The organism is Microvirga terricola, from assembly GCF_011777495.1.
Classification (GTDB): Bacteria; Pseudomonadota; Alphaproteobacteria; order Rhizobiales; family Beijerinckiaceae; genus Microvirga; species Microvirga terricola.
This window is the reverse complement of sequence record NZ_JAATJS010000004.1, coordinates 398,651-511,643: the sequence shown is the minus strand read 5'-3', so window position 1 is coordinate 511,643 and position 112,993 is coordinate 398,651. Positions and strand designations below refer to the sequence as shown.

Below are 112,993 nucleotides of genomic sequence, written 5' to 3'. Positions count from 1 at the left end.
GATCGACAATGTGACTGACGCGGTCAAGGAAATCCTTGGCCGGTAAAGGGTAGGGGGCTTGACGCCGAGCGTGGAAAACGCTAGGGGCTGGCTCTTACTCTATGAACAGGCGGTCCGGAGGGCTTCGTGAGAGGCTGCTTCGGATTGTTGTGTTCTGATAAGCCCGCGCAGGGGCCGGCCTCCACCGGACGCGCGATAACACCACCTGAAGCGCAAGCTTCGACCACATGGAGATGACGATGGCCCGTATTGCAGGCGTCAACATTCCGACCAACAAGCGCGTTGTGATCGCGCTTCAGTATATCCACGGCATCGGCCCGAAGAAGGCCCAGGAAATCATCGAGAAGGTGAGCATCCCGGCCGAGCGCCGCGTGAACCAGCTCACCGACGCCGAAGTGCTCCAGATCCGTGAGACCATCGATCGCGACTACATCGTGGAGGGCGACCTTCGCCGCGAAGTGTCCATGAACATCAAGCGCCTCATGGACCTCGCCGCTTATCGTGGCCTGCGCCACCGCCGCAGCCTGCCGACCCGCGGCCAGCGCACGCACACCAATGCCCGCACCCGCAAGGGCAAGTCGAAGCCGATCGCCGGCAAGAAGAAGTAATTTTCCTACGGCCATCCCTCGGGGTGGCCTTTTCTCCCGAGCGCCTGGCATGACGGGCGCGTTTGAAGGACTGAAGAATGGCTAAAGAAGCGACCCGCGTCCGCCGCCGCGAACGCAAGAACATCGTCTCCGGCGTGGCGCACGTGAACGCCTCGTTCAATAACACCATGATCACCATCACGGACGCCCAGGGCAACACGATCTCCTGGTCTTCCGCTGGCGCCATGGGCTTCAAGGGCTCGCGCAAGTCGACCCCCTACGCCGCGCAGATCGCGGCTGAAGATGCCGCCCGCAAGGCTGCCGAGCACGGCATGCGCACCCTCGAGGTCGAGGTTTCGGGTCCCGGCTCCGGCCGTGAATCCGCTCTGCGCGCGCTGCAGTCGGCCGGCTTCACCGTCACCTCGATCCGTGACGTGACGCCGATCCCGCACAATGGCTGCCGCCCGCGCAAGCGTCGCCGCGTCTAAGATCATCCGGCGCGTAGGCTTGGCCTGCGCGCGTTCCGGTTTAGGGGGAGGGCTCAAGGCCTTCCCTTATTCCGTACCTCAAGAGGTGTGGTTGTGATCCAAAAGAACTGGCAAGAGCTGATTAAGCCGAACAAGCTGGAAGTGGCTCCCGGCGACGATCCGAAGCGCATTGCGACGGTCGTCGCGGAACCGCTGGAGCGCGGTTTCGGCACGACGCTCGGCAACTCGCTGCGTCGCGTCCTCCTGTCGTCCCTCCAGGGCGCAGCGGTCACGTCGATTCACATCGACGGCGTGCTGCATGAGTTTTCCTCCATTCCGGGCGTCCGCGAGGACGTGACGGACATCGTCCTCAACGTGAAGACGATCGCCATCAAGATGTCGGGCGAGGGTCCGAAGCGCATGACGCTTCGCAAGACCGGCCCCGGCCTCGTGACGGCGGGCGACATCAACACGGTCGGCGATGTGCAGATCCTGAACCCTGAACTCGTGCTCTGCACCCTCGACGAGGGCGCGGAAATCCGCATGGAGTTCACGGTCGCCACCGGCAAGGGCTACGTCCCGGCCGAGCGCAACCGCGCTGAAGACGCGCCGATCGGCCTCATCCCGGTCGACTCGCTCTACAGCCCGGTGAAGAAGGTGTCTTATCGCATCGAGAACACCCGCGAGGGCCAGATTCTCGACTACGACAAGCTCATCATGACGGTCGAGACCAACGGCGCCGTGTCGCCGGAAGATGCGGTGGCCTATGCCGCGCGCATCCTCCAGGACCAGCTCCAGGTCTTCGTCAACTTCGAAGAGCCCCGCAAGGAAGAGGTTGCCGCCGCCGCGCCGCAGCTGCCCTTCAATCCGGCCCTGCTCAAGAAGGTGGACGAGCTCGAGTTGTCGGTTCGCTCCGCGAACTGCCTCAAGAACGACAACATCGTCTACATCGGCGACCTTATCCAGAAGTCCGAGGCGGAAATGCTCCGCACCCCGAACTTCGGCCGTAAGTCGCTCAACGAGATCAAGGAAGTTCTGGCCAGCATGGGCCTGCACCTCGGCATGGACGTGCCGGGCTGGCCGCCGGAGAACATCGAAGATCTCGCGAAGCGCTTCGAAGAGCATTACTAAGCTTTAGGCAGGGCAGGCCGCGCCAAGCGGCGGCCCTGTTTTTCGACCCGCCCGCGAGGCGGAATCAAAAGAGAGACGGCCGTTCCTTGGCACGGCGGCCGGAAGATTTAGGAGAAAGCCATGCGTCACGGATTCCGCGGTCGTCGGTTCAACCGCACCTCTGAGCACCGCAAAGCAATGTTCGCCAACATGGCGGCTGCGCTGATCAAGCACGAGCAGATCGTCACCACCCTGCCGAAGGCGAAGGACCTGCGTCCGATCGTCGAGAAGCTCATCACCCTCGGCAAGCGCGGCGACCTGCACGCCCGCCGTCTCGCCATGTCGCAGCTGCGCGATGAGGACATGGTCAAGAAGCTCTTCGCGGTCCTCGGCCCGCGCTACAAGGAGCGCCAGGGCGGCTACACCCGCGTCCTGAAGGCCGGCTTCCGCTTCGGCGACAACGCCCCGATGGCGGTGATCGAGTTCGTTGACCGCGACGTCGATGCGCGCGGCCAGGATTCGGGCCCCACGCAGAAGACCGAGCTGGTCGAAGCCGCTGAGTAAGCGCTTCGCTTGAAAAAATAACCATCAGGGGCGGTCCTCGGGCCGCCCTTTTTGTTTTTCGAGGGGGAAGGGCCGTCAGCCGGGGAGGAACGCGCTTACAATCTCAATGAGGAGTTTCCGCGCGATCTTGAAGCGCAAGGAGGCAGCACATGAGGCCGAGAACAAGCGACAGCCCGGTACCCATCATTTGGTAGCCCGCGGCCGCTACGAAGGCGGTTATTAGCAGGGTCACTGCGAGGGACTTGTGCCTCGCCCAGGGGCTTTTCTCCGGCTGCTCCATGAGACCTCGCGCATGCGTCGTCGACACAATATATCAATCGAAGCGCAGGGGGAGAGGGCTGCTCCGCTTTGAATGCGCCCGGCCGGTCATGTAATCTCGCGCCGGAATCGCCATATTTGCGCAGGCTTACGTTTTACCCGGATGCAGGTTATGATTTTTTCCTTCCGCCGCATGTTGCTCGTCGCCGCCACGCTGGTTCTCGGATTGTCGGGAGCCCAAGCGCAGCAGCGGGCTGTTCCGGAGAGCAAGGCTCAGGTCCAGCTCTCCTTCGCGCCCGTCGTGAAGCAGACCTCGGGCGCGGTGGTGAACGTCTATGCCAGCCGTATCGACCGGCGGCAGAACACCGGCATGGAGGAGTTCTTTCGACGGTTCTTCGGCGACAGCAACCCCAGCATGCCGCCCGGACGCTCGCAAAGCTCGCTCGGCTCTGGTGTGATTGTGGATGCCTCCGGCCTCGTCATCACCAACAACCACGTCATCGAGAACATGAACGACGTGAAGGTGGCTTTGGCCGATCGACGCGAGTTCGAGGCGGATATCGTCCTGCGCGATCCGCGCATTGATCTTGCCGTGCTCAAGCTGAAGAATCCCAACTATCTGCAAGTGCTGGAACTCGGCGATTCCGAAGCTTTGGAGGTTGGCGATCTGGTGCTCGCCATCGGCAACCCCTTCGGCGTCGGGCAGACGGTGACGCAGGGCATCGTTTCGGCGCTGGCGCGCACGCAGGTCGGCGTGTCGGACTATCAGTTCTTCATCCAGACCGATGCGGCCATCAACCCCGGCAATTCCGGCGGCGCGCTCATCGACATGAACGGGCGGCTGGTTGGCATCAACACGGCCATCTATTCCCGCTCCGGCGGCAGCATCGGCATCGGCTTCGCCATTCCCTCGAGTATGGTGCGGGTGGTTCTCAGCTCCGCGCAAACCGGGGCGCGCAATGTCGTGCGGCCCTGGCTCGGCGCGCGCCTGCAGCCGGTCGATGGGGAAATCGCCTCAAGCCTCGGGCTGGAGCGTCCGACGGGCGTTCTCGTGACCTCGGTCTATGACAAGGGCCCGGCATCGGATGCCGGCCTGCGCCGCGGTGACGTGATCCTGTCGGTGGATGGGCAGAGCATCGATAACCCCGATGCCTTCGGCTATCGCTTTACGTTGAAGGGTACGCGCGGCGAGACGCCGCTGACCATCCTGCGCGGCGGCAAGCAGAGCCAGATCGTGGTCAAGCTCGTGCCGCCGCCGGAAACGCCGTCGCGCGAGCCGGTGCGCATCCGCACGCGCTCGCCCTTTGCCGGCACGACGCTGGTCAACATGTCCCCCGCCGTGGCGGAGGAATTCCAGATCGACATTTCGGATGACGGCGTGATCGTGGCCGATGTGGATGAGAGCAGCACGGCCGCGAGCGTCGGCTTCAGGCAGGGCGACCAGCTTGTCGCCATCGATGGCGAACGCCTCGCTTCCACCAAGGATGCCGAGCGTGTCATCGGGAAGGCCAGCGGCTATTGGGAAATCACCGTCAACAGGGGCGGCCGGATCTTCACGACCGTGCTGGGACGCTGATGCGCTGGACCGTTTCCAACGAGCTTTCGCCGGCAGAGGTCGACATGGCCTATCGCTGGATTGCGGAGGAGAGCTATTGGGCGAAAGGGCAGCCGCGCTCGTTCTTCGAGCGCTCGCTCGACAATTCCCTGTGCTTCGCCCTGCGGGACGGCGAGGGGGCGTTACGCGCCTTCGCTCGCGTCGTCACCGACAAGGCGACCTTTGCCTATCTGTGCGACGTGTTCGTGTGCTCCACAACGCGCGGGCAGGGGGCCGGGAAGGCTTTGATGCAGGCGATCATGGATCATCCCGAACTTCAGCTGTTGAGACGCTGGATGCTGGTGACGCGCGACGCGCACAAGCTTTATGAGCAATATGGCTTCGAAGTGCCCGCCAACCCGGAACGGTTCATGGTCCGCGTCGATCCCGACATTTACGCCCGCTTGAGCCGGTCCGAGTCATGAGCGACCTTTTCGCCTCCGCGGGCCTCGAGCAAAGCGCACCCCGGCCCCTCGCCGACAGGATGCGCCCGACGAAACTGTCCGACGTGGTCGGGCAGGATCATCTCGTCGGCCACGATGGCATCCTCACAAGGCTCATCGCCTCGAAGTCGCTCGGCTCGCTGGTGTTCTGGGGACCGCCCGGCACAGGCAAGACGACGGTCGCGCGGCTGCTTGCCCATGAGACGGACCTGCATTTCGAGCAGATCTCCGCAATCTTTTCCGGCGTCGCGGATCTAAAAAAAGTTTTCGAGGCGGCGCGTCATCGCCGCGCGATGGGGACGGGAACGCTCCTCTTCGTCGATGAGATTCACCGCTTCAACCGTGCGCAGCTCGATGCCTTTTTGCCGGTCATGGAAGACGGCACGATTACACTTGTTGGCGCGACGACGGAGAACCCGTCGTTCGAGCTGAACGCCGCGCTTCTCTCCCGTGCACGCGTTCTGATCTTCAAGTCGCTGGACGAGGAAGCCATCGCCAAAATTCTCCGTCATGCGGAGGCGGTCACCGGCCAGTCGCTGCCGCTCGACGATGAGGCGCGCGAGTCGCTGGTGCGCATGGCCGATGGAGACGGGCGCGCCGCGCTGACGCTGGCGGAGGAAATCTGGCGCTCGGCGAAGCCCGGCGAGATTTTCGATGCGGCGCAATTGCAGGAGATCATCCAGCGCCGCGCGCCAATCTACGACAAGGGGCAGGAGGGGCATTACAACCTCATCTCCGCCCTTCATAAGACCATACGCGGGTCCGATCCCGATGCCGCGCTCTATTACCTCGCCCGCATGCTCGATGCAGGCGAGGACCGGCTCTTCATCGCCCGGCGTCTCGTGCGCATGGCGGTGGAGGATATCGGCCTTGCCGATCCGCAGGCGCTCGTCGTCGCGAATGCGGCGAAGGACGCTTTCGATTTTCTCGGCACGCCCGAGGGCGAGCTCGCGCTCGCGCAGGCCGCTGTCTATCTCGCAACCGCTCCGAAATCGAACGCGGTCTACACCGCTTACAAGGCGGCAACCATGGTGGCGAAGGAGCACGGCTCCCTCATGCCGCCGAAGACGATTCTCAATGCGCCGACCAAGCTCATGAAGCAGATCGGCTACGGCGCAACCTACGCTTATGACCACGACGAGCCGGACGCCTTCTCAGGCCAGGACTACTGGCCGGAAAAGCTCGGACGCCAGACCTTCTACGAGCCGGTGGATCGCGGCTTCGAGCGCGACGTGAAGAAGCGCCTCGATTGGTGGGAAAAATTGCGCCGCGAAAGGCGCGGGTGAACCGGCGCGAAGCGCATTGTTTAGATAATAACATTTCATTATAGCTTCCCTTCCACCGAGGGGAGCGCGCCATGCGGCGGTTCGTGAAAATCTGTGCGGCGATTGCCGCTGTCGGCGTCGTCGTCGTCGCCGCAGGCGACGAAGGGCTGGCCCAGACGACACAGCCCAATGCTGTAGCCTCCGGCACGAGGGTGGCCGACGCGGGGCGGCGGGCGAGGCTCGTCGTGGAGCTGGAAACCAAGCACCCGGCCGAATACTACCTGCGCGCCAAGAGTCTGTTTGAGTCAGGCCAGAAGGACGACGCCGTATTCCTGCTCTATCTCGGGCAGCTGCGATACCGGCTCTATCTCACCGCCAATCCCAATCTGCCGAAAGACCGGGACCCCGCCGTCTTTTCCGCTCTGTCAGAGACGGTTGGACGTCCGATCAACGAATATGCCTTCGGCGATATTCCGGCGCTCGCGCGCACCATCCAGGCCGTGCTGGCGCTCGACGAGGCGCGGCCCGATGAGTTTACTTCGCAAACCGCGACGCCCAAACAAAGGCGGGAGATCCGCGAGGGACTTGCGGAGATGCGCAGCACGCTCCTGGCCCAGGCGGACGCGATCAGCGCTCAGCGGGCGAAGAACGGACTTCCAAACCGCAACTGATCGACCGGAGGCGCGATGCTCTGTCGATCGCGCTCATCCGACTAAGGAAGCGGCTACCGGGCGAATGCGAAAAGTGTAGGGAATAACGTTATCCGCTATTTGGTTCTGATGTGCTGACGCTGCGACTGGGACCGGCATGAACAAAATCGTTGTAGTCTTCATACTGCTTCTCGGACTGACCTCTGCCTCCCCCGTACAGGCTCAGATGGTCGAGGTGGCTCCCGGCGTTTCAGTGAGCCGCAAGGTTTATCCGGTGCCGGCTAACGAGGCGCCCTTCTTCAACTTCGCGGTCAAGTCGGACCGCATGAAGGCGGCGGACGACGAGTTCGTCTCGAACATGCTGAAAGTCATGCCGGATCGGGCCGCCGCCGCCCGGCGTGCGATCAATGCCGGCTGGAGTGCCTTAATCGGGCCGGGAGATACAACGACGGCGGTGAAGCGGTTCAATCAGGCCTACCTTCTGGATCCGCGAGAGAGCGGCATCTATCAGGGCTTTGCGGCTGTCGTGGCAGATCGCTTCAAGGACTATGATTTCGCCGATGAGCTTTTTCGCGTTGCCGCTCGCATGAATGCGCCCTCGACGGCGCTCAGCGCGGATCATGGGCGCGTCATGCTGATGGCCGGACGTCCGCACGACGCAAAGCCTCTTCTGGAAAAGGCCATTCGGGACGATCCCGATTGGGCGGGTCCGCGCAGCAATCTGGCTTGGGCGACTTTTCTGATGGGACAGGTCGAGGAAGCATGCCGCCTCGTCAAAGAGGTAAGGGGCCGGAACATGGACTCTGTCACCGGAGACCTTGAGCTCTTGAAGCAAAAGGCTCATTGCTAGGCTCGATGCAGAATTTCCTCCTCGTCTTCATCGGTGCTGGTCTCGGCGGCGCTCTTCGTCATGCGGTCAATCTCGGTTGCGCGCGCTATTGCGGCATCGCGTTTCCGTGGGGCACGCTGACGGTCAACGTCTTTGGCTCCTTCGTCATGGGCGTCCTCACCGGCTGGCTGGCCTTCAAGGCAGGTGAGGGGTGGAGCCAGCATCTGCGCCTGTTTCTCACCACTGGCATTCTCGGCGGGTTCACTACCTTTTCCGCTTTCTCGCTGGATGCGGTGTTGATCTGGGAACGGGGCGAGGCGGGGCTCGCCGCCACTTATGTCGCTGCCTCGGTCGTGCTTTCCGTCGCGGGGCTCGTGTCGGGATTGGCGCTCATCCGCGCGATGGCTTCCTAGCGCCTGTTCCGAAAGACACCCTCCGCTTTGCTGCGCCGGGCATGCGCTCTCGAATGGAACGAGCATCGGCGATCACGAAAGAGTGTTCACGTTTCGGTCCCTGTTCCAGCGGCATGATGTCCTGATTTTTGAAGAATCCGTCGCCGTAAGCGTTTTTCTGACGAGAGGTCAGGATGTCCTGACCGGAGGACATTGTTATGCGTTCTGCGTCCCAGTTTAAGACGAGTTTCAAGGCCTTGCTCGCAGCTGCCGCGTTCGGTGTCAGCGCCATCGCGCTCGCCGTGCCGACGGAGGCGCGCATGGGGGGCTTCGGTGGGTTCCACGGAGGAGGGTTCGGTGGATTCCATGGCGGGCTTGGTGGTTTCCACGGAGGGTTCGGCGGATTCCACGGAGGGTTCGCCCGTCCGATGTTCATTCATCCGGGTTTCCGCGGGGGCTTCCACCCGGCCTTTGCAGGCCGCCCCTTCTTTGCCCACCGGGCAGTCTTCGTGAACCGCCCCTTCATTGGGCGCCGGGCAGCCTTCGTACACAATCCCTTCTTCATTCACCGGAACCGCTTCTTCTTCCACCGACACCGCTTCTTCAATAACAATGCCTTCGCGGTCGGGCTTGCGAGTGGCGCGGTCCTCGGTGGTCTCTATGACTACGGCTATCCCTATTACAACACCGCGTACGGCGATGATTGCTACTACGTCCGCCGTCGTGCCGTGAACCAGTGGGGATACGTTGTCTGGCGTCGCGCGCTGGTTTGCGACTACGACTACAACTACTAAGTGAGAGGATCTAAAGCCGCTTGCCGAGAGCATGGCGGAAGACCTGAAGTAGCGGTCTTCCTTTCGCGAGAAGCGGACTTTTCCGTCGCCCGGCGCTTCTATGCGCCGGGCGATCTTCATGACGGCATCGGCGCCGGAACACGCGCGGGTTTCCGGTCGAAGACGTTCGAATGATCCCCATCCCTTGATTGCCGCCCGCGCGGCGCTCTGTTACCCACTGTTTCATGAAACAAAGCGGTTCAGGACGAAATGGCGCTCGCGGCGGACGGGCGGGATCACGGCAGGGCTTTCGCTCCCGTGAGGACAAACCCGCGCGCCGGAGCGAGGCACCGAAACAGCGCGGGCCTAAACCCGCGAGCAAGGCGCGCGCCGCGCCCGCTCTCCGGGTGAGGCCGAAGGAAGAGGCGCCTAAGCCCACGAAGGCGCAGGCGAAGGCCGCCGCGCAGGAGACATTGGCGACGGGCGTGCAGACGCTCACCGTCGAGCCCGATGAGGCGGATATGCGCGTCGACCGCTTTCTGGTCGCCCGCTTCCCGCAGCTTGCCTTCACCCATATCCAGCGCATCGTCCGCAAGGGCGAGTTGCGCGTCGACGGCAAGCGCGCTCAGCCCAATGATCGCCTGGCCGCGGGCCAGAAGGTCCGCATACCGCCCCTGAAACTCGATCAGCCGAGGCCCGTTTCGCGCAGCGCCGCGAAAGACCAGGACGACCGCGATTTCCTGAAATCCATCACGCTCTACGAGGACAAGGACGTTCTCGTCATCAACAAGCCGATGGGGCTTGCGGTGCAGGGCGGCTCCGGCACGACGCGGCATGTGGACGGCTTGCTCGAATGCATGCGCGATGCGGAGGGCCAGAAGCCGCGTCTCGTGCACCGTCTCGACAAGGACACGGCGGGTTGTCTCGTGATCGCGAAGACGCGGTTTGCTGCATCGACGCTGGCAAAATCTTTCCGGTCGCGCACCACGCGCAAAATCTACTGGGCGCTGGTCGCGGGTGTGCCGCGCGTGCGCCAGGGACGCGTCTCCACTTATCTCGCGAAGGAAGAGGGCGGCGAGGGCGACTCCCGCATGAAAGTTGCGCGCCATGGCGATGAGGGCGCGAGCCACGCGCTGACCTATTACGCTGTGGTCGACACGGCGGCGCAGAAGCTCGCATGGCTGTCGCTGAAGCCCGTCACCGGACGCACGCACCAACTGCGCGCGCACACGGCGCATATCGGGCATCCCATCGTCGGCGATCCGAAGTATTTTGACATCGAGAACTGGGAATTGCCGGGCGGCATTCAGAACAAGCTGCATCTTCTGGCGCGACGTATCGTCATCGCTCATCCCCGCACGGGCAAGCCCATCGACATCACCGCGCCGCTGCCGCCGCACATGCAGCAGAGCTTCAACCTCCTCGGGTTCGACGTGGGCCGCTACGATCCTATCGTCGATGCGCCTGAGGAATAAGGCTTGACCCGGAGAATGATCCTGCTTGAGGGCAGGATCATTCTCCAAGGCTCCGCTTCCTTTCTGTGATCTCCGTCGGGTCGCACTTTTGCCGCCCGTCCGCGTTAACCCTTCCCATGTCTCAGTCCGCCGTCATGGCGGACTGGGTCATTTGGAAGGAGGAGATCGATGGAACATAAGCATCTAGATCAGCTCCGGACCGTCGCCGACGTTCAATCGCGGTCTTTGACCCGGCAGGAGCGTCTCGAACGTTGGATTTCGCTTCTCGAGCGCAATCCCACCCGGCGGCTGAACTCCCTTGGCGAAATCGAATACAAGCCTCCGGAGGAGAGGGCCCTCATTCGCGAAGACAACTCGCCTCTGACGGTCGCTTTCGAAGATCCGGTTCTGCGAGCTGAAGGCCTTGGCAGCGACAGGCTCGGGGACGCCATGAATTTCTTCGAATTGTCCGATGGACAGGCGCATTATGCCCTGTGCTCCTGCCTCAGCGGGCGCAACATGGAGGCGGCATCCTTCGCGCAACGCCTGCGCAACACGATGACGGACGCCAATTGGCGGCTCGGGGCCTGGGCGCTGGCCGGTCTCGCGCTGAGCCTGCCTGGGGTCATCTACCTGATTCACTAGAGCGCACTTCCCTCGGAACGCGCTCTTGGGACTCGTATGCGATAGCATCTTCTGACGCAGGCCGGCTTCCACGTCTGCGGGAAATGCTCCGAAGCGGAGCCTCAGGCCCCGCTTTCGACACATGATCGGGAGGCAGAGCAGCCTCCCGATCAGCGCCGTTTGACTGTTGCGATGCGCTCCGCGATGAAGGACAACGCAGGTAGCAGACGAACAGGCGCTTTCATCATGCTTCACATCGAGCCCGTGATCCTTTCGACGGACAAGCTTGTCTTGCAGCCTTTGAGCCTCGCCCACATCCCCGCTCTGGCCGAGGCGGCGAAGGACGGTGCCCAGTGGGAGAAGAAGACCACCACCGTGCCGCGTCCGGAAGGTTTTGAGGCCTATGTGCAGAAGGCGCTCGAGCTTCAGGCGGCGGGGCTCGCGCTGCCCTTCGCCACCACGGTGAAGGAAGGCGACAAAATTATCGGTTCGACCCGCTACATGAACATCGATGCGGCGAACCACCGGGTCGAGATCGGCACGACCTGGATCGCCGGATCGTGGCAGCGGACCTTCGTCAACACACACGCGAAATTCCTGATGCTGCGCCACGCGTTTGAGACGCTCGGCTGCCTCGCTGTGGAGCTTCGCACGCACCGCCTGAACGACCAGTCGCGCGCCGCCATCGAACGCCTGGGCGCGAAGCTCGACGGCATTCTGCGCCAGCACATGATCATGCCCGACGGTCATATTCGCGACACGGTGGTTTACAGCATCATTCGGGACGAATGGCCTGAAGCGAAGGCCAAGCTCGAGCAGCGGATGGGCTAAGCGCATGAAACTCGTTCTCTTCGATGTCGACGGCACGCTGGTCGACAGCCAGAACATCATCGTCGCAGCTCAACGCATGGCCTTTGCAGCGCACAACATGGAGCCGCCGAGCCGGGAGCGGTCGCTCTCCATCGTCGGCCTGTCGCTCTTGGAGGCCTTTACCGTGCTCGCCGGACCGCAGGCGCCGGTCGAGAGCTTGACGCAAGCCTACAAGGACGCCTTCGGCACGCTGCGCCATGACCCCGCCCATGCCGAGCCGCTTTTTCCCGGCGCGCTCGATTGCCTGGAGTGGCTGGGCGCCCGCGAGGACGTGATCCTCGGCATTGCCACCGGCAAATCCCGGCGAGGCGTTGCGCATCTGCTTGACCGTCACGACTGGCACACGGTCTTCTCCACCATCCAGACGGCGGACGATGCGCCCTCGAAGCCGCATCCTGCGATGATCCATCAGGCGATGGCAGAGGTCGGCATCGGGCCGGAGAACACCGTCATGATCGGCGATTCAAGCTACGACATGGCGATGGGCCGCTCGGCGGGCGTGCTGCCGGTCGGCGTATCATGGGGCTTCCAGCCGGTGACGGCGCTCAACGAGGCCGGAGCCGGTCACATCGTCGATTCCTATACCGAGCTTGGAGCCGTCCTCACTGGTTTCCTCGGCAATCCCTCGCAAGCGGCTAATGCCGCCCCCATGTCCTTGTCATGACCGATTCACGAGACTGGTTTCCCTCGTCCGACGAACCGAACCTCATGCGCGCTGCGCAGGCGGGCATGAAGCCGACCTTGCCGAAGCGCTTCTACAAGGAGGCGGGCGTCGAGACGCGGGACGGGCTGCATTTCCTCACTCTCGACGGCCGCACGGCCAAGACGCCGGGCCGTCAGGCGCTGGCTGTTCCCACACGCGGCCTTGCGGAAGCGTTGGCGAGCGAATGGGCCGGGCAGGGGGAGGAGATCGACCCGGCGGCCATGCCGGTGACCCGCATCGTCAATTCCGCCATCGATGGCGTGACGCCCCGCATGGCCGAGGTGATCGACGATCTGACGCGTTATGCGGGCTCCGACCTGATCTTCTACCGCACCAGTGAACCGGCGCGCCTTGCCGCCGCGCAGGAAGCCGCCTGGGCTCCGATCCTCGATTGGGCAAAGGAGACGCACGGCGCGCGCTTTGCGTTGGCCGAAGGCGTCATGCATGTGACCCAGCCGGATGAGGCGGTCGCGGCCATCCGTGGCGCCATCGAGCGGCTGGACTCACCCTTCGCGCTTGCTGCGCTCCACGTCATGACCACGCTCGGCGGCTCGGTGCTGATCGCGCTCGCCCATGCCGCGCAGCAGATCGACGTGGATGAGGCCTGGGCCGCCTCCCATGTGGACGAGGTGTTTCAGGAAAGCGTCTGGGGCGAGGACTATGAGGCCATGGAGCGCCGCCGCAGGCGCGAGGCGGATTTCCGGACGGCTTCCCGGGTGTTCGACCTGGCCGTCCGATCATAGGCTCGATCGGGGCCGTGGAGCCCATCCATAGTGGGATGTTGGCCCTCGCGCGGCTGTGATAAGCCAGGACAAGGTTTTTCTCTCGACGGTCAGAGATCACGCATGAAGGACATTCTCGAACGGCTCGAAGACAGGCGTGCCCAGGCGCGGCTAGGCGGCGGCGAAAAGCGCATCGCGGCGCAGCATGCGCGCGGCAAGCTCACCGCCCGCGAGCGCATCGAGCTTCTGCTCGACAAGGGCTCGTTCGAAGAGTTCGACATGTTCGTCGAGCACCGCTCCACCGATTTCGGCATGGAGAAGGTCAAAATTCCCGGCGACGGCGTGGTCACCGGCTGGGGCACGGTGAACGGCCGCACGGTTTTCGTCTTCGCCAAGGACTTTACCGTCTTCGGTGGCTCGCTCTCGGAAACGCATGCGCAGAAGATCATCAAAATCCAGGACATGGCGCTCAAAATGCGCGCGCCCATCGTCGGCCTGTTCGATGCGGGCGGCGCGCGCATTCAGGAAGGCGTGGCCGCGCTCGGCGGCTATGGCGAGGTGTTCAAGCGCAACGTCATCGCCTCCGGCGTCATTCCGCAGATTTCGGTGATCATGGGGCCTTGCGCGGGCGGCGACGTCTATTCGCCCGCCATGACCGATTTCATCTTCATGGTCCGCGACCGCTCCTACATGTTCGTCACCGGCCCGGACGTGGTGAAGACCGTCACCAACGAGACAGTGACGTCTGAAGAACTCGGCGGCGCGAAGGTGCACACCACCAAGTCCTCCGTGGCCGATGGCGCTTATGACAACGATGTCGAGGCTCTGTTGCAGGTGCGCCGGCTTCTCGATTTTCTCCCCGCCAACAACCTTGACGGCGTGCCGGAAATCCCGAGCTTCGACGATCCGAGCCGCGTGGATGAGAGCCTCGACACGCTCATCCCCGACAACCCGAACAAGCCCTACGACATGAAGGAGCTGATCCTGAAGGTTATCGACGAGGGCGACTTCTTCGAGATTCAGGACTCGTTTGCGAAAAACATCATCACCGGCTTCGGGCGCATTGAAGGCCGCACGGTCGGCATCGTCGCCAACCAGCCGATGGTGCTCGCAGGCGTTTTGGATTCCGACGCCTCGCGCAAGGCGGCGCGTTTCGTGCGCTTCTGCGATGCCTTCAACATTCCCATCGTCACCTTCGAGGACGTGCCGGGCTTTTTGCCGGGCACGGCGCAGGAATATGGCGGCCTCATCAAACACGGCGCGAAGCTGCTCTTCGCTTACTCGGAAGCCACCGTGCCGCTGGTGACGGTGATCACGCGAAAAGCCTTCGGCGGTGCTTATGACGTCATGGCCTCCAAGCACGTCGGCGGCGACGTGAACTACGCCTGGCCCACCGCGCAGATCGCGGTGATGGGTGCAAAAGGCGCGGTCGAAATCATCTTCCGGCAGGACATTGGCGATGCGGAGAAGATCGCCGCGCGCACCAAGGAATACGAGGACCGCTTCATGTCGCCCTTCGTCGCCGCCGAGCGCGGCTACATCGACGAGGTGATCATGCCGCATTCGACAAGGCGACGGATTGCGCGGGCGCTGGCGATGCTCCGCGCCAAGGAAGTCGAGCGGCCGTGGAAGAAGCACGACAACATTCCGTTGTAGAGTCACCGAACTGGGTCATTGTGTACTACGTTTATGAAAACGTCATTCACCGGAAGACGCGATTACATCGTGCTGACTGTTCCTACTGCAATGGAGGACGAGGGCTCCATGGCGGAGGTGGCTCGGGGAGTGGAGCTTGGTTGGGGCCATTCGCAACGATCGAAGAGGCCCAGAAGATCGCGCTAGAGAAGGGGCAAACAGACAACAGAAGTTGTCTAGAATGTCTGCCAAAGACAGGTAGCGATCCGACTTTGGCAGCTCGAGCTAATGTCTCGCAGCACGGTCAAGATGCAGAGCAACTCATCGAGCAACAGCTTAATGGCAAGCTCGATCTCAAATGGCAGCCACTAGGGGCTATTGAAGTCGATGAGGGCGCAAAGCTTAAATTTCCGCCGATTCTAAATGTGCCAGGTCTTTATCGCTTTAAGGCTCTGCACCCAAGCGGTGCAGTTAGCGTCTATATAGGAGAAACCGAGAATCTTAGAAGGCGCTTCGGAAATTACCGAAATCCGGGACCCAGTCAGCAGACAAGCCGGCGTATCAATGTTTGGGCCACAGAGCTTCTAAAGGACGGTGGCCGTATTTTTGTGTCAATCTCAATCGAGGGGCGCGCGTCGATTGAGGAACGTGAATTGCAAGTTGACCTCAGGTATAAGGCGTGGCGCAGACTTTTTGAGAACTGGAGTCTTCTTTTAGAAGGCACTCAGGATGTCGAGAGCTTAAATCTCTAGCCCTCGCTAATTCCCTAAAGCATCGTCCTAGTACGCGTAGACCATTCGTACATTTTGAGCGCCCTAGCATCCTCTTGGATATATCCACAATGAACACCCCCTGCAACCGTTCCTGGGTCTCCACCGCTATTCAGATCATCGAGGCGGATTTCAATCGCTCGTCGGATACGCATCTCCTGCGCGTGCCGCTGCCGACGGTTCCGGGCGTATCGCTTTATCTCAAGGATGAATCGACTCATCCGTCCGGCAGCCTCAAGCATCGCTTGGCGCGCTCGCTGTTCCTCTATGGCTTGTGCAATGGCTGGATCGGGCCGGGCACGACGATCATCGAAGCGTCGAGCGGATCGACCGCCGTGTCGGAGGCTTACTTCGCGCGGATGCTGGGCCTGCGCTTCATCGCCGTGATGCCGCGCTCCACATCGACTGAGAAGATTGCGCAGATCGCGTTCTATGGCGGCGAAAGTCACTTCGTCGACAACCCCGCCGAAATGTACGCGGAAAGCGCGCGGCTCGCGGAAGAACTCGGCGGCCACTACATGGACCAGTTCACTTATGCCGAGCGGGCGACAGACTGGCGCGGTAACAACAACATTGCCGAGTCCATCTTCAGCCAGATGACCCACGAGGACTATCCGGTGCCGAACTGGATCGTGGTGGGGGCGGGCACCGGCGGCACGTCGGCGACGCTCGGGCGCTATATCCGCTATCGCCGTTTGCCGACGAAGCTGTGCCTCGCTGATCCGGAGGCCTCCGTCTTTCATCGGCATCTCGCGGACCGCAGCGTGTGCAGCACCAGCGAGCCTCCCTCGGTGATCGAGGGCATCGGCCGCCCGCGCTGCGAGCCGTCCTTCGTGCCCGACCTCATCGACCGCGCCTACGCGGTGCCGGATGCGGCGAGCATCGCGGCGGCACGCGTTCTCTCCCGCCGCATTGGCCGCTCCTGCGGCGGCTCGACCGGCACCAACCTCTGGGCTGTGGCGCAAGTGATTGGCGAGATGGTGCAGCGGGGAGAGAAGGGCTCCGTCGTGACACTTCTGTGCGATTCAGGCGACCGCTACCGCAGCACGCATCTCAACGATGATTGGCTGAAAGAGCGCGGCATCGACATCAAGCCTGCCGAGGAAGCCATCGAGCGCTTTTTCGAGACAGGTGTTCTCCTCGGCATTCGGTAGCAAAGACCGCCAGACCGGAGCTTGCGACTAGCAGGCTGCCGCTGTACATAAGGCACGCGACGCTCAACTCTCCAGCGTCATATTGAAAGGATATGGGCACCGATGGATCTCAACCCGACAGCACTGCCAGTCTGCTTTGCCACCGGGAAAATCCATGTCCATGCCTGCCTCAATCACCCTCTCCAGACTCTCATGGTCCACGCCTGACGGTCGTGCTCTCCTTTCTGATCTCGAGCTGACTTTCGGCCCGGAACGGGCGGGACTTGTCGGCCGCAACGGCATCGGCAAGACGACTCTCCTCAAGCTGATCTCAGGCGAGATGCGTCCTCACTCCGGCGCGGTCGCCGTCAATGGCGCCCTGGGTATCCTCCGCCAAACCGTTCAAGTCGACCCAGGCGAAACCATTGCAGACCTGTTTGGCATTGCTGAAGCGCTAGCGCTCCTTCGCCGCGCCGAGAGCGGCGAAGCCACTGTCGAAGAACTTGCGGATGCTGACTGGACCCTGGAGGCACGCGTTGCTTCCGCTCTCGGTCGGGTCGGGCTGGATGTGGGTCCCGAAACGCTTTTGGCGACAATGTCGGGCGGACAAAGCACGCGGGCTCGCCTTGCCGCGCTCATCTTCGCGGAGCCTGATTTCCTGCTGCTGGATGAACCAACGAACAACCTCGACCGCGAGGGACGCGCGGCAGTGATCGATCTTCTCGCCAACTGGCGGGGCGGGGCGATCATCGTCAGCCATGACCGGGAGCTGCTTGAGGCGATGGATGCCATCGTCGAGCTGACCTCGCTGGGGGCCACACGCTACGGCGGCGGTTGGAGCCAGTATCGCGGGCGCAAGGCCCTTGCGCTCGCCGCCGCTCGGCGCGATCTGGCGGACGCCGAGAAGCGCGTTGCCGAGATGGACCGAAGGACGCAGGAGACCGCCGAGAGGAAAGCACGCAAGGACCGTGCAGGGCAGAAGAAGCGGGCAAAGGGCGACATGCCACGTATCCTCGCGGGTCTGCGCAAGGACCGAAGCGAGGACACGAGCGGTGAGAATGCCCGTCTCGCAGAACGGCGTCGCGCGCAGGCTCTCGAGGCTGCCGCCTCCGCTCGCGAGCACATCGAAGTCCTTCAGCCGCTCTCCGTCGTTCTGCCGCCGACACAGCTGCCAGCCAGCAAGTCGGTCCTGATGATCGATGCCGTGAGCGTCGGTTACGAGCCGGACCGGCCCATCATCAAGGATCTTTCCCTTGCCATCACCGGGCCGGAGCGTGTTGCTGTCGTTGGGCCGAATGGTTCCGGCAAGACGACGTTCCTGGCGCTTGTCACCGGGCAGTTGCGGCCTTGGACCGGGACCGTGCGGGTCATGACCGACTTTGCAATGTTCGACCAGCAGGTGAGCCTTCTCGATCCATCGGCTTCGATCCGGGACAACTTCCGGCGCCTCAATCCAAAGACGGATGAGAATGCCTGCCGCGCGGCTCTCGCCCGGTTCATGTTCCGAGCCGATGCGGCGCTACAGGTCGTCTCCAGCCTCAGCGGCGGGCAATTGTTGCGGGCTGGTCTGGCTTGCGTGCTCGGCGGGCCGACTCCGCCCTCCCTCCTGATCCTGGACGAGCCGACCAACCATTTGGACATCGACTCGATCGAGGCTGTCGAGGCGGGATTGCGCGCCTATGACGGCGCGCTGTTGATTGTCAGCCACGATGAAACATTCCTCAGATCCATTGCGGTCTCACGCAAGCTGGATCTCCGCGAGGGAGAGGGAAGGGTGGTTGGTTCTTAAACGGCGGCTTCTGTCGCAAGCCACCCCGCCGCCAACTGCACGTCCGCCTGCGTCAGCCCATGCCCGCCGCGCAGGATTTGGTGGTCCACCGTGGCTCCGGCTTTCTTCAACATCTCCGCCAGCTGCGTCGCGTTGTCGGCCGGAATGATCGGGTCCATCGCGCCTGAGATCATCAGCACGGGCTTGCCCGTCAGATCCGATTGCGGCGCATCCTTCAGCGGCACCATTGCGCGCAACAGCACCGCGCCGGCGAGCGCTTCGGGGCGCGGCAGCAGCATGGCGGCGGCGATGTTGGCTCCGTTGGAGAAGCCGACCGCAATGGGCGCGTTGAGGCCGTAGGCCTTGCGCGCCTCGGCGATGAAGTCCGCGAGTTCATGCGCGCGCGCCTTCACGTCGGCTTCGTCGAACACGCCTTCCGCGAGACGGCGGAAGAAGCGCGGCATGCCGTTTTCCAACACCTTGCCGCGCGGTGAGAGCAGGGCGGAGCCGGGGGAGATCGTCTGGCCCAGGGGCAGAAGATCATCCTCGTTGCCGCCGGTGCCGTGCAGCAGCAGCAGCGGCGGGCGGCCGGGGTCCATGGTGGGCACGTAGCGATGGATAAAGGACAACTCGGTGGTCATGATTCACCTTTCTCCCTCTCCCCGTTGCGGGAGAGAGGGTGCCGTGCGAGAGCAGGGCGGGAGAGGGGCGGAGCGCGGGTGAGGACGACCCTCTCCCGGCTCACTTTGTTCGCCACCCTCTCCCGCGGAGGGGAGAGGGTGGAGTTTTGCGTTACGCCAGCTCGGGCAGCTTAGCCTCGAGTTCGCTGCGGCGCGGTTCGAGGAAAGGCGGCAGCTTCAGCTTTTGGCCGAGAGTGCCGGCGGCCTCGTCCACGGCGAAGCCGGGGGCGTCGGTCGCGATCTCGAACAGGATGCCGCCGGGCTCACGGAAATAGACCGACCGGAAATAGTTGCGGTCGCGCTGCTCCGTGGTCCTGATGCCGTGGTTCTCGGCAAGCCGCTTCACCATGGCCTCCTGCGCGGCGTCGTCTGCAGCGCGGAAGGCGATGTGGTGCACCGATCCGCCGCCCATGCGGCCGGGCAGGAAGCCCTTGGCCGAGCGGATATCGACCGTCGCACCGATGGTGGCATCGCCCTGGTAACGGACGAGCGAGCCGTCCTGCGCGGTTTCGCGAAAGCCGAACACGTCGGTCAGGATCGCGCCCGTCTTGGCACCGTCCTCGACGAGAAGGGTGACACCCTCCAGGCCGCGAATGGCGGATTCCGCCGGCACGCCGCCGTCGGTCCAAGCGGGATCGTTACCCGCCTCCGGTACGCCGACGAGCGCGAGGCTCGTGCCGTCGGGGTCCTTGAAGGTCAGGACGCTCTGGCCGAAGCGTTTTTCCGGCGCGCCGTGGGCGACGCCCTTTTCCAAGAGGCGGTGCGCCCAGTAGCCGATGGAAGCCTCCGGCACGCGGAAAGCGGTTTCCTGCGTCCAGCCGACGCCCACACGTCCCGGAGCCACATGCTCCCACGGAAAGAACGTGAGGATCGAGCCGGGATGGCCGGCCTCATCGCCGAAATAGAAATGATAGGTGCCGGGATCGTCGAAATTGACGGTCTTCTTGACCAGCCGCAGCCCCAGCACCTTCGTGTAGAAGTCGAGGTTCCGGCGCGCAGGGCCTGCGATGGCCGTGACGTGATGAATGCCGTGGTGCCCCATGGGGAGTTCTCCTTAACGCTTTAAGCGCGGGAAGCGCGCTGCATGGCTGGGAGATAAGTACCATCGGCCCGTACCAAAGTGCGGAAAGGGTGACCTTGCGGGATTGCAAAGGATGAGCGCCGTCGCGGTCAAGGCGATGCAATATTTGGCGAATCCGAGGGAGCAAGAATCTGGCAACCAAAGAGTCTCAGCAACGCTTAACCTCAACGGCGATTCAGCATCGGCCGTTAACGGTTTTGCTCAGCCCTCCGTGTGAATGTTGGCTCCGATAAGAGATCAACCGGCATCCAAGAATAAGCCGGGAGGAGCCAAACAGATGATGAACGCAACGCTTCGCGATTTCATCGAAACCGTCATCGACAAGAAGATAATCTCGGCGGATGACGTGGACCATCTTCAACGCCACGTTCTCAGCGACGGCCTCAAGAGCCGCGTGGAAGCGGAGGCGCTGCTCGCCCTCGACCGTGCGGTCGAGGCGGATGAAAGCTGGGCCGGAGCCCTGAAGACCCTTGTCGTCGATTTCTCCGTCCTTCGCCTGCGCTCCGCCGGCATGGGCGACGACGTTCAATGGCTTGCGACCGTCCTCGAAGTGGGTGGTCCCAGCGAAACGGCCATGGCCATCGCCTATGCGGTTCTGGATCAGGCCGAGCGCGTGGACACGGCGCTCCTCGACTTCATCATGCGTGGGCGCCAGCAGGCCCGGCAGAGCTGCCTTGCAGCCTAAAAGGAACCTCTTACGCTAAATGCTGAACCCGTACCGCTTTCCGAACGCATGGATGTGCAGTAACGGGAAAGGGGACATCTCCGGTTCGTAAAGCGTTCGAGGGCTCATGTTCGACAAGATCCTGATTGCCAACCGCGGCGAGATCGCCTGTCGCGTCATCAAGACCGCCCGGCGCATGGGCATCAAGACGGTCGCCATCTATTCCGACGCGGACAAGGATGCGCTCCATGTGGAGATGGCCGACGAGGCGGTGCATATCGGCCCGGCGGCAGCGGCGCAGTCTTATCTGGTGATCGAGAAGATCGTGGAGGCCTGCAAGGCGACCGGCGCGCAGGCGGTGCACCCGGGCTACGGCTTCCTCTCCGAGCGCGAGGCTTTTCCGAAGGCGCTGGCCGAGGCAGGGATCGTCTTCATCGGGCCGAACCCGGTGGCCATTGCCGCCATGGGCGACAAGATCGAGTCGAAGAAGGCGGCAGCAGCCGCGAAGGTCTCGACCGTTCCCGGCTTCCTCGGCGTGATCGAGAACCCCGAACAGGCGGTGACGATTGCCAACGACATCGGCTATCCGGTGATGATCAAGGCCTCCGCCGGTGGCGGCGGCAAGGGCATGCGCATCGCTTACTCGGCGGATGAGGTGGCGGAAGGCTTTGCCCGCGCCAAGTCGGAGGCGGCATCCTCCTTCGGCGATGACCGCGTCTTCGTCGAAAAGTTCATCACCGATCCGCGCCACATCGAAATTCAGGTGCTCGGCGACAAACACGGCAACGTCATCTATCTCGGCGAGCGCGAATGCTCGATCCAGCGCCGCAACCAAAAGGTCATCGAGGAAGCGCCGTCGCCGCTGCTCGATGAGGCGACCCGCAAGCTCATGGGCGAGCAGGCGGTCGCGCTCGCCAAGGCGGTGGGCTACGACTCCGCCGGCACGGTGGAGTTCGTCGCGGGCCAGGACAAGTCGTTCTACTTTTTGGAAATGAACACCCGCCTGCAGGTGGAGCATCCGGTGACGGAGATGATCACCGGCATCGACCTCGTGGAAGAGATGATCCGGGTTGCCGCGGGCGAGAAACTGCGCCTCGCGCAAGCGGATGTGAAGCTCAACGGTTGGTCGGTCGAAAGCCGCATCTATGCGGAAGATCCGGTCCGCAACTTCCTTCCCTCCACGGGTCGTCTCGTCACCTATCGCCCGCCGAGTGAGGGCGAAAACCACGGCACGACGGTGCGCAACGATACCGGCGTGTATGAGGGCGGTGAAATCTCGATCTTTTACGATCCGATGATCGCCAAGCTCGTGACCCACGCGCCGACGCGCGAGAAGGCCATCGAAGCACAGGCGAAGGCGCTCGATGCTTTCGCCATCGACGGCATCCGCCACAACATCCCGTTTCTCTCGGCGTTGATGCAGCATCCGCGCTGGCAGAGCGGCAAGCTCTCGACCGGCTTCATCGCCGAAGAGTTCCCGCAAGGCTTCAAGGCCCTCGCACCCGAGGGGGAGATAGCCTTGCGCATCGCGGCGGTGGCGGCTTCGGTCGATCATCTGTTGAACGAGCGCAAGCGCCAGATCTCCGGCCAGATGCGCCCCGCTTCGGCCGTGCGCTTCGACCGCGAGCGGGTCGTGATGCTCGGCCGCGAGCGGCTCGATGTGGTGATCGAGGATATCGAAGGCGGTATCGCCATCGTCATCGACGGGCAGGCGTGGCCGGTCGAGTCCGCGTGGAAGCCGGGCAATCCGGTTTGGACCGGCACGGTCGGCGGCGAGGCCATCGCCGTGCAGGTGCGGCCGATCCTGAACGGGCTGCTGCTTTCCCACGCCGGCGCTTCGGTGGAAGCGCGCGTCTATACCCACCGCGAGGCGGAACTCGCCACTCTGATGCCGGAAAAGGTCGAGGCCGATACCGGCAAGAAGCTGCTCTGCCCGATGCCTGGCCTCGTCAAGGCCATCAGCGTCAAGCAGGGGCAGGACGTGAAGACTGGCGAGCCGCTCTGCATCGTCGAAGCGATGAAGATGGAAAATGTGCTGCGCGCCGAGCGCGACGGCACTATCGCCAAGATCCTGGCCAAGGAAGGCGACAGCCTTGCCGTTGATGCGGTGATTTTGGAATTCGCTTAAAACGCCATGCCGCTCTACTTCGCCTACGGCTCCAACATGGACAAGGCGGCGATGGCCAAGCGCTGTCCCGCCTCGAAGCCGGTCGGCCTCGCGCGGCTGATGCGCCATCGCTTCATCATCTTCGAGGGCGGCTATGCCTCGGTCATGCGCGATCTACAGCGCGCCGTGTGGGGCATGGTGTGGGATCTGGCGCTCGGCGACGTTCCCGCCCTCGATCGCTATGAGAGTCTGTCCACCGGGCTCTACACCAAGGTCGTCCAGCCCGTCGTGACAGAGCAGGGACCGCGTCGCGCCATCGTGTATATCGGACGCAGCGCCAAGCCCGGCCCGCCGAAGCCCGGCTATATGGAAGGTGTCGTGGCGGCAGCAGAGGAGGCGGGGCTGCCGAAGGATTATGTCCAAGGGCTCAGAGGCTTCCTGCCGCAGGCGAAACAGGCGGCGCTTTCATCCCTGCCGCCCGCCGAACCCAAGGTGCGCCCTCGTTTCGGTGCGCCCAGCGTGTCTCGAAAGCCGGGCGAATTTTGACGCGCATCCCGTCCCTTTCGCGCGCGACTGGTCCCGGCTTATGATGCGCCCATGAGCGCGCACCGTACTCTCCATGTGGTGATCCAGGGCCGCGTCCAGGGCGTCGGCTTTCGGGCGTGGACGCAGGATCAAGCTACGCTTCACGGCTTGAGCGGCTGGGTCCGCAACCGTCGCGATGGGTCCGTGGAGGCGGTGTTTTCCGGGCCGGACGCGCTTCTTCAGACGATGCTCCGGGCCTGCGAGCAGGGTCCACGCGGCGCTGTGGTGGAGCAGGTCGATGTCCGCTGCTCCGGCGATCCGCCAAATGCTGTAGGCGAGGGCTTTCAGGTTCTGCCGACGGCTTGAGCGTGTGGAACCGCTTGGCCTGCGGGGCGTTCGGTTCCCGTCCGGTCAGCGGAGGCAGCCATGGCGACACCCCGGAAGGCGGAACGGCGTATCCTGAGCGCCGACGAGTTCGACGTCGTGCAGAACACGCACCATCCCGCGCTTGCGAAGCTCGACAAGCAGGAACTCGACCAGGTGACCACGCTTTTGCGCGAGCGGCGCGACCGCACGCAGGACATCCTCAACCGCCAGCGGCGCGAAATTCGCTCCAAGGGCATGGGGCGCACGACCTTTGCCGAGGAGGAGCGCGGTATGCGCCGCCGCAAGGCCGTGCTGCGCGAGGCGCTCGGGCGGGTGAACAAGGAGCGATCACGGCGCAGGCGAGAGGACTTGAAGCAAAATGCGCGTAAAGCGCTTGCGATGAGGGGGGCGACCGCCTCCGCAGCACCGCTCAAAAGCCGCACCGCGAGCAAGGGCATGACGCCAAAGGAAAACGTGAAGGGAGAGGCCATCCTTCACCCGATGCAGGCCGGGCGTGTGTCACAGCGGACGAAAGTGGCGCAGGCGAAGCGCGACAACAGGTAACGCCTCAAGGCTTGGGCGGCGTAACCTCCACCGGGCCGCCCGCCTCCTTCCACGCCTTGAAGCCGCCTTCCACATGGGCGACGGGCTTCAACCCCATGTCCTGCGCGGTTGCTGCCGACAGGGCGGAGCGCCAGCCCCCTGCGCAGAAGAACACGTAGGTTTTGTCCTGCGCGAAGAACGGCTTGTGATAGGGGCTTTCCGGGTCAATCCAGAATTCCAGCATCCCCCGCGGGCAATGGAAGGCGCCGGGCAGGCGGCCCTCCCGCTCGAGCTCGCGCGGGTCGCGCAAATCCACGAACACGGTGTCCTCTCGCCCGTGCAGGGCTATGGCGTCAGCGGGCGACAGGCTTTTGATCTTCGCGCTGGCCTCTTCGAGCAGGGTCTTGAAGCCGCGCGTGATTGTTTGGGGCATGACCGCCATCCTGCTTTAAGGCTTTGAACAAACTGGGCATGATAAGAGCCGAGTCAACGGGAGGCGTCGATAGTGCTCGGTTTCACGGTTCAGGATTATGTGGCCTTGGGCTTTTTCGGCGTGGCGTGGTTTGCCTATCACGCGGCCGTCGAGCTGACGCCCGCCGGACGCCACAGCCTCAACGCCCTCATGAACCAATACCGCGTGCGCTGGATGGAACAGCTCGTGGTGCGCGAGAACCGCATCGTCGACACCACCATCATGGCCTCGCTGATGAACGGCACGGCCTTCTTCGCCTCCACCTCGCTCATCGCTATCGGCGGCGTGCTGGCGCTGCTGCGCTCTGCCGATGCGGTGCTGCCTGTCTTCAGCACTCTGCCTTTCGGACAGGCGACGACGCCGGTGACCTGGGAGGTGAAGGTGATCGGCCTCGCGATCATCTTCGTCTATGCCTTCTTCAAGTTCGCCTGGTCGTATCGCCTGTTCAACTACATGGCGATCATCGTCGGCGCGGTGCCGGTGCTGAAGGAGGATACGCGGGAGGAGGGGCTGGCGGTGGCCCATCAGGCCGCGCGCATGAACATCGTCGCGGGCAAGCACTTCAATCGCGGCCAGCGTGCGTTCTTCTTCTCGCTCGCCTATCTCGGCTGGTTCATCGGTCCGTATGTTTTCATGGTCGCGACGGCGAGCGTGCTTTATGTGATGTGGCGACGCCAATTCATATCCGACGCCCGCCTTGCGGCGTTAGGCAGGACCCATGTCCCAAAAACCGACGACGGAAGATCTTGAGACCACCATGCTCGCGCTCCTGAACGAGCGCGGTGCGGAGCGGACCATCGGCCCCATGGATGTTGCCCGCGCGCTCGGGGGCGATCACCCCGACGGCTGGGGGCCGCTGATGCAGCCCGTCCGCGCGACTGCTGTGCGCCTCATGAAGGAGGGGCGCGTTGTCATTCTGCGGAAAGGGCGACCCGTCGACCCTGACGATTTCAAGGGCGTTTATCGGCTCGCGCTGCCATCCGAGCCTTAAGTTTCGATGGGCATGATCTTGTCGGAAAACCGGTTCCCACTTTTCCGGATCATGCCCTAAGGCCCCGGCAACAGCGTCGCGATGCGGCCCGACAGATAATAGGCGACCAACCCCGCCCATTCCTTCGTGCCGATATCGAGCCGCCGCAGACCCTCGGAAGCAAAAACGAAGAAGCGCTGATTGGTGAAACTGCCGCTGGTCCGGTAATCGACCGGGGAGGGGATGACGGGAAAGCCCACTTTCTCGAATAGACCAACCGAACGCGGCATGTGCCAGGCGGAGGTCACCAGAAGCCAGCGTTCACCCGCCTTCGGCTTGGCGATGTCGCGAGAGAACACCGCGTTCTCGTAAGTCGTGCGCGAACGATCCTCGATGATGATGCGCGAGGCATCGACGCCGACGCTCGTCAGGAAGGCCGCAATAATGGGCGCTTCAGCGACGCCTTCGCCGAAAACCGTTCCGCCGCCGGAAATGAGAATGCGCGCCTGCGGATAAAGGTGCGCGAGCCTGATCGTCTCGATGATACGCTCGCCGGATTCGTTGGTGACGAGCGTCCCCCGCGCCACCGACTCCGCCGCTTCAACGGAGCCGCCGAGCAGAACGATGCCATTGACCGGCTTGTCGTCGTCATGGAACGGCGGAAAGCGGTTTTCGAGCGGAATGATGATGTAGCTGGAGATCGGCAACAGGCCGCACGCGGCGGTCAGCAGCGCGAAAGCCAGCGCAAGGCCAATGCCGAGACGTCGCGTGCGAGGAAAGAGTGCAACCACCAGCCCCAACAGAATGAGGCTGATGAGCAGGTTCGAGGGCGTGGCAAAGAACCATGCGACTTTCGAGACGTAGTAAAACACGCGCCGTCTTTCCGTGTCGGGTTACTGGCCTGACTCGGCTTCGTAGCGTGCCTTGGTTTCCGCGTTGGGCGGATAGAGGCCGGGGAGGGGGACGCCCTTTTCGACCTCGCGCATGATCCAGAGTTCCAGCCGCTCCTGTTCCACGGCGGCCTTGGCGACCTCTTCCACCATCGCGACGGGAATTACCACCACGCCGTCGCCATCGGCCACGATCACGTCATCCGGATAGACCGCGATGCCGCCGCAGCCGATAGGCTCCTGCCAGCCGACGAAGGTGAGGCTCGTGACAGAGGGCGGGGCGGCTACGCCTGAACACCACACGGGCAAACCCGTTCCGTCGACGCCGTCGCCGTCACGCACCACGCCGTCCGTCACCAGCGCCGCGACGCCGCGCATTTTCATGCGCGCGGTCAAAATCTCGCCGAAGATGCCCGCATCCGTTACGCCCATGGCATCAACCACCGCGATGCAGCCTTCCGGCATGGCCTCGATGGCCGCGCGGGTCGAGCGAGGAGAGGACCAGGATTCAGGCGTCGCCAGATCCTCCCGCGCCGGCACGAAACGCAGAGTGAAAGCCTTGCCAACCAGCTTCTCACGCGCATTGAAAGCCGGCATCGGTCCCTTCATCCAGCACCGTCGAATGCCCTTTTTCAAAAGCACGGTCGTGATGGTGGCAGTGGACGCCGCGTGAAGCGCGTCGAAGATGGCTTTGTTGAGGGTCATGGCGGCTACCGGATTGCGAAGACCGAGAGGAAGGTCCCTCGATTATGGAGGTTTCCGCTATCCTGACCAGCGCAAATCTGACTAGGCCGTCTTCTCGTACAGCTCGCGTCCGATCAGCATGCGCCGGATCTCGCTGGTGCCTGCGCCAATCTCATAGAGCTTGGCGTCGCGAAGCAAGCGGCCCGTCGGGTAGTCGTTGATGTAGCCGTTGCCGCCGAGCAATTGGATCGCGTCGAGAGCGCACTGGGTCGCCTTTTCGGCGGCGTAGAGGATTGCGCCTGCCGCGTCCTCGCGGGTGGTTTCGCCGCGGTCGCAGGCCTTGGCGACGGCATAGACGTAAGCCTTGGCGGCGTTCATCGTCACGTACATGTCGGCGACCTTGCCCTGCACGAGCTGGAATGTGCCGATGGGCTGGCCGAACTGCCGGCGCTCGTGGATGTAGGGAAACACGATGTCCATGCAGGCCTGCATGATGCCGATGGGACCGGCGGCGAGGATGGCGCGCTCATAATCGAGGCCCGACATGAGCACGTTCACGCCCTTGCCGACCTCGCCCAGCACGTTCTCCTCCGGCACCTCGCAATCCTCGAACACGAGTTCGCAGGTGTCGGAGCCGCGCATGCCGATCTTGTCGAGCTTCTGGTGGGTCGAGAAGCCCTTGAAGCTCTTTTCGACGATGAAGGCCGTCATGCCGCGTGCGCCCGCATCCATGTCGGTCTTGGCATAGACCACCAGCACATCGGCCTGTGGACCGTTGGTGATCCACATCTTGTTGCCGTTGAGCAGATAGCGGTCGCCGCGCCTGTCGGCGCGGGTGCGCATGGACACCACGTCCGAGCCGGAGCCGGGCTCCGACATGGCGAGCGCGCCGAGATGCTCGCCCGAAACGAGTTTCGGCAGATAGTGGCGCTTCTGCTCCTCGCTGCCGTTGCGGCGGATCTGGTTGATGCAGAGGTTGGAATGCGCGCCGTAGGACAGGCCGACCGAGGCGGACGCACGGGAGATTTCCTCCATGGCGATCACGTGCTCGAGATAGCCGAGCCCAGCGCCACCATATTCCTCTTCCACCGTGATGCCGTGCAGTCCCAGCGCGCCCATTTCGGGCCAAAGGTCCCGCGGGAAGGTATTGGTGCTGTCGATCTCTGCCGCGCGCGGGGCGATCTTGTCCTGCGCGAAGCTGTAGACCGTCTCGCGGATGGCGTCGGCGGTCTCGCCGAGGTCGAAATTGAAGACTTTGGCGGTGTTCCGGATCATGCGTTCCTCCAACCTCCGTTCTCGATCAGCCGGAATCGCGACGGGGCGTTATGTTCTGTCAGCGCATTTTGGTCAGCATTGCTGCCCTTTTCAAGCCGGGTCATCAGGAAAAATAGGGCGCGGGAGCCGGTGCGCGCATGAAAAACCCGCCGGTGGAGGCATCGCCGGCGGGCTTCGAAAGGATATGAGCGGTTCGTACGGTGAGGAGCGCGGTCCTTACTCGTCCACGCTTGCCGTCTGGACCCCATTGCTGACCGGGCGGCAGACGCCGGTTGGCTGGAGGCGCTTGTGGTCGCGGGGATCGCAGGCGCTGGCCACGAACATGCGCCACTGGTTCTCGGTGCCGTAGAAGGTGTTTCGGTCGATGTCGCCCGCCACGCCCGGCACGCGGCCGGTGGTGGTGAACTGCCAGAAAGTCCAGCGGCGGTCGGCGTAGCGCTCCTGCGGCTCGGCGGCGACACTGCGGATCCAGTAGGGATAGTCGTTGAACTCGCCTTCCAGGATTTCCTTATGGAAGGTGATGTCGGTGTAGATGATCGGCCGTTTGCCCGTATGCGCTTCCATCTCGCGCAGGAGCACGTTGATCATCGACAGCGCCTGTTCGCGCGGAACCTTTTTGGGGCAGTTCACGGACTCGCCGTTCCACTCCACGTCAAGAACGGGGGGAAGGGCCTCCGGGTCCTGCGGCACGTTCTTCTTAAACCACATCGCCTGCTCGTGGGCCGGGCGGCACCAATAGACGAAATGGTAGGCACCGCGCGGAACGCCCGCGCTCTTCGCGGCCCACCAGTTTTCCAGGAAGCGGCTGTCCACATGGTCGCCGCCTTCAGTGGCCTTGATGAAGGCGAATTTCGTGCCCGCCTGACGGAGCGAGGCCCAATCGACCTTGCCCTGCCACTTGGAAATATCGACGCCGTGAATCGGCAGCCGGTGCGCCGAGGCGACGCCCGTATGGGGCTTCGCATCGCTCTTGGCTGGATAGCGGCTGTTGGGCGCGATCGCGCAGGACGCAAGCCCGAGGGAGAGCGCTGTCAGCGCGCCGAAGCGGGCGGCGCGAAGAAACGTCTGCAAACCGGACTTCTTCGAACGTCTGGAGGAGCGGCGACGAGGCTTCATGGCTCAACTTCGATACGCGTGAACTTCAAGTCACTACGGATGCCCCAACTCCGTTAACGGAAGATTACGAAGGGCAAGCGTAACAGGAGTTAGTCGCGTTCCGATCAAAGGCAAGTGAAACTTTCCTACCGCTCCCCGCCGTCATTCCGGGGTCGCGAAGCGAAGCCCGGAACCCATAACCACAAATGTCACCGGGTGGCTGGACCGAGAGCCGCTGCTGCACAGCCGTTGCGCTTTATTACGGTCGCCAGTGTTTATGGGTTCCGGGGCCCGACCCGTCGAGCCGTCCCGGAATGACGGCGGGAAGGGGTACCCTCAAAGATGAAACCAAACCGTCGCTATTCCGAGAAACGAGAAAAATCCGACGATGTCGGTGATGCTCGTCACGAACGGACCCGATGACACGGCGGGATCGACGCCGAGGCGGTTGAGCGCGAGCGGCACGAAAATGCCGCCGAGCGCCGCGAACATCAGCACGCTGATGAGAGCAAGGCCAATGACGAAGCCGAGCTCTCCCGACTGAAACCAGAGGCCCGCCACGCATCCCATGATGACGGCGAAGGACAGCCCGTTGAGTAGCCCCACCGCCGCCTCGCGGCGGATGATGCGCCAGGCGTTGGCGCGGCCGAGTTCGCGGGTCGCGAGCGCGCGCACCGCGACCGTCATGGTCTGCGTGCCCGCATTGCCGCCCATGGAGGCGACGATGGGCATGAGGATCGCGAGCGCCACCATGCGCTCGAGCGATTCCTCAAACAGGTTGATGACGTTCGCCGCCACCAACGCGGTGCACATATTGGCGAAGAGCCACGGGAAGCGGCTGCGCTGCGTGTAGAGGATGGTATCGGACAATTCTTCGTCCGATTTCACGCCGCCGAGCGCCTTGATGTCGGCGTCGGCTTCTTCTTCGAGCACGTCGAGGATGTCGTCGACCATCATGACACCGACGAGCCGGTTGGCCTCGTCCACCACCGCCGCCGAGACGAGGTTGTAGCGCTCGAACAGGCGCGCGACTTCCCCCTGATCCTCGGTCGCCCGCACCTGATCCGGCTCGTCGTTCATGATCTCCTGGATCGTGATCGGGCGCTGGCTGCGCAACAGCCGGTCGAGCGACACCGCGCCGAGCAGGTGGGCTGACGGGTCGATCACGAAAATTTCGTAGAAAGTATCGGGCAGGTCCGAGCCTTCGCGCATAAAGTCGATGGTCTGGCCGACGGTCCAGAAGGGAGGGACGGCGATGAACTCCGTCTGCATGCGCCGACCGGCGCTGTCTTCCGGGTAGTCGAGCGAGCGCTGGAGCGCGACGCGCTCCATGGGCGGCAGTTTGTCTAGAACCTCCGCCTTTTCCTCTTCGTCGAGACTTTCGAGAATCGTGACCGCGTCGTCCGACTCGAGGTCGCGCACGCCCTCGGCGACGGTTTCGGTTTCGAGCTCTTCGAGAATCTCCTCGCGGACCGTCTCGTCCACCTCGGTGAGAGCGGTGAAGTCGAAGGCGGAACCCAGAAGTTCGATAAGGCGAGGGCGCTGGTCCGGCTCCAGCGCTTCGAGCAGGTCACCCAGATCGGATTCGTGAAAATCCTCGACGAGCTTTTGCAGGCGCTCCGAATCCGAGGCCTCGATGGCATCGGCGACGGCGGCGATGAAATCCTGATTCAGCTCGCCTTCCTCGTCGCGGAAGACCGGATGTTCGGCCGCGGCCCCTTCGGGGGTCGGGTGCGGCGTCCTTTCTTCGACGTCCTGCATGAGCCTCTCCTCGGACAAGGTGATCCGCATGTGTCCGAAAAGGACAGTGCGGAGAATCGGTTGGTGGCTTTCTTTCAGAGCCTGATTCCGATGCTTGAGAAAGTGATTCAAGAGAGAGCCGACGGCATCGTCCCGAGAAAAACAAAAAAGGCCCCGAAAACGGGGCCTCTTTGAGTGCCGCCCGAAGGCGCTGAAAGTTTTGGTGCGGTCGAGAGGACTCGAACCTCCACGGGTCTCCCCGCTACCACCTCAAGGTAGTGCGTCTACCAATTCCGCCACGACCGCGAAAACTTTCAGATCGGAGTGTTTCCCCCGATGAGGCGCCCGCTGTAGCAGATCGATTTCGCCGCCACAAGCCCGATTGTGAGCGAGCGCGAAAAATGTCGTCGAAATTCGTGCGGGCCGGAATCGTTATGATTGACAAGGGTTTATGTTATATCTGTCAAGCTTGCCAAGACTTGAGATGGTTTGTATCGGGCGGGAAACGTCCCTATTTTTCAGCGAAATCGAGGCCGTTTCTGTAAGGCCGCAATCGAGCGAGAACGATCTTGGCGCAAGTCCGCGACACGCTGGCGACAATCTTTACCACCGAGGCCGGTGAGGAGCCCGTCGAATGGGCCATCACCGACGGCCTGACGGATTATGATAGGGCCGTCGCCTTCATGGAAGAACGGGCGAGCGAGATTGCGGAGGGCAGGGCGCGGGAGCTGGTGTGGCTGGTCGAGCATCCGCCACTCTACACTGCCGGCACCTCGGCGCAGGAAACGGATCTCGTCGAGCCGGATCGCTTCCCCGTTCACCGGACTGGGCGGGGCGGCCAATATACCTATCACGGCCCCGGCCAGCGGGTGGCCTATGTGATGCTGGACCTGAAACGCCGCGAGCCGGACCTGCGCCGCTATGTGGCGGCGCTCGAGGCCTGGCTGATCGCGACCCTTGACGCCTACAACGTCCGTGGCGAACGGCGGGAGGACCGGGTCGGCGTCTGGGTGCGGCGGCCGGAGAAGGGCGAGACGGCGGAGGACAAGATTGCCGCCATCGGCATCCGCGTTCGCCGCTGGGTGACCTTTCATGGCATCGCGCTCAACGTCGAGCCGGACCTGTCGCACTTTACCGGCATCGTGCCCTGCGGCGTGACCGAGCACGGCGTGACGAGCCTCGTCGATCTCGGGCGGCTGGTCACCATGCCAGAAGTGGATTCGGTCATGCGCCGGACTTTTGAGGAAATTTTCGGGCCGACCGTCCCCGTCAAGTCGCCACGTCTCCCGAAACGGGGATAGTTGCGTCTCCCCGCAGCCTCATCCTGAGGAGGGCCGCAAGGCCCGTCTCGAAGGACGAGGCGTCTCCAGCGCACACTGGAGCCTCCTTCGAGACGCAGCCTTCGGCTGCTCCTCAGGATGAGGATGGAGGGTTTCTTGAATTTCCCAACGATTTCCCGAAACGGTGAACGCCGCCATCGGTCAAGCCTCCTCGTCAAAAGCGGTCCGCGCCCTAAGCTTGTCTGAAGGCTTGACCATCGGCGGAGCGCGACATGCCACGTCCCATCCTTGCCTGTTTCATCGCGCTTGCGGCATCGGCCTGCGCCCTCGACTCCCACCACCTCACGCCGGAGGAATTGGTGCACATCGTCGATTCCCCAGCCGATGTGAGGGTGTGCCTGCGCCTTGCCACCCTGACCCCGCCGGCGGCGACCGTGTCCGGGTTCCGGTACATCAAGGATGCCATGGTGCAGCAAACCCTCGCGCTCGAGGGAACGCATCTCTACCTGAGACGGATTACGCCCGATTGGCTCTGGGTCGAAGGCATCGTCTATGATTGCCGGCCCGGCGCCCGCCGCCTCCGCGAGGAAGTCGTCATCCGCGCCAACGGCTAGTTTCCTTCATGATACCTTTTGCGGCCGGGACAAGAGGCGGCGGCCTCTTGCATCCCGCGCGCTCGCGGCACACCTTCCCACACCGCTTCGCTCAACTTTCAAGGAGCCCGACGACGTGCCCGCCATCGCAACATCCGCCGATCTCTCGTCGGACGCCGCGCGCGAGAACCGCGCCGCCTGGGCCGATCTCGCCCGCGATCTTCAGGCCAAGCGCGCCGCTGCCGCCGAAGGCGGGCCGGCGAAGGCGCGGGAGCGCCATCTGGCGCGTGGAAAGCTTCTTCCCCGCGAGCGCGTGACGCGCCTGCTCGATCCCGGCGCGCCGTTTCTGGAACTTGGCTCGCTTGCCGCCTATGGGATGTATGACGACGCCATCCACGGGGCCGGCATCATCACCGGCATCGGGCGGGTCTCGGGCCGCGAGGTCATGATCGTCTGCAACGATTCGACCATCAAAGGCGGCACCTATTATCCGATGACGGTGAAGAAGCATCTTCGCGCGCAGGAAGTGGCGCGGGAGAACCGGCTTCCTTGCATCTACCTCGTCGATTCCGGCGGCGCGAACCTGCCGCACCAGACGGAGGTGTTTCCCGACCGCGAGCATTTCGGGCGCATCTTCTACAATCAGGCAACGCTGTCCTCCCTCGGCATTCCGCAGATCGCTTGCGTCATGGGTTCGTGCACGGCGGGCGGGGCCTATGTGCCGGCCATGTCCGACGAGACGATCATCGTGCGCCGCCAGGGCACCATCTTCCTCGGCGGCCCGCCGCTCGTGAAGGCGGCGACGGGGGAGGTGGTCTCGGCCGAGGATCTCGGCGGCGCGGAGGTTCACGCCCGCCAATCCGGCGTGGCCGATCACTACGCTACCGACGATGTGCACGCGCTCGCCATCGCGCGCCGCATCGTCGGCACGCTCAACACGCGCAAAACCGTGGATATCGATCTCGCGGAGCCGGTCGAGCCGAAATACGCCATCGATGATCTCGATGCGATCGTGCCGACCGATCTCAAGAAGCAATACGACATCCGCGAGGTCATCGCCCGATTGGTGGACGGCTCCGAATTCGATGAGTTCAAGCGCCTCTACGGCACGACTCTGGTGACGGGCTTCGCGCGGATCTGGGGCATGCCGGTCGGCATCATCGCGAATAACGGCATCCTGTTCTCGGAGAGCGCGCTCAAAGGGGCGCACTTCATCGAATTGTGCTGCCAGCGGCGCATTCCACTCCTCTTCCTGCAGAACATCTCCGGCTTCATGGTGGGCCGCCAGTACGAGGCGGGCGGCATCGCCAAGGACGGGGCGAAGCTCGTGACGGCGGTCGCTTGCGCCCAGGTCCCCAAGATCACGCTGCTCGTCGGCGGCTCCTTCGGCGCGGGCAACTACGGCATGTGCGGGCGGGCCTATTCCCCGCGCTTCCTCTTTACCTGGCCGAACTCCCGCATCTCAGTCATGGGTGGCGAGCAGGCGGCGAGCGTTTTGGCCACCGTGCGGCGCGACAACATCGAGGCCGAAGGCGGACGTTGGAGCGCCGAGGAGGAAGAAGCCTTCAAAGCGCCGATCCGCACCAGGTATGAGGAGGAGGGGAGCCCCTACCACGCCACCGCCCGCCTGTGGGATGACGGCATCATCCTGCCTTCCGAAACCCGCCGGGTCCTGGCGCTCGCCTTCTCGGCGGCCCTCAACGCCCCCGTGCCGGAAACGAAGTTCGGCGTATTCAGGATGTAGGGCGGGGCCGCCCGCTCAAGCTGGGTCATCCGTTACCATGATAGCCGCCTGCGACCGGCGGGGACTCAAAAATGTTGCTTGGCCGCAACACCGGCAAACCTTCCTCATTCCGCCGTTCTTGGCCCAAGCTCCGCCGCGAAGCCGCCATAAACCAAGCGCACCTCATGGGCGTCGTTAAAGTGCTTCTAACCCAACGCTTTATTACAGAACTGCCTCGGACAAGATCGGTTTAGCATAAGTCAACCTTGTCGGATGGGGGTCGTTGCGTCGGCGGCGGTGCACATGGCAGATCAAAAAGGTTCCGAAACCAATCGGACCCACGCGTGAGACGAGGAACGGGAAGAGCAAAGTCCATGGATGCGCGCCAGTTCGACAAGTCGAAGCTGCCGAGCCGTCACGTTACGGAAGGGCCGGCTCGTGCGCCGCACCGCTCGTATCTCTACGCCATGGGCCTCACCAAGGAGCAGATCCACCAGCCGCTAGTGGGCGTCGCGACCTGCTGGAACGAGGCTGCTCCCTGCAACATTTCGCTGATGCGCCAAGCGCAGGCCGTGAAGAAGGGCGTCGCCGCCGCCAATGGCACGCCGCGCGAGTTCTGCACCATCACCGTCACCGACGGCATCGCCATGGGCCACCAGGGCATGAAGGCGTCGCTCCCGTCCCGTGAGGTCATCGCGGACTCGGTCGAGCTGACCATGCGCGGCCACTCCTATGACGCGCTCGTCGGCATGGCGGGCTGCGACAAGTCTCTGCCCGGCATGATGATGGCGATGGTCCGCCTCAACGTGCCGTCCATCTTCATCTATGGCGGCTCGATCCTTCCGGGCTCCTTCCGCGGCCGTCCGGTTACGGTGCAGGACCTCTTCGAGGCGGTCGGCAAGCACTCGGTCGGCGAGATGTCGGATGACGATCTCAATGAGCTCGAGCAGGTGGCCTGTCCCTCGGCGGGCGCTTGCGGCGCGCAGTTCACCGCCAACACCATGGCGACCGTGTCGGAAGCCATCGGTCTTGCGCTGCCGTATTCGGCGGGCGCTCCGGCGCCTTATGAAATCCGCGACCGGTTCTGCGCCACGGCGGGCGAGATGGTCATGGAACTTATCGCCAAGAACATCCGCCCGCGCGATATCGTGACCCGCAAGGCGCTCGAAAACGCGGCGACGGTGGTTGCGGCCTCCGGCGGCTCGACCAACGCGGCGCTGCACTTGCCCGCCATCGCGCATGAGTGCGGCATCAAGTTCGACCTGTTCGACGTGGCCGAAATCTTCAAGCGCACGCCCTATATCGCCGACCTGAAGCCGGGTGGGCGCTACGTGGCGAAGGACATGTTCGAGGTCGGCGGCATTCCGCTTCTCATGAAGACGCTGCTCGACAACGGCTATCTGCACGGCGACGTGATGACTGTGACCGGCCGCACCATGGCGGAAAACCTCGCCTCGGTGAAATGGAACGACAACCAGGACGTGGTCTATCCTGCGAATAAGCCCATCACCCCCACCGGCGGCGTGGTTGGCCTGAAAGGCAACCTCGCTCCCGAAGGCGCGATCGTGAAGGTCGCCGGCATGCCTGTGTCGAAGCAGGTCTTCCGTGGCTCGGCCCGCTGCTTCGACGGCGAGGAAGCCTGCTTCGAGGCCGTCACCAAGCGCCAGTACAAGGAAGGCGAGGTTCTGGTCATCCGCTACGAGGGGCCGCGCGGCGGACCCGGCATGCGCGAAATGCTCGCCACCACGGCCGCTCTCTACGGTCAGGGCATGGGCGACAAGGTGGCTCTCATCACCGATGGCCGCTTCTCCGGCGCGACCCGCGGCTTCTGCATCGGCCACGTGGGGCCTGAGGCGGCGGTCGGCGGTCCGATCGGTCTGTTGAAGGACGGCGATGTCATCGTGCTCGACGCGATCAAGGGCACCATCGACGTGGACCTGTCCGACGAGGAGCTGGCGCGTCGCCGGTCCGAGTGGAAGCCGCGTGAGACCCATGCGACCTCGGGCTATCTCTGGAAATATGCGCAAACCGTCGGTCCGGCGCGCGATGGGGCTGTGACCCATCCGGGCGGGGCGGCAGAAAAAGAAACCTATGCGGACGTCTAGTCTCATTGCAGTCACGCTGAGCGTGGCGTTTCTCGGCACGGGCGCGGCTCACGCGCTCGATGCCGCGCCGCGCCCGCAGCCGCTTGCGCCGTCTCTCGCTCCGGCCACCAAGTATGGCTCCGCGCGCGAGGCGCTGCGCAACGGCATGCGTGACTACAATGCAGGCGACAAGCGCGGGGCCGCGCAGGCTCTCGAATATGCGGCGGGGCAGGGGCACACGCTCGCCTTGTGGAAGCTCGGGCGCATGTATGCCGATGGCGATGGCGTCCAGCACGACGACCTGAAGGCCTTCGAATACTTCTCCAAGCTCGCCGACCAGAACGCGGATGAGAGCCCGGACTCGCCGAATGCGTCGGTTGTCTCCAGCGCTTTCGTGGCGCTCGGAACTTACTTCCTCGACGGGATCAAGGACACCTACGTAGCCGCCAATCCCGCCCGCGCGGTCGAGATGTTCAACTACGCGGCGTCCTATTTCAGCGATCCGAACGCGCAGTACAATCTCGCGCGCCTCTATATGGAGGGAACCGGCGTCGGGAAGGATGCGCGCCTCGCGGCCCGCTGGTTCAACCTCGCGGCGGAGAAGGGGCACCACGCCTCGCAGGCGCTGCTCGGCCACCTTCTGATGAACGGCCAGGGCGTTCCGCGCCAGAAGGCCAAGGGTCTGATGTGGCTGACGCTCGCCCGCGAAGCCAGCACCGACGCCACCAAGGATCAATGGATCGTCGCGCTCTACGACGAAGCCTTCGCAGCGGCAGGAGAAACCGACCGCAAGCTCGCGCTGGCGCTGCTCGAGCAATACATCCAGGCACGGCGCTAGGCCTGATTTCGGAGGGCTTTAATCCCCGCCGCCATCGCTGCCGCCGCCCCCATCTCCGCCACCGTCGCTATTTCCGGCCCCGCCGAAGTCGTCGCCGGCGCTGCTACCGCGTCCCGGCCTGTCCGATTTAAAGCTGCCGTAAATCATCATCGCGAGAATGCCGCCGATGACCAGCATGGGGAGGATGTTCTTCATGACGTCTCACTCGATATCGAGCTCGATCACCACCGGCACGTGATCGGAGGGCTTGTCCCAGCCGCGCACATCGCGGCGGATGGCGGAAGTCTTGAGCTTGTCCTGCGCCTGCGGTGACAGGAGCAGGTGGTCGATGCGGATGCCGTTGTTCCGCTGGAAGGCGCCCATCTGATAATCCCAGAAGGAATAGAGCCCAGGTGCGTCGCTGCACGCGCGTACGGCGTCGACGAAGCCGAGATTGATGAGTTCGCGGAACTTCGCCCGGCTTTCCGGCTGGAACAGCGCGTCGTTGACCCAGGCTGACGGGTCGGCGGCGTCCTTCGGTTCGGGAATGACGTTGTAGTCGCCGGACAACACGATGGGCTCTTCCTGCTTCAGCAAATGCTGCGCATGGGCGTGCAGGCGGTCCATCCAGGCGAGCTTGTAGTCGAATTTCGGCGTGCCGATGGGGTTGCCATTCGGCAGGTAGATGGAGGCGACGCGCACGATCCCCGACGACGTCGAAATGACGCCTTCGAGATAGCGCGCTTGATCATCGCCGTCGTCCCCGGGTAGCCCGCGCCGGATATCCTCCAGCGGGCGCTTCGAGAGGATCGCGACGCCGTTATAGGTCTTCTGCCCGTGGGTATGGACGTTGTAGCCGAGCGCCTCGATCTCGCTACGAGGAAAGGCTTCGTCCACGCATTTCAGTTCCTGCAGGCATAGGACATCGGGCTCGGCCTCCTTCACGAAGGCGGCGAGATGGTCCAATCTCTGCTTGATCGAGTTCACATTCCAGGTGGCGATCCGCATCACGGCACTCTTAAGAAGAAGATCCATCTGTTTCATCGGATTTTCGTCGAGGGCTGGCAAGATGAAAGGCGACGCCATCCCCACGGGAGCCCTCCGTGCCCTCATCCTGGTGGACACCCATCGATGCCTATTGCGAGCGGACCGAGCCCAGCTTCTGGGCCGAGCCGCTGAACGCCGTCTCCAACGCCGCCTTTCTCATGGCGGCGGCTTATGCCTTCATTCTGTGGCGGCGCAAGGGCGGGCGGGACTGGCCGGCCCTGTGGCTCGTCGCAGTCACAACGGTCGTGGGCATCGGAAGCTTTCTCTTCCACACCTTCGCCAACTGCTGGTCGCTTCTCGCTGACGTGCTGCCCATCGCGGTGTTCATCTACAGCTACTTCCTGCTGGCCATGCGGCGCTATCTCGGGCTCGCTTTGCTGCCGGCGGTGGGGGTGACCGGGTTCTTCATCCTGTTCAACATGGGGACCGAGCAGGTGTGGTCCTCGCTCCTGCCGGGTTTCACGCTCAACGGTTCGGTCGGCTATATCCCGGCCGTGCTTGCGCTGCTCGCTGTCGGTGCTGCCTGCCTCGTCATCAAGCGTTCCGGCGCGGGGAGGGCGCTCCTTCTGGCCGCCGGTATCCTGACCGTCTCGCTCGTCCTCCGCTCCATCGACGCCATGGTCTGTCCGGCATGGCCGTGGGGCACTCACGTGTTCTGGCATTTGCTGAATGGGCTCGTGCTGTTCCTGCTGATGCGGACCGCGATCCTCCACGCGCCTCCTCCGGCGTCGGTACCGCGCTAGAGCAGGTCTTGCGGCGATAGGCCGGTGCGAGGGCCGTCCTATCTAGGCCCCAAGGGCCTGGCCGGGAGGCTTGCATGCTCAAGTTTGTGGCGGAGGCGTTCGGGACGGCGGTTCTCGTCCTCGTCGGTTGCGCGGCCATCACCATCGGCGGCTATGCGCCCACCTTTCCGCTGGGCATTCTATCTGTCGGCATCGCGTTCGGGTTCAGCATCATGGCCATGGTCTACGCCATCGGGCCGATTTCCGGCTGCCACATCAATCCGGCGGTCACGGTGGGAGCGACGGTGGCGGGGCGGATGTCGTGGATCGAGGCGGGCGGCTACATCGTCGCACAGGCCATCGGCGGATTGATCGGGGCCCTCGTTTTGTATGGCATTCTGTCGGGAAGGCTCACCGGCTACGATCTGGCGAAGCAGGGCCTCGGCCAGAACGGGTGGGGCGCGGAATTTCTAGGCGGATATGGAACGGGCGGGGCCTTTCTCGTGGAAGTCATCGCGACTTTCATCTTCGTGCTCGTCATCCTGCGCGCGACGGCTCATGCCGAGCTTGTCGCCGTTGCTGGCCTGGCGATCGGCTTCACGCTCGTCATTCTCCACCTCGCTTTCCTCAATGTGACGGGCCTGTCCGTCAACCCAGCCCGGTCGCTGGGCCCGGCGCTCATCGTGCGTGGACAGGCGCTGGCGCAGCTCTGGCTGTTTATCCTCGCGCCTGCTATCGGCGGTGCCTTGGCAGGCCTCGCCGACCGCGCGCTCTCGGGGCCTGAAAATGGTTGACGCGCATCGAAGGAATTGAGCGACATGGGAGCGGTCGAGATCCACGGCTACGCCATCATCTCGGATGACGACCGCATCGCCGATGCCGCCGGGCGGATGCCCGATATCCTGCGCAACGACGCGGACTGGGCCTATTTCCAGCAGGAACTCGACGCTGCCGATTTGACCGTGCTGGGGCGCGCAGGCCACCAGGCCAATCCCAACTCGAAAGGGCGCCTGCGCCTCGTCCTGTCCTCGTCTTCGACGGGTCTCGAGCGGCGGCCCGACGGCTGGTGGTGGAATCCGGACCTCGTGCCGTGGACGGATGCGATCCGCGCCGTTCTTCCCGATGGCGGTCGCGTGGCGGTGCCGGGCGGGCGGCGGGTTTTCGATCTCTTCCTTGAGATCGGTTACGACGCCTTTCACCTGTCGCGAGCGGAAGGAACGCACGTCCCTGGCGGCGTTCCCTTGTTCTCGCAATGCGACGAAGGCTTGAGTGCGGAACAGGTTCTGTCCGCGCGCAGCCTGAAAGCGGGCGAGCGCCGGGTGCTCGATATAAGGGTTCCGGTCACGCTGACAATCTGGCGCTGAGAAACCCTCCCGCGGTCTTCGAGTTGACTCCCGATAGATCGCCGGGAGCCGCCGATGCGCTATCGCACATTCTCCGTCGCCATCCTCTGCGGCTGCCTTGTCGCCGGTACGGCCTGGGCCGAAACGGACGAGGTCCCTCCTTTTCGGGAAACCCCCATGGCGAACCCGGTGAAACCGGCTGTTCCCAGCGCCAGCAACAAAAAGGCATCCGCCAAGAAGCCCTCTGCGACGGGAAGTGTCGAGCAGCCGGCCAAGCCGGCCACTTCTGACGTCCCCTCCCGCCAGAAGGCGCTGGATCGTACCAGCCGCGAGCTTGATCTGTGGATCAAGCGGGGCATCTGCACCGGTTGCTAGACGGCCCTCTGTATCTCCTGAAGCGTCGGATAATCCGTGTAGCCGTGATCGTCGCCGCCGTAGAACGTGGGGCGGTCGGGCTCGCTCAGCTTTGCGTTGAGCTGGAAGCGCTCGACGAGGTCGGGATTGGAGATATACAGACGACCGAACGCCACCAAATCCGCCCTGCCGCTCGCAATCGCTTCCGCTGCCATCGCGCGATCATAATTGTTGTTGGCGATGTAAGCGCCGCGGAAGGACCGACGCAGGTCCCCATAATCGACATTGACCGCGTTGCGGTCGCCCTGCGTTACGCCCTCGATCATGTGGATGTAGCCGATTCCCAGATGGTCGAGCTTTTTGACCACATGGCTGAACACGGCTTGCGGATCGGAATCGGCAGCGTCATTCACCGGGGCGGGGGAGAGGCGAATGCCGACGCGGCTCTTGTCCCACACCTTCAGCACCGCGTCGACAGTTTCCACCGTCAGACGAACGCGGTTCTCGATGGATCCGCCATAGGCGTCGGTTCTCTTGTTGGAGCCGTCCTTCATGAACTGATCGAGCAGATAGCCGTTCGCGCCGTGAATTTCGACGCCGTCGAATCCCGCTTCCTTGGCGTTGCGCGCGGCCTGCTCGTAGTCGCGTAAGATGCCGGGGATTTCGGAGAGTTCGAGAGCGCGGGGAGCAGACACGTCCACGAACCCGGTTTCGAGAAAAGTTTTCGTTTTCGCCAGAATGGCCGAGGGAGCGACGGGCGCGCCGCCATTCGGCTGCAACGCCACGTGAGACACCCGCCCCACATGCCAGAGCTGAATGAAGATGCGGCCGCCCGCCTTGTGAACCGCATCCGTCACCTTTCGCCAACCGGCGACCTGCTCCTTCGTGTAGATGCCGGGCGTGTTGATATAGCCCTGACCCTGCTGCGAGATCTGCGTCGCTTCCGAGATCAGAAGGCCCGCGCTCGCGCGCTGCGCATAGTACGTCGCGGACGATTCACGGGGCACAAGACCCGGCGGGATGGCCCTGTTGCGCGTGAGCGGGGCCATCACGATCCGGTTCGGAAGAGTGAGCTCGCCGAAGGTAAATGGCTGGAAGAGGACGCTTGCATCTGCGGTCATGGCTCAATGCCTCGGGTACACGAGGTAATGCCCCCCGTTCGGTGCAACGAAGGGCAGCCATGAGCGTTCCGGCTTTACTGTCCGGCGCTGGCCTCGTCGAGCTTCGCGATATCCGCAGGATCGAGACGAAGCGTCGTGGACGCGACAAGATCCTTCAACTGCTCCAGGCTCGTGGCGCTGGCGATGGGCGCGGTGACACGGCTCATGAGCCAGGCAAGCGCGACCTGGGCCGGGTTTGTGCCGGTCCGGCCCGCCACCTCATCGAGTGCCGCCAGAATGCGTCGGCCCCGATCATTGAGATAGTTGGCCATGCGCCCGCCGCGCGCGCTCTTTCCGAAATCCGCCTCTGAGCGATATTTGCCGGTCAGGAAGCCGCTGGCGAGGCCGTAATAGGGAATGACGCCGACCTCGTTGGCCTGGCACAGGGGGGCGAGTTCGCTCTCGAACTCGGCGCGGTCGTAGAGGTTGTATTTGTTCTGCAGGCTCTCATAGCGCGGGAGGCCGAGTTCGGTGCTGATCTCGAGAGATTCCTTCAGCCGCGCCGCCGTGAAGTTCGATGCGCCGATGGCGCGCACCTTGCCGTCCCGGATCAGTTCCTCATACGCGCCCAGCGTTTCCTGCTGCGGCGTTTCAAGGTCGTCGCGGTGCGATTGGTAAAGATCGATATAATCCGTGTGCAGGCGTTGCAGCGAGGCTTCGACGGCCGAGCGGATATAGGCTTTCGACAGGCCCTTTTTGTCGGGGCCCATTTCCGAGCCGACCTTGGTGGCGATGATGACCTTGTCACGGTTGCCGCGCTGTTTCAGCCATTTGCCGATGATGGTTTCCGACTCGCCGCCCTTATTGCCCGGCACCCAGGTGGAATAGACATCCGCTGTGTCGATGAAGTTCAGCCCGGCATCGACGTAGGCGTCGAGAATCTTGAAGGAGGTCGCCTCATCCGCCGTCCAGCCAAAGACGTTGCAGCCGAGGCAAAGGGGCGAAACCATGAGTTCCGAGCGGCCGAGCCGACGCTTTTCCATTGTGATCTCCCGATCTGATGCCGATCTGTAGCAGGAGCCGCCATTCTCGATGAGAGATGAAGGGCGGCGCTGCCTGATGATTCCTCTATCTTCTCCAACTGACTCCGCCTGACAACGCTCCTAACAGCAATCCTCCCGGACCTCACCAACATGCCTCCTGTTTCGATCCTCGACCTGTCTTTCGTGACCTCCGGCTCAACGCCCGCCCAGGCTTTGCGAAACACGCTCGATCTTGCCCGCCATGCGGATCGCCTCGGCTACACGCGCTATTGGGTGGCCGAGCATCACAATCTGCCATCCGTCGCCAGCGGCGCGCCGGAAATCATGATCGGCCAGATCGCCGCTGTGACCGAGCGCATCCGGGTGGGATCGGGCGGCGTCATGCTGCCCAACCACGCGCCGCTGATGGTGGCCGAGCGGTTCAAGCTGCTGGAAGCGCTCTTTCCCGGCAGGATCGACCTGGGCCTTGGCCGCGCGCCGGGCACGGACCCAATCACGTCCTATGCCTTGCGGCGTTTTCAGGAGGAGAGGGGACGCGACGACTTTCAGGAACGCCTGAGCGAGCTGATGATGTTGGAAAACCGGCGGATTCCTGAGGGACATCCGTTCAACAAGATCGAGGTCATGCCCTCCGGCGTGCCGCTGCCGCCCCTCTGGATCTTGGGATCGAGCGACTATGGCGCGCGGGTCGCCGCCGTGCGCGGCACGGGCTTCGCCTTTGCGCATCATTTCGCGAGCTATGATGCGGTCGATGCCATGGTGAGCTATCGCAACGGGTTCACCCCCTCGGAATGGCGGAGCGAGCCGCACGCCATTCTCACCGTCGCGGCGATCTGCGCGGAAACGGATGAGGAGGCGGAGCGCCTCGCGTCGAGCATGGATCTCAACTGGCTGCGGCGCATGCGAGGCGAATACGCGCCGCTGCCGAGCCCGGAAGAGGCGCTGTCCTATCCTTACAGCGCGGCGGAGCGGGAGGTGATCCAACGCAACCGCGCGCGGCTCTTCGTCTGCTCGCCCGAGACGGTGAGGGCGTCGGTGATGCCGCTCGTTACGGCGACCCAGGCCGACGAGGTGATGATCACCTCCGCGATCTACGATCACGCGGCGCGCAAGCGCTCTTATGAACTGCTTTTTGGCGCATTCGCTGGATGACGCGTAAGGGTGTCAGGCTCGCGTATTCTTCAGCCCCGCCCAGGACAAGGCGAGGCCGTGTGCGAGCAGATCGCACGAGATGAGAAGTCCAACGGCCCAGGCGCCGGAGAACGGCCATTGTGCGATCAGTAGCGAGCCGAGAACGAGCGAGATGACGCCCGCGAGCATCAACGCGCCGGTCGAGCGTTTGGACTTGTCGAAGAAATACCAGGACGCCTTCAGCACGCCCGATGCGATCAGTGCGATGCCGAGCACGAGGGTGAGGACAAGCGTAACCCGCTCGGGGTTGAAGATCGCCCACAGCCCAGCCGCCGCGTAGATCAGGCCTAAAACGATACCGGGTATCCGCTGCGACTTGCCCCCTTCGGCTGTGCCGATGCCGAGGGACTCGATGCATTGCATCACGCCTGCGGCGAGGAGGAGCACGCCGTACCAGAGCACGCTGACCACGGTCAGGCCGAGGGTGAAGTAGAGGCCGATCAGGCCGAGAATGAGGGCGACGACGCCCGCGATCAGCAGCCACGGACCTTGCGATCTCCGGTCTTTCGGGAGCGCTGTGACGGTTGCCATGGCAAAGCTCCTTCCCGTTGCGCACCTGCCCTCAATGAACGGCGGCGACGATGATTGTTCCCCAGAGCGCCAGAAGAATGTTGCCGACCGCATAGGATAGGCCGTAGCCGAGCGTCGGCACCTTGCTGTCCGCCTTTTCCTGCACCGCTGCGAGAGCGGGGCCGGAGGTTCCCGCGCCCGCGCAGACGCCGAGCAGGATGCCGGGATGCATCTTCATGACGTAGTAGCCGACGAGCACCGTGACGAGATGCGGCAAGATGACGATGAGGATCGCACCGATAACGATGCCGATGCCTGCCTCGCTCAAGCCGGCGAAGAAGCGCGGCCCGGCGGAGATGCCGACGACGGCGATGAAGGCGGTCAGCCCAAGGGAGTCGAAGAGCCACAGCGCGGCCTCAGGAATGGCGGCGAAGAACCGGTGGGTCGCACGCAACCAGCCGCAGACAAGCCCGCCGATCAGCGCGCCGATACTGACTCCAAGGCCAATTTCCAGCCCGTGCCAGTGCAGCGAGGGCAGGCCGATGAGGCCGCCAAGAAAGATGCTCGCGCCCACCACGACCATGTCGGTCGCGTTTGTCGGGCGGTCCACGTAACCGATGGCCGAGGCGACCTGGTCGATGTGGTTTTTCAGGCCGACAAGGGTGACGATGTCGCCGCGTTGCAGGATCGTTCGGGGCGTGTAGGGCAGTTCGTTCCCACCCCGCGTGATCCTGCGGAGAAAAAGGCCGCGCGCCGCCTCGTCGTGGCCCAGATCCTCGAGGGTCTTGCCGGCGAATTTCCCGCTCGTCAGAACCACATCGACGCTGGTCGCGGGAATGTCCAAAAGCTCCGTATCCTCCACCTCTTCTGCACCGATGAGCCTGTGCGCCTCCATCAGCGTCTGGCGCGGGCCGCCGAGGGCGATGACGTCGCCGTTTTCCAACAGCATCGTGCGAGCGCCTGGCATCATCACGCCTTTGCGACGGACGCGCTCCACGAAGACGCGTCGATCGAAGAGGGATTCGAGATCCGCCGCGGTTTTACCGTGGGCAATGTGCGGCAGGCGAAAGGCGCGCAATTCGAAAGCCCGGTGCGCCGAGACCACGCCGGGCTCCTCCGCCCGTTTCGTGCCCATGGAGGCCTCAAGCTCCCGGCACGCCGCCACGATGTCGACCCGCATGATGCGCGGCGCGACGGAGGAGAGAAACCACGTCACGCAGATGACACCGATGAGGTAAGAGACGGCAAACGCCGTGGCGACATTGGCGAGAAGGATCTGCGACTGCGCATCCGGCAGGCCAAGGCGGCGGATGGCGTCGGAGGCGATGCCGACGGTGGCGGATTCCGTCAGCGCGCCCGCGACCAGTCCACCTGCTGTGCCTGCATCGAAGCCGAAGATCTTGGAGACGGCAATCGCCAGGATGAGGCCGGTGACACAGAGCAGCGTTGTCAGGGCGATCTGCGGCAAACCGGTCTTGGTCAGGCCGGAAAAGAACTGCGGCCCGACCCGGTAGCCGATCGTGAAGAGGAAGAGCAGGAAGAAGACGGTCTGCAGGTCCGATGACACCTTGACGTCGAACTGGCCGATGGCGACGCCCGCAAGCAGCACGCCCGTCACCGAGCCGAGAGTGAAGGTGCCGATACGGATCTTGCCCAGCGCATAGCCGACCGAAAGGGCGAGAAAGATCGCCAGTTCCGGATGCTGCCTGAGAATCTCCGAGGCGGCCTGCAAGCCGGCCTCCTCAGGAGAGCAGCATGACGATGATCATGCCCCAAATGGTGAGCACCGTGTTGCCGATGGCGTAGGTCACCGTGTAGCCGAGGCCGGGGATCTGGCTTTTCGCCCGCTCGGTAATCATGCCGAGAGCCGCCGTCGTCGTGCGCGCGCCGGCGCAGCATCCCAAAAGGATCGCCGGATCGAACCGGAAGACGTACTTGCCCATATAGATGCCCAAAATCAGCGGGATCGTGGTGACGAGAATGCCCCAGAGAAACAGGCTGATGCCGAGTTGCTGGAGCCCCGCGACGAAGCTCGGGCCGGATGAGATACCGACGACTGCAATGAAGACGTTGAGGCCGACCGAGTTCATGAACCACACGGTCGAGGAGGGGATGCGCCCGAAGGTCGGGTGCACCGAGCGCAGCCAGCCGAAGAACAGGCCCGCAATCAGCGCGCCGCCGGAGGTCGAGAGCGTCAGCGGAATGCCGCCCATCTTGAAGACCAATGCGCCGATGAGCGCGCCGATGGTGATGGCCGCGCCCACGAAGGCGACATCCGTCACGTCGGTCGCCTTGTCGATATAGCCCAAGGCCTTGCCTGCGCCGGTGATGTCTTGCGTCCGGCCGACGAGGGTCAGGATATCGCCGCGATGGACGGTGGTATCTGGCAGGATCGGAATGTCGGTCGCCGTCGGGCCGCGCGTGATCTTGCGCAGGAACACCCCGCGCGCCATCGGCAGGTTGGCAAGCTGCGCCAGCGTCTTGCCGTCAGCATCCTTACTCGTGACATAAACATCGACGCCGCCTGCCGGAACGGCGAGCAATTCCCGGTCGTCTACCTCTTCGACCTTGGGACGCGCCGTCTCGGTGCCGAGACGGGCTGCGATCTCGGCGGGGCTCAAAAGGCTTACCAGCACGTCGCGGCGGCCTGCGATGGCGACGACATCGCCCGCTTGCAGCACGGTGTCCTCGGTCGCGTCCTGAATCTTGCCGGCGCGCCGGATGCGCTCGATGAAGACGCGCGCGCCCTGCGGCGCCAGCGCTTCGGCCTCACGTGCGGTCTTGCCGATGACGATGGAGCCGGGATCGATGCGGAAAGCACGCAGTTCAAAGCGGTGCCACGCGGTTCCTTCGCCGCCTGCAGCGACCTTGCCGCCATGCTCCTTCTCATAGCGCTTGCACTCGGCCTCCAGGTCGATGCCGAGGAGCGCGGGGCCGATCAGCGCCAGAATGATCGCGGAGCCGATGGTGCCGAAGATGTAGGTCACGGCGTATGCGACGGGGATCGCGTCGAGAAGCTGCTTCGTCTGGTCGGCGGGCAGTCCGATCCGGTTGATGGCATCGGTCGCAAGGCCCATCGAGGCCGAAATCGTGGTCGCGCCCGCATAAAGCCCCGCCGCCGAGCCGAGGTCGTAACCGGCGATCCGGGCCGCGATATAGGCCGTCACCAGACAGAAGATGGCCATGATGAGCGAAAAGATCGCTTGCGGCAGGCCGTCTTTGGCAATGCCGCGCACGAATTGCGGTCCGACGCCGTAGCCGATGGCGAACAGGAACATGAGGAAGAACACGGATTTGACGGTCGGCGACACGGTGATTCCGAGCTGGCCGATGAGAATGGCGGCGAGCAGCGTCGATGTCACCGTTCCGAGCCCCAGCCCCTTGAACGTAAAGCCGCCGACGAAATAGCCGATGGCCAGCGAGAGGAAGATGGCGATTTCCGGGTAGGTCCGGAGCGTGTGAACGAACCAATCCCACATGGCATTCCTCCTTCGCGCTTTTGCGCCGACCATGCCTTTGGAGCGGAAGCCCCCGCGTTTCCGCGGGGGTCCAAATCGATTCACTTCTTCGCTTTATCCTTGCCCTTGGACACGGCCCCGCCATTGGCCGAGAATCGGTAGGCTTCCACGTAGGTCGATGCGACCGAGCGGACGATGCGGCCGATATCGTCATAGACATCGTCCGGAAGGTTCGCGAACGAGATTCGGACCGACCAGTTCGGCGCCTCGAAGCCGCCGCCGTTCAGCAGGACGACCCCGTGCTGGTCGGCGAGGCGATAGACGATGTCGAGCGGGTGATAATGCGCCCGCATGAACTTGGCGACGTCTTCGCCCCCGAACTTCTTGAGCCAGAACTCGAAGTCGATCAGGCCGTAATAGGCCGCGAAGAGCGGGTGCGTCCCGGTGGTGGCCGGAATGCCTAGCCCTTCCACCGTCGCCGCCACGCGCCGATGGACAATGCCCATCGTGGCCTCGCGATAGGTCTCATCCTTGTCGAGCATCTGGAACAGGGAGAACAGGGTCATCATGACCTGCTGCGGAAGCGATAACCCCGCCGTGTGGTTCAGCGCCACATCGCGGCTATCGGCCACCATGCGGTCGATGAACTTCATTTTCGACGGCTCCAACGTCAGCGAGCCGTAGCGCTTGTTCAACTCTTCGGTGATCGCCTTGGGGTGCTTGGCGATCATCTCGTCGATGATGTTGTCCTGATGAATCGCGACGACCCCGAGACGCCATCCGGTGCATCCGAAATACTTAGAATACGAGTAGACGCCGATGGTGTTGCGGGGCAGATCCGCCATGAGCGAGCGGAAGTTGTGCACGAAGGTGCCGTAAACATCGTCCGTGAGGATCAGGAGATCCGGCCGCTTCCTCTTCACGAGATCCACGAGCTTTTCGATCACCTCGGGGGCGATGGCGGCGGAGGTCGGATTGCCCGGATTGACCAGGAAGAACGCCTTGACCTTCGGGTCTTCCAGCTTCGCCAGCTCCTTGTCCGAATACTGGAATAGGTTCTCCTGCGTCGCGACCACGTTGACGACCTTGAACTCGTAATCGTTCAGGTGCGGGATTTCGAGATAGGGCGTGAAGATCGGAACCCCGAGCGCGATGGTGTCGCCCTTGTGCAGAATGTGGTTCTGGATCAGCGATTTGAAGGTGTAGCACATGGCGGCGGTGCCACCCTCGACCGCGAACAGATCGAACTGTCCGGGCGGGGGCTTGCTGTCGCACATCGCCCACATCAGGTATTCGTGCACGACCTGCTCGGCATGGACCAGCATCCGGTCCGGCACTGGATAGTTGTCGGCGACGATAGAGTCGACGAGTTCGTGCACGAACGCGTCCGGCACAAAACCGAAGCGCTTGACGGCAAGAGGCACCATGTCCCGCAGCATTTCCGCGCCGGGTGCGTCCTTATGGGCCTCGACGAACTTTTCGAGCCGCCCAGCGATGCCGGGAGCTTCCGGCATTCCGCCCAGGTTCGGCCTGTCCGAAACGCGCCGGCATTCCTCCATCGCGAATTGCCCGAGAAGGAAAAAGGCGTCGCGGGGCGTTGTGGCGACCCAGTTCGGATTACCGCGTCCGGCATTGAGCATGGCGCTTGCCGATTTGCGGGAATGCTCCTTGGCCAGCGAGATCAGCTTGTCCTTGATCTCGAAGGGGCTCAGCTTTTCGTATTTCTCGAACGCATGCTCCAACCTCACATCCATCGTCGCCTCCCTGAAAGGGTGATGGCCTAAGCCCTTACGGCGAGAGAAACCGCGAGGGTGCCTCTAGTCAGTTAAGTGGAATGCTCCGCTCCCTCATCAATGCTCCTGTTTTGCCAATTCCTTTGCCGTTTCCTGGATAGTCTCCTTGGCCGGTTTTTCCTTGGCTCCGAGGGGAGGGCCGCGAGCAATTTTTGAATTTCGCGTGAGCCGTCGGACCCGCGTGCCACCGTGAGCGTTAGAGCTGTGCGGCCAAATCGCGGCTGTTCCGACAATCGCTCCCGAGGAGGTGCATCATGCGGATTCTCGTTTCATGCTTCGCCGTGGCAACCCTTCTTGCGCTCCAGGTAACGGCGGCTTCGGCGCAAAGTAACCCCGCGCTTGAGGGGGCTTTCGGGGCCTTCTCACCGGGCCTCCTCGGCAATGGCGGCGGCCTGCAAAGCGACTTCGCATCCGTACGCGAAGACATCGTCAAGAAGATGCGCGACGGCAGCTATGAGAAAATTATCCAGCAGGGACGCGACAATGTCGAAGCCTTTGCACGGCTCCGCGCGAAGCAGGGGCTGCTCCCATAACGGGGTACCACTCGAGTCAATCGCGCTTTGTGGGTATCTATGGGTGAATATTCCGGAGAGAAAAGTATCCGGAATGCAACATGAATAGATAAGCTGCCTAGAACTCGCCCAGAGTCCGATTGACTTCTGATTGAAAAAATACCTGACTTGGCTTGCTGAGGCCTGCTTATCGTATGGAATCAGGCCGCTGGAGGCCATTTCATGAAGCGTTTCGGAAGCCTTATCTTCGGTGCCGTGGCCAGTTTCGTTGCAGCCACGACCGCCCAAGCCGCCGATCTTCCCGCCAAGACCGCCCAGGCCGTCGACTGGGTCCGCATCTGTACGGCGTATGGGAACGGGTTCTTCTATCTTCCCGGCACGGAGACCTGTCTCCGCGTCGGTGGGCGCGCCCGCGCCGAAATCATGTATGCCGAACCGCTGACGCGATTGAACGACACCATCGGCTTCCGTACGCGCGGCCGCATTCAGCTCGACGCGCGCACCGCCACCGCCTACGGCCTCGTCCGCGCCTTCCTCCGCTTCGAGATCACCCGTGTGGCGGGCCTGCCCTACAACCAGGCGGGCACCGTCAACACGTCCATCGGTACGGGACAGGCTTTCGTGCAGTTCGGCGGCCTCACCGCCGGTCGCGTGACCTCGATGTTCTCGAGCCCGGATCTGCCGAACACCCACATGGGAACGCTCCGCTTCGACGACGCGCCGGACGTGGACCTGTTGGCCTATACCTATTCCTTCGGCAACGGTTTCTCCGCCACCCTCTCACTCGAAGAGGGCTTTGGCCGCCGGCAGAACAATTCGTTCACGCCCATCGTCGGTCAGGCGGTCCTGAACTTTGGCGGCGAGACGGTTCCCGACATTGTCGGTAACCTGCGCTATGTCGGCACCTGGGGAACGGCGCAGCTCTCCGCCGTGGCGCATCAGGTCCGCAGTGCCAACGTCCTGACCACCGTCATTCCCGGCACTGGCGTCATCCCGGATACGGAATGGGGCTGGGCCGTCGGTTTCCAGGGCAGCGTGAACCTGCCGATGATCGCCGAGGGCGATGCTGCCTGGCTGTCGCTCGGTTACGCGGACGCGGCGCTCGGCTATATCGGCTTCGGCAGCGACCTGCTCAACGTATTCGGCGCGGGTCTCATCAGCACGCCCGCCGTCGATGCCTGGGTGGACACCGTAGCCGGCAAGCTGAAGCGTGGACGCGGCTTCTCGGTGGCGGGCGGCTTCAACCATTACTGGACGCCGCAATGGCGCACGAGCATCTTCGGCTCGTTCGCGCGGGTGGATTTTTCCGGCCACTCCACGGGAATCGGTCCTTTCGGCAACGTAACCGGCATCCCGGACTTCCGTGAATGGCGTATCGGCACCAACACCTTCTGGTTCCCGGTTTCTGGTCTCGCGATCGGCGCCGAGCTGATGTACGTGATCGCGCAAACCGACGGGAAAATCCTGGCCTTGCAACCGCGAGCCTCGGGCGAGTTCGCCCCTCGGCTGATCGACCGGGACACCTCCCTCCAAGCCCGCTTCCGCATTCAGCGGGACTTCTAAGGGCGTCAATATCTCTCCCTTGTTATGGCCGGGCTTGTCCCGGCCATCTCGTTTTGTGACGCGCAGCGATCAAAGAGTTCGGCGTCCCCGGGACAAGCCCAGAACAGAATGTTCTCATTTTGTTCCTGAAAAAATTCCCAACGACTCTCCTGCACAATCTGCCATCGAGCCGGACCGCACACCGCGCCTCCCTCGATCCCCTTCAGGCCCGGGGCTCCCAAAGCCCCGAGCCCGAAGGCGCTTGCCATGTTCAGGCCTCACTTGCCGGCAACATGCCTTCGGGTGGGAAGGGCCTAGCGTCCGCGCCCAGACCCGTGGGGAAAGCATGGGAAGGAACGGATGGCTGGCGGCGGCGTCCACGGCTCGCGTTCCCTCTGGATAAGCCGTCAAAATGCTTGAAATGGAGCCATTTTCAGCCCATCTAAAGGTTTGATTTCACACGGATTCGCATGGGCTTGATGGCATGGCCGCACGGTGCCTTTCGCCTCCGGTCAGCGAGCCGCCTTTTGAGAAAGACAACACTTGACCGATCCGAATGATAACCGCCCCGGCGGCCCTGGTGGGGATCAGCCGGCCAGCGACATCAAGTTGATTTCCATCGTCGATGAGATGAAGCGCTCGTACCTCGATTACGCCATGAGCGTGATCGTGAGCCGCGCTCTCCCCGACGCCCGCGACGGCCTGAAGCCCGTGCATCGCCGCATTCTCTACGCGATGAACGAGAGCGGTTACACGCCCGACAAGAAGCACGTGAAGTCGTCCCGCATCGTCGGTGACGTGATGGGTCAATATCACCCGCACGGCGACCAGGCGATTTACGACGCCTTGGTGCGCATGGCGCAGGACTTTTCGCTCCGGCTGCTGCTGGTGGATGGGCAGGGCAACTTCGGCTCGGTCGACGGCGATCCGCCGGCGGCGATGCGTTACACCGAGTCCCGCCTGACCCGCGCGGCGATGCCGCTGCTCGAGGACATCGACAAGGACACGGTCGATTTCAACCCGAACTACGACGAGTCGAAGTTTGAGCCGGCGGTCCTGCCGGCACGCTTCCCGAACCTTCTGGTCAATGGTGCAGGCGGCATTGCGGTCGGCATGGCCACCAACATGCCTCCCCACAATCTGGGCGAGGTCATCGACGGCTGCGTCGCGCTGATCGACAACCCCGACATCTCGGCGGAAGACCTGATCGAGATCATCCCCGGCCCGGACTTCCCGACCGGCGGCATGATCCTGGGGCGCTCCGGCGTCCGCTCGGCCTACACTACGGGCCGCGGCTCCATCGTCATGCGCTGCAAGTCCGAGGTGGAGGAAGTCCGCAAGGAGCGCGAGGCCATCATCGTCACCGAGATCCCGTATCAGGTGAACAAGGCCTCGCTGATCGAGAAGATCGCGGAACTGGTGCGCGAGAAGAAGGTCGAGGGCATCGGCGATCTGCGCGATGAATCCGACCGCGACGGCATGCGCATCGTCATCGAGATCAAGCGCGATTCCATGGCCGAGGTGGTGCTGAACCAGCTCTACCGCTACACGCCGCTGCAGACGAGCTTCGGCGCGAACATGGTGGCGCTGAATGGCGGTCGCCCTGAGCTGATGACGCTCAAAGACCTGCTGCGGGCCTTCGTCGATTTCCGCGAGGAAGTCGTTTCCCGCCGCACCAAGTACCTTCTCAACAAGGCCCGCGAGCGCGCCCACGTGTTGTGCGGTCTCGCTACCGCCGTCGCCAATATCGACGAGGTGATCCGCCTCATCCGCACCGCGCCGGACCCGAACGCCGCCCGCGAGGCGTTGATGGGCCGCGATTGGCCTGCGCAGGATATCGCGCCGCTGATCGCGCTGGTCGACGATCCGCGCCACAAGATCAACGAGGACGGCACCTACCGTCTTTCCGAGACCCAGGCCCGCGCCATCCTCGACCTGCGCCTGCAGCGCCTGACCGCGCTCGGCCGCGACGAGATCGGCGACGAATTGTCGAAGCTGGCCGCCGAAATCTCCGACTACCTTGAGATCCTGCGCTCGCGCGAGCGCATCATGTCGATCATCAAGGACGAGCTTAAGGAGATCCGCGACGCTTATGCCACCCCGCGCAGAACCCAGATCGTGGACTGGGACGCGGATGTGGACGATGAGGATCTGATCCAGCGCGAGGACATGGTCGTCACCGTGTCCCATGCGGGCTACATCAAGCGCGTGCCGCTCTCGACCTATCGGGCGCAGCGCCGCGGCGGCAAGGGCCGCTCCGGCATGTCGACCCGCGATGAGGATTTCGTCACCCGCCTGTTCGTTGCCAATACGCACACGCCGGTTCTGTTCTTCTCCTCCAAGGGCAAAGCCTACAAGGAGAAGGTCTGGCGTCTGCCGCTGGCTGCGCCCAACGCCAAGGGCAAGGCGCTCATCAACATGCTGCCGCTGGAGCAGGACGAGCGCATCACCACCATCATGCCGCTGCCCGAGGACGAGGCGTCCTGGGACAAGCTCGACGTGATGTTCGCGACCTCTCGCGGCACGGTCCGCCGCAACAAGCTGTCGGACTTCGCGCAGGTGAACCGCGCCGGCAAGATCGCCATGAAGCTCGACGAGGGTGAATCGATCCTCGGCGTGCAGATCTGCACCGAGCAGGACGACGTGCTGCTGACCACCGCCAAGGGGCAGTGCATCCGCTTTGCGGTGCCAGAAGTGCGGGTGTTCAAGGGTCGCGATTCCATGGGCGTGCGCGGCATCAACCTCGCGGACGGCGACCGCATCATCTCCATGGCGATCCTGCGCCATGTGGAGGCGACGGGCGAAGAGCGCGCCGCCTATCTCAAGATGCGCCGCGCTGTCATGGGCGAACAGGCGGGGGCGGAAGCCGAGGCTGCGGAGGAGGGCGAGGAAATCGTCGCCGAGACCTCGCTCTCGCAGGAGCGCTATGCCGAGATGAGCGCTCTGGAGCAGTGCATCCTGACCCTCTCCGAAAAGGGCTATGGCAAGCGCACCCTGTCCTACGAGTACCGCATCACCGGACGCGGCGGCAAAGGCATCACGGCCATGGCGGTGAACAGTCGCAACGGCGAGCTGGTGGCGTCGTTCCCGGTCGAAAATGCCGACCAGATCATGCTCGTCACCGATGCCGGCCAGCTGATCCGCGTGCCGGTGGACGGCATCCGTGTCGTCGGCCGCAACTCGCAGGGCGTGACCGTGTTCTCGACCAAGGGCAAGGAGCGCGTCGTCTCGGTGGAGCACCTCGAAGGCGAGGAAGAGGGCGAAGACGCCGAGAACGGCGAAGACGCCATGGAGGGCGGGGAGGAGTAAATCCACTCGCCGCCGCCAAGTTTCGTCATGGCCGGGCTCGTCCCGGCCATTTCGCTTTGTGGGGCGGGTCAGACCATCGCCGGGCTCAGGACAGCAGCGGCGGTCAACATGACAATGAAGAGACGCAAGATCATCGAAACCTCCTGGCGAGACGCCAAGGATGGTTTCGCACGGCCTCGTCCGGATCGCCGTGCGCCGCCGCACGGCTTGCTCCCGCCGCGTTATCAAGCTACGCCTTGAGCCCATGACCCGAACCGCGCTCTATACCGGCAGCTTCGACCCTGTCACCAATGGTCACCTGGACGTTTTGCGTCAGGCCTGCCGTGTGGCCGACCGGATCGTGATCGCCATCGGGGTGCATTCCTCCAAGACGCCGATCTTCTCGGCGGAGGAGAGGGCGGAGCTGCTTCGGACGGTGTGCGCTCCGGTGTTGAAGGAGCAGGGCGTGGCCCTTGAGGTCGTGACCTTCAATGACCTCGCAGTCGAGGCTGCGAAACGCCACGGCGCTTCGCTGATCGTCCGTGGCCTGCGCGACGGCACGGATTTCGACTACGAGATCCAGATGGCGTCCATGAATGCCGCCATGGCCCCGGAGGTCCAGACGGTCTTCTTTGCGGCCTCGCCCCCCGTCCGCCCCATCACCGCCACGCTTGTGCGCCAGATCGCGGCCATGGGCGGTGATGTCTCGGCTTTCGTGCCGGATCTTGTCGCAAAACGGTTGAAAGACAAATTCAGGCGGTCATAGTCCGCCATCCTCAAAGGAGACATGATTCCATGAAGCGTTTGCTCGCAGCCGGAGCGCTCGTGCTCGCCGGCCTCGTCCCGGCCTTCGCCCAGCAGGCCAACGACCCGCAGAACACCATCCTCCTCGACACCAAGGATGGCCGTATCACCATCCGCCTACGTCCGGACCTTGCGCCCAAGCACGTGGCGCAGATCAAGGCCCTGACCAAGCGCGGCTTTTACGACGGCGTGGTGTTCCACCGCGTGATCGACGGCTTCATGGCCCAGACGGGCGACCCGACCGGCACCGGCACGGGCAAGTCCGACCTGCCCAACGTTCCGGCCGAGTTCACCCAGACGCCTTACAAGCGCGGCTCCGTCGGCATGGCCCGCTCGCAGAGCCCGGATTCGGCCAACAGCCAATTCTTCATCTGCTACGACGGCTGCGGCCCGCTGACCGGCCAGTACACGCTCTTCGGCGAGGTTGTGTCCGGCATGGACGTGGTCGACAAGATCAAGAAGGGCAATGCCGCCAACAACGGCATGGTCACAGGTCCGGATAAGATCGTGAAGATGCAGGTCGCCGCCGACGCCAAGTAAGCGGACCGACATGCGGCTTGGACCTGCATTCGAAGCGTGGCGGGTTTGCGCCACGCTTCTTGGCTTTCTGGCGACAACGCCGCTGATGGCGCAGGAGCGACCGGAGACGCCGAGCGGCGTGATCCGGCCTCAAGGCGACCAGCCACGCCTAGAGCGGATCAACCGTTTGAGCGAGGTTTTCGATGCCATCCAGGCCTGCTGGCATCCGCCGGCGGGCAGCGGGTTCTCGGGCCAGGAAATCACGCTGCAGATCAGCTTCAAGCGCAACGGCGAAGTTTTGGGCCAGCCAAAGATTCGCTACTACAACCCCGGCACGCAGCCCGAACAGCGGGAGGCTTTTACCCGCGCGGTCCGTCAGGCTTTCGAGCAATGCACACCGCTCCCGGTGACCGAGGGTCTTGGAGCGGCCATCGCTGGACGTCCCTTCATCTTCCGTTTCGTCGATACACGGCCTATGTGAGCGGGCAGGGTATTCTGACGGCACTCGTCAAAGCCACTTCAGGAGAATTTCATGGCAGACGCCGAAAACACTCTCATCATCGAGACCACCAAGGGCCGCGTGGTCATCGAGCTGCGCCCCGATCTCGCGCCGAAGCATGTCGACCGCATCAAGACGCTCGCCCGTCAGGGCTTTTATGACGGCATCGCCTTCCACCGCGTGATCGACGGCTTCATGGCCCAGACCGGCTGCCCGCAGGGCACCGGAACCGGCGGTTCGGATCTGCCCGACCTCCAGGCCGAGTTCAACGCCGAGCCGCATGTGCGCGGCACCTGCTCCATGGCGCGGACGAATTATCCGCACTCCGCCAACTCGCAGTTCTTCATCTGCTTCGACGACGCCCGCTTCCTCGACAAGCAGTACACCGTCTGGGGCAAGGTGACCGAGGGCATGGACAACGTGGACAAGATCAAGCGCGGCGAGCCCGTGCGCGAACCCGACCGCATCGTCTCGATGAAGGTTGCTGCCGACGTCGCGTAAAGCATTCTCCGTCGTCATGGCCGGGTTTATCCCGGCCATCTCGATTGGAATAGAGCACTTCGCACATCGGGATCACTGGGACAAACCCGGTGATGACAGCGGTGAGAGCGCTCTCTTTAAGTCAAATATTCAAGTCCATGCGCGTCGATCTCTTCGATTTCGATCTCCCCGAAGACCACATCGCGCTCCGCCCTGCGGAGCCGCGCGATGCGGCGCGCCTGCTTGTGGTGCGCCCCGACCAAGCGGCGTTCGAGGATCGCATCGTCCGCGATCTGCCGGACTTGCTGCAGCCCGGCGACGTGCTCGTGCTCAACAACACCAAGGTCATTCCATCCCGGCTCTATGGTCTGCGCGTGCGCGAGGAAACGGCGGCACGGGTCGAGATCATGCTCCACAAGCGCGAGGGAGGCGACCGTTGGCGGGCCTTTGCGCGGCCGGCGAAAAAGCTCCATGTCGGCGATCGCATCCGTTTTGGAGAGGCATCCGAGAGCAGCGTGTGCGAACTGGTCCGCCTCGATGCGGAGGTGGAGGAGAAGGGCGAGGGCGGCGAAGTCGCGTTGCGCTTTGCCTTTTCCGGCCCTGCGCTCGACGAGGCCATCGCCCGGCTCGGGGAATTGCCGCTGCCGCCCTACATCGCGGGAAAGCGCGCGACTGACGATAAGGACCGGGCCGATTATCAGACGGTCTATGCCCGAGACGAGGGCGCAGTCGCGGCCCCGACGGCGGGGCTGCATTTCACCGACGACCTTTTCCGCCGCCTCGAGGAACGCGGGATCGCCCACCATTTCGTGACGCTTCACGTGGGGGCGGGGACGTTCCTGCCGGTGAAGGCGGACGATACCGACGAGCACCGCATGCACGCGGAGTGGGGTACCATCACCGAGGAAACCGCACGGGTCTTGAATGAAGCCAAGGCACGAGGCGGACGGATCGTTGCGGTCGGCACGACGTCCTTACGACTTCTCGAAAGTGCCGCCCGCGAGGACGGCACCATCGCACCGTTCTCCGGCGATACCGCCATCTTCATCACGCCAGGGTATCGCTTCAAGGCGGTGGATGTGCTGATGACCAATTTCCACCTGCCGCGTTCGACCCTGTTCATGCTGGTCTCGGCCTTCGCCGGATTGGATCGCATGCGCGCGGCGTACGCCCACGCGATTGCAAGCGGCTATCGGTTCTATTCCTATGGAGACGGCAGCCTGCTGTTCCGGTCGTAAAGTCTCTTACGCGGAAGAGGCGAGATCGATCTTATCATCCTCAAAACAGACGCGATTGCGCCCGCTCTTCTTCGCCGCATAAAGCTGCCGGTCGGCTCGGCTCAGGAGTTGCTGCAGAGTTTCGCCCGGACGGTGGTCCGCGATGCCGAAACTCGCCGTGGTCCTCGAAATCCCACGAAGACTATCCGCGTTTGAGGCTTCGAAAAGAGCGCGAACACGCTCTGAAAACTGCATTGCGTCGCTTGGCCCGCGTTCGGTGAGAAGCACAGCGAACTCCTCGCCACCAATGCGTCCGACAATGTCGTTTTGCCGGACGTGTGCAGTTAGGAGCGCCGAGAGCTTCCCGATGACCAGATCGCCCGCCGGATGGCCGTGATCGTCATTGATGCGCTTGAAATGATCGATATCGCAAATGACGAGACAGATCGGATCGAACCGGCCGCTCGCGATGATGGCCGATGCTTTTTCGTCGAAGCCGCGCCGGTTGTAGACCCCGGTCAGGGCGTCCGTCGTGGTCTGCCTTTTGAGGTCGCTGGTGATGTCGACGACGACGGCGGAAAGTAGCGCCAACCCGATGAGCACGGCACCGACGATCAGCGAGAAACGAAAAGCCAGCCAGAATAACGAATCGCCGAAGGCCTTAAGGTTGGCGTCCACTTCTCCGAGCCTGATGGTCAATGGGGGGCGCAGGATGAGTTGAATGCTCAACAGCAGAAAGATCCAGAAGATGATCTTGTCGATAAGCCGACTGTCGCGCGATGGGCGAAGGCGGTAGGCCCCGATTGCGAGAAGCGCTCCGCAGCCGAAACTGAGGATGTAGATGCGCGCGCTCAGGCTTCTGTCGACATAAAAATAGTAACAAAACGCGACGAGAGTCGCTGTCAGGATGATCGCTGTCTGAGAAAAGTTCAGGCTGCGGTTTTGCCTCTTCAGGCATCCTTCAATCAACAGGGCGATGCCGAAGAGATAGAAAACCGCGGTAGTGGTCGTATTGCTCCCGGGTTCTCCCGGAATGAAGAATAATTGCAGGCCTGTCGCCAGCGTATTGAGCGTTAATCCGCCTGCGAGATATAAAATGTACGTATAAGTCCGTTGATACCTCCATAGGGCCAATAATAATATTGTAAAAATAGTTCCGATGACGGGACTTGCAATCGTCATCAATTGATTGCCACTCATGAAATGAGGTCCCTTCGCTCAAGTCGATGGCAGGGAGGAGATGTCGATGCTTGTCGGGATGTCTCCCACGCTGCAGTCGGTATTGAGTTATTAAATAACATGGCGATTTTTATCGTGGGCTCCCCGAAATTTTGTAGTTTCAACGCCATGTCGGGTGCAGGGCCAATTTCGGCGACTGAGGACGATATCGAAATTTTGCTTATGAATTGCTAAGGGTTCTGGCATTTTATTGCCGCGATCATTTGCCGGGCAATTCTTTCGGGGAGGATCGGCGGTCGAACTATTATCGTGGTCCGTCTTGGGCAGCCATAGAAATGGTCTTTTCTTGAATGATTTCTTGCATCTTCGATAAGGTGCGCCCGCTGCTTCCCCTCGCGCCCGTGATCGGGGATAAGACGGCCAAGTTTTGCAGGATCGCTCATGACCACCGATCAATTCTCCTTCACCGTCACCAAGACCGATGGAGCGGCGCGCACCGGCGAGATCCGGATGCCGCGCGGCGTCATCCGCACGCCGGCTTTCATGCCTGTCGGCACCGCGGCGACGGTGAAGGCGATGTATCCTGATCAGGTAAAGGCGCTGGGGGCCGATGTGGTCCTCGGCAACACCTATCACCTCATGCTGCGCCCCACGGCCGAGCGCGTGGCGAAGCTCGGCGGGCTGCACAAGTTCATGAACTGGCCCTATCCGATCCTCACCGATTCCGGCGGGTTCCAAGTCATGTCACTGTCGGCCCTGCGGAAGATCGATGAGAACGGCGTCACCTTCCAGTCGCACATCGACGGCTCGACCCACGTGATGACGCCGGAGCGCTCCATCGAGATCCAGGGGCTTCTCGGCTCCGACATCCAAATGCAGCTCGACGAGTGCGTGAAGCTGCCCTGCACCGATGCAGTGGCGGAGAAGGCGATGCAACTGTCCCTGCGCTGGGCCGAGCGCTGCCGCGTCGCCTTTGGCGAACAGCCGGGGCGGGCGATGTTCGGCATCGTGCAAGGCGGCGCGGTGGAGCGTCTTCGCATCGAGAGCGCGAAGGAACTCGCGCAACTCGACCTCAAGGGCTACGCCATTGGCGGCCTCGCCGTCGGTGAGCCGCAGGAGGTCATGCTCCGCATGATCGAAACCGTCGAGCCGCATATGCCGAAGGAAAAGCCGCGTTACCTGATGGGCGTCGGCACGCCGGACGACATCGTGGAATCCGTGCGCCGTGGCGTCGACATGTTTGACTGCGTCATGCCCACCCGCGCGGGCCGCCACGGCCAGGTGTTCACCCGCCACGGCCGCATGAATCTGCGCAATGCGAGGTTCGCGGAGGATTTGCGTCCCCTTGATGCGGATTCCAAATGCGTCGCGTCGAACACCTATTCCCGCGCTTATCTCCATCATCTCGTCCGTTCGAACGAGATTTTGGGGATGATGCTGCTGACCTGGAACAACCTGGCTTATTACCAGGAGCTGATGGCGGGCCTGCGCAAAGCCATCGCGGATGGCCGGCTTGAGGATTACATCGGCGAGGTGAAAGAGAGCTGGGCCAAGGGCGAGCGCGACGGTAAGGCGGAGAACGGAGCCGTCGCGGCAAGCGCTTGATATCCGCCGCGCCTTTCCCCTCCCCACAAGGGGGAGGAGAGCGAGGGGCGCGAACGAGTAAAGCCTACACCGCCTTCAAATACCGGATCGGCCGTCCTGGTGCGATCATCTCGGCGGCGGCGATGATGCCCTGTGCGTCGATGCCGAAGTGGCGGTAGAGATCCTGCACCGTGCCGGTCTGCCCGAAGTGCTCGACGCCGAGCGAGCGGGTGCGGTGGCCCATGACGGAGCCGAGCCATGCGAGCGTCGCCGGGTGGCCGTCGATGACGGTCACGAGCCCACAATGGGGCTGAAGCTCGCCGAGCAGGCGTTCGATATGGGAGCGGGCATGGATGAGGCCGCGTTCGCGGGCGCGCTGCGCTGCCGTCCAACCTGCATTCAGCCTGTCGGCTGAGGTGATGGCGAGAAGACCGATGTCGCGCCGATCTTCGGCCATGAGGCCCACGGCTTCAATGGCTTCCGGCGCAACCGCGCCCGTATAGGCGACGACCACCTGCGCGTTCGGTCCGGGCTTGCGCATCCAGTAAGCGCCATCGACGATGTCGGACGCGAGTTCCGGCGTCATGGCGCGCTGCGGCTGGTCGATGGTGCGGGTGGACATGCGTAAGTAAACCGAGCCGCCGGTTTCATCGCGCAGCCATGTGCGTTCGCTTGGCTCGCCTTCGCCGTTGCGTTGGAGGTAGTCGAAGGCCCAACGCATGACGACCGACAATTCATCGACGAAGGCAGGCTCGAACGAGGCCAGCCCGTCCTGCGCCAGGCCGATCAACGGCGTGCCGATGGACTGATGCGCGCCGCCTTCCGGCGCCAGCGTCACGCCCGACGGAGTCGCCGCGATGATGAAGCGCGCGTCCTGATAGCAGGCGTAATTCAGCGCATCGAGACCACGCGCGATGAAAGGATCATAGAGCGTGCCGATGGGGATGATGCGCTCGCCGAAGAGCGAGTGTGAAAGACCCAGCGCCGAGAGCAGGATGAACAGGTTCATCTCCGCGATGCCAAGTTCGATGTGCTGGCCTTTCGGGCTGAACTCCCAAGTGAAAGTCGAGGGAATGCGCTCGGATTTGAACAGGTCCTTCATTTCCTGACGCGCGAACAAGCCGCGCCGGTTCACCCACGCGCCAAGATTGGTGGAGACGGTCACGTCCGGCGCCGTGGTTACGATGCGGTCCGCGAGCGGCTCCGACGAACGGGCCAGCTCGTTGAGGATGAGGCCAAAACCTTGCTGCGTCGACATGCTCGGCTGCGCGGGCGTTGTCAGTGCGGCGGGCACTGGGACCTTCGGCGCCTCGAAACGGCGCTTCCCGCGCGCGTTGAACGGCACGGAGGCCAGGAATTTTTCCAGCTCCGCCGGTGGCAGGCTCAAGCCTTCGAACTTGTCCCATTCATGGCCCGGCCGCACTTTCGCGGAAGCGCGATAGCCTTCCATCTGCGTCGGCGTCAGCAGCCCCGCATGGTTGTCCTTGTGCCCGGCGAGCGGCAGGCCAAAGCCCTTGATCGTATAGGCGATGAAGACCGTCGGGCGGTCATGGTCGATAGTTTCGAAGGCGTGCAGCAGGCTCGGTAGATCGTGCCCGCCGAGATTGGACATGAGCCGCGCCAGTTCCTCGTCCGTCCGCTTCTCGATGAGCCGCGTCACCGGGCCCTGATCGCCGAGATCGTCGAGGAGCCGCTTGCGCCACGCCGCGCCGCCCTGGAAGGTGAGGGCGGAATAGAGCTGGTTGGGGCAGGAATCGATCCATTCGCGGAGCTTCTCTCCGCCCGGCTCGCGGAAAGCCTCCTGCATCAGCGAGCCGTGCTTGAGCACCACCACGTCCCAGCCGAAGGAGCGGAAGATCGACTCGAAGCGGGCATAAAGCCCCTCGCGCACCACGGCGTCGAGGCTCTGGCGGTTGTAGTCAATGATCCACCAGGTGTTGCGGATACCCTGTTTCCAGCCTTCCAGCAGGGCCTCGAAGATGTTGCCTTCGTCCATCTCCGCGTCGCCCACGAGGGAGATCATGCGGCCTTCTGGTTTGTCCTTGGCCCAATGCTCCTTCACGTAATCCTGCACGAGGCTGGCGAAGAGCGTCTGCGCCACGCCGAGGCCGACCGAGCCAGTGGAGAAGTCCACGTCGTCGATGTCCTTGGTGCGGGAGGGATAGGACTGCGCGCCCTTATACCCCCGGAAGTTTTCCAGCTTTTCCCGGGTCTGGTTGCCCAGAAGATATTGGATGGCATGGAAAATCGGGCTCGCATGAGGTTTCACCGCCACCCGGTCCTCGGGTTTCAGCACCGCGAGGTAGAGCGCCGTCATGATGGTCGAGAGCGAGGCCGAGGACGCCTGGTGCCCGCCGATCTTCAGGCCGTCCAGATTCGGGCGCACATGGTTGGCGTTGTGGATCGTCCAACTGGCAAGCCACAGAATCTTGCGCTCGAGTTCGGCGAGATAGGGCAGGCGAGGATCGGTCATCGGGGCAACTCGAAAGAAAGGGCGTTGCCGGAACATAGGCACAGGACCGCGCCGCCGACAATCGCGACATAAGAGACAGCCGCTCGCCTACATCTGATAATCGGCCGCCACGGTCTGATCCGCCCCGCGTGTCGCGCGAACCTGGTTCAGCACCAGCGAGAGGACGATCGACACGATGAAATTCAAGCCGAGTGCATAGAGCGCCGCGTAGCCGGGGATGGTGAGCCCGTCGAGGGAAAACGGTACCACCGCCGATTGGAAGCTCTGCGTCGCCGCCATCCAGGTCCCGGTCACGATGCCGACAGCCCAGCCAGCTAGCAGCGCCCAGGGGTTCAGCCACGCCGTATAAAGGCTGACGATGACCGTGGGGATGGTCTGGCTGATCCAGATGCCGCCAAGCAGCTGGAGCTGAATGGCGTATTGCAGCGGCAGGAAAATGATGAAGATGAGCGCGCCGAACTTGACGATCAGCGATACGATCTTCGCGTTCTTGGCCTCCTGCTGCGGCGTCCGGTCGGGGTTGATGAACGGCACGTAGATATTGCGGGTGAAGAGGTTCGAGGCCGCAATCGACATGATGGCGGCAGGCACCAATCCGCCGATGGCGATGGCCGCGAAGGCGATGCCCGCGAACCAATCGGGGAAGGAATGCAGAATCAGCGCCGGCACAGCAAAATTGGAGCCGTAACGGGCGAAGTGATCGGCAAATTCCGGCAGCTTGTTCACGTTTGCCGCAAGCGCCATGAAACCTGTCAACGCCAGAAGCCCGAGCAGGAATGAGTAGGCCGGCAGGTAGGCCGCGTTACGGCGGATCACCTCGCGGCCACTCGAACTCAGGATCGCCGTGACCGTATGGGGATAGAGGAAGAGCGCGAAGGCGGACCCGAGAGCCAACGTCGCATAGGCCGAGTACTGGCCGAGATTGCCACCCTTCGGAGAGGTGAGAAGAAGCTTCGACTCAGGAATATCGGCAAAGAGGCTGGCATACCCGCCGAGCTTGATCGGAATCACCACGACCATGGCGATGACAGTGATGTAGATCAACGTGTCCTTGACCACGGCAATCATCGCGGGCGCGCGCAGCCCGCTCGTATAGGTGAAAGCGGCCAGAATAACGAAGGCGATAATCAGCGGCAGATCGCCGAGGAGCCCTGGAGCCTCCACGCCCATCGCACCGATCACCACCTCGATGCCCAACAATTGCAACGCGATATAGGGCATGGTTGCGACGATGCCCGTGATCGCGACGGCGAGCGCTAGCCAGCGGTTGCCGTATCGCCCTTCAACGAAATCGGCTGCGGTGATGTAGTTGTGTTTGTGTGCAACAGCCCACATCCGGGGCAGGATGAGGAAGACCAGCGGATAGACGATGATGGTGTAGGGCAGGGCGAAGAAGCCGATAGCGCCCGCGCCGAAGACCAGAGCTGGAACCGCAATGAAGGTATAGGCGGTATAGACATCGCCGCCGAGCAGGAACCAGATGACCACGGTGCCGAGCCGTCGCCCCGCGAGCCCCCATTCGTGCAGGAGGTCGAGATCGCCTTTTCGCCAGTTGGCGGCCACGAAGCCGAGGACCGTGATGAACCCGAAGAGCAGAACGAAGATGATCAAAGCGGTCCAGTTCATGTTCGTCCTCCTTGGGACAAACGGTCCGCGAACGGCCCAGCCTAGCCGGTCATGCGGTGCACCAGAACGATCAGGCCCGAGGTCACAAAGACCCAGGCGAATTGATACCAGTAGAAGAACGGAACGCCCCAGAGGCTCGGCTCGACCGAATTGTAGAATGGGACCCAGAGCAGGGCGATGAAGGGGATGATCAGCAGCAGGTTCCAGGCGGGGGACCCGCGCGGCCGGGTCTCAAGGGGTTCGGGCATCGAACGGACCCTCCCTCGGTTCAACAGGTTCCGCCTAGCCGAATGTGGCCCAAGCGAGCCTACCTAAAGAAACGGAACGGTTCGTGTTGGTTCCACGAATGTTTTCAATCTCGCAGGTGCACATAAACCGGGGGCAGCGGGCATTTTCGATTGACCGCGAGGCCTGGAGCCCCTATTCCGGGCACACCTCTGGGAGCGCGTAGCTCAGCCGGTAGAGCATCTGACTTTTAATCAGAGGGTCCTGGGTTCGAGTCCCAGCGCGCTCACCAATGAAAATCAAGGGTTTGCGGTCCGGCTGCCGCTTTCTCATCATCCCTTGAATGCGAACCGGGATGCCTGGCAACGGGGCCGCGAGATGGTCCGCCGGCTTCAGCAGAAGTAGTAATAAAAATCGTAGTATCCGGCCGCTGTTGGCGGCTGCTGGACGCCTTGGAGCAACCTCTGCTCGGTGATGCCTTTGCGGTCGATGAGTTCCATGTCGAGGATGTGCGAAGCCGTCGAGACGCAGGCGGTGGTACGGCGGCGGGCGGCCCCTATGTCAGTGTGATCGACACGCCATGCCCAGCTGGCGTGCGATCAGTTCTGGAAGGGGAAGCTCAGTGTTGCATGCCTCTCGGTTGATCTCATTAGCCACCGCCGTTCCGCCCCATGTGCTCGTGCAGAGCGATGTTTCCGCCGCTGCGAGCAACATCTTTTCATCGCGCTACAAGGATTTTGATAGACTTTCACGAGTGTTCGACACCGCAGGCATCGACAAGCGTCACGCGGTCCAGCCGCTTGAATGGTTTTTCGAGCAGCATGGCTGGCCGGAACGCACTGCCGCCTATCTCGAAGGGGCGCTCTCGCTCTTCGTGGAAGCTGCGACGAAAGCGCTAGATCAGGCCGGAATAGGAGCTAAGGAGATCGACACCATCGTGACGGTGTCCTCCACCGGCATCGCGACGCCGAGCTTGGAGGCGCGGGCTTTCGGGCTGATGGGGTTTCGCGAGGACGTGCAGCGCGTTCCGGTCTTCGGCCTGGGTTGCGCGGGAGGTGTGAGCGGCCTTTCCATCGCGGCGAGGCTCGCGGCCGCGCAGCCGGGAAGCACCGTCCTACTGGTGGCGGTTGAACTGTGCACGCTCGCTTTTCGCCTTGATGAACTGACCAAGGCCAATATCGTCGCCACCGCCTTGTTCGGCGACGGTGCTGCCGCTTGCGTCTTGCGCAGCGCGGGGGAGGGGATCGCCGAAGTCGAGGCCGCCGGCGAGCATACCTGGCAGGATACGCTCGATATCATGGGCTGGAACGTCGACCCGGAAGGTTTTGGCGTCGTCTTTGCGCGGGCCATTCCGCCGTTTGCGGAAGAACATCTTGGGCCGGCGGTCTCCGGTATTCTCGACCGGGTGGGGTTGGGCATGAACGATGTCGACCGCTTCATCTGCCATCCGGGCGGGAAGAAGGTCATCACGGCCCTGGAGCGGGCCTTGTCGCTTCATCAGGGGTCGCTCGATCACGAGCGGGTCGTGCTCTCCGAATACGGCAACATGTCCGCGCCGACGGTGCTGTTCGTGCTCAAGCGCGCCGTGCAGGCCGGGCTGCCGCATCGCTCCGTATTGACGGCGCTCGGGCCGGGATTCACCGCGAGCTGCGTTTCGTTGAAGAGCGCCGCATGACTCTGGCTCTTGCGCTTCTTCTTTTCGTGACAGCGGAGCGCCTGGGCGAACTTTGGTTGGCGCGGCGCAATACGGAGCGGCTGATTGCGCAGGGCGGCCTGGAGGTTGCGCCGGAGCACTATCCCCTGATCGTCGCGCTTCACGCTGCCTGGCTCGGCGGGCTCTGGTGGCTCGGTTGGGATCGGCCCGTCAATCTCGGCTGGCTTGCGGTTTTCGTCTGCTTCTTGGCCCTGAGGGTTTGGGTCCTGATGACTCTTGGCCGCCGCTGGACGACGCGTATCATCGTGATGCCGGGGGAGACGCTGGTGCGAGGCGGCCCTTACCGTTTTCTGTCACACCCCAATTACGCCGTCGTCATTGGCGAGATTGCCGTGCTGCCGCTGGCGCTCGGGCTGCCCTGGTTCGCGCTCGTTTTCTCGATTCTGAACGCTCTCGTCCTCTCCATCCGCATTCGGGCCGAGAATGCGGCGCTCGGTCGGCACTGACCGCCGGGCTTCGTAACATCATCCAGATTCTGGTCGGTCAGCTCGTCCTGGGGGCGGGGAGCGCCTGCGCCGTTACCGTCCGTCGATTTGACTCTGCCTTGGCTTTGGAGGACATGGAGCGCTTGGACGGGCTTTTTGCCCGTAGGAATTCTTTTGCTACAAGACATTTTTCAGCCTCTGGAGTTCTTGATGGACGGTCTCGTCGCCCAGCAACGCTTGTCCTTGCGCCATTTTTCCGTGGCGCAGATGGCGGCCGCCATCGAGCGAAGCCATGTGCGCCTTTGCGCCGTTCTCGTGCTGTTGGCGCTCGCCTGCTTCCTGCCGGGCTTCACTTCGCTCCAGCCCATGGACCGGGACGAGCCGCGCTATGCGCAGGCCTCGAAGCAGATGCTCGAGACCCGCGATTTCGTGGATATCCGCTTCCAGGACGAGGCCCGCCATAAGAAGCCGGTCGGCATCTACTGGATGCAGAGCGCGACTGTCGCTCTCGGCGAGGCGCTGGGCGTGCCGGAGGCCCACACGACCATCGCGCTTTACCGGCTTCCTTCGCTGTTCGGGGCGCTGGCGACGGTTCTTTTGACCTACTGGGCGGCCTTGGCTTTCGTGGGTCGGCGAGGGGCCTTTCTCACCGCCGCCCTCATGGCGACGTCGATCATCCTCATGGTCGAGGCGCGTCTCGCCAAGACCGACGCCATGCTGACCGCCTGTTCCGTCGCGGTCATGGGCGGCCTGGCGCGGGCCTATCTGGGCCGCGGAGCTGGGATTCTTCCCCGCCGGACGCTGCTGATCTTCTGGTTGGGCTTTGCCGCCGGCATTCTCATCAAAGGACCACTGGTCCTGATGTTCGCGGGGACTTGCGCCGCCGTTCTTTCCTACAAGGAACGCTCGGCTCGCTGGCTCCTGACGCTACGCCCCTGGCTTGGCGCGCTGGCGACGCTGCTGATCGTGCTGCCCTGGTTCATCGCCATCGCCATCAAGAGCGGCGGCGCGTTCTATTCGGAGGCCGTCGGCCACGACATGCTCGGTAAGGTCGGCACTGCGCAGTCCTATCATTGGGCGCCGCCGGGCTTCTATCTCATCGCCTATTTCGCCACCTTCTGGCCGGGCGCGATTTTGGCGACGATCGCTATCCCCTTCGCCTGGAAGCATCGGCGGGAAGAGCCGGTCGCTTTCGCGTTGGCTTGGGCCATTCCGTCGTGGCTGATTTTCGAGGCGGTGCCGACGAAACTGCCGCATTATGTGATGCCGCTCTATCCGGCGATTGGCCTTGTCGCCGTGATGGCGATCTCGCGCCATTTCGTCGGGCCGTATCGTCCAGGCGCAAGGGCCGCGACGGTCCTCATCCCCTTCATCCCCGTTGGCCTGACGGTCGGGTTGTCTGCCGTCGCATGGTCCTTTGACGGCACGCTGCCTTATCGCGGACTTCCGTTCATGATCGCGTCTTCGCTGGTGGCGCTGTACGCTTGGCGGATGTTCGTGAAGGATCGGGTTCTCAACACCCTTGCGGCAGGTTTCATCTCGTCCGCGTTGCTGGCTCTCGGCGTGTTCGGCTTCGCGCAGCTCGATCTGCGCTCGCTGAAGCTCTCGCCGCGGCTTGCCGAAGTCGCACACAATCTCCCATGCGAGAACCCGCGCGTGGCGACGCTCGGTTATCGCGAACCCAGCCTGGTCTTCCTGGTCGGCACCGATTTGGAAATGCTCGAGACCGGCCCCGAGGCCTCTTCCTTCCTGAAGCAGGGCGGTTGCCGTCTCGTTTTCGTGGAGAAGCGCTTCGAAGATGCGTTCCGCGCGGAGAATGACCGGCTGGGCCAGCATCCGACCCTCTCGACCCGCGTCACGGGTTTCAATATCAACAGCGGGCGGCGGCTCGACATTGGTGCCTATTCGTCAGGCTCCTGAGGCCGCCTTCGCCCTTTCCAGAGGGGGCCTGAACGGCCCTTGATCGATGACCGTTACCCTTCCGGCCCCGCGCGTCAGCGTCGTTGTGCCAGTCAAGAACGAGGCTCTGAACATTCTCCCCCTCGTGGAGGAGATCGAGCGCGCCTGCGCCCGGATTGGTCAGTTCGAGCTGATTTACGTCGATGACGGGTCCACGGACGCGACCGTCGAGCAGGTCCTGAGCGCTCGCGCGACCCGGCCCTGGCTTCGCCTCGTGCGTCACGATGCCAGCTCCGGGCAGAGTGCAGCGGTGCGGTCGGGCGTTCAGGCTGCGAGCGGCGCGATCATCGTGACCCTCGATGGCGACGGACAGAACGATCCGGCCTTTATTCCGCAACTGGTTGCTGCCCTCGATGACCCCTCCATCGGGCTCGCCGCCGGACAGCGCCTCGCTCGCAAAGGCGCTTCCAAGCGCTGGCAATCCCGCATCGCCAACGGCGTGCGCGGTCGCATTCTGAAGGACGGCACGCGTGACACGGGATGCGGGCTGAAAGCTTTTCGGCGCGATGTCTATCTGCGCCTGCCTTATTTCGATGCCTTGCACCGCTTCATGCCTGCGCTGGTGAAGCGTGAGGGTTATAAGATCGCCCATGTGGACGTGGTCGACAGGCCGCGCCATGCCGGGCAGTCCAATTACGGCCTATTCGACCGTCTGTGGGTCGGCATTCTCGACCTTGCCGGCGTGTGGTGGCTGTTGCGCCGCCGGCGCCGCGTGCCGGTCGCCCAGGAGATTATCTGATGCTGATACGGCTCGCCCACGATCTCGGCTTGTATTTCTACGACGTGATCGTCACGCGTTTCGACCTTTGGGCGGCCTTCGGCGTGCTCGCGCAGTTCGTGTTCGGCGCGCGCTTTCTCGTGCAATGGATTGCCAGCGAGAAGGCGGAAAAGAGCGTGATCCCGGTCGGCTTCTGGTTTCTGTCCATCGGCGGCGGGTTGATGACGCTCGTCTATGGCTTCGCGCGGCACGACATCGTCATCATCCTCGGCCAGGTCTTTTCCATCTTCATCTACGTCCGCAATCTCATGTTGATTGCGAAGGACGCGAAGAACAGGAAGAGCGTACAGGCCGAGGCAGAGCTTGAAGCGGCGGGATAAGCCGAAAAAGCTTTCCCGCCGAGGCACTATTCCGGATTAAGCCGCCTTCGCGTCGGCTTCCTTCAGGCGCTTGAAACCGGCGTCGAGATCGCGCTTCAGATCGTCGAGATCCTCAAGGCCGATGTGGAAGCGTAGCGCATGTCCGCCGGGCTTCCATTGCGTTGCCGTCCGATAGGTCGCGCAGTCGAACGGGATCACGAGGCTCTCGAAACCACCCCACGAATATCCCATGCCGAACAGGGCGAGGCCGTCGAGCATGGCGGCGAGCGCCTGATCCGAGCATGGCTTCAGGATGACCGAGAACAGGCCGGACGAGCCCTTGAAGTCGCGCTTCCAGATGTCGTGACCGGGGCAGTTTTCCAGGGCCGGGTGGAGGACTTGCGCCACCTCCGGCCGGGCCGCCAGCCAGCGGGCCATGTCGAGGGCCTGCTTCTCATGTTCCTTCAGACGCAGGGCCATGGTGCGCAAGCCGCGCAGGCCGAGGAAGACATCCTCCGGTCCCGGACACATGGCGAAGGCGTCATAGGTGTCACGCAGCGCCGGGAAGCAGCGCTCGTTGGCCGAAACCAGGCCGAGCAGGAGATCGGAGCCGCCGCTGAGGTACTTGGTGCCCGCCTCGATGGCGATGTCGACGCCGCGCTCGTGCGGGGGGAAGAAGAGGGGGGTCGCCCAAGTGTTGTCCATAATCACGACCGCGCCGTGCTTATGCGCAACGTCGGCGATGGCCGGGATGTCCTGCATCTCGAAAGACTGCGATCCGGGCGATTCCGTAAAGACAACTTTGGTGTTCGGCCTCAGCAGCGAGGCGATTCCGGCGCCCACGAGCGGATCGTAATAGGTGGTTTCCACACCAAATTTCTTGAGCATCCCGTCGCAGAAATGGCGGGTCGGGCGATAGACGGAATCCGTCATCAACAGGTGATCGCCGGCCTTGAGGCAGGACAGGAGCGCGAGCGTTACGGCCGCAAGACCTGACGGTGCGAGAACTGTCCCTGCGGAACGCGTCAGCTCCGTCCAGGCCTTCTCGAGGGCTTCCGTCGTCGGAGTTCCTTTTGTTCCATAGGAGTAGCGGCCGCGTCGGTGCAGCAGATCGTCCGTCGTCGCGTAGAGGACCGTCGAGCCACGATAGATCGGGGTGTTGACGAAACCATGCTGCTCGAAAGGTTCACGGCCAGCATGGACGAGGCGGGTACGGTCACCGAGATCGGAGGGCTTTGAAGGAAGTTTTGACATTGTTTCAAAGGGATAATGACGGGGAATCGATGTGACGACGCCGGGCGTTTGGCGTCAACCCCGGCCTTGGGCGCGTTCCATCAAGACTTGACCAGTTACCAATCATGGAATGTGATGGGTTGATGTCGTTTCGTTCGGAAGCGACGCGGAACGGTCTAACAGGGAACACGACCCCGAGCGGCACGAAAAGCCTCCAAGCCGCGTTTATAGATTGGGAGAATATAGGATCATGAAAAAGGCTATCGTATCGATTGCCTTCGGCCTGACGGCCAGCCTGCTCGCTGCAGGCTCCGCGTCGGCTCAAGCTACCCTCGCAAGCGTGAAGCAGAAGGGCTACCTGACCTGCGGTTCGAACACCGGCCTCGCCGGCTTCGGCCTGCCGGATGCCCAAGGCAACTGGACCGGTCTCGACGTCGATTTCTGCCGCGCGATGTCGGCGGCCATCTTCGACGATCCGACGAAGATCCGCTTCATTCCGCTCTCCGCCAAGGACCGCTTCACCGCGCTCCAGTCGGGCGAAGTGGACGTGCTGGCCCGTAACTCGACCGTGACCATGTCGCGCGACACCCAGCTCGGCCTCGATTTCCCGGCCATCAACTACTTCGACGGCCAGGGCTTCATGGTCCGCAAGAAGCTCGGCGTGTCCTCGGCCAAAGAGCTGAACGGCGCTTCCATCTGCACCCAGCAGGGCACCACGACCGAGCTGAACCTCGCGGACTACTTCCGCGCCAACAACATGAAGTACGAAGTCGTAGCCTTCGCGACCTCGGACGAGACTTTCAAGGCCTATGACGCCGGCCGTTGCGACGCGTTCACCACCGACGCTTCCGGCCTCTACTCCGAGCGTCTGCGCGCGTCGAACCCGGACGATCATATCGTTTTGCCGGAAATCATCTCGAAGGAGCCGCTCGCGGTGGCGGTGCGTCATGGCGACAACCAATGGGGCGATATCGTCCGCTGGACCCACAACGCCATGCTGGACGCTGAAGAGCTTGGTGTCACCAAGGCCAACGTCGACCAGATGAAGGGCTCCGACAACCCGGAGATCAAGCGTCTGCTCGGCACCGAGGGCAAGTTCGGCGAGGCGGTCGGCCTCCCCAACGATTGGGCCTATCGGATCATCAAGCACGTCGGCAACTACGGCGAGAGCTTCGAGCGGAACGTCGGCGAAGGCTCCAAGCTGAAGATCAAGCGCGGCCTCAATGCGCAGTGGACGAAGGGCGGCCTGCAATACGGCCTGCCGGTTCGCTAAGCGAAATGAACACGGGCGTCCGGAGCGATCCGGGCGCCCCTTTTAAAAGCTGCTGCCCCACAGGCCGTCACCAATGAAGGTGAAGGGCCCAAAAACAACAAGCCTCCAGAGGATGGGTTCAGTGCAGAGTTCTGTCAGTCAGGCATTGCCGCCGAAGAAATCGTTTCTGTACGATCCCAAGGTGCGCGGAATTTTCTACCAGACGCTCCTGGTCTGCGTCGTCGGCTATCTGTTTTACATCGCAGCGACGAACGCCGTCGATAATCTGCGGCGCGCCAAGATTGCTTCCGGTTTCGGATTTCTGGAAAACACTGCCGGGTTCGATATCAGCCAGACGCTGATTTCGTTCAGTGCCGCCGGTTCGACCTATGGCGACGCTTTCATCGTCGGCCTTCTCAATACCCTGATCGTTTCCGCCATCGGCATCGTCTTCGCGACCTTTCTCGGCTTTGCGGTCGGCATCGCGCGCTTGTCGTCCAACTGGATGGTGGCCAAGGTCGCGATGGTCTATGTCGAAACGCTGCGCAATATCCCGCTGCTGCTGCAATTGCTGTTCTGGTACATCGCGGTGCTCGGGCCGCTGCCGCAGCCGCGCGATTCCTTCTCCCTGGGTGCCGGGTTCTTCCTGAACGCTCGCGGCCTGTTCATGCCACGCCCCCTCTACGCGGCTGATGCGTGGGCCATTGGTGTGGCTTTCGCCATTGGCGTCGTGGTGACCATTCTGTTTCGCCGCTGGGCCAAGAAGCAGCAGGCAGCGACGGGCCGTCAGTATCCGGTCGGCTGGGCCACGCTCGGCCTCGTGCTTGGGCTTCCGGTTGCCACATGGATCGTGCTGGCCCTGATGAACGCCAATCCCGTCAGTTTCGACATGCCGGTCAAAGGCACGTTCAATCTTCGCGGCGGCATGCAGATCCTGCCGGAGTTCGTGGCGCTCCTCGTTGGCCTCACGACCTATACGGCAGCCTTCATTGCCGAGGTGGTCCGCGCCGGTATTCTGGCCGTGTCGAAAGGCCAGACGGAGGCGGCGGGTTCGCTCGGCCTCAAGTCGGGCCAGACGCTCCGTCTTGTCGTGATCCCGCAAGCGATGCGCGTCATCATCCCGCCGCTGACGAGCCAGTATCTCAACCTGACGAAGAACTCCTCGCTCGCGGTGGCTATCGGCTATCCCGATCTCGTGCAGGTCTTCATGGGCACCGTTCTCAACCAGACAGGGCAGGCGGTCGAGGTCGTCATGATCACCATGGGCGTGTACCTGACCATCAGCCTCGTGACCTCGTTCGTCATGAACATCTACAACCGCCGCGTGGCGATTGTCGAACGGTAGGAAACTCTCATGAACACCGCCGTCGATATGTCCCGTTTCGTCCGCTCCGAGAAGATCGAGGCGCTGCCTCCGCCGAGTCTCACACGCGGGCCGCTCGCGTGGATGCGCGAGAACCTCTTCTCAAGCCCGCTCAACACGCTGCTGACCCTGGTGGTCGCATATCTCCTGTACGTCATTATTCCGCCCCTGGTGGAGTTTCTCGTTATCAATGCGGTGTGGACGGGCACGGATCGCAGTGCCTGCCGCGCGGAAACGGCCGGTCACCCGGTCGGAGCGTGCTGGGCCTTCGTCATCGATAAGATCAACTTCTTCACCTATGGCTCCTACCCGGCCACGGAGCGGTGGAGGGTCAACATCTTCTTCGTGCTGCTGGCGATTGGCGTGGGCTGGCTGCTGTGGCTGCGCGCGCCCCGCAGAGACCTGGGGGCGATTTATTTCTTCTGGCTGTTCCCGGTGATCTCATACATCCTGCTCACAGGCGGCAATGTCAGCCTGGGGATCGGCTTCTGGAGTACTTTCGCCGTCAGCGGAGCGCTTCTGGTTGTTGCGCTTGCGGCTGCCGCCTATGCGCTGAAAACCTCGATCCGTTCCGCGATGCTGATCGGTTTGGGCATCGTCGCGGTCATCGGGATCACGCTGGGCCTCGTCAGTATCAACTGGGGGCTTGAGCCGGTCCCGACGTCGCGCTGGGGCGGCATTCTCGTGACGCTTCTGGTGGCGACCGTCGGCATCGTGTTCTCGTTGCCCTTCGGCATCCTTCTCGCCCTTGGGCGACGCTCGAAGCTGCCGATCCTGCGGATGGCCTCGGTCATCTTCATCGAGTTCGTTCGCGGCGTGCCGTTGATCACCGTGCTGATCATGGCGAATACGATGCTGCCGCTCTTCCTGCCGGGCGACGTGACGGTGGACCGTCTTGCGCGTCCGCTGATCGGCGTCGCGCTTTTCGCCTCGGCCTATATGGCGGAGGTGGTCCGCGGCGGCCTGCAGGCCATGCCGAAGGGGCAGTATGAAGGCGCGATGTCCTTAGGGCTCAACTACCCGCAGATGATGGCCTTCATCATTCTGCCGCAGGCGCTGCGGATTGTGATTCCCGGCATCGTGAATACCTTCATCGGGTTGTTCAAGGACACGTCGCTGGTGTCGATCGTCGGCATTTTCGATCTGGTCAAGGCGATCGAATCCTCGCGTATCGACCCCAATTGGGCAGCCCCGACCATCGGCATCACCGGTTATGCCTTCGCGGCCTTGTTCTACTTCATCTTCTGCTTCGGCATGTCTCGCTATTCGCTCGGCGTCGAGCGCCGCCTCGCGGCAGGTCAGAAACGATAACATTCATGGCAACGACAATGACAGCTCAACAGATTCCCGCAGCGACCTTCGATCCGAAGGCCGAGGCCGCCGTTCAGATGATCGGCGTGCACAAGTGGTACGGCGAATTCCACGTGCTGCGTGACATCAACCTCAATGTCCGCCGCGGCGAGCGCATCGTGATCTGCGGACCTTCGGGTTCCGGAAAATCGACCATGATCCGCTGCATCAACCGGCTGGAAGAGCACCAGAAGGGCCGCATCATCGTCGATGGTACGGAACTGACCAACGACCTGAAGCGCATCGACGAGGTGCGCCGCGATGTCGGCATGGTGTTCCAACACTTCAACCTCTTCCCGCATCTCACCATCCTCGAGAACTGCACGCTCGCCCCTATCTGGGTGAAGAAGATGGCAAAGAAGGACGCGGAAGAGGTCGCCATGAAGTACCTGACCCGGGTTAAGATCCCGGAACAGGCCAACAAATATCCCGGGCAGCTCTCGGGCGGCCAGCAGCAGCGCGTGGCGATTGCCCGCTCGCTCTGCATGAACCCCAAGATCATGCTGTTCGACGAGCCGACCTCGGCGCTCGACCCGGAAATGGTCAAGGAAGTGCTCGACACCATGGTCGGCCTCGCGGAAGAGGGCATGACCATGCTCTGCGTGACCCACGAAATGGGCTTCGCCCGTCAGGTCGCGGACCGCGTGATCTTCATGGATTACGGGCAGATCGTGGAGATGAACACACCCAACGAGTTCTTCAAGAACCCGCAGCACGAGCGCACCAAGCTCTTCCTGAGCCAGATCCTGCACTGAAGACTGGTCCGACAAAAAAGCCCCAGCATCGCTGGGGCTTTTTTGTAGCTCTTAGGTTCGATACCGGTCGTTTAGGGGCCTTTTGCCGGTCCCGTTTCAATCGGAAGGTCCGTGCGTGCGCCCCATTCCGACCATGAACCGTCATAGATGGCCTTTGCCGGGTGACCGAGGCGCTCAAAAGCCAGCGCGATGATGGCGGCCGAGACGCCCGAACCGCAGCTCGCGACGATAGGTTTATTGAGGTCAATCCCGGCGTCCGCCATCGCGGCTCTGAGCGAAGCGTTATCCTTCAGGCGGCCATTTTCGACGATGTCACCCCAGGGCAGGTTGAGGGAGCCCGGGATGTGCCCGGCTCGCAATCCGGCGCGTGGCTCGGGGGCTTCTCCTCTGAAGCGGTCCGCTGCGCGTGCATCGACGACCTGCGCGGAGCCGGATTGCGTAGCGCTGAGCACCTGCGCTGCGTCCGCGACCGCAGCGCGGTCGAGGCGGGCCGAAAAGGCTTTGGCCGTAGGCGAGCGCTGCGGACCTCGCTCCACCAGCCGACCTTCGGCCTTCCAAGCGGGTAGGCCGCCTTCGAGAATGCGCACGTCCCGGGCGCCGAAAATGCGGAATGTCCAGGCGACGCGCGGCGCGGAAAAAAGGCCGAGGCCGTCATAGACAATGACGGTTGTGTCGTTGCCGATGCCCAACGCGCCCGTTGCGAACGCGAAATCCGCCTCGGACGGCAGCATGTGCGGCAGTGGCGAAGAGGCATCCTTGACCTTGTCGAGGTCGAAGCGAACCGCGCCGGGAATATGCCCGGCGAGATATTCCGCATCCGGATCGCGGTTCTGCGCAGGCAGGTACCACGAGGCGTCGACGATGACGACGTTCGGATCGTTCAGATGGTCTTGCAGCCAGGTCGTGGAGACGAAGGAGTTGGACATTTGAAACTCATTGGTGAGGGACGAAGTCCATTCAATCGACGAGCGATATGCGGACGCGGCGATTCTGTTTTCCCTTTTTCTCGATATCGGTGATTGCCACCGTTCCGATTTCGCTGGTGCGGCGCACATGCGTGCCGCCACAGGGCTGTAGATCGATGCCCGCAATCTCGACGAGGCGGACACGTCCGGAGCCGCGCGGAGGCTGCACGGACATGGTTTTCACGAGCCCGGGATTCGCATCGAGTTCGGCATCGGTGATCCAGCGGTCGGTGACGGGCGCGTCCTGGCGGATCAACGCATTGAGCTTGTCCGTCAACTCGATCTTGTCGAGACCGGCGTCGGGAATATCGAAGTCGAGCCGCCCATCGCCGTCCCCGATGGCGCCGCCGGTGACCGGATAGGGCAAAACGACGCTCAGGAGGTGTAGAGCGGTGTGGACGCGCATACGCTTGAAGCGCCGCTCCCAATCGAGTTCCAAGCTGACCGTTTCCCCGATCGCGATGCCTGCAACGTTTTCAGCGCCAATCTGGTGAATCACCTGGGAGCGGTCGGCGCCGTAAACGGTATTCGCCACGCCAAGCTTCTCGCCATTCGCGCGCACGAGCACGCCGACATCGCCCGGTTGGCCGCCGCCCTGAGCGTAAAACACCGTGCGGTCGAGAATCACGCCGCCCTCTGGCGTCAGTCCCAGCACAACGGATTGGCAGGAGCGGGTATAGGCATCGTCGCGAAACAAAAGTGTCGTGGCTGTCATCATTGTCCCACATGAAATGCGGCGAGGAAGGTGAAAGCAGAGGGCAATGGGGCGGGCGGGTCAAGCCGTCCACTTATTCCTCGTCGGCGTGGGAGCCCTGCGATCCAAGCTCACGTATGGCGCCGAGCGCGCTGCCAAGCGGGCTATGAGACACGATGGGTTTGGGATAGGCCCCGCCAAGGGCGGGGAGGCGAATCATGATCTGGACCTGCGACCCTATTGCTGGTCGAGAGGCATTGCTCGCCGCGTCCATCGGCAAGCGTACTCCAGAGCCCGATTCGCCCGGTCACGAGCCTACGCGCTGGGGCGGCCCCGCCAAGCGGGCGAAGCCTTCAGATATCTCTTCGAGAAATGCAGAGCAGAGAATCGGAACGCCGGTTGCGGTTGTCGCCCCAAGGCGAGGCCTCGTTGCGGGAAAACGTGGCGGCTCGGATGCCTAGAAGGCCGCATGACCGGCACAGAGGCGGCTCAGTCCGAATATAATTTAATTTTGAGGAGAAAGTTGGCTCCGGCGGTAGGATTCGAACCTACGACCAACGGATTAACAGTCCGCTGCGCTACCGCTGCGCCACGCCGGAATAGTGCCATACCTTAGTCGAGAAACGCGGTTTGCTTCTCGATGGGCGGGGGGAGCCGAAGGTCGCCGCCGCCGAGGTGGGGTGGCATATACCACGGGTTCAGCTGGTTGCAAGTCCCTTCGTCGACTGATCTCGTGAAAAGGGGATGTTGCTCTTTGGTGCGGCGCTCTGCTATGGAGCACCCGTCGCGTTCGCGGCACGCCCCGGATGGCCTCGTGGCGGAGTGGTTACGCAGAGGACTGCAAATCCTTGCACCCCGGTTCGATTCCGGGCGAGGCCTCCAAACGTTTTTCTGAGGCAATCCATGGTCGATTTCACGCAAGCGCGCCGGATAATGGTCGATAGCCAGCTGCGCACTTTCGATGTGAACGACATTCCTCTCTTGGATGCCATGGACAGCATTCCGCGCGAGCGCTTCGTGCTGCCCGGCCGTGAGGAACTGGCCTATATCGACCAGGACCTCCCCGTGAGCGAAGGCGCTGATCGCCGCTACATGATTTCCCCCATGATTGAGGCACGCCTGATCCAGGCGCTCGAAATCGAGACTGGGGACAAGGTTCTCGATGTGGCCTGCGGGCGCGGTTATTCCTCGGCGGTTCTCTCCCGACTCGGTGCGCAGGTGACGGCTCTGGAATCGGACGCAGCCCTGGCGGAGGCCGCTAAGGCAGCCCTTGCGGCGGTGAAGGCGGACAATGTTGCCGTCAAGGTCGGTCCGCTGGAGCAAGGCTGCGTGGAGAACGCTCCTTACAGCGCCATTCTCGTCAACGGAGCCCTTGAGGTCCGCCCGGACGCTCTTCTCCGCCAGCTGGCGGAAGGCGGAAAGCTGGTCTGCGTGCAGGGGCGGGGGCGCTCGGCTCGGGCCACCCTCTACGTCCGTTCCGGCGATACATTTGGCGAGCGCGCTCTTTTCGATGCAGCGGCTCCCATTCTCTCAGCCTTCCAGCTCAAGCCAAGCTTCACTTTTTGATGGTGATAGTGTCGCTTTTTTGCGGCACTTCCCCATTAATCGACCCCAACCTCGGCAGTTATGATTGCCGAGTGAGTTTCCATGAGTATTGTTGCGTCTCAAGTTAGGCGAGTCGTGCTCGCTGCGTTGAGTTGTGTCAAAGTCATTTCAAGCCGGGCTGTGGGTATCACCATCAACCCGGCAGGCAGGTGGGCGTGAACAAGAAACATACTTTCAAAAAACACTACGCGCTCTTCGGTGCCATGACGTCCGCTTTCGTGCTGGCTGGGGCATTCTCCGCCTCCGCCGAGACCCTCGAGAGCGCTCTGGCCAAGGCCTACGGCAACAACCCGACCCTGAATGCCCAGCGGGCCACCGTCCGCGCGAATGACGAGAACGTGGCTCGTGCCAAGTCGGGGTATCGCCCGACGGTCAACGCGACGGCTGACGTGGGGCGGACATTTACCGACTTTGCCCGCAACGGCACCAACGGCACGATCGAGCGACTGACCCCTCACGGCCTCGGCGTGCAGATCGATCAATCCATTTTTAATGGCTTTCGGACGGACAATTCGGTCCGCCAGGCGGAGTCTTCGGTCCTGGGTTCCCGCGAGAACCTGACCAACAACGAGCAGAACACGCTGTTCGATTCCGCCTCCGCCTACATGAACGTGCTGCGCGACACGGCGATTCTCGATCTCCAGCGCAACAACGTCGAGGTGATTGACGAGCAGCTCCGGCAGACTCGCGACCGCTTCAATGTGGGTGAGGTGACCCGGACCGACGTTGCGCAGGCTGAATCCCGCCTAGCACTCGCCCGGTCGCAGGCGAGCGCCGCCGAGGCGAATCTTCGTACCAGTGTCGCGCAATACCGTCAGGTGATCGGCGTCGAGCCGCGGCAGCTTGCTCCGGGCCGCCCGCTCGACAAGCTGCTGCCCAAGAGTGTGGATTCCGCGCTGAAGGTCGCGTTTGAAGAACATCCGGCGATCAAGGGGTCGCTCCACGCGGTCGATGCCGCTGAGTTGCAAGTGAAGATCGAAGAGGGCGCTCTCGTGCCGCAGGTCGGCGTGCGTGGCACCTTCTCGCAGCGCTGGGACAGCCAGATCCAAGGCGACCGCCTGACCTCCGCCTCCGTCGTCGCGCAGCTCACCGTTCCGATTTACGAGGGCGGTCAGACCTATGCAGCGACTCGTCAGGCGAAGGAAACCGTTGGCCAGCGTCGTCTGGAAGCGGATTCCATCCGCGATCAGGTGCGTGCTGCCATCATCTCCTCGTGGGGGCAGCTCGAAGCTGCGCGGGCGCAGATCATCGCCGCGCAAGCGCAAGTGGATGCCTCGGAAACCGCTCTCAACGGCGTGCGCGAAGAAGCGCGTGTCGGTCAGCGCACGACCCTCGACGTGCTCAACGCGCAGCAGGAATTGCTCAGCGCGCGTGTGAATCTCATCACCGCGCAGCGTGACCGCGTGGTTGCGTCCTACGCAGTCGTGCAAGCGATGGGACGTTTGAACTCCCGCAATCTCGGCCTCGCCGTCAATCACTACAACCCGGCCAACCACTACGATCAGGTCAAGGATCTGTGGTGGGGTCTGACGACGCCCGACGGTCGTTAAAAAATATTTCCGGGCAGTCCACATTGCGACTGCCCGGCTCCGCTTGCCTCTCCATTCCACCGTGAAATACTGGACGCATTCGCAAGAGTGCGATTCTTAGATTTTTTGATCGGTGGGGCGTATGAGTTCAGCGAATCCGAAGATTCACGAGCCCTCGATGGAAGAGATTTTAGCTTCCATCAGACGCATCATCGCTGACGATCAGGACGAGATGCAGGAGGCTGAAAAGCCCGAGTCGCAGACCGCGTCTTCCCCGCTGAAAAACGTTCTCGACATCGCTGAATCATACGCCGACGTTCTTCATCAGACATCGCCCAAAATCGCGCCTGAATTCGACCGGTCTGACGACAGTGCGGGCCGTAAGATCGTCGACAAACCGGCTCCAAAGCGCGAGCAGGTTTACAAGATCGAAAGGCTCTCGCCGTCCAGCGAGGCTTTTACAGAACCGGCAGCATTCATCGACGACGACGCCCTCATGTCTGATGACAGCGATGCCTTCGTGGCGGACGCATTCGACCGGCTTTCTTCCACCGTTCCGGCAAGCAGCCCGAAGACCCTCGAGGACCTCGCGAAAGAGTTGCTCCGGCCCATGCTGAAAGCGTGGCTCGATGACAATCTTCCTCCGCTGGTCGAGCGGCTGGTTCAGGCTGAGATCGAGCGGGTGTCCAGGCGAGGGCGCTGACCCCGAAGTTCGCCTGGGTCGCGCCAAAAGCGGGGCGGAAGGGCGCGATCCTGGCTAAATCGCGATGCTAAAGTTGACTTCACACGCGCCGTCCGGTTTGTAACCGTCATCTTCGCGCGCGCTTGCGCGCCAACGTGCCGGTAGTTTCACCATGATGGACAAGACGTTCGATCCCGCCGCTGTCGAAGCGCGCATTTCCACCCGCTGGGAGGAGGCTGACGCCTTCAAGGCCGGCCGGGAGGACCGCAAGAGCGCGCAGCCCTACACGATCGTCATTCCGCCGCCGAACGTAACCGGCTCGCTCCACATGGGGCACGCCCTCAACAACACCATTCAGGACATTCTGTGCCGCTTCGAGCGCATGCGCGGGCGCGACGTGCTGTGGCAGCCGGGCATGGACCACGCGGGCATTGCGACGCAGATGGTTGTCGAGCGCCAGCTTGCCGAGCGGCAGATCCATCGCCGCGACCTCGGCCGCGAGGAATTCGTGGCCCGCGTCTGGGAATGGAAAGAGCAGTCCGGCGGGCGCATCAAGAGCCAGCTCCAGCGCCTCGGCGCGTCCTGCGACTGGTCGCGCGAGCGCTTCACCATGGACGAGGGGCTCTCCAAGGCCGTCCTCAAGGTCTTCGTGGACCTCTACAAGCAGGGCCTGATGTACAAGGACAAGCGCCTTGTGAACTGGGACCCGAAGTTCCAGACCGCGATCTCCGACCTCGAGGTCGAGCAGGTCGAGGTGAAGGGCAACTTGTGGCATATCCGCTATGCCATCGAAGACATGCCGGATCGTTCGATCACGGTGGCGACCACGCGTCCTGAGACGATGCTCGGCGACGTCGCGGTGGCGGTCCATCCCGAGGATGAACGCTACAAAGACCTGATCGGCAAGTACGCGATCCTGCCCCTCGTCGGCCGTCGCATTCCTATCGTGGCGGATGAGTATTCCGACCCCGAGAAGGGCACCGGCGCGGTGAAGATCACACCCGCGCACGACTTCAACGACTTTGACGTCGGCAAGCGCCACAAGCTGCCCCTCATCAACATTTTTGGCACGGAAGCACAGCTTCAACTTGCCGGGAACGATGCGTTCCTCGCGGACGTGGCGTCCTCGGACGATCTGAAGGCCGTTATGGCTCTCGACGGTCTCGACCGAACCGAGGCGCGCAAGCGCATCGTCGCCATGCTGGAAGAGCGAGAGATCCTGGTTCAGGTCGAGCCGCACGTCCACGTGGTGCCGCATGGCGACCGCTCGAACGTGGTGATCGAGCCGTATCTCACCGACCAGTGGTACCTGAACGTGAAGCCGTTGGCCGAACGCGCGCTCGGGGTCGTGAAAAAGGGCGAGACGAAGTTCGTTCCCGAAGCGTGGGAAAAGACCTATTTCCAGTGGCTTGAGAACATCGAGCCGTGGTGTGTCTCGCGCCAGCTCTGGTGGGGTCACCGGATCCCGGCCTGGTACGACGATGAGGGCAATGTGTTCGTCGCCCTCAGTGAGGAAGACGCCAAGGCCGAAGTGCGCGCCAAGCATGGCCGCGATGTCGCTCTGACCCGCGATGAGGACGTGCTCGACACCTGGTTCTCGTCGGCTCTCTGGCCGTTCTCGACACTCGGCTGGCCGGACGAGACGCCGGAGCTGAAGCGCTATTATCCGACGAACGTGCTCGTGACGGGCTTCGACATCATCTTCTTCTGGGTCGCCCGGATGATGATGATGGGCATGCACTTCATGGAGCAGGTGCCGTTCGACACGGTCTATATTCACGCCCTCGTCCGCGACGAGAAGGGCGCGAAGATGTCGAAGTCGAAAGGCAACGTCATCGACCCGCTCGATCTCATCGAGCAATACGGCGCGGACGCGCTGCGCATGACGCTGTCCGCCATGGCGGCGCAGGGGCGCGACATCAAGCTCAGCGTCCAGCGCGTCGAAGGCTACCGCAATTTCGCGACCAAGATCTGGAACGCCGCGCGTTTCGCCGAGATGAACGGCTGCAAGCGCGTCGCCGGCTTCGATCCGAAGGCGGTGAAAGAGACGCTCAACAAGTGGGCGCTCAGCGAATGCGCCAAGGCCATCAACGAGGTGGCGGCGGGCATCGAGACCTACAAGTTCAACGAAGCAGCGCTCGCGGCTTACCGGTTCGTCTGGAACGTTTATTGCGACTGGATGCTGGAGCTGGCGAAGCCCGTGCTCCAGGGGCCGGACTCGCCCGCAAAGGAAGAAACCCGCGCGACCATCGCCTTCATTCTCGACGAGATCTGCAAGCTGCTCCATCCTTTCATGCCCTTCCTCACGGAAGAGCTGTGGGAGGTGAAGGGGCAGGAGGGGCCGAAGCGCGAGACGATCCTGGCGCTTGCACCGTGGTCGAAGCGTGACGACTTGATCGATCCGACCTCCGAGGCCGAGATCGGCTGGGTGGTCGATCTCGTCACTGAAATCCGCTCAGCCCGTTCGGAGACGAACGTGCCCGCGGGTGCGCAGATCCCGCTCGTGCTCGTAGCGTCCTCGGCCGATGTGAAAACCCGCGCCGCGCGTTGGGGCGAGATCGTGAAGCGCCTCGCACGCCTCTCGGACATCGGCTATGCCGATGCCGCGCCCAAAAGCTCGATCCAGCTTCTGATCCGTGGCGAAGTGGCGGCGTTGCCCTTGGAGGGCGTCATCGACCTCGTCGCCGAGCGCGCGCGCCTCGCCAAGGAAATTCAGAAGCTCGATGCGGACATCGGCAAGATCGATGCGAAGCTCGGCAACGCCGATTTTATTAAGCGCGCCCCCGAAGAGGTGGTCGAAGAGCAGCGCGAGCGCCGCGAGGACGCTCTCGCCCGCAAGGCGAAGATGGAAGAAGCGCTTTCGCGGTTGAAGGACGCTTGAGGCGAGCCTTCCGAACTTTGTTGAAGGGCAGCCTCGCGCTGCTCTTCCTCGTTTCCGCGGCCATCATCTGGACAGCGCGGCCGGGCAATCCGGCGCTTTTCCCGGCGGGTGAGGACGGCATCGACGTCGTCCTTGTCAGCAATGGCTATCACGCCGGCCTTGTCGTCCCACTCAGGTCCGTGGCCGAGATTGCCAGCCGCGACGGAATGGCGGGCGTGCTGCCGGTCGCGACACGCTTCCGTCAGTTCGATTGGATCGAGGTCGGCTGGGGTGATGACGATGTCTATCGCTCGACGCCAACCGCCGCGTCCCTACAAATGACGCTTGCCGCGCGAGCGCTTCTGGGGCTCGGCAACGGCTCCGTGCTCCATGTCGTAGGGATCGCAGGTGTGCCGGAAAGCGTTTTTGCCGGTGCGGACGTGACGCGGATCAGGTTGTCCAAAGCGGGCTTCGAGCGGGTGGTCGCCCGGATCGATCAATCCTTCGCGCTTTCTACCGGCTGCCAGCCGGAGATTTTAGGGCCGGGCCTCTATGGGCCGAGCCTGTTCTACCGCGCGGTCGGGGATTTCAGCGCTTTCCGCGTCTGCAATCACTGGATCGCGGACCTTCTGGATGCGGCGGGAATTCCCACCACACCCGCTGCTGCCATTCTACCCTTCGGAATCAGGACCGATTTGAAGTGGCGATCGCGCTTCTGAGGGCGAGATTCACCCCACCACAAAATCCAACAAAAGCTTCAAGTTCAGCCCGATGATGATCACCGCGATTAGGCCCGCCAGCGCGGTCAGCCAGCGCGGTGCGACAAGGGCGCCCATCTTCGCCTTCGAGGCGGTGAGCGTCACCAGGGGCACGACGGCGAAGGGGAGTTGCAGGCTCAAGACCACCTGGCTGAAGATCAGGAGCTTGCCACTCCCGCTCTCGCCATAGGCGATGGTGACGGCTGCCGCCGGGATGATGGCGAGGCCGCGCGTGACGAGGCGGCGCAGCCAAGGAGCCATGCGAAAGTTGATGAAGCCCTCCATGACGATCTGCCCCGCCATGGTCGCGGTGACCGTGGAGTTGAGGCCGCAGCAGAGCAGCGACAAGCCGAATAGCATGGGGGCAATGGCGGTGCCGAGCAGCGGTTGCAGCAGGGAATGCGCATCGCCCAGTTCCGCGACTTCTGTGCGTCCGGTGCCGTGGAACGCGGCGGCGGCGAGGATCAGGAGCGACGCGTTGATGGTCAGCGCGAACATCAGCGCAATTGTCGAATCGAGGGTGGCAAAGCGCATGGCTTCGCGGCGCTCGGGGAGAGTCTCGCCATAGGCCCGCGTCTGCACGATGCCTGAATGCAGATAGAGGTTATGCGGCATCACGGTCGCGCCGAGGATGCCGAGCGCGAGATAGAGCATGTCCGGGTTGGAGAAGATTTCCCTGGTCGGTGCGAAGCCCTGAATAACGCTTCCCCAATGCGGATCGGCGAGCGCGATTTGAATGCCGAAGCAGACGGCGATCACACCGAGCAGGGTGATGATGAATGCCTCGACCCAGCGGAAGCCGAGCTTTTGCAGGTAGAGGATGAGGAAAACATCGAGGGCGGTGATGATGACGCCGATTTCGAGCGGGATGCCGAAGAGCAGATTGAGGCCGATCGCGGTGCCGATGACCTCCGCCATATCCGTGGCGCAGATGGCGAGTTCCGCCAGCACCCAAAGCCCCCAGGCGACGGGGCGCGGATAAGCGTCGCGGCAGGCTTGCGCCAGGTCTCGGCCCGAGGCGACCGCAAGGCGCGCGCAGAGCGCTTGCAGGATGATCGCCATGAAATTGGAGATCAGCGCCACCGAGAGCAGGGCATAGCCATATTTCGAGCCGCCCGCGAGCGACGTGGCCCAGTTGCCGGGGTCCATATAGCCGACGGCCACGAGGTAGCCTGGCCCGAAAAAGGCCGCGGCCCGCTTCCAGGCTGAGCCGGACCGCACCGCAATCGACCGATTCACTTCCGGCAAAGGCGGCATGAGCTGGCCGCGACGCCATCCGGCTTCGGGCACAAGGGGGCGGGAGACCGGCTGATCCATGGCTCTTTCTGCAGTTGCGAATTAGTTGCAAGTGAAGGCTAATGGGAAGCGCGGAGCGTCGCAAGAGACATTTTCGGAAAATTTTGGCGGAATGAGCGGATCGATGTGCAAGCTTTTGGAAAAAAGGTGCGGCTCAGCTCGCCGACGATGCCTCAAGGCCATCCAAAAGGCGAAAGGGAAGGTGCGTGACAACGCTTCCTTGTTTTGCTCTAGCTGAGCGACACCTGAGCCTTTGGGCCTCGGATAAAGGGATGGATCATGCTTGAGAGTGTCCTGATCGCCAATCGCGGCGAGATCGCGTGCCGCATCATCCGAACCGCCAAGCGGCTGGGAATGCGCACCATCGCGGTCTATTCCGAGGCCGACAAAAACGCGCTCTTCGTGCAGATGGCCGACGAGGCCCACCTGATCGGCCCGCCGCCGGCACGGGAGAGCTACCTGCAAATCGACAAGATCATCGAGGTCGCCAAGCGCACGCGGGCTGCTTCGATTCATCCCGGCTATGGCTTCCTGTCCGAGCGCGTGGAGTTTGCGCAAGCTTGCGCGGAGAACGGCATCGTCTTCGTCGGCCCGCCGGCATCCGCCATCAAGGCCATGGGGTTGAAGGACGCGGCCAAGGCGCTGGTGCAGCAGGCTCACGTGCCCGTCGTGCCGGGCTATCATGGCGCGAAGCAGGATCCGGAATTCTTGCGCCAGAAGGCTTATGAGGTCGGCTACCCGGTGCTCATCAAGGCGGTGGCGGGCGGTGGCGGCAAGGGCATGCGCCGCGTCGACAAGGCGGCGGATTTCGACGCGGCGCTCGAAAGCGCCCAACGCGAGGCCCAAAATGCCTTCGGCGATCCGCGCGTGCTGGTGGAAAAATACATTCTCTCGCCGCGCCACATCGAGATTCAGGTCTTTGCCGACAAACACGGCAACGTGGTCCATCTCTTCGAGCGCGATTGCTCGCTCCAGCGCCGTCATCAGAAGGTGATCGAGGAAGCGCCGGCACCCGGCATGACGCCCGACATGCGCGCCATCATGGGCAAGGCCGCCGTCGAGGCGGCCCGAGCGGTCGGCTATGTCGGCGCGGGTACGATCGAGTTCATTGCGGATGGCCGCGAGGGGCTGCGGCCTGACCGCTTCTATTTCATGGAAATGAACACCCGGCTTCAGGTCGAGCATCCGGTGACGGAGGCGATCACCGGGCTTGATCTCGTCGAGTTGCAATTCCGCGTCGCCTCCGGCGAGGCGCTGCCGTTCTCGCAGGACGACCTTGCTATCAATGGCCATGCGGTCGAGGCGCGGCTTTATGCGGAAGACCCGGAAAAGGAGTTCTTGCCCTCGACTGGAAAGCTCTGGGCTTTGGAGTTTCCCGAAGGCGAGGGGCTTCGCATCGATACCGGCGTCGAGGCCGGTGACGAGGTGACGCCTTATTACGATCCGATGATCGCGAAGGTGATCGCGCATGGCGCAACGCGCGACGAGGCGCTGAGCCGTCTTGCCGAGGCGCTTGGCGAAACCATCGTCGCGGGGCCGAAGACGAACATCGCCTTCCTCAAGAAGCTGTGCGAGGCGAAGGAGTTTAGGGCAGGGCAGTTCGATACCGGCTTCATCGACCGCAACATGGATAGTCTCGGCGCGGTCGCGCACGAGATAGATGCGCAAGCCGTGCGGCTTGGCGTGCTCAAGTTGATCGAGCATGAGTTCGAGGAGCGGGGCTACAAGGCGGCGATCTACGAGGGGCCGGTGCCGTCGCCTTGGGGCGACCACGACGCCTTCCAGCTCTCCGGTCCCCGCCGTGAGGGCATGACGATCAAGGTCGACGGCGAGCGCACGGATGCAGGGCTCGAATGGTCCCTTTCAGCCTCCGACGATGTTGATGTCGTTGTGCGCTTCGGCGGTGGCGTTTCGCATCTTTTGGGCGATTACCTGCCCGCAGATCCGCGCCGCTTCGTGCTGACGGATGACGGTGTCATAGTGCTGAGCGATGGGCGTCAAACCCGCGTCGCGCCGCACGATCCGTTCGATGTTGATCTCGAACACGCCAATGGCGGCGGCACGATCAAGGCTCCGATGCACGGCAAGCTGATTGCGCTTTTCGTCAAGCCCGGCGACAAGGTCGAGAAAGGGCAGCGGCTTGCCATCGTCGAGGCCATGAAGATGGAGCACGCGCTGACCGCGCCGACCGACGGCGAGGTCGCGGAGATCGCGGCCGAGCCCGGGGCGCAGGTTGCCGAAGGGGCGCGCCTGATTGTTCTCAAAACAGAGGCTTGAGATGCGGCGCGTCGCCTGATTTTGTCCCGCATCGACATGTGATTGAATTTTCCTGATGGCACTTCACCTCATCAAACTCTGCGTCGGCTGCGAGTCGATTACCGATCTCGTGGACTGGATCGAGGAAAACCGGTTGCTCCACAGGCGGCTCGGCCGGGAGTATGAGCAGACGCACACCACGCGTATGGTGCCCAAGCGTATCGACGAATTGCTCGATGGCGGCTCGCTCTACTGGGTCATTAAGGGGCAGGTGGCGGCGCGCCAGGCGCTGCTTGACATTCGCCCCTTCACGGATGGAGAGGGAATCGGACGCTGCCATCTGGTGCTCGACCCCAAGGTCGTTCCCGTAGAACCACGCCCTTACCGGGCTTTCCAAGGCTGGCGCTATCTCGCCGCCAAGGATGCGCCGCGTGACATTGACACAAAGGCGGGCGATCTCGCTAAGATGCCGGAAGAGATGCGCCGGCAGCTGGCCGAACTCGGCCTTCTGTGACGTATCGTCAGGCGAGGATATCCATGACAAAGCTTCTGCCCGTTGTCGCCCTTCTGCTCATGGGCACCGGCTCCGCGGTTGCGAAAGAGTGCCGCATGCCCGACCTGCCGCCGGGTGTCCGCGTGCAGGTGCCGCCCGAGTGCAAGGACGTAGTCAAGACCAAGTCGACACAGGGTGAAAGAACGGACTATGTGAAGGCCAATCAAGGCTTTATCGATGTCGGCAACGGCACGGCGGTGAAGGTCGGTGGCCGGGTCCGCGTGGACTATGGAGTCCGCCGTTAGCAATTTCGTGAACCCCTCCAGCATGGAACCGCGAAGCCGGGATTCGCATTAGCTTAGCAGTTCAGTCGAGTGGAGGTTGCCATGCTTCTAACAGCATCTGAGGGCCGACACTGGCGTTACGAAGTCTGCGAGCACGCTGACGGTTATCTCGTCCAAATGCGCGATCTGGAAACCGGAGCACTGGACGAGGATTTTTCCACCATCTTCCGAACCCTTCCCGTAGCGTTCGCCTATGCGGAGATGTCCGCGGCTTTTGAACGCTACGCGGCTTCCGAACTTGAGCCCGAAACGATCGAGATCGGCCAAAGCGAGGTCGATCTGGCGATGACCGAACAGCACTTCATCGATCTGAGCGACAGATTGCATGATGTGGGTGTCAATGGCGTCACTGTCCGCACCTGGGAGCGCGAGAGCGAGCGTAAATCAACGCGACGATTGCATTGAGAACTGCGGGATCGCGACGTTGTCGATGAGACGCGTCGCGCCCAGTCGAGCCGCGACGAAAAGGCGAAGCGACCCGGACGATTGCGAGGCCGGAGCCAATGTGAGCGCGTCGCGCGCGTCCAGGTAATCGACCTTGAAATCGGCTTTCGACAAAACGGCCCATCCCGCTTCCAGAACATCCGCCATGGCGTCGCCGGCACTCAGTCCCTCGGCGCAGGATTTCAATGTCTGAAAGAGAATGGCCGCGTGAGCCCGGTGATCCTTCGACAGGTGCCGGTTGCGCGCGGAGACGGCGAGGCCGCCCGCCTCGCGTAAAATGGGTCCCGACACGATGCGGACGGGGAAATGCAGATCTTCCGTCATCCGTCTGACGACCAGAAGCTCCTGATAATGCTTCTCTCCGAGAACGGCGATGTCCGGATGCGCGAGATTGAAGAGCTTCGCGGCCATGGTCGCAGCGCCGCGGAAATGGTCAGGGTCGAACCGATCCTCAAGTCCCGCCTCGGCAGGGCCTGAGAGAGTGACGGTCGTGTACTCCCTTTCGCGCACCATTGTGGATAGGGGCGGAGCGAAGACGATATCGGCGAGGCCGGACAATTTGCGGCTGCTCTCTTCCACCTTCCTCGCCATGTCGATCCCATGATCAGGCAGAAGCGAGACGATGACGCGGTTGGCCTCCTGCCGTGCGATCCTCACCAGGGAGAGATGCCCTTCATGGAGCGCCCTGCGCGTCGGAACGAGCGCAATGGTTTGGCTCTCGCGCCGCCATTCGGAAACCGCCTTTCGAAGGGCGCTGACATTGTCGATAACGGGTGCCGGCATCATGGTCCCCTGGCGGTTATGAAGCAGCTTCGTGCCCAGCAAAGCCCTGTGAACTGCGCAAACTTCATCCTCCGACGCATTTACAAGTGCCGCAAGCCCGCCCACATGACGGGGGAGGAAGAACGTCCATGATGCTTCTCTATGGAATTGCCGCCGTGGCGCTGGTGTGGTGGCTCAGCAAAGTCTTCATGCGCTCGGACACGGTGGCGGTCGCAAAAGCGGTCAAGATTGTGGGAGGCGTGCTCGCCCTTGGCGCGGCGCTTGTCCTAGGGCTGCGGGGCCGCATCGACATGGCGCTTCTCTTGGGTGCTTTCGCGGCCTGGGCGTTAGGGTGGGATGGCCTCAGGTTTATAGGCCCCTGGCGCAAGACGTCTGCAGGCGAGCCGGGGCGCTTCTCGCGAATTCGCTCCGCCATGATCGAGATGGAAATCGACCACGCCACCGGCGCCGTTGAGGGCAGCGTTCTTGCGGGCGCTTATATCGGGCGCAGGCTGTCTGCGTTGGATCAGGAAAGCCTGCGCCGTCTTTATGAGGAATGTTCTGCGCTCGACCCGGAAGGGGTTCCGCTTCTAGAGGCTTATTTTGACCGCCGGTTTTCCGGCTGGCGTGAAGACGCTCAGGGAGATCGCGACACGCGGACGCGCACTCAGGCGCAGGCGGGCGCGATGTCGAAAGATGAAGCCTACCAGATCCTGGGGCTTCAGCCGGGCGCGAGCCTCGACGAGGTCCGACAGGCTCATCGGACGCTCATTAAGAAGCTCCATCCCGACCAAGGCGGGACGGCTTATCTGGCTGCCCGGGTCAATCAGGCGAGAGAAGTTCTGTTGGGCCGACATCGCTGATACTCCACGCGCGATCCGGTTGGTGGGGTGCGACGGCGAGAAACGCACGCCGTCGCTAAAGTTTTCAGCCGCGTGACGCGAAGCAGGCAAATCCGCTCTTCTTGAGCGCCTTGCAGGCTTGCTCCGCATCGTCCGATTCCGGGAAGCCGGAGAAGCGGGCGCGGTAAAGGGTGCTGCCGTCCTTGGTCACTTTTTCCGTGAAGGGCGACGCCTTCGCTAGAAGCTTGCCGACGCGCGAGCGGGCGGAATCGAGCATGGCCTTCGCCTTGGCCTCGTCATCCGTCGCACCAAGCTGGATGATCCAGCCAGTGATCGTGGGCTTCTTCGGCTCGGCAATCTCGGCCTTCGGGGCTTCGACCTTTAGAGCAGCGGTCTTGATCGGCGCGGGCGGAGCCGGCGGCGGCACGGCGGCCGCTTCGGTCATCTTCGCCTCGATCCTGGCCTGGAGCGCGGCCTTCTGGTCGGCCGTCGGCTGGTCCATAGCCGGTTCCGAGGGCAGGGGCGCGTAAGCCTGGGTGTTCAAGGGCAGGGGATCCGCGCCCTTCTGCCAGCGAACGGCCGGCGCGGAGGACGGGGTTGTCGTCGAGCTGGCACCGGTGGCCGAGGCGACGACCGGACGCAGCGAATTCAGGTCGAGCGGCTTGCGGGCCGGAGCTGCCGGGGGAGCCGGCGCGGGTTCGGCAGCCGCAGTCGTTTCCGTGGTCGCACTCGCAGGCACCGCCGGAGCCGGCGAGGCGTCCGCCACGACGACCGGGCGAGCGCCGCCGCCGTTCTCGGTGACGAGCGGAGCCGTCCGCAGGCCGGCATAGGCTTGCGGCAGGTTGTCTTCGATGAGCGCAGCCATGGTGTTGTCGCGGCTGGCGGCGGAACGCCCGCCGAGCACGACCGCAACGAGGTGACGGTTCTCGGTCTTGACGTTGGTCAGGACGTTGAAGCCCGACGCGTTGACAAATCCGGTCTTGATGCCGTCGACGCCTTCCACACGGCCAAGGAGGCGGTTGTGGTTGCGATGGCTCGCGCCGTCAAAATTGAAAACGTGCGTGCTGAAATAGGGGTAGTATTTCGGGAACCGGTCCTGGATCGCGCGGCCGAGGGTCACGAGATCACGGGCGGTCGTGACCTGCCCGGGGTTCGGAAGACCGGAGGCGTTGCGATAGACCGTCTTGGTCATGCCGAGAGCACGCGCTTTCCGCGTCATCTGCTCGGCGAATTCCTGTTCCGTCCCGGCCAGGTTCTCGGCGACCGCGACGGCGATGTCGTTGGCCGACTTGGTGACAAGCGCCTTGATCGCGTCCTCGACCTCGATGGTACTGCCCGGGGACAGACCGAGTTTCGAGGGAGCTTGTCGCGCCGCGTTGGCGGAAATGCGAAGCTCGGAGTTAAGCGTGAGCTTGCCGCGTTCCAACTGCTCGAACAGCAGGTAGAGCGTCATGACTTTGGTGATCGACGCCGGATGACGCAGGGCGTCGGCGTTCTCGGCTTCGAGAACCTTTCCCGTCTTCGCGTCGACGACCAGAGATGCCGTCGGAGGCGTGTAGCTGCCTCCGGCATGCCTTGCCTTGCGGCGGGCCGCCTCAGCAGGAGAGGCGAGAACAATGGCGAGAGACGCGGCGATGCCCACGAAGGCCAGGGCTTTTCCACGTCCGACCCAAACCGAATTCATCCTGCAACAGTCCCTGTTTCGTCTGGCATCAGGCACTCGCACCCGTCGCTCCTTGAGGAGTTCGTTGCCGGGGCGACACAGTCTCTGAAGGTAAGTGGGTGCGGTTACGGGCGGGTTAACAGCTGCGCGGCGGGCGGCAGTTCATTGTGCGATGCACAATTTTCTTGACAAATTTGCTGCAGTGCACATATGGTCCCCTGTCGCTTCATTTGGCGAGCTTTTGTTACAGTGAAGCCTTAAACGAGCCGAGGTTCAAGATGATTCAGTCGTTCGATGAGATTCAGAAGTTCGGTCAGGACAGTATGGACGCCGCGATGCGCTCTCTTGGCGCCTTGTCGAGCAACGCTCAGGCTATTGCAGCCGAGTCCGCTGAATACGCCCGCAAGACGTTCGAGCAGGGCTCCTCGGCGGTGGAAAAGCTTTTCGGCGTGCGAACCATCGACAAGGCCGTCGAGGTTCAGACCGACTATGTGAAGGGGGCCTATGACAGCCTCGTGAGCCAGTCGGCCAAGATGAGCGTGCTCTATTCCGCCCTCGCGACCGAGACGTTGAAGCCTTACGAGGGCTTTGTCGCGAAAGCGACCAAGGCCTGACGCGCAACCGCATCGCCTGATCGGTTTTCATGCCCGGCCTTCGTGCCGGGCATTTTTTATTCACGGTCGGGTGATCGCGACTGAATTTCCAAGGGCTGCCAAGGGGGCCGGGTTCTCGGCCCAGCCTGCGACGACCCATCTGGTTGATCTAGCGAACCGAACGCTGCGACTATACATTTGGAGTGAACTGGGGTGGCGGAACTCGCCGCGTCCCAGGGCGGGAAACCAATAACGAGGCTCGGTCGGATTATCATGCTGCGGTTAGTCAGGGGCACGTCAGCCCGGTCGAACCAAATTCTTCAATCGTCCGCCGGGTCGGAGCCTCCTGGCGGGGACGATGGCGGTCGTTCCAGTACCGCAATCGTCACGAAAGCCAAACCGCGTACCAAGCGGCCTAACTTATATCGTGTTCTGCTTTTAAACGATGACTACACGCCCATGGAGTTCGTGGTGCATGTGCTGGAACGCTTCTTCAACAAGAACCGCGAGGACGCGACCCGCATCATGCTGCACGTCCACCAGAACGGCGTGGGCGAATGTGGAGTTTTTACCTACGAAGTCGCGGAGACGAAGGTGACCCAGGTGATGGATTTCGCCCGGAAGCACCAGCACCCTCTGCAATGCGTTATGGAAAAGAACTAGCCGAGACATCCGTCTCTTAAAGGACAAGCCGTTGCCGAGCTTTTCTCGCAGTCTTGAACAAGCCCTCCACCGAGCTCTCGCTCTCGCCGGCGAGCGCCGCCACGAATACGCGACCCTGGAGCACCTGCTGCTCGCGCTGCTCGATGATCAGGATGCGGCGGCGGTCATGCGGGCTTGTAACGTCGACCTAGATATCCTGCGCCGCAACCTCGTCGAATACGTCGATAGCGAGCTGGCCAATCTGGTGGCCGATGGGCGGCAGGATTCCAAGCCGACGGCGGGATTCCAGCGGGTCATCCAGCGCGCGGTCATTCATGTCCAGTCCTCCGGGCGCGATGAGGTGACGGGAGCCAATGTCCTCGTCGCCATCTTCGCCGAGCGGGAGAGCCATGCGGCCTATTTCCTGCAGGAGCAGGATATGACCCGCTACGATGCGGTGAACTACATCAGCCACGGCATCGCCAAGCGTCCGGGCCTTTCGGAGGGCCGCGCGCCGCGCGGTGTCGAGGAGGAGGCGAACGAGCGTCCGACCCAGGAGGAGACCGAGGCCCGTCCGAAGAAAAAGGGCGATGCGCTTGAAGCTTACTGCGTCAACCTCAACAAGAAGGCGAAGGACGGAAAGATCGATCCGCTGATCGGCCGCGAGGCGGAGGTGCAGCGCACGATTCAGGTTCTGTGCCGCCGTCAGAAGAACAACCCGCTCCTCGTCGGCGATCCCGGTGTCGGTAAGACCGCCATCGCGGAAGGCCTTGCCCGCAAGATCGTGCGCGGCGAGGTGCCGGAGGTGCTGAAAGACGCCACGGTCTTCGCCCTCGACATGGGCACGCTGCTCGCCGGCACCCGCTATCGCGGCGACTTTGAAGAGCGCCTGAAGCAGGTAATGAAGGAAATCGAGGCCCATCCCAAGGCCATTATGTTCATCGACGAAATCCACACGGTGATCGGCGCGGGCGCGACCTCGGGTGGCGCCATGGACGCGTCGAACCTGCTCAAGCCCGCGCTCGCGCAGGGAACGCTGCGCTGCATCGGCTCGACCACCTACAAGGAATACCGCCAGTATTTCGAGAAGGACCGGGCGCTTGTCCGTCGCTTCCAGAAGATCGACGTCAATGAGCCTTCGGTCCCGGATGCCATCGAGATCGTGAAGGGCCTGAAGCCCTATTTCGAGGAGTTCCACAAGCTTCGTTACACCAACGAGGCGGTGAAGGCGGCGGTGGAGTTGTCCGCGCGCTACATCAACGACCGCAAGTTGCCGGACAAGGCCATCGACGTGATCGATGAAACCGGCGCGTCGCAGATGCTTCTGCCTGAGAACAAGCGGAAGAAGACCATCGGCCTCAAGGAAATCGAGGCGACCGTCGCCACGATGGCTCGCATTCCGCCCAAGACCGTGTCGAAGGACGACGCGGAGGTGCTGGCGCATCTGCAGGAAACCCTCAAGCGGGTCGTCTATGGCCAGGACAAGGCCATCGATGCGTTGACCTCGGCGATCAAGCTCGCTCGTGCGGGCCTGCGTGACCCCGAGAAGCCCATCGGCGCGTATCTCTTTGCCGGCCCCACGGGCGTCGGCAAAACCGAGGTCGCAAAGCAGCTGGCCGTTTCGCTCGGTGTCGAGCTTCTGCGCTTCGACATGTCGGAATACATGGAGCGGCACACCGTCAGCCGCCTGATCGGCGCGCCTCCCGGCTATGTGGGCTTCGACCAGGGCGGTCTCCTGACCGACGGCATCGACCAGCATCCGCATTGTGTGCTCCTCCTCGACGAGATCGAGAAGGCGCACCCGGATCTGTTCAACATCCTGCTGCAGATCATGGATCACGGGAAGCTGACGGATCACAACGGCAAGCAGGTCGATTTCCGCAACGTCGTCATCATCATGACCACGAATGCGGGCGCCGCCGACATGGCGCGTCCAGCCTATGGCTTCACGCGCACGAAGCGGGAAGGGGACGACACCGAGGCGGTCAACAAGCTGTTCTCGCCGGAATTCCGCAACCGCCTCGATGCCATCATCTCCTTCGGCCACCTGCCGAAGGAGGTCGTGGAGAAAGTCGTCGACAAGTTCGTCCTGCAGCTGGAGGCACAGCTCGCGGACCGTAACGTCACCATCGAGCTGACCGAAGAGGCGCGCGACTGGCTGGTGGAGCACGGATATGATGAAGCCATGGGCGCACGCCCGATGGCCCGTCTGATCCAGATGACCATCAAGACGCCGCTCGCGGACGATGTGCTGTTCGGCCGCCTGAAGGATGGCGGCGCGGTTCGGGTGATCGTGAAAACCGACGAAATCGGGCTTCAGACGCTCGGCTTCGAATATCCCGAAGGGCCGGTGAAGCCGAAGCCCGAGAAGGATGTGTCGGTTGCCGCCAAGAAGCGGAAGCCACGGGCGAAATCGGCCTCTCCGTCGAAGCCGAAAAAGTCGTCGAAACCGAAAGGTTCTGGTGGTAACAACGGAGGAGGTATCCGTACCGTCCCGAAAGTTCCACTGGTTAAGGCATGACGACCGATCTGCATCAGGGCCCGCTTGAGGCTTCCTTCGCAAAAACGAAGCCGTCCGGGCGCGAAAGGCGCCGGGCACGGCGTCGCCGCCGCGTCTGGTTCGAGGAAATTCTCGCGTGGGTCCTCGTGCCGGCAATTCTTGTCGGCTGCTACTGGATGGTCGAACTGACCCTGAATGCGCTAGGCACGTCCACCGGCGCCGTCGTGAACGGCCTCAGCACGATCCGGTCGGCGCTCTAGAGCATTTTTCGATCTGACACGATCAGATCGGATGCTCTATCTTATTGTTCTTGCCGCATTTTCTTCGCCGAACCGGTGTTCACTTCGTCGGAAAATGCTCTAAGCTGGCAGCGGGCTAGCCTTCATAGCCCGCTTCAAGGTCGCGATGTCGATCTTCGTCATCTGAAGCATCGCTTCCATGACTCGCTTGGATTTTGCCGGATCGGGCTCGCTGAGCATCTCGATCATCACGGTCGGCACGATCTGCCACGAGATGCCGAATTTGTCCTTCAGCCAGGCGCAGGGCCTTTGTTCACCGCCCTCGGAGAGCTTCTCCCACAATTCGTCCACTTCTGCCTGGTCCTGGCAATGCACGACGAATGAGATCGCCTCGTTGAACTTGAATTGGGGGCCGCCGTTCAGGGCGGTGAATGGCACGCCATTCAATTCGAATGACGCCGTCATCACTTTGCCCGCCGGTCCCGGTCCGGAATCCCCATAACGCGTGACTTTGCCGGCCTTCGCGTTCTTGAAGACCGAGACGTAGAAGTTCATCGCCTCTTCGGCTTCTGTGTCGAACCACAGGAACGGGGTGATCTTCTGCATGACCAATCTCTCTCCTCGCCGGAACGGCTGTGCCGATTCAAACATAGACGGCGAGAGCGAAATGTCAGGCCTCTATTCCTCATCCCCATGCCGGAACGGAGACGCTGAGGCCAATTCGTCGACCGCCTCGGAGACGTACCGGCGTTCCTGGTCAAGATAGGCCTTCACCGCCCGCCGCAGGCCGGGATCGGCGATGTCATGGGCGGACGAGGTGATGACGGGCCGATAGCCTCGAGCGAGCTTGTGCTCGCCCTGCGCACCAGCCTCGACCCTGTCGAGCCCGTGCGCGATGGCGAATTCGATGGCCTGGTAATAGCAGACCTCGAAATGCAGGAAGGGATGATCCTCGATGCATCCCCAGTTGCGCCCATAAAGGCGCTTGTTGCCGATGAAGTTGATTGCCCCTGCAATGTAGCGCCCTTCGCGCTTCGCCATGACCAGCAGCACGCGATCCGCCATGCGCTCGCCGATCAGTGAAAAGAAACGGCGGTTGAGATAGGGACGGCCCCATTTGCGCGATCCGGTATCCATGTAGAAGGCGAAAAACGCATCCCAATGGGCTTCGGTGATCGCAGCGCCGGTCAGCCATTCGATGGTGATGCCGCTCGCCAAGGCCTCGCGCCTTTCGCGCCGGATGGCCTTACGCTTGCGCGAGGCGAGGGCGGCGAGGAAGTCCTCGAATGTTTCGTAGTCGTCATTGAACCAGTGAAACTGCTGATCGTCGCGCCGCAAGAAACCGTTCGAGGTGAAGGCCGCGATGTCCGCTTCTTGCAGGAACGTGGCGTGGATCGACGAGGCGCCGGTCTGGTCCCGCAGCGCGCGCAAGCCCGCGATCAGATGCGCCCTGATGTCGACGGCCTGTGGTCCCGGCGGCACCAGGAGGCGCGGGCCAGTCACCGGGGTAAACGGCACCGCGACCTGAAGCTTGGGATAGTAATGGCCGCCAGCCCGCGTGTAGGCATCGGCCCAGGCGTGGTCGAAGACATATTCGCCGAGCGAGTGGCTTTTGAGATAGCAGGGCGTGGCGCCGACGAGCGTGCCGGCCTTATCCTCCACCAGCACATGCAGCGGCGTCCAGCCGGTCTTGGGTCCGACGCAGCCGGAGTCTTCCAATGCGGAGAGGAAAGCATGCGAGACGAAGGGATTGAATGGCTCGCCGCCAGGGTTCAGCTCTTGGCCGGGCAGGGCGCAGGAATCCCACGCAGCGGCGGGAACGGCCTTAAGGCCTTGGGCGATTTTGACTTGGAAGGTCACGCTAAAAGAAAGATCCCGCCGTTTGAGTCCTCAAGATAAGGACACGGCGGGATCCTCGCAATTGCAGAGACCATCTCTCGAGATGGCCGGGACGAGCCCGGCCATGACAACGGTGGTTAAGGCAGGAAACCCTCGAAGATCATCTGATCCGCGTGCTTTTCGGCGCGGGCGCGATCTTCCGGGTTGCGCACGGTCCAGGTCATGACCGGCATGTTGCCCAGGAGCTTGCACAGATAGGCCGGAGCGGAAGGAAGGTCCTTCACGTGCCAGGACAGGAAGTGCGGCTGCGACTCTCCGAGATGGAGCAGGTTCGCGAGCTGGAACTTCATTTCTGGCGAGAGGATCTCGTCGGTCTTCGAGGCGTAGTGCAACTCGGCGATGATGCCGCGCGCGAAATGCGGTGCGAGCGTCTTCAACGCGGTCACGATGACCGGGTCGAACGACTTCACTACGAACGGGCCTTTGTAGTCGGCGAGGATCTCGCAGGCACGCTTCGTCAACCGCAGATCGCCGTTGAACTTGCTCTTGATCTCGATGATCAGCGGCACTCGCCCGGCGATCCGATCGAGGAACTGCTTGAGAGAGGGGATCTTGTCCCCGCCGACAGCGCCCTTGATGTCGATGCCGTTCAGGTTCGAGAGATTGCGCTCGATGACGAGGCCGCTATCGCCCGTGAGACGGTCGAGTTCGAAATCGTGGAAGACGATGGCCTCGCCGTCGGCGGTGAGCTGAACATCGCATTCGATCGGGAAGCCGCGCGCGATGGCGGCTTCCGCGGCCGAGATGGTGTTCTCGATCACGCCGTTGGCTTTGTCATGCAAGCCGCGATGGGCGATGGGCTTGGCGACGATCCAGCTGGGCGTGCTCATTGGACTTCAAACATTCCTTCGACTTCGACGCAGGCATCGAGCGGAAGCTCCGCGACGCCGACGGTGGAGCGGGCATGGCGGCCCTTGTCGCCCAGCGCCTCGACCATCAGGTCAGACGCGCCGTTCATGACGGGAGCAAGGCCCGCAAAGGTCGGCACGGCGTTGATGAAGCCGCCGAGGCGCGCGCAACGCACCACCCGGTCGAGGTCGCCGACAGCGGCCTTCAACTGGGCAAGCAGGTTGATGGCGCACAGGCGCGCGGCCTGCTGGCCTACCTCGGGAGAGATTTCCCCACCGAGCTTGCCCTTGTGGGCGTCGGCGAGCTTGCCGTCGAGGCCGAGGCAGAGCTGGCCCGAAATAATGATGAGGTTCCCTGTGCGGACGTAGGGCACGTAGTTGGCCACCGGGGCGGCCGGGGTCGGCAGGGTGATCCCCAGTTCCTGAAGTTTCTTGTCGACAGCGCTCATGTGAAAACCTCGGCTTGCGATAATCCGGGGAAATCTTGTGGCGGATGAGCCAGATAGACGCAAGACGGAACATTGCCGTGTCCGCAAGAGACTTCTATTCTTGTATTCTCAGTCGGCAAGGCATCGGAGGTCCCATGCGCTCCTTTCTGACGGCATCGGCTCTTTCCCTGGTCATGCTGGCTCCCGCGTTCGCGCAAACCGCGAATGCTCCGGTGCAACTCGTCCCACACCGGGCCGTGTATGACCTCTCACTGGCGCGCTCGGGCGGGTCCCGCGGTCTCGACAATGCGCGCGGGCGCATCGCCATGGAATTCGGCGGCAATGCCTGCGACGGCTATACGCTGACATATCGTCAGGTGACCGTGCTCGACGGCAGCGAAACCGGCTCGCGCACGCTGGATACACGGACCGCGACCTTCGAGACCGGCGACGGCCAGTCCATGCGCTTCAAATCGACCTCGACGGGCGGCGGAAACGATGGCGTGGACGGCGATGCGAAGCTGAAGCCGGATGGTTCTCTCGATGTCCGGTTCAAGCAGCCGCGCAATGCTTCCTTTGCGGCCAGTGGACAGCCGATCTTCCCGACCGAACACCTCAAGCGCTTGATCGAAGCGGCCCGCGCCGGCCAGACGACGCTTACGGTTAGGGTCTATGACGGCTCCGATGACGGCAAGAAGGTTTATGAAACCCTCGGCGTGATCGGGCACAGGATAGCACCGGGCGCCGGTGATAATCTCGAAGAAGCCATCAAGCAGGATGGCTTGGCGAAAGTGCCGCGCTGGCCGGTGACAATCAGTTACTTCACCGAAGGCGTGGGCGACCGCGCACCGATCTACACCATTTCCTTCGAGCTTTTTGAGAACGGCATCAGCCGGGCGTTGAAGCTCGATTACGGTGATTTTGCTTTGAAGGGTGACCTCCAGAGCCTCCAGATCCAGACCGCCACGCCCTGTCAGCGCTGAGGTTTGCGCAGCGCTAGGCCTTTCTGCAGGGCGTCGAGGCCGAACTTGTCGCGGATCTTGTCGATGGCCGCCTCCATGTGGGCCTGCCGGACCACGCTTTGATCGGCAAGGTCGCCCTTGTCGGCTTCCGCCGCATCGCAGAGATCGGACGCGCCGATGCCGATGAGGCGAAAGGCCGTGCCGTCGCAAGCCGCTTTCAGCATCTGCCGCGCGGGATCGAACAGGCGAGCCGCCAACTGGGTCGGCGGCAGGCCTGACCGGCTGCGGGTGAGGATCCGGAATTCGGAATCCTTCAGTTTGAGGGTGATGCTGCGCCCGGCGAGATCCGCCGCCTTCAGTCGGCGCGAGACCTTTTCGGACAGCCGCCACAGGATGGGTTCCAGGTCCTCGAAAGAGCGCAAATCGGTGTCGAAGGTCGTCTCTGCCGAAACGCTTTTCGTCTCGCGCTCCGGCGTGACCCGGCGACTGTCTTCGCCCCAGGCGAGACGGGAGAGCCTCTGCGCATCCCGGCCCAGAGCCTCGAACAGAGCTTTGAGAGGCACATCGCGCAGGTGCCCGATGAGGGTCACGCCCGCCTTGGCGAGCCGCGTCTGCGCCGATGCGCCGATGCCGGGGATGATCGACACCGGCTTGTCGGCCAGGAATGCCGGCGCTTCCGCGCGGCCGATAATCGAGAAACCGCGCGGCTTCTGAAAGTCCGAGGCGATCTTGGCCAAGAACTTGTTGTAGGACAGGCCGACCGAGATCGTGATGCCGATCTCGTCCTCCACCTTGCGCGCGAATTTCGCCAGCGTCAGCGCCGGGCTGCCATGATGCAGGCGCTCGGTGCCGGTCAGGTCCAGAAAGGCCTCGTCGATGGAAACCGGCTCAACCAGCGGCGTCAGCTCCAACATGAGCTGGCGCACCTCGCGGCCGGCGATGCGGTATTTGTCAATGTTCGGCTTGATGACCACCGAATGAGGGCAGGCTTCAAGCGCCTTGAACATCGGCATGGCAGAGCGCACTCCGTAGGTCCGGGCCACATAGCAGCAGGTGGACACCACGCCGCGCTTGCCGCCGCCGACAATGACGGGCTTGTCCGCGAGACTCGGATCGTCGCGTTTTTCCACGGCCGCGAAAAAGGCGTCGCAATCCACGTGCGCGATGGCGAGCGTATCGCGCTCCTTATGCCGCAACAGGCGAGGGGACCCGCATACGGAGCAGCGTTCCGCCAGGCTACTGGCGGCGAAGGTCAGGCAATCGCGGCAGAAGGGCGCCTCGCTCATCGGCACGCCTTACTCGAACTCCGAGGGCGACAGGGTCCAGCGCGCTTCCATGATGCGCTCGGGCTTGGTGTTCATCTCCTTTGCGAGATCGATAAGCAGCGGCTCGTCCGAGGCGACATAGTCGAGAACGGCGGCCAGGAAGCCGGGCTGGGAGGCCGCCGATCGGATCGAATCGACGCTTAAGCCCGACAAGGCAAGGAACCGGCTCAAGCGGTCCTCGTCGGCGGTGATGAAGGTAAAGGCGGTGACCGCCACACCTTCGGCCTCGTTAAGAGTTACTTTTCTATAAGTTGAGGTCATGCGTTGGATTCGTGGTTCATCAACGAGTTTGAATGTAGGTCTATCATCGGACGAACAAGCGGGCCGGTGAAGTCGGATTGGGGCCCCGGGGACGGCTATCATGAAAAAGACCGTGCTCATCGTTGAGGATAACGAGCTCAACATGAAGCTCTTCAACGATCTTCTGGAAGCCCATGGCTATGCCACCCTGAAAACGGGCCACGGCATCGAGGCCATGGAGCTGGCGCGCGCCCACAAGCCCGACCTGATTCTCATGGATATCCAGTTGCCTGAGGTCTCCGGCCTCGAAGTCACCCGCTGGCTGAAGGCCGACGAGGACCTGAAATCCATCCCCGTAATCGCGATCACCGCCTTCGCCATGAAGGGGGATGAGGAGCGGATCAGGGAGGGCGGCTGCGAGGCCTATCTCTCCAAGCCGATCTCGGTCGCCAAGTTCATCGAGACGGTTAAAACCTATCTGGAAGCCGACGGCGCTAGGGCTTGAATCCCACCGAGGCGATTCCCACCTCGGGCTGAGGACAATTGTCATCCACTTGTCAAGCGCGAGACGCTTGTCTTTCGTCGAGGTCCCGTCTAGCTTGATTGCGGAGTTGGTTTTCATAGGAAATGCGGCCCTTGCTTCGCCGAATGTTTCCTATATGTTCTTATCAGGTTTCCTCCGCTTTGCGGAGTCGAAATACCCTACGGATGCTCAGGTCCGCCGCATCTCCTGGGAGTTCGTAGGTCGGCCAGATTGGGGACGGAGCGTTGCCTCCACAACACCGTCCCCAACTGGCCATTTTTTTTGTTCGGGGCAACTGCTCTGCGCCTTGAAGGTATGGCTCGAACACGGTCTCAATCTTCGCGACGGATTTTATAAGTAGACCGGATTTCTCTTCCGAGAGTGGCTTCGACTTCGGCCCGTAGGGCTCGTTGGCTTGCAAGCTTGCTCTGACCGTTGTCCTATGGAATGGACCTGTCTGAGGGAGTGGGCGGAAGCCAAAGAGGATCCGGTGCAATATCAGCGGTATGGCTTGCTCATTGTGATCACTGGTTTCCTCTCGGCCGGAGGAAGCTGCGCGCGTTCCACTGACACCGCGGTACCGGATTGGGCTGCATCGTCAGCCGAAGTATTCACTCAGGGCGTAGACAAGAGCGTTCGAGCGATCCGGGATGCTGCGAGCGGCCTCTCTCTCCCAGCCCGCGTCGTTCCGACCTCCAACCGCTGCACGGTTTCGGATGACGGCAGTCCAGACTGCCGCGATGCTGCCATTCGTGCTTGCGCAGCGCGTGGCTACAAGAACGGTAAGGCCGCCGACACGGCAACAATCAACGCGTGCCGGCGTGATGTTCAGAGCGAGGACGGCGTTTCCTGCCGCACCAAGTATCGGCTGACCGCGGCCTTGTGCTGGTAAAGGCCCGAGTTGCAGTTTGGGCTTCGGTGATGGTTCGTTGCCCTGATGTTACCTCAAACTAAAAAACCTGCGGTTTCACTGCAGCCTCACTGAGACGCTTTCGCTTGCGCCGGTCGCATCCACCACAGAAATTTGCATGAAGCCTTTGCCGGGAGGCTGCCAGACGGTTTCCTGCCGGCGCAATGGCCCTGCGACGGGCGTTCCATCGACCAGCCAAGTGTAGGGCGGCAAGCCGCCGGATGCTTTGAGGTTGAGCTGACCCTGACCGTCGAGGCTGGCCGCCGAGAGATCGATGCGGGCTCCGTCGGGAGGGAAGGCGAGCTTGAGCGCTGGCGTTGTCATCGCCGAGACAGTCTTCGGTACGTCCTGCCTCAAATGTCTGAGCGGCGGCGGCAGATGGGCGGTGCTGGCGACGATGGCGTTCGGCGGCTGCGGAAAGGGGCGCGGATCGATACCGATGCGCGCGAAGGCGTCGAACAGGATTGGGGCCGCCACCACGCGGCCGACGAGGCCGGGGACTGCGGCGTTGTCGGCCCGACCGATCCAGACCCCAATGGTGTGCGTCCTGTCGAAGCCGATGGCCCAGGCGTCGCGATAGCCATAGGAGGTGCCGGTCTTGTAGGCGATGCGTCCCGGCATGGCGTTGAGCGGTGGCGGCGCGCCGAGCAGCGTGTCGGCGACATACCAGGCGGCGACTGGATCGACGAGGCGCGGCGCCGGCTCGTTTTGTACAGTCTGTTGCTTGAGCCGCAGGGGAATCATTTCGCCGCCGCGCGCCAACCCGACATAGGCTCGCGTCAAATCCTGGAGCGTGATGCCGAGCCCGCCCAGACCGACGGCGAGGCCGGGCGCGCCGCCCTCCTTCGGCAGGGCGATGTCGATGCCGGTTTCGCGTAACCGTGAGAGGAAACGCTGTGGTCCGAGCGCGGAGAGAAGCTCGACCGCCGGCACGTTCAGGGAGAGTTGCAGCGCCTTGCGGGCGCTGACCATCCCCTGGAAGGTCATGTCGAAATTCTCCGGTATGTAGGTTCCGTAGCGGGCTGGTCTGTCCTCCAGCATCGTCTCGGGATGGGCGATGCCGTTGTCGAAGGCGAGGGCGTAGATGAAGGGCTTCAGCGCCGAGCCCGGCGAGCGCAGCGCCCGCGTCAGGTCGAGCGCCCCCGCGCGCTCGGCTGCGAAATAATCGACGCCGCCGACGGAGGCGCGGACTTCGCCGGTCTCGTTGTCCACCGCGAGGATCGCGATCGACACCTTGGGATCGAGACCGAGGCTGCGCTCGTGCGCAAGGCTTTCGAGAGCGGTTTGCAGGCGCGCATCGAGGCTGAGCCGATGGCTGCGCAGGGACGGAGCCTCCGTCACCACTTGCTCGGCGACATGAGGGCTTAAGTTCGGAAAGGGACGACGCTCCGTCGGGACGGGTTCGGCACGCGCGGCGGCGACCTCGTCTGCGGTCGCGAGCCCTGCTTGCTCGACGCGAGCCAGAACGCGTCCGCGTGCTTTGCTGGCCGCTTCGCCGAAACGGTCGGGCCGTCGCGTTTCCGGTGATTGCGGCAGGGCGACGAGCAGCGCAGCCTCCGCCGTCGAGAGCCGCTTGGGCTCTTTACCGAAGTAGGCGAAGCTTGCGGCGCGCACGCCTTCAAGATTGCCCCCGAAGGGGGCCAGCGTGAGGTAGAGGTCGAGGATCTGCTTCTTGTTGAAACGCCGTTCTAGTTCGACAGCGCGCACAATCTGTCGGAGCTTGGCGGCGAGCGAGCGCTCCTCGCGCGGCTCAAGCAGGCGCGCGACCTGCATAGTCAGGGTCGAGCCGCCGGAGACGACGCGGCCGTTGACGAGCATCTGCCCAGCCGCCCGCATGAGGCCGAGCGGGTCGAGGCCGAAATGGCCGTCGAAGCGCTTGTCCTCATAGGCCTTCAACATGGCGAGGTAGCGGGGATCGACGTCGTCGCTGGTGACGGGCAGCTTCCAGCGTCCATCGGCAGTGAGGAAGGGACGCAACAACCGTCCCGCGCGGTCGAGCACGACGGTCGAGCGGTCGCTTGCGGCGGTCAAGTCGAGCGGCAGTAGCGAGGCAGCGTAGAGAACGAGCATAGCCGCGACCGCAATGGCCGATGCCGCAGCGGCTGCCGCGGCAATCTTCATCTTCCGGAAGCGAGTCGGCCTTTCGGTCATGCTCGGACTCGTGTCGTCGTCATCGCGCCGCGGTGATCTCCACGGTGCCAAAGCCGGTGCGGCCGAAACGGTCGGGCCGGTACATGTCTTCGATCGCTGCAGCGGGCGCGACATAGCGGCCGGGCGAAACCGCACGCACGATATAGGCCACCGTGTAGGTGGTCTTGTCGTCTGAAGAGCCAGAGCGCTCGAAGGCGGCGACATAGCGGTCATCACGCGCCTCGGTGTGGACCGGCGTGACCTCCTGCGTCAGCCAATCGAGCCCCGCGGTCGAGGCGCCTTCGGTGAGATTGGCGTTCTCGATTTCCAGGCCGGCGGGGAGGGGATCGACCAGAAGCAGCCGGCCGTAGCGGCGCGCGCTTTCAGTGACGGTCAGCGCCACGACATAGCGCTCGTTCTGGCGCAGCCGAGAGGGATCCGCGCGCTCACCCTTCATCGTGTAGATCACGCGCTCCAGGCCGAAACCCTGGTTCAGCGCCGGCTCAGGCGCGGTCGGAATGCCGGCGACAGTGATAACCGCCTGCACGTTCGCAGAGCCCGGATTGGCGATCGTCAGGGGCTTTGCCTCCAGCGCCTCGGCGGAGACGGTGCGATAGAGCGCGCCCTTGCGGCCAACACCATCGACCGTCAGCGCCATGCCCTCGGCATCCTTGGCCATGGCCTGCGCCGCCAGCACCATCCACATCTGCTCCTGCGTCGAGGTGTAGCTGTATCGGGTGTTGTTGCGCGTCGCGTCTAGGATCGAGACAGCGCGGGTGATGTCGGCGCGCTCGCCGTTCGACTCGGCGATGAGGGCGAGCACTCCTGCGCCGTCGCGCAGGCGCGAGCCGTAATCCGGCCGCGACAGCCCGTCGTCGCTCGCCTGCTGGAGCAAACCGAGCGCGCTTTGGAAGGCAGTACGGCCACGGCCGCGATCGCCCAGAGCCGAGAGCGCCGCGCCGATCTGCGCGCGGGCCAAGGGCGTCGCGAAATCGCTGAGCTTGTTGTCGGCGATGTAGCGCAGATCGCCCATTACCGGCCGGCCGTTGCGGGCGAGCACGTAGAGCGCGTAGGCAATGCCGGCGGCTTCATCCCGGGTGATGTCGCGAGTGTTGACCACCTTGTTCCGCAGTCGGTTGAGTGCGAGCTCGAAAGCGGTCTGCGGCACGGTGAATTGCTTCTCGCGGGCCCGCGTCAGGAAATCCGCAACGAAGGCGTCGAGCCACAAATCGCCGCCGCCGACACCCCACAGTCCGAAGGAGCCGGTACCGTCCTGGCGCGCCAGCACGCGCTCGATCGCGTTTTGCACACGCTCGTCGGCATTGGCGTCGAGAGCGAGGTTCTCCAGCGAGGCAAGTTGGTTCACCGCCAGCAGTGGCAGCGCCCGGCTGACCGTCTGTTCGGTGCAGCCATAGGGATAGCGGTCGAGCGCCTTGAGCAGCGCCGGGACGTCGAGCGAAGCGAAGGGTGAGACTGAAACCGAGACCTGCCCCGAATTCGGCACGAGATCGGCCATGAGGTCGGACGATACGGTGATCGCTCCGCCATTGCCGGGAATGGCGCGGACGACGCGCCGCGCGATCGTCGCGGCCGAAGGTTGCACGCGGACCGCGAGATTCTGCACGGTGCCGACGCCGTTCGGGCCGGTGACGCGCACATCGAATGTAGCGCGGCCGAGTCCAGCGGCGGTGACGGGGATCGTCATCTGCGTCTTGGCACCGGCGGCGAGTTGCACCGTGCGACGCGTTGCATCGGCGGTGACCAGCACAGGGCCCTTTACGTCGAGATCGACGGTGTAGGCACCGGCCGGCCCCTCGACATTGTCGATCTGAAGATGGAAGCGCGACTGGTCACCGATGGCGAGAAAACGCGGCAGCGTCGCCTGCGCGACGACCTGATCGCGAACGATCACGTCTGCGCTGGCCTGGCCGGTGCGCCCCGCCGACCAGGCGACGCCCATCACCCTGACCGTGCCGTTGAACGCCGGCAATTCGAAATCGACCTTCGCCGTGCCGTCCGGTCCGACTTTGACCACGCGGGAATAGCGGGCGAGGGGCTCTTGCGTCGGCTTTTCGCCTTCAAGCTGGGGAGCGCCGTCGCCACCGGTGCGGATCGCGCCGCGCGTACCCTGCATCCCGTCGATCAGATATCCGTAAAGGTCGCGCAACTCGTGGCCGAGTTGGCGTTGGCCGAAGAAGAACTTGCTTGGATCGGGACTCTCGTAGCGGGTGAGGTTGAGGATTCCGACATCGACGGCGGCGAGCGTGACGAAAGCCTCTTCACCCGGCTTCATCCCCGTCACCTTGACCGGCAGCGACAACGTCGAGAGCGGGCGCACCAGATTCGGTGCGCCAAGATCAAGCGCCAACGAGCGCTCGTCCTTGCCGATCTGGAACCATGCGAGGCCAATGGCGCGGCCGGGTAGGCGCTTGGCGGCGGTATCCATCGGGCGATGGGCGAGGACGACGAGATAGGCGCTCGAACCCCATTCCGACTTCACCGGGATGCTCGCCGTCGTGCCGCCCTCGGCGATGTCGATGGTGCGGATGTCTGCCAGCTTGTCGGTCACGACGGCGAGCGTCGCCTTGCCGGCGAAGCGGGGAGACAGGCGAACCTGCACGGCCTCGCCGTTCGCATAAGAAGCCTTGTCGAGCGCGACGTCGAGGACGTCGGGCGTGTCGGCGGTCTTGTCGCTTTCGTAGCCGACGCTGAAGGAGACGGATGTTTCGGTCGCGTCCGGCCCCTCGGCCGAAACGTCGAGGCGGTAATTGCCCCATTCGACCGGGGCAGCAATCTTCGCGCCGGTTTTCTCCGTCACGGCGATCTCGCCATCTGCGACGCGGCGTGTCGTTTTCACGGCCTCATAGCTCCAGCGGCCGTTCTGGAAGAACCACTGGTAATTGCGGCGAACCTTGGAAAGAGTCCATTTCGGGCCGGGCCGGGCGAGGCGCTTGCCGTCGCCATTGGCCATGATGACCTCGAACGTTGCGGTCTGACCGTTGCCGAGTTCGCTCTCGCGAAAGAGCTTTTTGACGCCAATGGCAGCATTCTTCGGCACGATCGGCAACGTGACGGAGCGCGCGATGGCGCGCCCGCCAGGCTCGCCGACGCGAACCGTCAACTCGACCTCGAGCGGACGGTTGACTTCGGGCTGCTGGACGGGGTTCGCGATCGTGGCCTTGCCGCTGGCGTCGGTGGTGGCGCTCTCCTCGAACTCGCGCTGGACCGGCGCGAAATCCTCGTCCGTAAGGCCGACCTGGTAACCCGCAAAGCCGGGAATCGCGCTCGCGGCGGCGGCGCGGATCGTCATCGAGCCGGTAACATCAAGCTCGGAGCCCGGCGCGCCGTAGAGATAGCGCGCATTCACGTCGATCTCGGCCGGTTCACCGGCCTGCAGCACCGGTGCCTTTGGCGAGAGCGTCAATTCCAACCGCTCGGGGACATAGTCCTCGACAAGGAAGGAGGTTTCGCCGATGGCCTGCCCCTTCGGATCGGCATAGGCGAGCACGCGCCAGGTGCCGGTCTGCGCGCCGGAAATCAATGGGATCGAGTGGCTGCGTCCGCCCGCACCCTGATCCTCGACCTGACGGCGGCGGTACTCCACGCCGTCCGGACGCTTGACGATGAGAGTAAGAGGCAGGCCGGTGACGGCCACGCCCTTGGCGTCGCGTAGCAGGCTGGTGAGATAGACCGTCTCGCCCGAACGGTAGACCCCGCGCTCGGTATAGAGATAGGCGTCGAGCCCCACCGGGGCGACGCGGCCTTTCACGCCGCGATCCGAGAGATCGAAGGCGGTCAGCTTGAGATCGAGGAAGCCATAATCCTCGGCGAGAGAGGCGGTGACGAGGCCCGGCGCATTGCCGCCTTGGCCTTTCGCGAGTCCGGCGTCGAAGCGAGCATAGCCATTGGCATCGGTCTTGGCCGTGCCGAGCACCTCGTTGTTGCGGGCGATCAGACGCAGTTCCGCGTTCGCAACGGGCTTCGCATCGGCCAGCGAGCGCGCCAGCACATGCACGCCGTCCGGGCCGGTGAAGGAAGTCAGCCCGATGTCGGAAACGACGAACCACTGCGTCGCGCGCGTCGAGCCATCATAGTAATCGTCATCGTCGCCGGTCGGAGCGGGGGCGGCGCCACCCGAGGGCTTTGCGAACATCACGTAGACGCCGGGTTTGAGTGCGCCTACGGCCTCGATCACCGGGAAGGCGGTGACGACGTCCTGATTGAGTTCGGATTTCACGTCCATCGTGCCGGTCCAGACGGCCTGGCCTTTTTCGCTGGCAATCCGCCGGGCAGTCCAGGAACCGAGCTGGCTTAAGAAGTCCTCGGAGTGGACCGAGTTGATTAGGTTTCGATCGCCGATGCGCATGACCTCGAGGTCGAGCTTGGCGGTGTTGACCGAAACGACCGGGATGCCTTGCTGACCAGTGCGCGGCAGCACGTAGTTCTTGCCGGTGAAGCGCACGGAGGGCGTGCGGTCGCGGACATAGATCTCGTAATCGGCCGATTTCAGCAGCGTTTCGTCGGGTATTGTGGAAGGCACACCCTGGCGGATGACAATGCCATAGCGCTCGCCATGGCGCAGGCCATCGACGCAGATCTGCCTATCTTCGGCAGTGACGGCGAAATCGCCCTTGCCTCCGGAGATCGCGACGTAAGGCGCGATGTCGACGCGTCCGCGCGCCAGAGATTCGGAGAACAGGAAGCAGGCGCGTGGACTGGCCGCG

General features: G+C 63.0%; 107 protein-coding genes and 4 tRNA genes (2 of these 111 cut by a window edge). 74 read left to right on the top strand and 37 right to left on the bottom strand.

The features are described from left to right. The 21 genes from HB375_RS14550 to HB375_RS14450 all read left to right on the top strand — a co-directional run. A protein-coding gene (locus HB375_RS14550) for an adenylate kinase (RefSeq protein WP_167673702.1) crosses the window boundary here: on the top strand, positions 1-46 show its final stretch. It extends 536 nt beyond the left edge of the window; 46 of the gene's 582 nt are visible here — the last part of the coding sequence; its start codon lies off the left edge, out of view; it ends in the stop codon at positions 44-46. 193 nt (positions 47-239) lie between these two features. Beyond that, positions 240-608, top strand: coding sequence for a 30S ribosomal protein S13 (gene rpsM / locus HB375_RS14545; RefSeq protein ID WP_167673701.1), 369 nt, complete (start codon positions 240-242; stop codon positions 606-608). A gap of 77 nt (positions 609-685) precedes the next feature. Beyond that, the gene (gene rpsK, locus HB375_RS14540) at positions 686-1,075 is read left to right on the top strand and encodes a 30S ribosomal protein S11 (protein ID WP_009764323.1); all 390 of its coding nucleotides are present in this window, start codon (positions 686-688) and stop codon (positions 1,073-1,075) included. A gap of 87 nt (positions 1,076-1,162) precedes the next feature. Continuing rightward, positions 1,163-2,185: a DNA-directed RNA polymerase subunit alpha gene (locus HB375_RS14535; RefSeq protein WP_343232422.1), complete on the top strand. Its 1,023-nt coding sequence runs from the start codon at positions 1,163-1,165 to the stop codon at positions 2,183-2,185. Between the two features lie 120 nt (positions 2,186-2,305). Further along, positions 2,306-2,728, top strand: coding sequence for a 50S ribosomal protein L17 (gene rplQ, locus HB375_RS14530; RefSeq protein ID WP_167673699.1), 423 nt, complete (start codon positions 2,306-2,308; stop codon positions 2,726-2,728). 430 nt (positions 2,729-3,158) lie between these two features. Beyond that, the gene (locus tag HB375_RS14525; RefSeq protein WP_167673698.1) at positions 3,159-4,562 is read left to right on the top strand and encodes a Do family serine endopeptidase; all 1,404 of its coding nucleotides are present in this window, start codon (positions 3,159-3,161) and stop codon (positions 4,560-4,562) included. After that, a complete protein-coding gene (locus HB375_RS14520) occupies positions 4,562-5,005 on the top strand; it encodes a GNAT family N-acetyltransferase (protein WP_167673697.1) in 444 nt (147 codons plus the stop codon). Before HB375_RS14525 ends, HB375_RS14520 begins: the two co-directional genes overlap by 1 nt. Beyond that, the gene (locus tag HB375_RS14515) at positions 5,002-6,309 is read left to right on the top strand and encodes a replication-associated recombination protein A (protein WP_167673696.1); all 1,308 of its coding nucleotides are present in this window, start codon (positions 5,002-5,004) and stop codon (positions 6,307-6,309) included. Before HB375_RS14520 ends, HB375_RS14515 begins: the two co-directional genes overlap by 4 nt. 71 nt (positions 6,310-6,380) lie before the next feature. Then, a complete protein-coding gene (locus HB375_RS14510; protein WP_167673695.1) occupies positions 6,381-6,959 on the top strand; it encodes a hypothetical protein in 579 nt (192 codons plus the stop codon). 136 nt (positions 6,960-7,095) lie between these two features. Continuing rightward, positions 7,096-7,788 carry a tetratricopeptide repeat protein gene (locus HB375_RS14505; protein ID WP_167673694.1) on the top strand — a complete coding sequence of 231 codons (693 nt, stop codon included), beginning with the start codon at positions 7,096-7,098 and terminating at the stop codon, positions 7,786-7,788. Between the two features lie 5 nt (positions 7,789-7,793). Beyond that, the gene (crcB, locus tag HB375_RS14500) at positions 7,794-8,180 is read left to right on the top strand and encodes a fluoride efflux transporter CrcB (protein ID WP_167673693.1); all 387 of its coding nucleotides are present in this window, start codon (positions 7,794-7,796) and stop codon (positions 8,178-8,180) included. A 197-nt stretch (positions 8,181-8,377) separates the two neighbouring features. Beyond that, on the top strand, positions 8,378-8,953 hold the full coding sequence (locus HB375_RS14495) for a hypothetical protein (protein WP_167673692.1): 576 nt from the start codon (positions 8,378-8,380) through the stop codon (positions 8,951-8,953). A 224-nt stretch (positions 8,954-9,177) separates the two neighbouring features. Beyond that, the gene (locus tag HB375_RS14490) at positions 9,178-10,407 is read left to right on the top strand and encodes an RluA family pseudouridine synthase (protein ID WP_167673691.1); all 1,230 of its coding nucleotides are present in this window, start codon (positions 9,178-9,180) and stop codon (positions 10,405-10,407) included. Positions 10,408-10,575: 168 nt separating this feature from the next. Then, complete coding sequence (locus HB375_RS14485) at positions 10,576-11,031, top strand: hypothetical protein (RefSeq protein ID WP_167673690.1); 456 nt, start codon at positions 10,576-10,578, stop codon at positions 11,029-11,031. A gap of 225 nt (positions 11,032-11,256) precedes the next feature. Further along, on the top strand, positions 11,257-11,841 hold the full coding sequence (locus tag HB375_RS14480) for a GNAT family N-acetyltransferase (RefSeq protein WP_167673689.1): 585 nt from the start codon (positions 11,257-11,259) through the stop codon (positions 11,839-11,841). A 4-nt stretch (positions 11,842-11,845) separates the two neighbouring features. Beyond that, positions 11,846-12,544, top strand: a complete 699-nt coding sequence (locus HB375_RS14475) for an HAD-IA family hydrolase (RefSeq protein ID WP_167673688.1) — start codon at positions 11,846-11,848, stop codon at positions 12,542-12,544. Continuing rightward, positions 12,541-13,326, top strand: a complete 786-nt coding sequence (locus HB375_RS14470) for an ATP12 family chaperone protein (RefSeq protein WP_167673687.1) — start codon at positions 12,541-12,543, stop codon at positions 13,324-13,326. Before HB375_RS14475 ends, HB375_RS14470 begins: the two co-directional genes overlap by 4 nt. Before the next feature lie 102 nt (positions 13,327-13,428). Then, a complete protein-coding gene (locus HB375_RS14465; protein WP_167673686.1) occupies positions 13,429-14,961 on the top strand; it encodes an acyl-CoA carboxylase subunit beta in 1,533 nt (510 codons plus the stop codon). Between the two features lie 140 nt (positions 14,962-15,101). Then, positions 15,102-15,692 carry a GIY-YIG nuclease family protein gene (locus HB375_RS14460; protein ID WP_167673685.1) on the top strand — a complete coding sequence of 197 codons (591 nt, stop codon included), beginning with the start codon at positions 15,102-15,104 and terminating at the stop codon, positions 15,690-15,692. Between the two features lie 89 nt (positions 15,693-15,781). After that, complete coding sequence (locus HB375_RS14455; RefSeq protein ID WP_167673684.1) at positions 15,782-16,864, top strand: PLP-dependent cysteine synthase family protein; 1,083 nt, start codon at positions 15,782-15,784, stop codon at positions 16,862-16,864. 160 nt (positions 16,865-17,024) lie between these two features. Continuing rightward, on the top strand, positions 17,025-18,632 hold the full coding sequence (locus HB375_RS14450; protein WP_167673760.1) for an ABC-F family ATP-binding cassette domain-containing protein: 1,608 nt from the start codon (positions 17,025-17,027) through the stop codon (positions 18,630-18,632). Here the strand turns inward: HB375_RS14450 and HB375_RS14445 are convergent. Then, a complete protein-coding gene (locus HB375_RS14445) occupies positions 18,629-19,252 on the bottom strand; it encodes an alpha/beta hydrolase (protein ID WP_167673683.1) in 624 nt (207 codons plus the stop codon). The genes HB375_RS14450 and HB375_RS14445 overlap by 4 nt on opposite strands. A gap of 151 nt (positions 19,253-19,403) precedes the next feature. After that, positions 19,404-20,333: a ring-cleaving dioxygenase gene (locus HB375_RS14440; RefSeq protein WP_167673682.1), complete on the bottom strand. Its 930-nt coding sequence runs from the start codon at positions 20,331-20,333 to the stop codon at positions 19,404-19,406. Between the two features lie 316 nt (positions 20,334-20,649). On the opposite strand from HB375_RS14440, the gene HB375_RS14435 reads away from it, so the two are divergent. The 5 genes from HB375_RS14435 to HB375_RS14415 all read left to right on the top strand — a co-directional run bounded on the left by HB375_RS14435 (position 20,650) and on the right by HB375_RS14415 (position 24,598). Next, positions 20,650-21,057: a hypothetical protein gene (locus tag HB375_RS14435; protein WP_167673681.1), complete on the top strand. Its 408-nt coding sequence runs from the start codon at positions 20,650-20,652 to the stop codon at positions 21,055-21,057. A 106-nt stretch (positions 21,058-21,163) separates the two neighbouring features. Continuing rightward, complete coding sequence (locus tag HB375_RS14430; protein WP_167673680.1) at positions 21,164-23,164, top strand: acetyl-CoA carboxylase biotin carboxylase subunit; 2,001 nt, start codon at positions 21,164-21,166, stop codon at positions 23,162-23,164. A gap of 6 nt (positions 23,165-23,170) precedes the next feature. After that, complete coding sequence (locus HB375_RS14425; RefSeq protein WP_167673679.1) at positions 23,171-23,689, top strand: gamma-glutamylcyclotransferase; 519 nt, start codon at positions 23,171-23,173, stop codon at positions 23,687-23,689. Between the two features lie 51 nt (positions 23,690-23,740). Continuing rightward, complete coding sequence (locus tag HB375_RS14420) at positions 23,741-24,034, top strand: acylphosphatase (RefSeq protein ID WP_167673678.1); 294 nt, start codon at positions 23,741-23,743, stop codon at positions 24,032-24,034. 60 nt (positions 24,035-24,094) lie between these two features. Then, a complete protein-coding gene (locus HB375_RS14415) occupies positions 24,095-24,598 on the top strand; it encodes a hypothetical protein (protein ID WP_167673677.1) in 504 nt (167 codons plus the stop codon). 4 nt (positions 24,599-24,602) lie between these two features. Here the strand turns inward: HB375_RS14415 and HB375_RS14410 are convergent, their stop codons facing one another. Then, the gene (locus HB375_RS14410) at positions 24,603-25,010 is read right to left on the bottom strand and encodes a rhodanese-like domain-containing protein (protein WP_167673676.1); all 408 of its coding nucleotides are present in this window, start codon (positions 25,008-25,010) and stop codon (positions 24,603-24,605) included. Positions 25,011-25,082: 72 nt separating this feature from the next. Here HB375_RS14410 and HB375_RS14405 point away from each other — a divergent pair, with 72 nt between their 5' ends. Both HB375_RS14405 and HB375_RS14400 read left to right on the top strand, forming a co-directional pair. Continuing rightward, positions 25,083-25,799 carry a DUF599 family protein gene (locus HB375_RS14405; RefSeq protein ID WP_167673675.1) on the top strand — a complete coding sequence of 239 codons (717 nt, stop codon included), beginning with the start codon at positions 25,083-25,085 and terminating at the stop codon, positions 25,797-25,799. Then, the gene (locus tag HB375_RS14400) at positions 25,768-26,040 is read left to right on the top strand and encodes a DUF3253 domain-containing protein (RefSeq protein WP_167673674.1); all 273 of its coding nucleotides are present in this window, start codon (positions 25,768-25,770) and stop codon (positions 26,038-26,040) included. The genes HB375_RS14405 and HB375_RS14400 overlap by 32 nt, the downstream gene beginning before the upstream one ends. A 56-nt stretch (positions 26,041-26,096) precedes the next feature. On the opposite strand, the gene HB375_RS14395 is transcribed toward HB375_RS14400, so the two are convergent. From HB375_RS14395 to HB375_RS14370, 6 genes are all read right to left on the bottom strand, one after another. Next, positions 26,097-26,891 (bottom strand): ElyC/SanA/YdcF family protein, encoded by a 795-nt coding sequence (locus tag HB375_RS14395; RefSeq protein WP_167673673.1) that lies wholly within the window; start codon positions 26,889-26,891, stop codon positions 26,097-26,099. A 21-nt stretch (positions 26,892-26,912) separates the two neighbouring features. Further along, on the bottom strand, positions 26,913-27,614 hold the full coding sequence (locus tag HB375_RS14390; RefSeq protein WP_167673672.1) for a ribonuclease activity regulator RraA: 702 nt from the start codon (positions 27,612-27,614) through the stop codon (positions 26,913-26,915). 81 nt (positions 27,615-27,695) lie between these two features. Beyond that, positions 27,696-28,868, bottom strand: a complete 1,173-nt coding sequence (locus tag HB375_RS14385) for an isovaleryl-CoA dehydrogenase (RefSeq protein WP_167673671.1) — start codon at positions 28,866-28,868, stop codon at positions 27,696-27,698. A gap of 216 nt (positions 28,869-29,084) precedes the next feature. Beyond that, positions 29,085-29,984: a glycoside hydrolase family 25 protein gene (locus HB375_RS14380; RefSeq protein ID WP_167673670.1), complete on the bottom strand. Its 900-nt coding sequence runs from the start codon at positions 29,982-29,984 to the stop codon at positions 29,085-29,087. A gap of 315 nt (positions 29,985-30,299) precedes the next feature. Next, complete coding sequence (gene mgtE / locus HB375_RS14375; RefSeq protein ID WP_167673669.1) at positions 30,300-31,724, bottom strand: magnesium transporter; 1,425 nt, start codon at positions 31,722-31,724, stop codon at positions 30,300-30,302. Between the two features lie 200 nt (positions 31,725-31,924). Then, positions 31,925-32,009, bottom strand: a tRNA-Leu gene (locus HB375_RS14370). 263 nt (positions 32,010-32,272) lie between these two features. Here HB375_RS14370 and lipB point away from each other — a divergent pair. The 5 genes from lipB (at position 32,273) to HB375_RS14345 (ending at position 38,221) form a co-directional block, all read left to right on the top strand. After that, positions 32,273-33,004, top strand: coding sequence for a lipoyl(octanoyl) transferase LipB (gene lipB / locus HB375_RS14365; protein WP_205800194.1), 732 nt, complete (start codon positions 32,273-32,275; stop codon positions 33,002-33,004). 251 nt (positions 33,005-33,255) lie between these two features. Next, entirely contained in the window at positions 33,256-33,597 is a 342-nt protein-coding gene (locus HB375_RS14360) for a hypothetical protein (protein WP_167673668.1), read from the top strand. 115 nt (positions 33,598-33,712) lie between these two features. Beyond that, on the top strand, positions 33,713-35,320 hold the full coding sequence (locus HB375_RS14355; protein ID WP_167673667.1) for a carboxyl transferase domain-containing protein: 1,608 nt from the start codon (positions 33,713-33,715) through the stop codon (positions 35,318-35,320). A gap of 353 nt (positions 35,321-35,673) precedes the next feature. After that, on the top strand, positions 35,674-37,404 hold the full coding sequence (gene ilvD, locus HB375_RS14350; RefSeq protein WP_167673666.1) for a dihydroxy-acid dehydratase: 1,731 nt from the start codon (positions 35,674-35,676) through the stop codon (positions 37,402-37,404). Beyond that, complete coding sequence (locus HB375_RS14345) at positions 37,391-38,221, top strand: tetratricopeptide repeat protein (protein WP_167673665.1); 831 nt, start codon at positions 37,391-37,393, stop codon at positions 38,219-38,221. The genes ilvD and HB375_RS14345 overlap by 14 nt, the downstream gene beginning before the upstream one ends. Positions 38,222-38,239: 18 nt before the next feature. On the opposite strand, the gene HB375_RS14340 is transcribed toward HB375_RS14345, so the two are convergent. Both HB375_RS14340 and xth read right to left on the bottom strand, forming a co-directional pair. Continuing rightward, positions 38,240-38,416, bottom strand: coding sequence for a hypothetical protein (locus tag HB375_RS14340; protein WP_167673664.1), 177 nt, complete (start codon positions 38,414-38,416; stop codon positions 38,240-38,242). A 6-nt stretch (positions 38,417-38,422) separates the two neighbouring features. Further along, positions 38,423-39,208 carry an exodeoxyribonuclease III gene (gene xth, locus HB375_RS14335; protein WP_167673758.1) on the bottom strand — a complete coding sequence of 262 codons (786 nt, stop codon included), beginning with the start codon at positions 39,206-39,208 and terminating at the stop codon, positions 38,423-38,425. 95 nt (positions 39,209-39,303) lie between these two features. On the opposite strand from xth, the gene HB375_RS14330 reads away from it, so the two are divergent. The 4 genes from HB375_RS14330 (at position 39,304) to HB375_RS14315 (ending at position 41,687) form a co-directional block, all read left to right on the top strand. Then, positions 39,304-39,990 (top strand): ceramidase domain-containing protein, encoded by a 687-nt coding sequence (locus HB375_RS14330; RefSeq protein ID WP_167673663.1) that lies wholly within the window; start codon positions 39,304-39,306, stop codon positions 39,988-39,990. Positions 39,991-40,064: 74 nt separating this feature from the next. Then, a complete protein-coding gene (locus HB375_RS14325; RefSeq protein ID WP_167673662.1) occupies positions 40,065-40,763 on the top strand; it encodes an aquaporin in 699 nt (232 codons plus the stop codon). Between the two features lie 24 nt (positions 40,764-40,787). After that, positions 40,788-41,333, top strand: a complete 546-nt coding sequence (locus HB375_RS14320) for a dihydrofolate reductase family protein (protein ID WP_167673661.1) — start codon at positions 40,788-40,790, stop codon at positions 41,331-41,333. 54 nt (positions 41,334-41,387) lie between these two features. Continuing rightward, positions 41,388-41,687: a hypothetical protein gene (locus tag HB375_RS14315; RefSeq protein WP_167673660.1), complete on the top strand. Its 300-nt coding sequence runs from the start codon at positions 41,388-41,390 to the stop codon at positions 41,685-41,687. On the opposite strand, the gene HB375_RS14310 is transcribed toward HB375_RS14315, so the two are convergent. Together HB375_RS14310 and HB375_RS14305 are read right to left on the bottom strand one after the other, a co-directional pair. Further along, entirely contained in the window at positions 41,684-42,787 is a 1,104-nt protein-coding gene (locus HB375_RS14310) for an alkene reductase (RefSeq protein WP_167673659.1), read from the bottom strand. The two genes, HB375_RS14315 and HB375_RS14310, sit on opposite strands and share 4 nt — an antisense overlap. Positions 42,788-42,861: 74 nt before the next feature. After that, positions 42,862-43,809, bottom strand: coding sequence for an aldo/keto reductase (locus tag HB375_RS14305; RefSeq protein ID WP_167673658.1), 948 nt, complete (start codon positions 43,807-43,809; stop codon positions 42,862-42,864). Positions 43,810-43,959: 150 nt separating this feature from the next. Here HB375_RS14305 and HB375_RS14300 point away from each other — a divergent pair, with 150 nt between their 5' ends. Further along, positions 43,960-44,961 carry an LLM class flavin-dependent oxidoreductase gene (locus HB375_RS14300; RefSeq protein ID WP_167673657.1) on the top strand — a complete coding sequence of 334 codons (1,002 nt, stop codon included), beginning with the start codon at positions 43,960-43,962 and terminating at the stop codon, positions 44,959-44,961. Between the two features lie 12 nt (positions 44,962-44,973). On the opposite strand, the gene HB375_RS14295 is transcribed toward HB375_RS14300, so the two are convergent. The 4 genes from HB375_RS14295 to HB375_RS14280 all read right to left on the bottom strand — a co-directional run bounded on the left by HB375_RS14295 (position 44,974) and on the right by HB375_RS14280 (position 50,722). After that, a complete protein-coding gene (locus tag HB375_RS14295; RefSeq protein ID WP_167673656.1) occupies positions 44,974-45,531 on the bottom strand; it encodes an HdeD family acid-resistance protein in 558 nt (185 codons plus the stop codon). 31 nt (positions 45,532-45,562) lie between these two features. Beyond that, on the bottom strand, positions 45,563-47,242 hold the full coding sequence (aspT, locus tag HB375_RS14290; protein WP_167673655.1) for an aspartate-alanine antiporter: 1,680 nt from the start codon (positions 47,240-47,242) through the stop codon (positions 45,563-45,565). Between the two features lie 10 nt (positions 47,243-47,252). Beyond that, positions 47,253-48,989: an aspartate-alanine antiporter gene (gene aspT, locus HB375_RS14285; protein ID WP_167673654.1), complete on the bottom strand. Its 1,737-nt coding sequence runs from the start codon at positions 48,987-48,989 to the stop codon at positions 47,253-47,255. A gap of 80 nt (positions 48,990-49,069) precedes the next feature. Then, positions 49,070-50,722 carry a bifunctional aspartate transaminase/aspartate 4-decarboxylase gene (locus tag HB375_RS14280; protein WP_167673653.1) on the bottom strand — a complete coding sequence of 551 codons (1,653 nt, stop codon included), beginning with the start codon at positions 50,720-50,722 and terminating at the stop codon, positions 49,070-49,072. Positions 50,723-51,015: 293 nt separating this feature from the next. On the opposite strand from HB375_RS14280, the gene HB375_RS14275 reads away from it, so the two are divergent. The 8 genes from HB375_RS14275 (at position 51,016) to queA (ending at position 59,643) form a co-directional block, all read left to right on the top strand. Continuing rightward, complete coding sequence (locus HB375_RS14275) at positions 51,016-51,294, top strand: hypothetical protein (protein ID WP_167673652.1); 279 nt, start codon at positions 51,016-51,018, stop codon at positions 51,292-51,294. A gap of 201 nt (positions 51,295-51,495) precedes the next feature. Beyond that, complete coding sequence (locus HB375_RS14270) at positions 51,496-52,836, top strand: porin (protein WP_167673651.1); 1,341 nt, start codon at positions 51,496-51,498, stop codon at positions 52,834-52,836. A gap of 609 nt (positions 52,837-53,445) precedes the next feature. Further along, the gene (gyrA, locus tag HB375_RS14265; protein WP_246728519.1) at positions 53,446-56,124 is read left to right on the top strand and encodes a DNA gyrase subunit A; all 2,679 of its coding nucleotides are present in this window, start codon (positions 53,446-53,448) and stop codon (positions 56,122-56,124) included. 244 nt (positions 56,125-56,368) lie between these two features. Next, a complete protein-coding gene (coaD, locus tag HB375_RS14260; RefSeq protein WP_167673649.1) occupies positions 56,369-56,869 on the top strand; it encodes a pantetheine-phosphate adenylyltransferase in 501 nt (166 codons plus the stop codon). A 29-nt stretch (positions 56,870-56,898) separates the two neighbouring features. After that, entirely contained in the window at positions 56,899-57,447 is a 549-nt protein-coding gene (locus HB375_RS14255; RefSeq protein WP_167673648.1) for a peptidylprolyl isomerase, read from the top strand. A 10-nt stretch (positions 57,448-57,457) separates the two neighbouring features. Then, positions 57,458-57,907, top strand: coding sequence for an energy transducer TonB (locus tag HB375_RS14250; protein WP_167673647.1), 450 nt, complete (start codon positions 57,458-57,460; stop codon positions 57,905-57,907). 51 nt (positions 57,908-57,958) lie between these two features. Next, a complete protein-coding gene (locus HB375_RS14245; RefSeq protein WP_167673646.1) occupies positions 57,959-58,426 on the top strand; it encodes a peptidylprolyl isomerase in 468 nt (155 codons plus the stop codon). Between the two features lie 137 nt (positions 58,427-58,563). Beyond that, the gene (gene queA, locus HB375_RS14240) at positions 58,564-59,643 is read left to right on the top strand and encodes a tRNA preQ1(34) S-adenosylmethionine ribosyltransferase-isomerase QueA (RefSeq protein ID WP_167673645.1); all 1,080 of its coding nucleotides are present in this window, start codon (positions 58,564-58,566) and stop codon (positions 59,641-59,643) included. A gap of 6 nt (positions 59,644-59,649) precedes the next feature. Here the strand turns inward: queA and HB375_RS14235 are convergent, their stop codons facing one another. Then, on the bottom strand, positions 59,650-60,822 hold the full coding sequence (locus tag HB375_RS14235) for a GGDEF domain-containing protein (RefSeq protein WP_167673644.1): 1,173 nt from the start codon (positions 60,820-60,822) through the stop codon (positions 59,650-59,652). 420 nt (positions 60,823-61,242) lie between these two features. Between HB375_RS14235 and tgt the strand changes: the two genes are divergently transcribed. Then, entirely contained in the window at positions 61,243-62,406 is a 1,164-nt protein-coding gene (gene tgt / locus HB375_RS14230) for a tRNA guanosine(34) transglycosylase Tgt (protein WP_167673643.1), read from the top strand. A gap of 64 nt (positions 62,407-62,470) precedes the next feature. Here tgt and HB375_RS14225 read toward each other — a convergent pair whose 3' ends face one another. The 3 genes from HB375_RS14225 to HB375_RS14215 form a co-directional block, all read right to left on the bottom strand. Next, a complete protein-coding gene (locus tag HB375_RS14225) occupies positions 62,471-64,858 on the bottom strand; it encodes a transketolase (RefSeq protein WP_167673642.1) in 2,388 nt (795 codons plus the stop codon). 87 nt (positions 64,859-64,945) lie between these two features. After that, positions 64,946-66,484, bottom strand: a complete 1,539-nt coding sequence (gene mctP, locus HB375_RS14220) for a monocarboxylate uptake permease MctP (protein ID WP_167673641.1) — start codon at positions 66,482-66,484, stop codon at positions 64,946-64,948. 41 nt (positions 66,485-66,525) lie between these two features. Beyond that, positions 66,526-66,732 (bottom strand): DUF3311 domain-containing protein, encoded by a 207-nt coding sequence (locus HB375_RS14215; RefSeq protein ID WP_167673640.1) that lies wholly within the window; start codon positions 66,730-66,732, stop codon positions 66,526-66,528. Between the two features lie 193 nt (positions 66,733-66,925). Between HB375_RS14215 and HB375_RS14210 the strand changes: the two genes are divergently transcribed. The 6 genes from HB375_RS14210 (at position 66,926) to HB375_RS14185 (ending at position 71,905) form a co-directional block, all read left to right on the top strand. Further along, a tRNA-Lys gene (locus tag HB375_RS14210) sits at positions 66,926-67,001 on the top strand. A gap of 330 nt (positions 67,002-67,331) precedes the next feature. Next, a complete protein-coding gene (locus tag HB375_RS14205) occupies positions 67,332-68,384 on the top strand; it encodes a type III polyketide synthase (protein WP_343232421.1) in 1,053 nt (350 codons plus the stop codon). Further along, the gene (locus tag HB375_RS14200; protein ID WP_167673638.1) at positions 68,381-68,869 is read left to right on the top strand and encodes an isoprenylcysteine carboxyl methyltransferase family protein; all 489 of its coding nucleotides are present in this window, start codon (positions 68,381-68,383) and stop codon (positions 68,867-68,869) included. The genes HB375_RS14205 and HB375_RS14200 overlap by 4 nt, the downstream gene beginning before the upstream one ends. A 189-nt stretch (positions 68,870-69,058) precedes the next feature. Beyond that, positions 69,059-70,768 carry an ArnT family glycosyltransferase gene (locus tag HB375_RS14195; protein WP_167673637.1) on the top strand — a complete coding sequence of 570 codons (1,710 nt, stop codon included), beginning with the start codon at positions 69,059-69,061 and terminating at the stop codon, positions 70,766-70,768. 46 nt (positions 70,769-70,814) lie between these two features. Further along, entirely contained in the window at positions 70,815-71,546 is a 732-nt protein-coding gene (locus HB375_RS14190) for a glycosyltransferase family 2 protein (protein ID WP_167673636.1), read from the top strand. Beyond that, complete coding sequence (locus tag HB375_RS14185; protein WP_167673635.1) at positions 71,546-71,905, top strand: lipid-A-disaccharide synthase N-terminal domain-containing protein; 360 nt, start codon at positions 71,546-71,548, stop codon at positions 71,903-71,905. Before HB375_RS14190 ends, HB375_RS14185 begins: the two co-directional genes overlap by 1 nt. Positions 71,906-71,941: 36 nt before the next feature. Here the strand turns inward: HB375_RS14185 and metC are convergent, their stop codons facing one another. Next, complete coding sequence (gene metC / locus HB375_RS14180; protein ID WP_167673634.1) at positions 71,942-73,138, bottom strand: cystathionine beta-lyase; 1,197 nt, start codon at positions 73,136-73,138, stop codon at positions 71,942-71,944. Between the two features lie 229 nt (positions 73,139-73,367). Between metC and HB375_RS14175 the strand changes: the two genes are divergently transcribed. The 4 genes from HB375_RS14175 (at position 73,368) to HB375_RS14160 (ending at position 77,837) form a co-directional block, all read left to right on the top strand. Further along, a complete protein-coding gene (locus HB375_RS14175) occupies positions 73,368-74,390 on the top strand; it encodes an amino acid ABC transporter substrate-binding protein (RefSeq protein ID WP_167673633.1) in 1,023 nt (340 codons plus the stop codon). Between the two features lie 112 nt (positions 74,391-74,502). Next, positions 74,503-75,714, top strand: a complete 1,212-nt coding sequence (locus HB375_RS14170; RefSeq protein ID WP_167673632.1) for an amino acid ABC transporter permease — start codon at positions 74,503-74,505, stop codon at positions 75,712-75,714. Positions 75,715-75,723: 9 nt separating this feature from the next. Then, positions 75,724-77,043: an amino acid ABC transporter permease gene (locus HB375_RS14165; protein ID WP_167673631.1), complete on the top strand. Its 1,320-nt coding sequence runs from the start codon at positions 75,724-75,726 to the stop codon at positions 77,041-77,043. Between the two features lie 5 nt (positions 77,044-77,048). Continuing rightward, positions 77,049-77,837, top strand: a complete 789-nt coding sequence (locus HB375_RS14160) for an amino acid ABC transporter ATP-binding protein (RefSeq protein ID WP_425515180.1) — start codon at positions 77,049-77,051, stop codon at positions 77,835-77,837. A 71-nt stretch (positions 77,838-77,908) separates the two neighbouring features. On the opposite strand, the gene sseA is transcribed toward HB375_RS14160, so the two are convergent. The 4 genes from sseA to HB375_RS14145 form a co-directional block, all read right to left on the bottom strand. Next, a complete protein-coding gene (gene sseA, locus HB375_RS14155) occupies positions 77,909-78,763 on the bottom strand; it encodes a 3-mercaptopyruvate sulfurtransferase (RefSeq protein WP_167673629.1) in 855 nt (284 codons plus the stop codon). A gap of 31 nt (positions 78,764-78,794) precedes the next feature. Further along, positions 78,795-79,517 carry an alanyl-tRNA editing protein gene (locus tag HB375_RS14150; RefSeq protein ID WP_167673628.1) on the bottom strand — a complete coding sequence of 241 codons (723 nt, stop codon included), beginning with the start codon at positions 79,515-79,517 and terminating at the stop codon, positions 78,795-78,797. Between the two features lie 73 nt (positions 79,518-79,590). Continuing rightward, positions 79,591-79,716 (bottom strand): hypothetical protein, encoded by a 126-nt coding sequence (locus HB375_RS18435; protein WP_281409351.1) that lies wholly within the window; start codon positions 79,714-79,716, stop codon positions 79,591-79,593. Positions 79,717-80,020: 304 nt separating this feature from the next. Continuing rightward, positions 80,021-80,095: transfer RNA gene (locus HB375_RS14145), tRNA-Asn, on the bottom strand. Positions 80,096-80,304: 209 nt separating this feature from the next. Here HB375_RS14145 and HB375_RS14140 point away from each other — a divergent pair. From HB375_RS14140 to HB375_RS14115, 6 genes are all read left to right on the top strand, one after another. Continuing rightward, positions 80,305-80,378: transfer RNA gene (locus HB375_RS14140), tRNA-Cys, on the top strand. Between the two features lie 21 nt (positions 80,379-80,399). Further along, entirely contained in the window at positions 80,400-81,062 is a 663-nt protein-coding gene (locus tag HB375_RS14135) for a protein-L-isoaspartate O-methyltransferase family protein (RefSeq protein WP_167673627.1), read from the top strand. Positions 81,063-81,304: 242 nt separating this feature from the next. Beyond that, the gene (locus HB375_RS14130; RefSeq protein ID WP_167673757.1) at positions 81,305-82,651 is read left to right on the top strand and encodes a TolC family outer membrane protein; all 1,347 of its coding nucleotides are present in this window, start codon (positions 81,305-81,307) and stop codon (positions 82,649-82,651) included. 121 nt (positions 82,652-82,772) lie between these two features. Further along, positions 82,773-83,333, top strand: a complete 561-nt coding sequence (gene popZ / locus HB375_RS14125) for a DUF2497 domain-containing protein (protein ID WP_246728499.1) — start codon at positions 82,773-82,775, stop codon at positions 83,331-83,333. 151 nt (positions 83,334-83,484) lie between these two features. After that, positions 83,485-86,193, top strand: coding sequence for a valine--tRNA ligase (locus tag HB375_RS14120; RefSeq protein ID WP_167673626.1), 2,709 nt, complete (start codon positions 83,485-83,487; stop codon positions 86,191-86,193). Beyond that, entirely contained in the window at positions 86,190-86,891 is a 702-nt protein-coding gene (locus HB375_RS14115; RefSeq protein ID WP_167673625.1) for a DUF2459 domain-containing protein, read from the top strand. The genes HB375_RS14120 and HB375_RS14115 overlap by 4 nt, the downstream gene beginning before the upstream one ends. A 9-nt stretch (positions 86,892-86,900) precedes the next feature. On the opposite strand, the gene HB375_RS14110 is transcribed toward HB375_RS14115, so the two are convergent. Continuing rightward, complete coding sequence (locus HB375_RS14110; RefSeq protein ID WP_167673755.1) at positions 86,901-88,187, bottom strand: Nramp family divalent metal transporter; 1,287 nt, start codon at positions 88,185-88,187, stop codon at positions 86,901-86,903. A gap of 318 nt (positions 88,188-88,505) precedes the next feature. On the opposite strand from HB375_RS14110, the gene HB375_RS14105 reads away from it, so the two are divergent. From HB375_RS14105 to HB375_RS14090, 4 genes are all read left to right on the top strand, one after another. Then, positions 88,506-90,503 (top strand): acetyl/propionyl/methylcrotonyl-CoA carboxylase subunit alpha, encoded by a 1,998-nt coding sequence (locus HB375_RS14105; RefSeq protein WP_167673624.1) that lies wholly within the window; start codon positions 88,506-88,508, stop codon positions 90,501-90,503. A gap of 55 nt (positions 90,504-90,558) precedes the next feature. After that, the gene (locus tag HB375_RS14100; RefSeq protein ID WP_167673623.1) at positions 90,559-90,996 is read left to right on the top strand and encodes a DUF1489 family protein; all 438 of its coding nucleotides are present in this window, start codon (positions 90,559-90,561) and stop codon (positions 90,994-90,996) included. 23 nt (positions 90,997-91,019) lie between these two features. After that, positions 91,020-91,280, top strand: a complete 261-nt coding sequence (locus HB375_RS14095) for a hypothetical protein (protein ID WP_167673622.1) — start codon at positions 91,020-91,022, stop codon at positions 91,278-91,280. 81 nt (positions 91,281-91,361) lie between these two features. Further along, positions 91,362-91,724, top strand: a complete 363-nt coding sequence (locus tag HB375_RS14090) for a hypothetical protein (RefSeq protein WP_167673621.1) — start codon at positions 91,362-91,364, stop codon at positions 91,722-91,724. Here the strand turns inward: HB375_RS14090 and HB375_RS14085 are convergent. After that, complete coding sequence (locus tag HB375_RS14085; protein WP_246728498.1) at positions 91,704-92,546, bottom strand: 4-phosphopantoate--beta-alanine ligase; 843 nt, start codon at positions 92,544-92,546, stop codon at positions 91,704-91,706. The two genes, HB375_RS14090 and HB375_RS14085, sit on opposite strands and share 21 nt — an antisense overlap. Before the next feature lie 128 nt (positions 92,547-92,674). Here HB375_RS14085 and HB375_RS14080 point away from each other — a divergent pair, with 128 nt between their 5' ends. Continuing rightward, entirely contained in the window at positions 92,675-93,388 is a 714-nt protein-coding gene (locus HB375_RS14080; RefSeq protein ID WP_167673619.1) for a DnaJ domain-containing protein, read from the top strand. 64 nt (positions 93,389-93,452) lie between these two features. Here the strand turns inward: HB375_RS14080 and HB375_RS14075 are convergent, their stop codons facing one another. Continuing rightward, positions 93,453-95,051 (bottom strand): serine hydrolase, encoded by a 1,599-nt coding sequence (locus HB375_RS14075; protein WP_167673618.1) that lies wholly within the window; start codon positions 95,049-95,051, stop codon positions 93,453-93,455. A 257-nt stretch (positions 95,052-95,308) separates the two neighbouring features. On the opposite strand from HB375_RS14075, the gene HB375_RS14070 reads away from it, so the two are divergent. From HB375_RS14070 to HB375_RS14055, 4 genes are all read left to right on the top strand, one after another. Continuing rightward, the gene (locus tag HB375_RS14070; protein ID WP_167673617.1) at positions 95,309-95,644 is read left to right on the top strand and encodes a phasin family protein; all 336 of its coding nucleotides are present in this window, start codon (positions 95,309-95,311) and stop codon (positions 95,642-95,644) included. Between the two features lie 252 nt (positions 95,645-95,896). Then, positions 95,897-96,286 (top strand): ATP-dependent Clp protease adapter ClpS, encoded by a 390-nt coding sequence (gene clpS, locus HB375_RS14065; protein ID WP_167673754.1) that lies wholly within the window; start codon positions 95,897-95,899, stop codon positions 96,284-96,286. 31 nt (positions 96,287-96,317) lie between these two features. Beyond that, positions 96,318-98,786 carry an ATP-dependent Clp protease ATP-binding subunit ClpA gene (gene clpA, locus HB375_RS14060; RefSeq protein WP_167673616.1) on the top strand — a complete coding sequence of 823 codons (2,469 nt, stop codon included), beginning with the start codon at positions 96,318-96,320 and terminating at the stop codon, positions 98,784-98,786. Beyond that, a complete protein-coding gene (locus tag HB375_RS14055; RefSeq protein ID WP_167673615.1) occupies positions 98,783-99,025 on the top strand; it encodes a hypothetical protein in 243 nt (80 codons plus the stop codon). Before clpA ends, HB375_RS14055 begins: the two co-directional genes overlap by 4 nt. Before the next feature lie 99 nt (positions 99,026-99,124). Here HB375_RS14055 and HB375_RS14050 read toward each other — a convergent pair whose 3' ends face one another. From HB375_RS14050 to HB375_RS14035, 4 genes are all read right to left on the bottom strand, one after another. Continuing rightward, a complete protein-coding gene (locus HB375_RS14050; RefSeq protein WP_167673614.1) occupies positions 99,125-99,610 on the bottom strand; it encodes a VOC family protein in 486 nt (161 codons plus the stop codon). 72 nt (positions 99,611-99,682) lie between these two features. Next, positions 99,683-100,864, bottom strand: coding sequence for a GNAT family N-acetyltransferase (locus HB375_RS14045; RefSeq protein WP_167673613.1), 1,182 nt, complete (start codon positions 100,862-100,864; stop codon positions 99,683-99,685). A 116-nt stretch (positions 100,865-100,980) separates the two neighbouring features. Further along, on the bottom strand, positions 100,981-101,733 hold the full coding sequence (locus HB375_RS14040; RefSeq protein ID WP_167673612.1) for a glycerophosphodiester phosphodiesterase family protein: 753 nt from the start codon (positions 101,731-101,733) through the stop codon (positions 100,981-100,983). Beyond that, positions 101,730-102,200 carry a RidA family protein gene (locus HB375_RS14035; RefSeq protein ID WP_167673611.1) on the bottom strand — a complete coding sequence of 157 codons (471 nt, stop codon included), beginning with the start codon at positions 102,198-102,200 and terminating at the stop codon, positions 101,730-101,732. Before HB375_RS14035 ends, HB375_RS14040 begins: the two co-directional genes overlap by 4 nt. A gap of 134 nt (positions 102,201-102,334) precedes the next feature. On the opposite strand from HB375_RS14035, the gene HB375_RS14030 reads away from it, so the two are divergent. Beyond that, on the top strand, positions 102,335-103,162 hold the full coding sequence (locus HB375_RS14030; RefSeq protein WP_167673610.1) for a cell envelope integrity EipB family protein: 828 nt from the start codon (positions 102,335-102,337) through the stop codon (positions 103,160-103,162). Here HB375_RS14030 and HB375_RS14025 read toward each other — a convergent pair. Both HB375_RS14025 and HB375_RS14020 read right to left on the bottom strand, forming a co-directional pair. Continuing rightward, a complete protein-coding gene (locus HB375_RS14025) occupies positions 103,153-104,427 on the bottom strand; it encodes a DNA polymerase IV (protein ID WP_167673609.1) in 1,275 nt (424 codons plus the stop codon). The genes HB375_RS14030 and HB375_RS14025 overlap by 10 nt on opposite strands. A gap of 9 nt (positions 104,428-104,436) precedes the next feature. Further along, a complete protein-coding gene (locus HB375_RS14020) occupies positions 104,437-104,727 on the bottom strand; it encodes a DUF3572 domain-containing protein (protein ID WP_167673608.1) in 291 nt (96 codons plus the stop codon). Positions 104,728-104,827: 100 nt separating this feature from the next. Here HB375_RS14020 and HB375_RS14015 point away from each other — a divergent pair, with 100 nt between their 5' ends. Next, positions 104,828-105,211 carry a response regulator gene (locus HB375_RS14015; protein ID WP_167673607.1) on the top strand — a complete coding sequence of 128 codons (384 nt, stop codon included), beginning with the start codon at positions 104,828-104,830 and terminating at the stop codon, positions 105,209-105,211. A 985-nt stretch (positions 105,212-106,196) separates the two neighbouring features. On the opposite strand, the gene pbpC is transcribed toward HB375_RS14015, so the two are convergent. Both pbpC and HB375_RS14005 read right to left on the bottom strand, forming a co-directional pair. Continuing rightward, positions 106,197-108,290, bottom strand: coding sequence for a penicillin-binding protein 1C (gene pbpC / locus HB375_RS14010; RefSeq protein ID WP_167673606.1), 2,094 nt, complete (start codon positions 108,288-108,290; stop codon positions 106,197-106,199). A 19-nt stretch (positions 108,291-108,309) separates the two neighbouring features. Further along, positions 108,310-112,993, bottom strand: partial view of an alpha-2-macroglobulin family protein gene (locus tag HB375_RS14005; protein WP_167673605.1) — the 3' portion only. Its footprint extends 572 nt past the window's final position; the window shows 4,684 of its 5,256 coding nt (coding positions 573-5,256); its start codon lies beyond the right edge, outside the window — the gene reads right to left on this strand; the stop codon is at positions 108,310-108,312.

What these genes read in the sequence shown, in the direction of transcription:
- rpsM (WP_167673701.1), top strand. Translation starts at nt 240, where the DNA reads ATGGCCCGTATTGCAGGCGTCAACATTCCGACCAACAAGCGCGTTGTG.
- rpsK (WP_009764323.1), top strand. Translation starts at nt 686, where the DNA reads ATGGCTAAAGAAGCGACCCGCGTCCGCCGCCGCGAACGCAAGAACATC.
- rplQ (WP_167673699.1), top strand. Translation starts at nt 2,306, where the DNA reads ATGCGTCACGGATTCCGCGGTCGTCGGTTCAACCGCACCTCTGAGCAC.
- HB375_RS14525 (WP_167673698.1), top strand. Translation starts at nt 3,159, where the DNA reads ATGATTTTTTCCTTCCGCCGCATGTTGCTCGTCGCCGCCACGCTGGTT.
- HB375_RS14520 (WP_167673697.1), top strand. Translation starts at nt 4,562, where the DNA reads ATGCGCTGGACCGTTTCCAACGAGCTTTCGCCGGCAGAGGTCGACATG.
- HB375_RS14515 (WP_167673696.1), top strand. Translation starts at nt 5,002, where the DNA reads ATGAGCGACCTTTTCGCCTCCGCGGGCCTCGAGCAAAGCGCACCCCGG.
- HB375_RS14510 (WP_167673695.1), top strand. Translation starts at nt 6,381, where the DNA reads ATGCGGCGGTTCGTGAAAATCTGTGCGGCGATTGCCGCTGTCGGCGTC.
- HB375_RS14505 (WP_167673694.1), top strand. Translation starts at nt 7,096, where the DNA reads ATGAACAAAATCGTTGTAGTCTTCATACTGCTTCTCGGACTGACCTCT.
- crcB (WP_167673693.1), top strand. Translation starts at nt 7,794, where the DNA reads ATGCAGAATTTCCTCCTCGTCTTCATCGGTGCTGGTCTCGGCGGCGCT.
- HB375_RS14495 (WP_167673692.1), top strand. Translation starts at nt 8,378, where the DNA reads ATGCGTTCTGCGTCCCAGTTTAAGACGAGTTTCAAGGCCTTGCTCGCA.
- HB375_RS14490 (WP_167673691.1), top strand. Translation starts at nt 9,178, where the DNA reads ATGAAACAAAGCGGTTCAGGACGAAATGGCGCTCGCGGCGGACGGGCG.
- HB375_RS14485 (WP_167673690.1), top strand. Translation starts at nt 10,576, where the DNA reads ATGGAACATAAGCATCTAGATCAGCTCCGGACCGTCGCCGACGTTCAA.
- HB375_RS14480 (WP_167673689.1), top strand. Translation starts at nt 11,257, where the DNA reads ATGCTTCACATCGAGCCCGTGATCCTTTCGACGGACAAGCTTGTCTTG.
- HB375_RS14475 (WP_167673688.1), top strand. Translation starts at nt 11,846, where the DNA reads ATGAAACTCGTTCTCTTCGATGTCGACGGCACGCTGGTCGACAGCCAG.
- HB375_RS14470 (WP_167673687.1), top strand. Translation starts at nt 12,541, where the DNA reads ATGACCGATTCACGAGACTGGTTTCCCTCGTCCGACGAACCGAACCTC.
- HB375_RS14465 (WP_167673686.1), top strand. Translation starts at nt 13,429, where the DNA reads ATGAAGGACATTCTCGAACGGCTCGAAGACAGGCGTGCCCAGGCGCGG.
- HB375_RS14455 (WP_167673684.1), top strand. Translation starts at nt 15,782, where the DNA reads ATGAACACCCCCTGCAACCGTTCCTGGGTCTCCACCGCTATTCAGATC.
- HB375_RS14450 (WP_167673760.1), top strand. Translation starts at nt 17,025, where the DNA reads ATGCCTGCCTCAATCACCCTCTCCAGACTCTCATGGTCCACGCCTGAC.
- HB375_RS14445 (WP_167673683.1), bottom strand. Translation starts at nt 19,252, where the DNA reads ATGACCACCGAGTTGTCCTTTATCCATCGCTACGTGCCCACCATGGAC.
- HB375_RS14440 (WP_167673682.1), bottom strand. Translation starts at nt 20,333, where the DNA reads ATGGGGCACCACGGCATTCATCACGTCACGGCCATCGCAGGCCCTGCG.
- HB375_RS14435 (WP_167673681.1), top strand. Translation starts at nt 20,650, where the DNA reads ATGATGAACGCAACGCTTCGCGATTTCATCGAAACCGTCATCGACAAG.
- HB375_RS14430 (WP_167673680.1), top strand. Translation starts at nt 21,164, where the DNA reads ATGTTCGACAAGATCCTGATTGCCAACCGCGGCGAGATCGCCTGTCGC.
- HB375_RS14425 (WP_167673679.1), top strand. Translation starts at nt 23,171, where the DNA reads ATGCCGCTCTACTTCGCCTACGGCTCCAACATGGACAAGGCGGCGATG.
- HB375_RS14420 (WP_167673678.1), top strand. Translation starts at nt 23,741, where the DNA reads ATGAGCGCGCACCGTACTCTCCATGTGGTGATCCAGGGCCGCGTCCAG.
- HB375_RS14415 (WP_167673677.1), top strand. Translation starts at nt 24,095, where the DNA reads ATGGCGACACCCCGGAAGGCGGAACGGCGTATCCTGAGCGCCGACGAG.
- HB375_RS14410 (WP_167673676.1), bottom strand. Translation starts at nt 25,010, where the DNA reads ATGCCCCAAACAATCACGCGCGGCTTCAAGACCCTGCTCGAAGAGGCC.
- HB375_RS14400 (WP_167673674.1), top strand. Translation starts at nt 25,768, where the DNA reads ATGTCCCAAAAACCGACGACGGAAGATCTTGAGACCACCATGCTCGCG.
- HB375_RS14390 (WP_167673672.1), bottom strand. Translation starts at nt 27,614, where the DNA reads ATGACCCTCAACAAAGCCATCTTCGACGCGCTTCACGCGGCGTCCACT.
- HB375_RS14385 (WP_167673671.1), bottom strand. Translation starts at nt 28,868, where the DNA reads ATGATCCGGAACACCGCCAAAGTCTTCAATTTCGACCTCGGCGAGACC.
- HB375_RS14380 (WP_167673670.1), bottom strand. Translation starts at nt 29,984, where the DNA reads ATGAAGCCTCGTCGCCGCTCCTCCAGACGTTCGAAGAAGTCCGGTTTG.
- mgtE (WP_167673669.1), bottom strand. Translation starts at nt 31,724, where the DNA reads ATGCAGGACGTCGAAGAAAGGACGCCGCACCCGACCCCCGAAGGGGCC.
- HB375_RS14360 (WP_167673668.1), top strand. Translation starts at nt 33,256, where the DNA reads ATGCCACGTCCCATCCTTGCCTGTTTCATCGCGCTTGCGGCATCGGCC.
- ilvD (WP_167673666.1), top strand. Translation starts at nt 35,674, where the DNA reads ATGGATGCGCGCCAGTTCGACAAGTCGAAGCTGCCGAGCCGTCACGTT.
- HB375_RS14345 (WP_167673665.1), top strand. Translation starts at nt 37,391, where the DNA reads ATGCGGACGTCTAGTCTCATTGCAGTCACGCTGAGCGTGGCGTTTCTC.
- HB375_RS14340 (WP_167673664.1), bottom strand. Translation starts at nt 38,416, where the DNA reads ATGAAGAACATCCTCCCCATGCTGGTCATCGGCGGCATTCTCGCGATG.
- xth (WP_167673758.1), bottom strand. Translation starts at nt 39,208, where the DNA reads ATGCGGATCGCCACCTGGAATGTGAACTCGATCAAGCAGAGATTGGAC.
- HB375_RS14325 (WP_167673662.1), top strand. Translation starts at nt 40,065, where the DNA reads ATGCTCAAGTTTGTGGCGGAGGCGTTCGGGACGGCGGTTCTCGTCCTC.
- HB375_RS14320 (WP_167673661.1), top strand. Translation starts at nt 40,788, where the DNA reads ATGGGAGCGGTCGAGATCCACGGCTACGCCATCATCTCGGATGACGAC.
- HB375_RS14315 (WP_167673660.1), top strand. Translation starts at nt 41,388, where the DNA reads ATGCGCTATCGCACATTCTCCGTCGCCATCCTCTGCGGCTGCCTTGTC.
- HB375_RS14310 (WP_167673659.1), bottom strand. Translation starts at nt 42,787, where the DNA reads ATGACCGCAGATGCAAGCGTCCTCTTCCAGCCATTTACCTTCGGCGAG.
- HB375_RS14305 (WP_167673658.1), bottom strand. Translation starts at nt 43,809, where the DNA reads ATGGAAAAGCGTCGGCTCGGCCGCTCGGAACTCATGGTTTCGCCCCTT.
- HB375_RS14300 (WP_167673657.1), top strand. Translation starts at nt 43,960, where the DNA reads ATGCCTCCTGTTTCGATCCTCGACCTGTCTTTCGTGACCTCCGGCTCA.
- HB375_RS14295 (WP_167673656.1), bottom strand. Translation starts at nt 45,531, where the DNA reads ATGGCAACCGTCACAGCGCTCCCGAAAGACCGGAGATCGCAAGGTCCG.
- aspT (WP_167673654.1), bottom strand. Translation starts at nt 48,989, where the DNA reads ATGTGGGATTGGTTCGTTCACACGCTCCGGACCTACCCGGAAATCGCC.
- HB375_RS14280 (WP_167673653.1), bottom strand. Translation starts at nt 50,722, where the DNA reads ATGGATGTGAGGTTGGAGCATGCGTTCGAGAAATACGAAAAGCTGAGC.
- HB375_RS14275 (WP_167673652.1), top strand. Translation starts at nt 51,016, where the DNA reads ATGCGGATTCTCGTTTCATGCTTCGCCGTGGCAACCCTTCTTGCGCTC.
- HB375_RS14270 (WP_167673651.1), top strand. Translation starts at nt 51,496, where the DNA reads ATGAAGCGTTTCGGAAGCCTTATCTTCGGTGCCGTGGCCAGTTTCGTT.
- gyrA (WP_246728519.1), top strand. Translation starts at nt 53,446, where the DNA reads ATGAAGCGCTCGTACCTCGATTACGCCATGAGCGTGATCGTGAGCCGC.
- coaD (WP_167673649.1), top strand. Translation starts at nt 56,369, where the DNA reads ATGACCCGAACCGCGCTCTATACCGGCAGCTTCGACCCTGTCACCAAT.
- HB375_RS14255 (WP_167673648.1), top strand. Translation starts at nt 56,899, where the DNA reads ATGAAGCGTTTGCTCGCAGCCGGAGCGCTCGTGCTCGCCGGCCTCGTC.
- HB375_RS14250 (WP_167673647.1), top strand. Translation starts at nt 57,458, where the DNA reads ATGCGGCTTGGACCTGCATTCGAAGCGTGGCGGGTTTGCGCCACGCTT.
- HB375_RS14245 (WP_167673646.1), top strand. Translation starts at nt 57,959, where the DNA reads ATGGCAGACGCCGAAAACACTCTCATCATCGAGACCACCAAGGGCCGC.
- queA (WP_167673645.1), top strand. Translation starts at nt 58,564, where the DNA reads ATGCGCGTCGATCTCTTCGATTTCGATCTCCCCGAAGACCACATCGCG.
- HB375_RS14235 (WP_167673644.1), bottom strand. Translation starts at nt 60,822, where the DNA reads ATGAGTGGCAATCAATTGATGACGATTGCAAGTCCCGTCATCGGAACT.
- tgt (WP_167673643.1), top strand. Translation starts at nt 61,243, where the DNA reads ATGACCACCGATCAATTCTCCTTCACCGTCACCAAGACCGATGGAGCG.
- HB375_RS14225 (WP_167673642.1), bottom strand. Translation starts at nt 64,858, where the DNA reads ATGACCGATCCTCGCCTGCCCTATCTCGCCGAACTCGAGCGCAAGATT.
- mctP (WP_167673641.1), bottom strand. Translation starts at nt 66,484, where the DNA reads ATGAACTGGACCGCTTTGATCATCTTCGTTCTGCTCTTCGGGTTCATC.
- HB375_RS14215 (WP_167673640.1), bottom strand. Translation starts at nt 66,732, where the DNA reads ATGCCCGAACCCCTTGAGACCCGGCCGCGCGGGTCCCCCGCCTGGAAC.
- HB375_RS14200 (WP_167673638.1), top strand. Translation starts at nt 68,381, where the DNA reads ATGACTCTGGCTCTTGCGCTTCTTCTTTTCGTGACAGCGGAGCGCCTG.
- HB375_RS14195 (WP_167673637.1), top strand. Translation starts at nt 69,059, where the DNA reads ATGGACGGTCTCGTCGCCCAGCAACGCTTGTCCTTGCGCCATTTTTCC.
- HB375_RS14190 (WP_167673636.1), top strand. Translation starts at nt 70,815, where the DNA reads ATGACCGTTACCCTTCCGGCCCCGCGCGTCAGCGTCGTTGTGCCAGTC.
- HB375_RS14185 (WP_167673635.1), top strand. Translation starts at nt 71,546, where the DNA reads ATGCTGATACGGCTCGCCCACGATCTCGGCTTGTATTTCTACGACGTG.
- metC (WP_167673634.1), bottom strand. Translation starts at nt 73,138, where the DNA reads ATGTCAAAACTTCCTTCAAAGCCCTCCGATCTCGGTGACCGTACCCGC.
- HB375_RS14175 (WP_167673633.1), top strand. Translation starts at nt 73,368, where the DNA reads ATGAAAAAGGCTATCGTATCGATTGCCTTCGGCCTGACGGCCAGCCTG.
- HB375_RS14170 (WP_167673632.1), top strand. Translation starts at nt 74,503, where the DNA reads ATGGGTTCAGTGCAGAGTTCTGTCAGTCAGGCATTGCCGCCGAAGAAA.
- HB375_RS14165 (WP_167673631.1), top strand. Translation starts at nt 75,724, where the DNA reads ATGAACACCGCCGTCGATATGTCCCGTTTCGTCCGCTCCGAGAAGATC.
- HB375_RS14160 (WP_425515180.1), top strand. Translation starts at nt 77,049, where the DNA reads ATGGCAACGACAATGACAGCTCAACAGATTCCCGCAGCGACCTTCGAT.
- sseA (WP_167673629.1), bottom strand. Translation starts at nt 78,763, where the DNA reads ATGTCCAACTCCTTCGTCTCCACGACCTGGCTGCAAGACCATCTGAAC.
- HB375_RS14150 (WP_167673628.1), bottom strand. Translation starts at nt 79,517, where the DNA reads ATGACAGCCACGACACTTTTGTTTCGCGACGATGCCTATACCCGCTCC.
- HB375_RS18435 (WP_281409351.1), bottom strand. Translation starts at nt 79,716, where the DNA reads ATGATTCGCCTCCCCGCCCTTGGCGGGGCCTATCCCAAACCCATCGTG.
- HB375_RS14135 (WP_167673627.1), top strand. Translation starts at nt 80,400, where the DNA reads ATGGTCGATTTCACGCAAGCGCGCCGGATAATGGTCGATAGCCAGCTG.
- HB375_RS14130 (WP_167673757.1), top strand. Translation starts at nt 81,305, where the DNA reads ATGACGTCCGCTTTCGTGCTGGCTGGGGCATTCTCCGCCTCCGCCGAG.
- popZ (WP_246728499.1), top strand. Translation starts at nt 82,773, where the DNA reads ATGAGTTCAGCGAATCCGAAGATTCACGAGCCCTCGATGGAAGAGATT.
- HB375_RS14120 (WP_167673626.1), top strand. Translation starts at nt 83,485, where the DNA reads ATGATGGACAAGACGTTCGATCCCGCCGCTGTCGAAGCGCGCATTTCC.
- HB375_RS14110 (WP_167673755.1), bottom strand. Translation starts at nt 88,187, where the DNA reads ATGCCGCCTTTGCCGGAAGTGAATCGGTCGATTGCGGTGCGGTCCGGC.
- HB375_RS14105 (WP_167673624.1), top strand. Translation starts at nt 88,506, where the DNA reads ATGCTTGAGAGTGTCCTGATCGCCAATCGCGGCGAGATCGCGTGCCGC.
- HB375_RS14100 (WP_167673623.1), top strand. Translation starts at nt 90,559, where the DNA reads ATGGCACTTCACCTCATCAAACTCTGCGTCGGCTGCGAGTCGATTACC.
- HB375_RS14095 (WP_167673622.1), top strand. Translation starts at nt 91,020, where the DNA reads ATGACAAAGCTTCTGCCCGTTGTCGCCCTTCTGCTCATGGGCACCGGC.
- HB375_RS14090 (WP_167673621.1), top strand. Translation starts at nt 91,362, where the DNA reads ATGCTTCTAACAGCATCTGAGGGCCGACACTGGCGTTACGAAGTCTGC.
- HB375_RS14085 (WP_246728498.1), bottom strand. Translation starts at nt 92,546, where the DNA reads ATGCCGGCACCCGTTATCGACAATGTCAGCGCCCTTCGAAAGGCGGTT.
- HB375_RS14080 (WP_167673619.1), top strand. Translation starts at nt 92,675, where the DNA reads ATGATGCTTCTCTATGGAATTGCCGCCGTGGCGCTGGTGTGGTGGCTC.
- HB375_RS14075 (WP_167673618.1), bottom strand. Translation starts at nt 95,051, where the DNA reads ATGAATTCGGTTTGGGTCGGACGTGGAAAAGCCCTGGCCTTCGTGGGC.
- HB375_RS14070 (WP_167673617.1), top strand. Translation starts at nt 95,309, where the DNA reads ATGATTCAGTCGTTCGATGAGATTCAGAAGTTCGGTCAGGACAGTATG.
- clpS (WP_167673754.1), top strand. Translation starts at nt 95,897, where the DNA reads ATGCTGCGGTTAGTCAGGGGCACGTCAGCCCGGTCGAACCAAATTCTT.
- HB375_RS14055 (WP_167673615.1), top strand. Translation starts at nt 98,783, where the DNA reads ATGACGACCGATCTGCATCAGGGCCCGCTTGAGGCTTCCTTCGCAAAA.
- HB375_RS14050 (WP_167673614.1), bottom strand. Translation starts at nt 99,610, where the DNA reads ATGCAGAAGATCACCCCGTTCCTGTGGTTCGACACAGAAGCCGAAGAG.
- HB375_RS14040 (WP_167673612.1), bottom strand. Translation starts at nt 101,733, where the DNA reads ATGAGCACGCCCAGCTGGATCGTCGCCAAGCCCATCGCCCATCGCGGC.
- HB375_RS14035 (WP_167673611.1), bottom strand. Translation starts at nt 102,200, where the DNA reads ATGAGCGCTGTCGACAAGAAACTTCAGGAACTGGGGATCACCCTGCCG.
- HB375_RS14030 (WP_167673610.1), top strand. Translation starts at nt 102,335, where the DNA reads ATGCGCTCCTTTCTGACGGCATCGGCTCTTTCCCTGGTCATGCTGGCT.
- HB375_RS14025 (WP_167673609.1), bottom strand. Translation starts at nt 104,427, where the DNA reads ATGAGCGAGGCGCCCTTCTGCCGCGATTGCCTGACCTTCGCCGCCAGT.
- HB375_RS14020 (WP_167673608.1), bottom strand. Translation starts at nt 104,727, where the DNA reads ATGACCTCAACTTATAGAAAAGTAACTCTTAACGAGGCCGAAGGTGTG.
- HB375_RS14015 (WP_167673607.1), top strand. Translation starts at nt 104,828, where the DNA reads ATGAAAAAGACCGTGCTCATCGTTGAGGATAACGAGCTCAACATGAAG.
- pbpC (WP_167673606.1), bottom strand. Translation starts at nt 108,290, where the DNA reads ATGACCGAAAGGCCGACTCGCTTCCGGAAGATGAAGATTGCCGCGGCA.